We start from the raw sequence: 112926 nt of genomic DNA, 5'->3' as shown, positions 1-112926 counted from the left end.
GGTCACGCTGGAGGTGGCCGGCCGGCGCAGCGGCCAGGTGGTCCCCGTGCCGGTGGTCGTCGCCGACCTGGGCGGCGAGCGCTATCTGGTGGCGATGCTGGGCGAACGGGCCAACTGGGTGCACAACGTGCGCGCTGCCGGTGGCGCGGCGGTGCTGCGCCGGGGCACGCGGACCGCCGTCCGCCTGGAGGAGGTCCCGGTCGCGGAGCGCGCCCCGATCCTGAAGCGCTACCTCGAGGTGGCGCCGGGAGCCCGCGCGCACATCACGGTCGACCGGCACGAGCCGGTCGAGGCCTTCGAGCCGATCGCCGCCGACCACCCGGTGTTCCGGATCCGGCCCCTCGTCGACGCGGAGGGGTGACCGCCCCGGCGGCTCAGCGCGGGGTGATCGGGAGCGTGAGCCGCGCGCGGCCCTCCTCGGAGCGCGCGGTGGCGATCCGCTCCGCCGACGGCGTGCCGTACTCCGTCGTCCGCTGACGGGCCGGCCGGCCGATCGCGGCGGCCATGGCCTCCAGCTCGGCGATGGTCTTCAGCGAGCCGTTCTCGCTGCCGGCCATCCGGCTGATCGTCTCCTCCATGAGCGTGCCGCCGAGGTCGTTGGCACCGCCCTGCAGCACGGCCTTGGTGCCGGCGTCGGCCAGCTTCACCCACGAGGTCTGGATGTTGGGGATCCGGCCGTGCAGCAGCAGCCGGGCGACGGCGTGGATGGCCCGGTTCTCCCGGACGGTCGGGCCGGGGCGGGCGACGCCGGCGAGGTAGATCGGCGAGTTGTGGTGCACGAACGGCAGCAGCACGAACTCGCTGAAGCCGCCGGTGCGGTCCTGCAGCGCGCTGAGGGTGCGCAGGTGCCCGACCCAGTGCGCCGGGGTGTCGACGTGGCCGTACATCATCGTCGACGTCGTCGGCAGGCCCACCTCGTGCGCGGTGCCGATGATCTCCAGCCAGGCCGACGTCGGCAGCTTGCCCTTGGTCAGCACCCACCGGACGTCGTCGTCGAGGATCTCCGCGGCCGTGCCGGGGATCGAGTCGAGCCCGGCCTCCTTGAGCGCGGTGAGGAACTCGCGGAACGACAGCCCGGTGCGGGCCGCGCCGTTGACGATCTCCATCGGGCTGAACGCGTGCAGGTGGATGCCGGGCCGGCGCTTCTTCACCTCGCGGGCCAGGTCGAAGTAGGCGGTGCCCGGCAGGTCGGGATGGATGCCGCCCTGCATGCAGATCTCGGTGGCGCCGGCGGCCCACGCCTCGTCGACGCGGTCGCCCACCTGCTCCATCGACAGCGTGTACGCATCGGCGTCGGTGCGCCGCTGGGCGAAGGCGCAGAACCGGCAGCCGGTGTAGCAGACGTTGGTGAAGTTGATGTTCCGGTTCACGACGTAGGTGACGTCGTCGCCGTTGACGTCCCTGCGGACGGCGTCGGCGAGGGCGCACAGCGCCTCGAGGTCGGTGCCGTCGGCGCCGAGCAGCGCGAGGTACTCGGCGTCGCTCAGCCCGGCCGGGTCGGCCTCGGCGTGCGCCAGGGCGGCGTGCACCTCCGGGTCGCCGACGGTCAGCGCGGTGGAGTGGCCGTCGCGGGCGCTCTCGGTCCGGTCGCGCAGCTCCGACCAGTCGCCGTAGACGGCGTCGAAGTCGCTGCGCCGGTCGCCGGTCCGGCCGACGGTGTCCACCTCGACGTGCAGGTCGACCCGGCCCGAGGCGGTCCAGGACTCGTCCGGCTCCTGCCACGGCAGGCCGACCGGCAGCCGGCCCTCGACGGCGAGCCCGTCCGGCCCGGCCAGCGCGTCGACGTGCGGGCGCACCCGCGGGTCCAGCCACGGCTCGGGCTGCCGCACGTAGGGCGGCTGGGCGGCGAGGCGCTCGCGCAGCTCGAAGCCGGCGTCGGCGGTCAGCCGGGCCAGCTTGTCGATGTTCGGCCAGGGCCGCTCGGGGTTGACGTGGTCGGGCGTGAGCGGGGAGACGCCACCCCAGTCGTCGACGCCGGCGCGCAGCAGCAGGGCGAGCTCGGTGGTGTCGCTGAGGTTCGGCGGTGCCTGCACCCGCGCCTTCGGGCCGAGCAGCAGCCGGGTGACGGCGACGGCAGCGACGTACTCCTGCAGCTCCAAGTCGTCGTGGGCCTGCATCGCGGTGCGCGGCTTCGCCCGGAAGTTCTGGACGATCACCTCCTGCACGTGCCCGTGCCGCTGCGCGCTGGCCCGGATCTCGCGGACGGCGTCGACCCGCTCGGCGTAGTCCTCACCGATGCCCAGCAGCACGCCGGTGGTGAAGGGGACGGCGGAGCGGCCGGCGTCCTCGAGCACGCGCAGCCGCAGCGCGGGCTCCTTGTCCGGGGAGCCGAAGTGCGGGCCGCCGGGCTCGGACCACAGCCGCGTCGCCGTCGTCTCCAGCATCATGCCCATCGACGCCGACACGGGCTTGAGTCGCTGGATCTCCTCCCACGACAGGACGCCGGGGTTGAGGTGGGGGAGCAGCCCGGTCTCCTCGAGCACCCGGATCGCCATGGCGCGCAGGTAGCCCAGGGTGGAGTCGAAGCCGTGCGCCTCGAGCCACTCGGCGGCGACCGGCCAGCGGTCCTCGGGGCGGTCGCCGAGGGTGAACAGCGCCTCCTTGCAGCCCATCGCCGCACCCGCGCGGGCGATGTCCAGCACCTCGTCGGGGGAGAGGTAGGGCGCCTTGCCCTCGGCGCGGAGCTGACCCGGCGTCGTCACGAACGTGCAGTAGTGGCAGCGGTCGCGGCACAGGTGGGTGAGCGGGATGAACACCTTGCGGCTGTAGGTGACCACGCCGGGGCGCCCGGCCGACGCCAGGCCGGCGTCGCGCATCCGGGCGGCGGCGGTGAGCAGCCGGTCCAGCGGCTCGCCCTCGCCCAGGCCGCGGGCGTGCAGCAGCGTCTCGGCCTCGACGGCGTCGAGGGGGACCCCGCGCTCGGCGCGGGTCAGCGCGCGGCGCAGGGCGGACTCGGAGGGTGCAGGCAGAGCGCTCATAGCGCGTCCGACGCTAGTCGCCCATCCGGGCAAAGGAACCTATGCCTACGGATGGGGCGCCGATTCCATAGGCAGAGGTACCTATGCCTGAACCGCTCAGAGGTCCCGGCGGACGAAGGAGACCGCGGCCAGCCCCCACACCATCGCCACCCACACCACGGCCCAGCCGAGGTAGGCCCAGGTCAGCGGGGCGACGCTGAGGAACGGGAACGCCTCCCCGTCGGCCCCGCCGAACTGCAGCAGCGCCGACGGGTCCTGGAACGCGTGCATCGCCCCGCGCCACAGCCCGTCGGTGGGCAGCAGCACCCGTGACACCGCGCCCACCCGGGCGACGGCGTCGTTGCCCAGCGCGGCACCGATGCCGCCGACGACCCCGGCCACCCAGGTGGTGCAGAACAGGCCGACCGCTACCACGCCCGACGCCATCGGCGAGATGACGGTGGAGAGCAGCACGGCGAGGGTGAGCAGCACCGTCGTCTGGGCCGCGAGCAGCCCGAGCGCAGTCACCGGCGAGGGCGGCCAGTAGTCCACGGTCAGCCGGACGACGACGATCTGCGCCAGGCCCGCGAGGACGACGAAGCCGGCGCCGAAGGTGACCAGCCCCAGCCACTTGCCGAGCAGGAAGGCCGAGCGCCGGATCGGGCGGGCCAGCACCGCCAGCGCGATGCCCGACTCCGTCTCGCCGGCCAGCGTCGGGCCGGCCAGGAACGCGGTGCCCAGCGCGGCGATGAGGCTGTAGCCGAACATGACCAGGTTCAGCAGGATCGAGGCGGTCAGCCGGGCTTCGCCGCTGGTCAGCGTGCCGCCGGTCCCCGCCGCGAACCGGGAGAAGCCCCAGCCGCTGACCGCGATCAGCACCAGGGTGAGGACGGCGAGCGCGAGCAGCACCCGCCGCCGGGCCGCCTCGCGCAGGGTCAGCCCGGCGACGGTGAGGACGACGCGGGTCACGGCCGCTCCTCCGAGCCGTCGCGCAGGATGCCCAGCAGTCGTTCCTCGAGGCTGATCCGGCCCGGTTCGACCGCGTGCACCCGCACGCCGAGCGCGGCGAGGTCCGCGACCAGGTCGGGCACCGTCGCCGCGTCGTCCACCGGCAGCGCCACGGTGAACCACTCGCCCTCCCGGTGCACCGGCCCCGCCGTCGCCAGCCGGCTCTCGGCGGCCGGGGGCACGCCGGTGAGACGCAGGCGCACCTCGTGCTGGCCGAGCAGTTCCAGCAGCGAGCCGGACGCGGCCACCCGGCCGCGGTCGAGGATGACCACCCGGTCGCAGACCCGCTCGACCTCGCCGATCAGGTGCGAGTTGAGCAGCACCGCGATGCCGCGCGCCTTCAGGGACAGCACGATGTCGCGCACGTCGACCCGGCCCAGCGGGTCCAGGGCGCTGGTCGGCTCGTCCAGGACGACGCACTCGGGCCGCGCGACCAGCGCCACGGCGAGGCCGAGCCGCTGCTGCATCCCCTTGGAGAAGCCGCCCACCCGATCACCGGCGCGGTCGGCCAGCCCGACCAGCGCCAGCGCATCGCGCCGCTCCTCGGCCGGCATGTCCGTGCCGGAGAGCCGGACGTGCAGTTCCAGCACCTCGGTGGCGCTGAGCCACGGCTGGTAGCGGAACAGCTCGGGCAGATAGCCGACGCGGGCCCGTGCGGCCGGTTCGGTGGCCGGCCGGCCGAGCAGCATCACCTCGCCCGCGTCGGGGCGCACCAGGCCGAGCAGCATCTTGATGACGGTCGTCTTGCCGGCGCCGTTGGGCCCGAGCAGGCCGACGACCTCGCCGCGGCCCACCTCCAGCGACACCCCGTCGACGGCGGTGCGCTTCCCGTAGCGCTTCCGCAGCCCGGTGCACCACACCGCGGGCGGCGGGGGCAGGTCGGCGACCAGCCGTGCGGCGTCCCGGAGGGCGGCGTTCCCGGCGCTCAGCGGAGCCCCCGGGCCACGGTGAGCACCTCGTCGGTGTCCAGCGGCCCGGCGACGACGGTCAGCTCGCCGTCGGCGACCCAGACGACGGCGGCCAGCATGCGGTCGCGGGTCGCCAGCACCGTGGCCCGCTCGCCGTCGACGTCCTCGGTCGAGGTGGTGACGTAGTCCGAGGGCACCGGCAGCGGCAGCGTGCTCCCGTCCGCGGTGAACGCGCGGAGCTGGGCCGCGACGTCGTCGGGCAGGCCGGGGAGGGAGAGCAGGTAGTCGCGGACCGTCTCGAACGGGATGCCCGACGAGAAGGCGGTCGGCGCGACGGCGCGGCCCACGATCAGCCCCGGCGCACCGGTCGTGGTGGTCCACACCTGGGCCACGCCGGGCCCCGCCACCAGCCGCACCGAGCTGCCGTCCAGGCCCGGCGGCGGAGTCGGCAGCGCCTCGCCGGCCTCCGCGGCGGCCCGGGCGGCCCGCTCGGCGGAGAAGGTGAAGGTCGCCGTCACCTGGCCGCCCACCTGGTAGACGGGCCCCCCGGTGACCCCGGCCGGCAGCGCGTCCACCTCCGGCACGTCCAGTCCGCTCTCCGTCGCGGCGGTCTCGGCGTCGGGCACCGAGCGCAGGTCGCCGTCGCCGGTGAGCTCCACGTCGCCGTAGGCCGCCAGGTCCGGCAGCGCCAGCAGATCGGCGCTGCGCAGGCCCACGGCCGCGACCTCCTCGGTCCGGAAGATCGGCAGCCAGTCGTTCGCGGCCGCGGTGCCGGCCCCGGCGAGGACGACGCCGACGGCGAGGGCGGCCGCGGCCGGACGGCGGACGAGGTCGCCGAGCCTGCCCCGGCGCGCCGGGATCCGGTCCCGCGCCGGGGAGGTGGAGCCGGCCGCTGCGGTGGAGAGCCGCGTCCAGGCGGCGGGCACGTCCACCTCGGCGTCGGCGGACAGCGCGGCGCCGACCAGCGCCGCGTCCTCCCGGGTGGCGGCCAGGGCGGCCAGGCACTGCGGGCAGCCGGCGACGTGCCGGCGGTCGGTCTCGGCGACACCGGCCGGCTCGTCGATCAGCCGGCGCAGCACGCCGTCAGTGGGATGACGCATGACGGGTCAACTCCTCGCGCAGGGCGGATTCGGCGCGTCGCACGGTGGTGCCGACGCTGCCGGGGGACAGGTCCAGGGCCGCCGCGACCTCGGCGTAGCTCAGCCCGCTGTGCCGGAGCACCAGGGCGACGGCCTGCTTGCGGGGCAGCCGGCCGAGCGCGGCGCGCACGCGGCCGCGCTCCTCCAGCGTCACGACGTCGTCGGCGACGTCGGGGACGACCGGGAGGCCGCGTGCGGCGGCTGTCCTCTCGTGGGCGGCCCGGCGGCGGCCCGAGCGGATCAGGTTCAGCGCGGTGTGGGCCGCGGCGACCGACAGCCAGCCGGCCGCCTCGCCGGCCGGCACCGCCGAGCGGTTGAAGGCGAGGAACACCTCCTGGGCGACGTCCTCGGCCGAGTCGCGGGAACCCAGCACGCGGGCGGCCACGGCGACGACGCGCGGGTACTCGCGGCGGAAGACGCCGTCGAGGTCCGGGCGGAGCCCGCCGGGGGTTCCGGTAGCCGGCACGCGCTGCCCTCCGATCCGCGGAACCACACCGGCGGGCAGTGCCACGGCGAACGCCGGTACCGCCGCTCCGGGTGGGAGGTGCCGCACGAGGTCCATGCCCAGGAAGCACCGCCCGGGCCCGGGATGTGACATCGGCAGTCTGCCGCGCCCGGTCAGCCCCTGCCGGCAGCCGAGCCCGACGGATCGACGTAGCGGCCGCGGTGCCGCAGCAGCGGCACGGCCGCGGGGTCGCCGGGCAGCACGTCGACGACCTCGAGCAGCGCGAGCACGTGGTCGCCGGCCTCGACCAGCCGCTCCAGCCGGCAGTCCAGCGCGGTCAGCCCGCCGGCCAGGACGATCGCCCCGCTCGCCGGCGCGCGGTTCCACGGAACCGTCTCCAGCAGGTGCCGGGCGCTGGGCCGCCCGGCCGAGGAGAACCGGGAGGCGACGATGGCGTGCGGCGCCGCGAGCACGGTGAGCGCGCAGCTGCCGACCTCCTCGAGCACCTCGGCGGGGTAGCCCGCCGAGGTCAGGGCCACGCCGACCAGCGGCGGGCGGGCCGACACGCTCATCACCGAGCTGACCGTCGTCCCGACGTCGTCGATGCCGTCGCGCACGGTCAGCAGGCACACCCCCGCGGCGTACGAGCCCAGCGCGGCGGCGAACCCTGCGGCATCGACCGGCATGGCGACAAGTCGATCACACGACGACGATCGACCCCGTGACCGCACCGGAAGAGCGCACCTACGACGTCGTCGTCCTCGGAGCCGGGTCGACCGGCGAGAACGTCGCCGACGTCGTCGTCAAGGGCGGGCTGTCCGCCGTCCTGGTCGAGAGCGAGCTGGTCGGCGGCGAGTGCTCGTACTGGGCGTGCATGCCCAGCAAGGCGCTGCTGCGCGGGACCGAGGCGCTGGCCGAGGCCCGGGCGGTCGACGGCGCGGCGCAGGCGGTGACCGGCGAGCAGGACGTCGCGGCCACCCTGGCCCGTCGGGACTCCTTCACCCACCACTGGGACGACTCGAGCCAGGTCGGCTGGGTGAAGGGCGCCGGCATCGACCTGGTCCGCGGCACCGGGCGGCTCGCCGGCGAGCGCACCGTCGTCGTCACCGACGCCGAGGGGAACGAGGTGCGGCTGACCGCCCGCTCCGCCGTCGTGGTGTGCACCGGGTCGGTGGGGAAGCTGCCGCCGGTGGAGGGCCTGGCCGACGTCCGACCCTGGGGGCCGCGCGAGTCCACCAGCGCGAAGGCGGCGCCGCGCCGGCTGCTGGTCCTCGGTGGCGGCTACGTCGGCTGCGAGATGGCCACCGCCTGGCAGGCGCTCGGCGCGCAGGTGACGCTGCTCCAGCGCGGGCCGCGGTTGCTGCCCGCGGCCGAGCCGCAGGCCGGTGAGGCGGTCGCCGCCGCTCTGGGCCACCTCGGTGTGGACGTGCGGTTCGGGGTGGACGTCACCGCCGCCCGGCGCGAGGGCGACGAGGTGGTGCTGACGGCGGGGGACGACGAGTTCCGCGGCGACGAGGTGCTGGTCGCCGTCGGCCGCGCCGCCCGCACCGCCGACCTCGGCCTGACCACCGTCGGCCTGGAGCCGGGGGAGTACCTGCCCGTCGACGACACCCTGCAGGTCGAGGGGAAGCCCTGGCTCTACGGGGTCGGGGACGTCAACGGCCGGAAGCTGCTGACCCACATGGGCAAGTACCAGGCCCGCCAGGCCGCGGCGGCGATCGTCGCGCGGGCCCGCGGCGAGCAGGTGGACGGCGCCCCGTGGTCGGCCACCGCCGCCACCGCCGATCACGCCGCCACCCCGTCGGTGGTCTTCACCTCCCCGCAGGTCGCCAGCGTGGGGCGCACCGCGGCGCAGGCGGAGGCCGACGGGCTGCCGCACCGGGTGGTCGAGTACCCGATCGGCAGCATCGCCGGGGCCTCGCTGTTCGCCGACGGCTACACCGGCACCGCGATCGCCGTCGTCGACACCGAGCGGGAGGTGCTGCTGGGCGTCACGTTCGTCGGCTCCGGCGTCGCCGAGCTGCTGCACGCGGCCACGATCGCCGTCGTCGGCGAGGTGCCGATCGCCCGGCTGTGGCACGCCGTCCCGTCCTATCCCACGATCAGCGAGATCTGGCTGCGGCTGCTGGAGACCTGGCGCGACGGCGACTGATCGACCCGTCGACCTCCCGACTCGGCGACACGTCGACAGGTCGACAGGTCGAGATGGCAATACCTGCCCGTCAGGGCAGGGGGAACGGGGCGTCGTCGGGAGCAGGCAGGTCGCCGGCGGTGGTCGCGGTGACGGTCATGCCGTCGAAGCGCGCGACCCGGCCGAGGGTGGTGAGGAAGGCGGTGTCGGCGGCGTCCCGGCCGGCGCAGATGCGCACCAGCGAGCGGGTCGGGGCCAGCCGGGTGGCGTCGACCACGCACCAGGTGCCGTCGACGTCGGCCTCGACGACGGCGTGGAAGTCCATCGGGTCCAGCCCGGGCGCGTAGACGGCGACCAGCCGGGCCGGGATCTCCAGCGCCCGCAGCAGCGTGATGGTCAGGTGCGCGTAGTCGCGGCACACGCCCTGGCCGGTCAGCAGGGTGTCGACGGCGGTGTCCACCGGCCGGCTGGAGCCCGACGTGTAGACCAGCCGCCGGTGCACCCAGGCCGCCACGGCCGACACCAGCTCCGTGCGCGGCATCGTCGCGTCGAACTCCGAGTGCGCGAACCCCTCCAGCTGGTCCGAGGGGCAGTACCGGCTCGGCCGCAGCGCGATCGCCCTCTCCGCGGGGGTGACCCGACGGGGCGTGCCGCCGTCCTCGACCGACGCGGAGTAGGTGATCGTCGTCGCGCCCTCCCGGAGGTCGAGGCGGTGCACGCGGGCGCCGTCGACCTCGAGCTCCTCGGGCTCCAGTGCGATCCCGCCCGAGATCACGGTCAGCTGCTCGGTCCGCGGCGCGGCCACGGCGACCTGCAGCAACGCGGGCGCCGGGGCGGGGGAGGAGAGCGAGAGCGAGGCGGCGACGTCGATGCGCATGCGGGCATCGTGACCGGCGTTCGGCCGCGTCGCTGACCAGCAACGCGACCGACGCGGGGTTCTTACCCGCCGTTCACCGCAGCTGTGGTCCACGGCACGTGGTTTCACCGGACAACCATCCGGTCGGCCGTGATGGAGTGGGGGGCGTGCAGTTCACGCCCTCCTCCGCTCCCTGGCAGCGCTACATCGCGCTCGGCGACTCGTTCACCGAGGGACTGAACGACGCCGACCCGTCCCGCCCCGGGGAGTTCCGCGGCTGGGCCGACCGGCTCGCCGGGCACCTGGCCGCCGCCACCGAGGGCGACGTCGAGTACGCCAACCTGGCGATCCGCGGCCGGCTGCTGCGCCAGGTGGTCGCCGAGCAGGTGCCCGTCGCGCTGGCGGCCGCCCCGGACCTGGTCAGCATCGTCGCCGGCGGCAACGACCTGATGCGCCCCGGCGCCGATCCCGACGAGCTCGCCGCCACCCTCGAGGCCGTCGTCGTCCGGTTCCGCGAGGCCGGGGCCGACGTGCTGCTGTCCACCGGCGTCGACACCCGCACCACCCCGATCCTGCGCCGGGCGCGCCCGAAGACCGCCGTCTTCACCGCCGCGATCTGGTCGGCCGCCGCGCGCACCGGCGCCGCCGTCCTCGACCAGTGGGGCGCGGGCTGGATCCAGGACGCGCGTCTCTGGGACGCCGACCGCATCCACCTCACCGCCGAGGGCCACCGCCGCATGGCCCTGGCCGCGGCCACCACGCTCGGGGTGCCGACCGGCGACGACGACTGGCGGACGCCGCTGCCTCCGGCGCCGCGGCGGGCGCTCCGGGCGGCGGTCGCCGAGGAGGCCGCGTGGGTGCGCGGCTACGTCGGACCGTGGATCGGCCGGCGGCTGCGCGGCACCTCCTCCGGCGACGGGCGGGCGCCGAAGCGCCCGGTGCCGCTCGCCCTCCCGCGCCCCTAGTACTCGTCGGGCTCGTCGGCGAACTGGTCGAACAGCCCGAACTTCCCGGTGTCGTCGGTGGCCAGCACGACCCGGCGCGGGGGCTCGAGTTCCGCGGTGCGCTGCGGAGGCACGATCGGGGTCTCCAGCGCGTCGGGGAGCAGTGCGCCGGCGACGTCCTCGGCCGGCTCCTGGGTGACCTCGCCGATCAGCACGGCCGCCGGGCCGGGCAGGGGGGCGGGGCGGCCGAAGGCGTAGCCCTGGGCCATGGCGCACCCGTGGTCGAGCAGCCAGGCGGCCTGGTCCAGGTCCTCGATGCCCTCGGCGATGACCTGCAGGCCCATGCCGCGGCCGAGCTGCAGCAGGCCCTGCACGAGCGCGGCGGTCGCGGGCTCGGCGACGACGTCGGCGACGAACGAGCGGTCGATCTTGAGCGTGTGGATGGGCAGCCGGTGCAGCGCGGTGATCGCCGAGTAGCCGGTGCCGAAGTCGTCCAGCGCGAGGGTCACGCCCTGATCGGTGACGACGGCGACCGAGTGCAGCGTGGCCTCTGCGGCGAACAGCGCCGTCGACTCGGTGATCTCCAGCTCGAGCCGGGAGGGCTCCAGACCGGACTCCTCGAGCGCGGCGGCGACCAGCTCGCTGAACCCCTCCTCGGCCAGGTGCCGCGCCGAGACGTTGACGTGGACGCGGAGGTCCTCGGGCCAGGTCACCGCGTCGTTGCAGGCGCGGTGGAGCACCCAGGCGCCGAGCTTGGAGGTGAGCCGGTTGTTCTCGGCGGCGTCGAGGAAGGCGCCGGGAGGGAGCAGGCCGCGGGTCGGGTGCTGCCAGCGGATGAGCGCCTCGTAGCCGAGCAGCGACTCGTCGGCCAGGTGCACGATCGGCTGGTAGAACAGCCGCAGCTCGTCGTTGTCGAGGGCGTGCCGCAGGTCGACCTCGAGCTGCAGGGCGTCGACGTCGTCGTCGCTGAGCGCGCCCTCGTGCACCTCGACGCGCGCGCGGCTGCCGTCGGCCTTGGCCCGGTTCAGCGCGCTCTGCGCCTGCCGGAGCAGGTCGTCGGGGGTCAGGTCGGAGCCGAGGGTCAGGCCGACGCTGGCCGAGAGGGTGATCTCGCGGTCGAGGACGACGAAGGGCTCGTCGAGCACGCTGAGCAGTCGCTCGGCCATGCCGCGCAGGCCGTCGAGGTCCTCGACGTCCTCGGCGACGACGAGGAACTCGTCGGCCCCCAGGCGCACGGCGGTGTCCTCGACGCGGGTGCTCCAGCGCAGCCGGTCGGCGACCTGGCTGAGCAGCATGTCGCCGGCCTCGTGGCCGAGGGTGTCGTTGACGGCGCGGAACCGGTCGATGTTGAGGTGCACCAGGCCGACCTGCAGGCCCCGGCGGCGCGAGAGCGCGACGGCGTGCCGCAGCCGGTCGGCGAGCGCGCGGCGGTTGGGCAGCCCGGTCAGCGGGTCGGTGAAAGCCCGGCGGACGAGGTCGTCCTCGGCCCGGCGGCGGTCGGTCACGTCGACCAGCGAGAGGACGACGAACTGCGGCTCGCCGTTGTTGCGCCGGACGATCTCGTGCGTCTGCACGACCCACAGCTCCGTGCCGTCGGAGCGGCGCAAGCGGCGCTCGCCGTCGAGGAGCAGGTTGGGGTCGAGGTCGGGCTCACCGGGGGGCGGGAGCAGGCCGAGGTCACCGACCGGCGGGTCGTCGGGGTGGGCCAGCAGGTCGATGTGCCGGCCGGCGAGCTCGTCGGCGCTGCGGCCGGTGAGCGCGCACATCACCGGGTTGGCGACGAGCACGTGACCGTCGAGGTCGACCAGCGCCTTGGCGATCGGCGCGGACAGGAAGAGGGCCTGGAACAGCTGGCCGCGGTCGGCGAGGAGCGTGTCGATGGCACGCATGCGCTGCCGGGCCGCCGCGTCGGGAGTGCCGGCGGGCTGCCGCGGCGTCTCGTTGGCGGGGAGGCTCACCCGTTGAGAGTCACGCATCGGAGGCGTGAAGTGACGGAACTCGTTCACGGAGAGTCGTGATCGTGCCGTCACAGTGGGTGAGAACTATGGGCGGGGCGGGCACTATCTGCCGAGGGCTGCCCGCCCCGTCCGTCAGGTGTGGCTGATCGGGTCAGTCGCCGACGGTGACCCCGGGGGAGAAGGCGACGTAGCCGGCGAAGTCGGTGCCCACGCGCTCCACGGCCGACGGCTTGAGGTCGGGGTAGCTCCAGGCGCCGTCCGACGTCGTCCCGGACGGGGTGACGACGTCCCAGTACTGGGCCGCGCCCTTCCACGGGCAGGTGTAGGCGGTCGGGCTCTCCGTGAGCGTTCCCGGGACCACCGCGGACGGCGGGAAGTACCAGTTGCCCTCGATCCGGACCAGGTCGGACTCGGGGGCCTCGGCGACGACGGTGCCGTTCACGGTGGCGCGCATCGGGATCTCCTCCTGCTGGACCGCCCGGTGCGGTCGCTCGTCGGGGGAACGCCGCCGTCGTCCCGGTCCATCCCGGGAACACGGTGCGTCGCGGCGACGCTGGGAGGCGGTGTGGACAAGAAGATCGGCTTCCTGAACTTCGGGCACTGGCAGCCCATCCCGGGCTCGCAGGTGCGCACCGGCAGGGATGCGCTCGTGCAGACCGTCGAGCTGGCCGAGGCCGCCGAGGAGATCGGCCTGGACGGCGCCTACGTGCGGGTGCACCACTTCGCCCGCCAGCTGGCGTCCCCGTTCCCGCTGCTGGCGGCCATGGCTGCCCGCACCTCGCGGATCGAGCTGGGCACCGGCGTCATCGACATGCGGTACGAGAACCCGCTGTACATGGCCGAGGAGGCCGCCGCGGCCGACCTGCTCAGCGACGGCCGGCTGCAGCTCGGTGTGAGCCGGGGATCACCGGAGACGGCGCTGCGCGGCTCGGAGGCCTTCGGCTACGTGCCCGGCCCCGACGGCAGCGACGCCGACCTCGCCCGCCAGAAGACCGCGCTCTTCCTGGCCGCGGTCTCCGGGCAGCCGATGGTGGACGCCGACCCGAAGATGACCGGCGGTCGCCCCGGGAAGCTGCCGATCCTGCCGCAGTCGCCGGGTCTCGCCGACCGCATCTGGTGGGGGTCGGGCACCCGCGCGACCGCCGAGTGGACCGCGCAGCAGGGGATGAACCTGATGAGCTCCACGCTGCTGGTCGAGGACACCGGCGTCCCCTTCGACGAGCTGCAGGCCGAGCAGATCGCCCGGTTCCGCGCCGCCTGGGCCGACGCCGGCTGGGAGCGCGAGCCGCGGGTCTCGGTGAGCCGCAGCGTGCTGCCGATCGTCAGCGACCTGGACCGGCAGTACTTCGGCGGCGACAGCGGGGAGGACCAGGTCGGCATCCTCGAGGGGGTCCGCGCGCGGTTCGGCAAGAGCTACGTCGGCGAGCCCGACCAGCTCGCCGAGGCCCTCGCCAAGGACGCCGCCGTCCGCGAGGCCGACAGCCTGCTGATCACCGTGCCCAACATGCTGGGCGTCGAGTTCAACGCCCGGCTGCTGCAGAACATCGTCGAGCACGTGGCCCCGGCCATCGGCTGGGTGCACCCCGACCGTCGCACCGCCTGACGCCCACCCCGACCCGGACTTTCTGCACCGAAAGTCCGGGACGGGTTCTCAGCGGAGGTCGAAGCCCAGGTCGAGCACGGGCGCGCTGTGGGTGAGCGCACCGACCGCGAGGTAGTCGACGCCGGTCGCGGCCACCTCGGCGGCGCGGTCGAGCGACAGCCCGCCGCTGGCCTCCAGTCGCACGCCCGTGCCGCGCACCAGGTCGACCGCGGTGCGGGTGTCGGAGGTGGAGAAGTTGTCCAGCAGCACCAGGTGCACGCCGGCCGCGATCGCCTCGCGCACCTGGTCGAGGGTGTCGCACTCCACCTCGAGCGGGATGGACGGCGCCGTCGCCCGCACCGCCTGGACGGCGGCCGTGATGCCACCGGCCGCCGCGACGTGGTTGTCCTTGACCAGTGCCGCGTCGCCGAGGGCCATCCGGTGGTTGACCCCGCCGCCGCAGCGCACCGCGTACTTCTCCAGCGCCCGCAGGCCCGGCGTCGTCTTGCGGGTGTCGCGGACCGCCGCGCCGGTGCCCTCGATCGCCTCGGCCCACCGGTGGGTGAGCGAGGCGATACCCGACAGGTGGCAGATCAGGTTGAGGGCGGTCCGCTCGGCGGTGAGCAGCGAGCGGGTGGGCCCGGTGACGGTGAGCACCGGAAGCCCCGGCTCGGTGGTCGCGCCGTCGGCCTCGTGCACGCCGATCTCCACCGCCGGCCCGCCGACCAGGTCGAAGGCGGCGGCGGCGACCCACACCCCGGCGAGCACGCCGACGCTCCGCGGGGTGACGTCGCCGGTGGCGACGGCGTCCGCCGGGACGGTGGACTCCGTCGTCACGTCGGGGCCGAAGGCGAGGTCCTCGTCCAGAGCGGTGCGCACCAGGCGCTCGACGGCGTCCGGGTCGAGCCCGTCCTTCCGCAGCGCGGTGGCGACGGCGTCGCGCAGCGCGGTCATGCGACCACCCGCTCGCCGGCGCCGGTCTGCACCGGCACGGTGGAGGTGCGGACGTGCCCGGTGCGGTCGAGCCGGTGGACCAGCCGCACCTGCCACTCCGGCCGGGCCCCGGGTGCGTCCAGCCGGCGGTGGCAGCCCCGGCTCTCGGGGCGCGCCAGGGCGGCGGAGGCGAGCAGGGTCGCGACGGTGTGCAGCGCGGTGGCCTCGACCGCGGCCAGGTCGAGCGGTGCGGCACTCCGGTCGACGGCGGCCAGCGTCCGGGCCAGCCCGGCCAGGCCCTCGGCGTCGCGGAGCACGCCGGCGTGCCGGGTGGTGACCGCCGTGATCAGGCTGCGCGCGGCCGGGTCGACCACGTCACCGTCTTCGGCCGGCGGCACGGCGTCGGCCAACGGGGGCAGGTCGGTCGCGAGCAGCTCCGCGCAGCGGCGAGCCGCGACCAGCCCCTCGGTGATCGAGTTCGACGCCAGCCGGTTGGCGCCCTGGACGCCGGTGCACGCGATCTCGCCCACGGCGAACAGCCCGGGGACGCCGGTCCGCCCGTCCAGGTCGGCGAGCACGCCCCCGCAGGCGTAGTGCGCGGCGGGCACGACCGGCACGGGCGCACCGGTCAGGTCGAGGCCGGCGTCGCGGCACGCCTGCGCGATGCCGGGGAAGCGGCGCTCGAGGAACGCCGCACCCAGGTGACGGGCGTCGAGGAACACGTGGTCGGCGCCGGTCGCCCGGAGGTGGGCGGCGATGGTCGCCGAGACGACGTCCCGGGGCGCGAGGTCGGCCAGCGGGTGCGCTCCGGCCATGATCCGGTTCCCGTCCGCGTCGACCAGGACCGCGCCCTCACCGCGCACCGCCTCGGAGACCAGCGGCTGCTGCCCGGAGGCGCCGGCGCCGGTCCAGAGCGCGGTGGGGTGGAACTGCACGAGCTCGACGTCGGCGACCTCCGCGCCGGCGCGCAGGGCGAGCGCCAGCCCGTCGCCGGTGGCGCCCGCGGGGTTGGTGGTCGCGGTGAACACCTGTCCGTAGCCGCCGGTGGCCAGCACCACGGCGCGGGCGCGCAGGTCGGCGACGTCGACCAGTGCGCCGCCGTCGGCGATCCGGGCGACCCGCAGCCCGGCGACCCGGCCGTCCGCGGCGCGCAGGGCGTCGAGGGCGACGGTGTGCTCGAGGACGGCGATGCCCCGGGCGCGCAGGGCGGCGGCCAGGGTCCGGGTGACCTCGGCCCCGCTGGCGTCACCGCCGGCGTGCACGATCCGGTCGCGGCTGTGCCCGCCCTCGCGGGTGAGCGCCGGCCGGCCGTCCGCGGCGAGGTCCAGCCGCGCGCCGAGGTCCTGCAGCTCCGCGATCGCCCGCGGCGCCTCGGCGACCAGCGTGCGCACGGCCGTCTCGTCGCAGAGCCCCGCACCGGCGACGAGCGTGTCCTGCACGTGCAGCTCCGCGGCGTCGTCGTCGCCCAGGACGGCGGCGAGCCCGCCCTGCGCCCACGGCGTGCTCCCCGCGCCCAGCTCGCCCTTCGTGACGACGGTGACCGCGCGCCCGGCCTCGGCCAGCGCGACGGCGGTCATCAGCCCCGCTGCGCCGCTGCCCACGACGACGACGTCGGTGACCTCCTCGCGGCCGGCGGCCGGGAGCGGCAGCGCGGCGACGACGGACGGCGCCAGGGTGGCGACGCCGGGCACGTCACTCACCGACCGGTGACGGCGTGCCGATGGCGACCATGGCCTCGACGGCGGCGCGGGCGCGGGCGGCCACCTGCGGGTCGACCGTCACCTCGTCGCGGCCCTCGCGGAGCGCGCGCAGCAGCTTCTCCGGCGTCGACATCTTCATGTACGGGCAGGAGGCGCGGGAGTTGACCGGCTCGAACGACGTGGTCGGGTTGGCCTGGCGCAGCTGGTGCAGCATGCCGATCTCGGTGGCGACCAGGACGCGCTTCGCCGTCGTCCGGCGGGCCTCGTCGAGCATCCCGCCGGTGGAGAGGATGTGCACCCGCTCGGTGGGCAGCTGCCCGTCGCTCACCATCCACAGCGCGCTGGTCGCGCAGCCGCACTCGGGGTGCACGAGCAGCTCGGCGTCGGGCGCGGCCTCGACGCTGGCACGCAGGTCGGTGGGGGAGATGCCGGCGTGCACGTGGCACTCGCCCATCCAGATGCGCATGTTCTGCCGGCCGGTGACCCGCTGGACGTGCGCGCCGAGGAACTGGTCGGGGAGGAAGAGGATCTCGCGGTCGGCCGGGATCGACTCGACGACCTCGACGGCGTTGGACGAGGTGCAGCAGATGTCGGTCTCGCCCTTCACCTCCGCCGAGGTGTTCACGTAGGAGACGACGACGGCGCCCGGGTGCTCGGCCTTCCAGGCGCGCAGCTGGTCGGCGTCGATCGTGTCGGCCAGCGAGCACCCGGCGTTCGCGTCGGGCACGAGGACCGTCTTCTCGGGCGCCAGGATCTTCGCCGTCTCGGCCATGAAGTGGACGCCGGCGAACAGGATGGTGCTCGCCTCGCTGGCGGCCGCGAGCCGGGAGAGCGCCAGGGAGTCGCCCACGTGGTCGGCGACGTCCTGGATCTCGGGCGCCTGGTAGTTGTGCGCCAGGATGACGACGTCCTTCTCGCGGGCCAGCCGGCGGACCTCGTCGCGCCAGTCCTGCCACTGGTCGGGGGTCCAGGAGGCAGCGGGAGAGGCGGGCAGCGTCGCGGTCACGGGGGACCTCCGTCGAGTGTGGTTTCTGACTATCAGGCGAAAACCTCGGATCAGACCCTAGCATTCCCGGGCATGGGATCCGTCTGGTCGTCGCCGGAGCGCCCGGCCTTCCCGCACCAGGCGCTGGCCGTGGTGCTGCAGGTCCGCGACCGGCGGCTGCACGCGATGTTGTGGCAGCGGCCCAACGAGCCCTTCGCCGGCGCCTGGGCGCTGCCCGGGGGGCCGCTGCTGGCGGAGGAGACCCTCGGGGCCTCGGTGGCGCGGCAGCTGGCCGCCAAGGTGGAGGTGGAGGTGCTGGGCCATCTCGAGCAGCTGGAGACCCGCAGCGAACCCGGCCGCGATCCCCGCGGCCGCACGGTGGCGACGGCATACCTCGGGCTGATCCCCTCGCACCTGGACCCGGCGCTGCCCGACGACACCGCCTGGCACCCGGTCGACGCGCTGCCCGCGACGGCGTTCGACCACGGCTCGATCGTGCGGTCCGCGCTGCATCGGCTCCGGTCGAAGCTCTCGTACACCAACGTGGGCTTCGCGCTGGCCCCGCCGGAGTTCACGGTCGCCGAGCTGCGGGAGGTCTACGTCGCGGCCCTGGGCTACGACGTCACCGCGACCAACCTGCAGCGGGTGCTGCTGCGCCGGGGCGTGCTGGAGGCCACGGGGGAGCAGGCGCCGCCCGGCCGGTCGGGTGGCCGGCCGGCGGCGCTCTACCGGTTCGCCTCGCCGCAGCTCGAGGTCACCGACCCCTTCGCGGTCTTCCGCCCGCCGGCGCAGAAGCCAGGACGCGAGGGGTGACCGGTGCTGACGACGACGGGGGAGCGGCCCGTCCGTGCGTCGAGTCGATCACGAACGGGTGATCGTCGGAGCGTCGAGGTGTCGCGGGCGCGGTCGTGGCTACCGTCCGGCCCGACCCGCTTCACCTCTGGACGGAGATCTGCATGCTCATCCTCGGCTTGATCCTGCTCCTGATCGGCATCTTCGCCAGCATCCCGATCCTCACCACGATCGGGATCATCCTGCTCGTCGTGGGTGCGGTCCTCTACGTGCTCGGGGCGACCGGGCGCGCGGTCGGAGGACGAAAAGTCTGGTACTGACCGCCTCTGCGACGCCGGCCTCCTGACGAGGCGGAGTCGAACGGGACGGTGAACCGACGAGCCCCCGGCCGCATCGCGCGGTCGGGGGCTCGTCGGCGTCCGGGGTCGGTCACGGGCAGACCGGCAGGCCCGGGATCAGCTTCACCCCGAGCGGGCCCAGGAGGGTGCAGGTGACGCCGGGGACCAGCTCGACGACCGGCGGCGGCGGGGGCAGTGACGGCGCGGGCGCGGGGAGGGCCGGCGCCGGCAGCGGGGCGGGGGGCAGCGGGAGCGGCAGCGCGGGCGCGGCGGGAGCCGGCGGGGCCGGCGCCGCCGGGGCCGGCGCGGGAGCCGGCGCTCCGCCCCCGTTGCCGGGAGCAGGTACGGCGCCGCTCCCACCGCCGCCCGCCGGTGCCGGGGCGCCGCTCCCTCCGCCGGGCTGTGCCGGTGCGCCCGGCTGGCCGGCCGGGGCGTCGCCCGAGGGGGGTGGCGCCCCGGGGTTGCCGCCGAGCAGGACCGTGTCCCCGGAGGCGGGGGTGGTGTCGCGGACCCCCAGCGCCGGGCCGGGTGCCGCCGGCGAGCGGAAGCTCCCGGAGGGCGGGGGAACGGGGCTGCTCGTGTCGCCGCTGAGCGGCAGCGAGTCGACCGGGACGCCGGTCGCGTAGGACCGGGCGAGCGCGAGCACCTGCGCGACGTACTCGTCGGAGTGGTTGTAGGCGAAGACCGCCTTGCGCTGCCCGGCGTCGGTGCGCAGGTCGCCCCCGGCCGTGCAGAGGTAGTTGGCGGCAGCCAGGCTCGCGTCGTCGATGTCGAAGGGATCGGTCGTGCCGTCCCCGTCGGCGTCGACGGCGTAGGAGCGCCAGGTGGTCGGGATGAACTGCATGGGCCCGACGGCGCGGTCGTACTGGCTGTCGCGGTCGAAGGCGCCGTCGTCGGAGTCGGAGATGAAGGCGAACTGCACGCCGTTGAGGGCCGGTCCCCGGATCTCGGGGGTCGAGGTGCCGTCCGGGTTGAGCGTGGCGCCGCCGTAGCGCCCGTGGTTGGACTCGACGCGGCCGATGGCGGCCAGCAGCGACCAGTCGATGCCGCACGTGGGCTTCGAGGCGTTCATCCGGGTCGCGGCGACGCGGTAGGCGTTCAGCGCGACGTTGGGGATGCCGTTCTCGGCCAGCCCGGTGATCACCGCGGGCGTCGCCGGCTGGGGCCGGGGGACCGCGGCGGGCAGCGGCGGCAGGGTGATCGCACCGTCGGGGGCCCCTCGGGACAGCGGTGAGGTCGCGGGCCGCTCGGTGCTGGTCTCGGCGTCGGCCTCCTGCAGCCCGCCGCCGTCGCCGGTGGAGGCGCTCACCCCGCTGAAGAACCCGGCGCTCCCGATCACCGCTGCGGCGAGCAGCAGTGCCCGGTGACGCCGGTTCCCGGGCGTCCGTGCCGTACCGCGCGCGCGCATGGACTTCCGCATCCGTCACCCCTGTGGAGGTCCGACTTTGTCCCGTGGCCGGGGCCCGACTACCCGTGACGTGTGGTCCTAATCACAGGGTCAGCGGACGGATTCGTACCGTCTGGAGCACGGCGTCGGCGCGCCCGGCAGGATTCGAACCTGCGACCGTCGGATTAGAAGTCCGGTGCTCTATCCGCTGAGCTACGGGCGCTCGGTCGCCGATCATCGCATCGCGGGGTGGCTCCGGTTCCGGGACGCTCGGCGACGTCGTCCACAGGGGTGGGGCGCGTCCACAGATCGGCCGGGACGGGTCCGCAGCGGTGCCGCGCAGCCCAGGGTCGGAGCAGGCCGGCATCGCGTCGGCCGCGCCGTCCGGCGCAGCACCCCCGAGGAGCACCGTGAACGACACCACCGTCACCGTCGTCGGCAACGTCGTCGACGCACCGCGTCGCAACAACACCCAGAACGGCGCGGTGACCAACTTCCGGCTCGCGTCGACGGCGCGGCGCTACGACGCCGCGACCGAGCAGTTCGTCGACGGCGGAACCCTCTGGGTCGACGTCGAGTGCTGGAACGCGCTGAGCGGCAACGTGGCCGCGAGCATCAGCAAGGGCGACCCGGTCATCGTGCACGGGGCCCTGACCACCCACAGTTGGGAGTCCGACGCCGGTCCGCGCAGCAAGCCGCGCATCAAGGCGTTCGCCGTGGGGCCCAACCTGCAGAAGGGGCGGGCGCTGTTCACCCGGGACAAGTCCGGCCGGGCCGCCGACGAGCACTCGGCCGCGCCGTCGGGCCCGGACGCGGCCGACGCGCCGGACTTCCCGGGCCCGGATGCCGAACCTCGGGCCGGACGGGACTACGTGGACGCCGAGGGCGCGTTGAACTCCCTGGACGCCGACGACCTCACCGCACAGCCCGCGCACGCCTAGTTGCCCCGGGCTGGGAGGATCGGAGGTGAGAACGCATGGGGGCCGGGCCGGGGACGCCGGCCCGCCCCCGCTCGCGAGACGACGGAAGGCTCCGAAGCCCAGTGGCTCAGTACATCTACACGATGGTCCGCGCGCGCAAGGCGCACGGCGACAAGGTGATCCTCGACAACGTCACCCTGTCGTTCCTGCCCGGCGCGAAGATCGGCGTCGTCGGCCCCAACGGCGCCGGCAAGTCGACCGTGCTCCAGATCATGGCCGGCATGCAGCAGCCCTCCAACGGTGAGGCGACGCTCGCTCCGGAGGCGACGGTCGGGATCCTGCTGCAGGAGCCGCCGCTGAACGAGGCGCTCGACGTGCGGGGCAACGTCGAGGAGGCGGTCAAGCCGCTGCGCGACGCGCTGACCCGCTTCGAGGAGGTCAGCGCGGCGATGGGCGAGCCCGACGCCGACTTCGACTCGCTCCTCACCGAGCAGGGCGAGCTCATGGAGATCATCGAGAACCAGGACGGCTGGGAGCTCGACGCCCGCATCGAGCAGGCCATGGACGCGCTGCGCTGCCCGCCGGGTGACGCCGACGTCACCGTCCTCTCCGGTGGTGAGCGCCGCCGCGTGGCGCTGTGCAGGCTGCTGCTCGAGGCGCCCGACCTGCTGCTCCTCGACGAGCCGACCAACCACCTCGACGCCGAGAGCGTCGCGTGGCTGGAGCAGCACCTCGAGAAGTACGCCGGCACCGTCGTCGCCGTCACCCACGACCGGTACTTCCTCGACAACGTCGCCGAGTGGATCCTCGAGCTCGACCGGGGCCGCGCCTACCCCTACGAGGGCAACTACTCCACCTACCTCGAGACCAAGGCCGCCCGCCTGCAGGTCGAGGGGGCCAAGGACGCCAAGCGCGCCAAGCGGCTCAAGGACGAGTTGGAGTGGGTGCGCTCCGGCGCCAAGGCCCGCCAGGCGAAGAGCAAGGCCCGCCTGGCCCGCTACGAGGAGATGGCCGCGGAGGCCGACAAGTTCCGCAAGCTGGACTTCGAGGAGATCCAGATCCCGCCGGGCCCGCGCCTGGGCAGCGTCGTGGTCGAGACCAGCAAGCTGACCAAGGGCTTCGGCGACCGCGTGCTGATCGACGACCTGTCGTTCACCCTGCCGCGCAACGGCATCGTCGGCGTCGTCGGCCCCAACGGTGCCGGCAAGACCACGCTGTTCAAGATGCTGGTCGGCGAGGAGAAGCCCGACGAGGGCGAGATCAAGGTCGGCGAGACCGTCAAGCTCTCCTACGTCGAGCAGAGCCGCGGTGGCATCGACCCGAAGAAGACGCTGTGGGAGGTCGTCTCCGACGGCCTCGACCACATCAAGGTCGGCAACGTCGAGATGCCCTCGCGCGCCTACATCGCGGCCTTCGGCTTCAAGGGCCACGACCAGCAGAAGCTGGCCGGCGTGCTGTCCGGTGGGGAGCGGAACCGTCTCAATCTCGCCCTCACCCTCAAGCAGGGCGGCAACCTGCTCCTGCTCGACGAGCCCACCAACGACCTGGACGTCGAGACGCTGACCAGCCTCGAGAGCGCGCTGCTCGAGTTCCCCGGCTGCGCCGTCGTGGTCAGCCACGACCGGTGGTTCCTCGACCGGGTGGCGACGCACATCCTCGCCTACGAGGGCGACTCGAAGTGGTTCTGGTTCGAGGGCAACTTCGACGACTACGAGAAGAACAAGGTCGAGCGGCTCGGCGTGGAGGCGACCCGCCCGCACCGGGCGACCTACCGCAAGCTCTCCCGCGACTGACCCGCGCGCTCGCACGACCCACGACGGCCGGCCCGGAGCACCTGCTCCGCGCCGGCCGTCGTGCGTCGGTCAGGCGGTCGCCGAGGGCCCGGGCAGTTCGCCGTCGAAGTGGAGCACGAACCGGCGCTGCCACCGGGTCTCGACGGCCCGCCGCCGGTAGTGGTGCCGGACGAACGCCACGGCCTCGTCGGCGGCTACGCCGTCCAGCACGGCCAGGCAGGCCAGCGCCGTGCCGGTGCGACCGGTCCCGCCGCCGCAGGCCACCTCCACCCGCCGGTCGGCCGCGTGCACCCAGGCCGTCGACAGAGCCAGCCGCAGCGCGTCGGTGTCCGCCGGCAGCCCGAAGTCGCGCCAGGGCACCCACACCTGCTCCCAGGCGGTCCCCGGCGGCCGGCGGCGCGCGAGGTAGACGCCGAACTCCGGCTCCGGGGCCGGCGGTGCCGCCCGCACCGAGCGCCCGAGCACCCGTCGGCCCGAGGGCAGCGCGAGCACGCCCGGCAGGTCCGCGGGCCAGGGGTCTCCCACCGGGCCACGGTAGGGCTCCCGGCAGGTCCGTGCGCGGCCCGGGACCGCCGTACGGCAGGGTGGCGGTGTGAGGCACACCGCGGAGGTACCGATGCGCTGGTCGGACATGGACGCCTACCAGCACATCAACAACGTGGCCTTCCTCGGCTACTTCGAGATGGCCCGCATCAGCCTGTTCCGCGAGCAGCCCACCCACGACCTGCGGACCGGGCAGCGGCGCGGGCTGATCGTCGCCGCGCACGAGATCGCCTACAAGCGCCAGGTCGTCTACTCCTCGACGCCGCTGCAGGTCGACGTGTGGATCACCGACGTCCGCGCGGCGACCTTCCTGTGCCGGTACGAGCTCTTCGACCACGGCCAGCTCGCGGTCACCGGCAGCACCAAGATCGTCCCGTTCGACTTCGCCATCGTGCGCCCCCGCCGGCTCACGCCCGAGGAGAAGGAGTTCCTCGCCCGCTGGGCCGACGAGGCCCCGCCGGCCTGACGCGCCTCGCCGGACGCAGCGCCCCCCGAACGCAGCGACCCCCGAACGCCGACGGCGTCCGGGGGTCGTGTGCGAGGGGTGTCAGGCCCGGCGGGCGGCCTTCCAGGCGGTGCCGAGCACCGCGGCGGCGACCCCGGCCTTCACCAGCCCACCGAGGATGAACGGGTAGAAGCCGGCGTCGAGCGCCTGGGCGGCCGACAGGTCCGCCGAGACGGCGAGCCACGGCACACCGACGGCGAAGACGACCGCCTGGCCGGCGATGAACAGCGGCACGGCCTTGAGGGGGTTGCGGTCCATGGCGTGGCGGGCGCCCAGGCCGATGAGGAGGGCGGCAGGGATGAAGCCGACGACGTAGCCACCGGTCGCGCCGAAGACGACGTCGACACCGCCGCTGGCCTCGGAGTAGAACGGCAGGCCCACCAGCGCGCAGGCCATGTAGGCCACCTGCACCGCGATGCCCCGCACCGGGCCGAGCGCGGCGGCGGTGAGCACGACCGCCAGCGTCTGGCCGGTGATCGGCACCGGCGAACCCGGGACCGGCACCGAGACCTGGGCCAGCGCGGCGGTGAGCAGGACCCCGAGGGCCACGAGCACGACGTTGCGCGCGCGCACGGCGGGCACGAGGTCGGCGAGAACGAGCGGGCGCATGGGCAGCGCGGGCATCGAGGCGGTGGCCACAAATCCTCCTGGACGGCGGGTCGGCACCGGCCCCACGGCCGGCGCTCCGGATCACGGGAGAGTCTGCACTACGGCCCGACCGGCGCCGTCACCCGCCGGGCCGGCGGCGGGTCAGGCCACCAGCCAGGCGGTGGCGTCGTCCGGGAGATGCCCGCCGGCGACGTCGGCGCTGGCCAGGAGGACGGTCCCCTCGGGCAGCGGGACGTCCGCGCCCGACAGGTTCACCAGGCACACCAGCCCGCCGGGACGCCGGAAGGCCAGGCATCCGTCGGGTGACGGCAACCACTGCAGGCCCTCGCCGGTCAGCGCGGGCGAGGACGAGCGGAGGGCCAGTGCGGCCCGGTACAGCGACAGCATCGACGCCGGGTCCGCGGCCTGGGCCTGGGCGGTCAGCGCCGCCCAGCCCTCGGGCATCGGCAGCCAGGTGTCGGGGCGCGACGAGAAGCCGTAGGAGGGCTCGGTGCCGGACCACGGCACGGGGATGCGGCAGGCGTCGCGGCCGCGCTCCTTGCCACCGGACCGGAACCAGATCGGGTCCTGCAGCGCGTCGTCGGGCAGGTCGACGTCGGGCATGCCGAGCTCGTCGCCGTTGTAGAGGTAGGCCACCCCCGGCAGCGCGAGCTGGAGCAGCGCGGCCGCCCGGGCCCGGCGGGTGCCGAGCTCGCCGTCGCCGTAGCGGGTGACGTGGCGCGGCCGGTCGTGGTTGGAGAGCACCCAGCACGCCGGTGCGGGGCTGTCCTCGACGGCGGCCAGCGAGTGCACGACGGCGTCGCGCAGGGCGGTCGGGGTCCACTCCGCCGTCAGCAGCTTGAAGTTGAAGGCCAGCTGCAGCTCGTCGGGGCGCAGGTACCGGGCCAGCCGCTCGTCGTCGGAGACCCACACCTCGCCCACGGCCATGGTGCCGGGGTACCGGTCGAGCACCGCCCGGATCCGGCGGTGCACGAGGTGCACGCCGTCCTGGTCGAAGCGGTGGTCCCCGGGGCCGTGGTCGTCGAGCAGCCCGGTGTCGTCCATGGGCACCATGTCGGGCAGGCCGTCGGGCTTGGCCATGCCGTGGGCGACGTCGATGCGGAAGCCGTCGACCCCGCGGTCCAGCCAGAAGCGCAGCGTCTCCTCGAGGTCGCCCAGCACCTCGGGGTTGCCGAAGTTCAGGTCCGGCTGCTCGGGGGCGAAGATGTGCAGGTACCACTGCCCGTCCGGCACACGGGTCCAGGCCGGCCCGCCGAACACCGAGGGCCAGTTGTTCGGCGGCTCGCTGCCGTCGGGGCCGCTGCCGTCGCGGAACAGGTACCGCGCGCGCTCCGGCGATCCGGGCCCGGCGGCGAGCGCCGCCTGGAACCACTCGTGCTCGTGCGAGCTGTGGTTGGGCACCACGTCGATCGTGATCCGCAGGCCCAGCGCGTGCGCTTCCGAGAGCAGTGCGTCGAACTCGGCGAGGTCGCCGAACACCGGGGCGACGTCGCGCGGATCCGCGACGTCGTACCCGTGGTCGGCCATCGGGGAGGGGAAGAAGGGCGTGATCCACAGCGCGTCGACGCCGAGGTCGCGCAGGTAGGTCAGCCGGCCGCGCAGGCCCGCGAGGTCACCGACGCCGTCGCCGTTCCCGTCGGCGAAGCTGCGGATGTAGACCTGGTAGAAGACGGCGTCCCGCCACCACGCGTCGGTCATCGGCGGGGAGCGCGGTCCGCGTCCGCGTCGGCGGGGAAGCGGTTCTGCATGCTGCCGGCCGCGTTGACCAGGTAGCCCCAGAGGGTGGCGTCCTGGTCGGCCGGGAGCCCGAGGGAGTCGACGGCGTCGCGCATGTGCGAGATCCAGGCGTCGCGCTCGGCCGGGCCGATGGCGAAGGGGGCGTGCCGCATCCGCAGCCGCGGGTGGCCGCGCTGGTCGGAGTAGGTCGTCGGACCGCCCCAGTACTGCTCCAGGAACTGGCGCAGCCGGAGCTCGGCACCCGCCCAGTCGTCCTGGGGGTACAGCGGCGCCAGGACCGGGTCGGTGCGCACGGCGGCGTAGAACCGGGCCACGAGCCGCTCGAAGGTGGCCTGCCCACCGACCTCCTCGTAGAAGGTCCGGGCCGACGGCAGCCGCCTCGACTCGCTCATTCCCGCGGTGCTCCCTCGACGTCGATCGGGACGGACGACCGGTCGTGCGTCCGTCGATAGGCAATCAGCGCCGGGGCGACGGCGATCATTCCGATCCCCCCGCACAGCGCGAGCACACCGCTGGGGGCCACGCCCTCGGCGGCGAGCCCGGCGGCCAGTGCCCCGATGCCCTGCACGCCGTAGAGCCCGCTGACCGCGACACCGAAGGCGCGGCCGCGATAGGCCGCCGGTGTCGCCTGCACGAAGGCGATGTTGAGCGGGATGAGCCACGCGGACCCGAGGCCCGACACGAACAGCAGGGCCAGCAGCGTCGTGAACGAGGGCCAGCTCGCGCCGGCGAGCGCGACCACGATCCCGCCGGCCAGCAGCGGGGCCAGGGACAGGAGCACCAGCGGCACGACCAGCCGTTCCCGGCGGCCCGGCGTCACCAGCCTGCCCAGCAGCAGCCCGCCGATCACCACGCCCGCCGGGTTGGCGGCGAGCAGCACGCCGATCGCCATGCTGCCGCCGCCGAGCTGGGAGGCGAGCGGGGCGGCGATGCCTTCCCACGCGTTGCCGAACAGCGCGGCGACCCAGAGGACGGCGATGATCGCGACCATCCGCCGGGTGCGGCCGATGAAGCGCAGCCCGGCGGCGGCGTCGCGCCACAGGGACCGGCCGGCCTCGGGCGGCGCGGGCGCCGGCCGGCGCTGCAGGCGGGCGGACAGCCACAGCGCCGACACCGCGAAGGTGACCGCGTCGATGCCCAGCGCCAGCGAGGGGTGGACCGCGACCAGCGCGCCGCCGACGAGGAAGCCGACGACCTGGGCGACCTGCAGGGTGACCGTGGTCAGGGAGGTCGCGACGGCGTAGCGCTCGCCGTCGAGCACGTCGGCCATCAGCGCCGAGCGGGCCGACTCGAAGGGTGGCGCGCACAGCGAGACCAGCAGCAGCAGCCCGAGCAGCACCAGCAGCGGCATGCCGGGGACGGCCATCAGCGCGAGGAGCAGGGCGCGGACGACGTCGGTGGTGATGAGCACGCGGTGCCGGGGCAGCCGGTCGGCCAGGGTCGACAGCAGCGGCCCGCCGATCAGCCACGGGAAGTGGCTGATCGCGAAGGTGAGCGCGGACAGCAGCGGGGAGTTCGTGCGCTGGAAGACGAGCACGGTCAGCGCGACGCGGGCGAGTTCGTCGCCCGCGGTCGAGAGCAGGAACGTGCCGAACAGCGGCCGGAACTCCGCGACGGCGAAGACCTCGCGGTACGTGGCGGGCCGGGCGGGGATCACCTCTTCCGGCGCGGCCGCGGTCAGCGGAGCCCGACCACGGTTAGTGACCTGTTCATCACCGAAATACTGACAGGCGCGACCCGCTGTGTCAGCGAAGGCCACCCTCAGAGTTTTCGGACGGATCCAGACCGGTGTGCCGCGCCAGGAACGCGAGCTGGTCGGCGGCCAGCCCCACGGTGCGGCTGACCGCCCGCGCGCCGTGTCCCACCGAGACCTCCCGCCGCAGCACGACGGGCGCCGCGGCGGTCGTCGCGTGCTGGAGGGCGGCGGCCAGCTTGCGGCCGTGCAGCGGGTGCACCCGGGTGTCGGACTCGAAGGTCGTGAACAGCACCGCCGGGTACGCCGCTCCCTCCCGGACCGCGTGGTACGGCGAGTAGCCCAGGAGCCAGCCCAGCTCGGTGGCGTCGTCGGCGGTGCCGTACTCGTCGTTCCAGGTGCGCCCCAGACCGAACAGCTCGTACCGGACCATGTCCAGCAGCGGCGCGCTGCAGACGACGGCGGCGGCGAGGTCGGGGCGCTGGGTGAGCGTCGCCCCGACCAGCAGGCCACCGTTGGAGCCGCCGAAGACGCCGAGCTGCGCGTGCGTCGTCCAGCCCCCGGCGACCAGGTGCTCGCCGGCGGCGACGAAGTCGTCGAAGACGTTCTGCTTGCGCTCGCGCATCCCGGCCCGGTGCCAGTCCTCGCCGTGCTCCGACCCGCCGCGCAGGTTGGCCACCGCCCACACACCGCCCGCCGCGACCCAGGACAGCGCCTGCGCGCTGTAGGCGGGGGTGAGGGAGACGTTGAAGCCGCCGTACCCGTAGAGCACGGTCGGCCGCGGGGCGTCCGGGGTGCCGGTCCCGGACAGCACGAACAGGTGCACCGGCGTTCCGTCGGCCGAGGTCGCGTGCGTCTCGACGACGGTCAGCTCCGGGACGGCGCCGGCGACGGCGGCCCGCTCCCAGTCCTCCAGCGCGCCCGGCGTGCCGGCGTCCCAGCGCAGCACCGAGGGCGGCGTGGCGTAGTCGGTGTAACCGACCCAGGCCTCGCTGCCACCCTCGGGCCGGGAGACGACGCCGGAGACGCTGCCGGCGCCGGGGGCGGGTACCGCGCCGGTGCGGCCCGAGCCGTCCGCGGCCCAGACGGAGAGCCGGTCGGTGGCGTCCACGGCGTGCACGGCCAGCACCTGCAGCCCGCCGTCGGGGCCGTCGACCAGGGTCACGTCGGAGAGCACGCCGTCCCGCTGCTCGGGGACGACGTCCCGCCAGGCCGCAGGCGCCCAGGTGGCGGGTTCCGCCGGATCGGCGACCGCGAGCCGCCAGCGCGGGGCGTCCCGGTCCGACAGGAGCCAGAGCCGGCCGTCGCGGGCCACCCAGGCCGAGGTCTGGGCGTCCACGCCCACCTGGAACTCGCGCAGCGCGCCGCCGGCCGAGAGGTCGGCCAGCCAGACGTCGTCCCGGGGTGCGGTGCCGACCGACCGGGAGACGACCAGCCAGCGGCCGTCCCGGCTGGTGTGCACCCCGAAGTAGCTGGCGGGGTCGCTGCCCTCGCCGTGCACGAGGACGTCGTCGGCCGGGTCGCCGCCCACCCGGTGGCGCCAGACCCGCCGGTGGAACTGCTGCTCGTCGGCGGGCACCAGCTCGGGGGCGAGCCGGCGGACGTAGAACAGCTCCTCGCCCCCCGGCAGCCAGGCGACGGGGGAGTAGCGGCAGCGGTCGACCGGCCCGTCGAGCAGCTCGCCGCTGGCCACGTCGAGCACGTACAGCTGGGACTCCTCGTCGCCGCCCACGGAGAGCTGGTACGCCAGCCGGTCGCCCTCGATCGACGGCGACCAGGCGTCCAGCGTCGTGGTGCCCGCGGGGTCCAGCGCCATCGGGTCGACCAGCACCCGCACCGTGCCGTCGGCCTCGGTCACCCGCAGCACCGCGTGCTCCTGGCCCGGGTCGCGGCGGGTCGAGAAGGCACGCGCGCCCCGCCACACCGGCAGCCCCACGGCGCCGGCGTGCACCAGCTCCTGCATCCGCGCGGCGAACTCCGCCCGCAGCGGCAGGCCCGCCAGCACCTCAGCGGCCAGCGCGTCCTGCGCCTCGCTCCAGGCGACGGTTCGCGGGTCCTCGGCGTCCTCCAGCCAGCGGTAGGGGTCGGCGACTGCGTGGCCGTGCAGGTCCTCGACCAGGTCGAGCCGGGGGGCGTCGGGATAGCGCATCCGGCCACGGTAGAGCCACCGCCCGTGCCCGCGGCGGGCCCGAGGGCGACGCCCGCGGCTCCGCCGGGTCAGAATGGGGCAGCCCGCGGGTCTCGGAGCCACCGGCGGTCCGGGGCGACCGGAGGTGATCCGTGCCGCGTTCCGTGCCCGGGTCGTCGACGGCGGGCCAGCCCGGTCCGCGCCGCGACCCCGTCCCAGCGGTCCTGCCCGTGCCCTCGCCCGGCACCACGGGCGCATCCCTGCTGCTCAACGCGACCTTCGAACCGCTGTGCGTCGTCTCCAGCCGGCGGGCCATCGTGCTGGTGCTCGCCGACAAGGCCGTCGCCGTCGACTCGACCGCCGACGTCGTGCACGCCGAGACGGTGAGCCTGCCGGTCCCGGTCGTGGTCCGGCTGACCCGCTACGTGCGCGTGCCCTACCCGTCGTCGGTGCCGCTGTCCCGGCGGGCGGTCTTCACCCGCGACGGCCAGACCTGCGTCTACTGCGGGGGGTCGGCGACCAGCATCGACCACGTCGTCCCGCGCAGCCGGGGCGGCACGCACACCTGGGACAACGTCGTCGCCGCCTGCCGCCGGTGCAACCACACCAAGGCGGATCGCTCGCTGGCCGAGCTCGGCTGGTCCCTCCCGCAGGCGCCGCGCACGCCGACGGGTGCCGCCTGGCGGCTGCTGGGCCACCGCACCGTCGATCCGCGCTGGCGGGAGTGGCTGGGCATGCCTGAGAGCGTGAGCGCATGACCTCACCCGCGACCGCCCGCCTGCTCTGGGCCCTGGCCGAGCCGTTCCACGCGCTCACCTACTTCGCCGGCGAGGCGGCCGCTCAGTTCGAGGCGGCCGGCCTGCGCGGTTTCTGGTCGGGCTACTTCGCCGGCCGCGCGGCGCCGCTGGGCGCCGTCGGCGCGGAGGTCGTCACGGCCACGTTCGTCAACTTCGCGCCCGGCTTCGTCGCCCGGCGCGTGCCGGCGGTGTGGGACGCGGTGAGCCCGGCCGCGGCCCTGGACGCCCGGCTGGCCGGGGTGGACGCCGCGATCCGCCGCGTGCTGGGCGAGGAGTGGACCGGCTCCGACGACGTGCGCGAGGCCCGGGATCTCGCCACGGCCGCGGCGGCCGCCGTCGACGCCCCCGGCCGCCCCCTCGCCGCCGCGAACACCGCGGTGGCCGTCCCCGCGGAGCCGCATCTGGAGCTGTGGCAGGCGCTCACCACGCTCCGCGAGCACCGCGGCGACGGCCACACCGTCGCGCTGGTGGCGCGCGAGGTCGACGGCGTGCAGGCGCACGTGCTCGCCGCCGCGGCCGGCCGGTCCGACCGGGCGTGGCTGCAGAAGGCGCGCGGGTGGGACGACGCCGCCTGGGACGACGGCGCCGCCCGCCTGGCCGACCGCGGCTGGCTGGCCGACGGCGCGCTCACCGCCGACGGCCTGGCCGTGGTCGCCGCGGTCGAGGCCGACACCGACCGGCTCGCCCTGGGCCCGTGGCAGGCGCTCGGCGCGCAGGGCTGCGACCGGCTCGCGGAGCTGCTGCGGCCGGTGCGCCGCGCCGTCGTCACCGCGGGGGAGTGGCCGGCGGGCAACCCGATCGGCGTCGCCGCACCGGAGTGAGCGTCAGGTGACCCGCGCGCGCTCGGCCGGGAACGCCTCGTAGGAGCGGTCGGCCAGGATCGCCCGGAACCGGTCCATGGCGTCCCAGACGTCGACGAACCGCGTGTAGAGCGGCGCCGGCCCCAGGCGCACGCGGTCGGGCGTGCGGAAGTCCGGCACCACGCCCCGGTCGACCAGCGCCTGGGTGAGCTGCCACGCCTGCGGGTGGGCGAAGGTGACGTGCGAGCCGCGCCGGGCCGCCTCCCGCGGTGAGGCCAGCGCCACCCCGGCCGGCACCAGCCACTCGTCGCCGAGCGCGACGAGCAGGTCGGTCATCGTGCGGCCCTTGGCGGCCAGCGCGCCGATCTCCGCCTCGGCCACCAGGCCGGCGCCCACCTCCACCGCGGCCATGCCGATGACCGGCGGCGTGCCGACGCCGAAGCGCTCGATGCCCTCGGCCGGCTCGTAGGCCGGGCCCATCTCGAACTGGTCGCGCTGGCCGAACCAGCCCTGGATGGGGGAGCGCAGCTCCTCCTGGAGGTCGCGCCGCACGTAGAGGAACGCCGGGGCGCCCGGGCCGCCGTTGAGGTACTTGTAGGTGCAGCCCACGGCCAGGTCGGCGCCGGTGGCGTCGAGGTCGACCGGCACCGCGCCGACCGCGTGCGAGAGGTCCCACAGCAGCAGGGCGCCGGCCTCGTGCACCAGCCGGGTCACCTCGGCGACGTCGGCCAGCGCGCCCGAGCGGTAGGCCACGAGCGACAGGACGACGACGGCGACGCGCTCGTCCAGCGCCGCCGCGAGCACCGCGAGGTCCAGGCCCTCGTCGATGTCGGCGTCGATCTCGCGCACGGTCATCCCGCGCGCCTCGGCGACCCCGGCGACGACGTACCGGTCGGTGGGGAAGTCGTCGGCGGTGCAGACCAGCACGTCGCGGTCCGGGCGGGCGGCGGCACCGGCGGCCAGCAGCTTGTAGAGGTTCACCGTCGTCGAGTCGCCGACCAGCACCTGCCCGGGGCCGGCGCCCAGCACGCCCGCGCCGAGCTCGTCGCCCAGGCGCGTCGCCGCTCCGATCCACTGCGACCACGAGCCGACCAGCCCGCGCGCCCACTCCTGCTCGACCACGCGCGTCACGGCGGCCGGGGTGGCCAGCGGCATGCGGCCCAGCGAGTTGCCGTCGAGGTAGAGCAGCCGGTCGGGGCCGGTCTCGTCGGCGCCGGCGAAGCGGGCACGGAACCCGGCGAGGGGATCGGCCGCATCGAGGGCCTCCGCGGCGGCACGGGAGAGGTCCATGACCCCCTGTGTACGGGACCGCCGGCCCGCCGTGGTCCCGGGGGTGGGCGCAGCTGCCGCTAGCGTCGCCGCCCGTGACGCAGCTGCACGACCTCACCGCGCTGGAGCAGGCCGCCGCCGTCCGGGCCGGCGAGGTCAGCCCCATCGAGCTCGTGCGGCACGCGCTCTCCCGGATCGAGGCCCTCGACGCGCGGCTCGGCGCCTTCATCACGGTCACGCCCGAGCGCGCGCTGTCCGCCGCCGCCGCGGCCGAGCGCCGCGTGCGGGACGGCGGCCGGCTGCCTCCGCTGCTCGGCGTGCCCACGGCGATCAAGGACCTCACCAACACCGCCGGCGTCCGGACCACCTACGGCTCGCGGGTCACCGCCGATCACGTGCCCGCCGTCGACGACGCCGTCGTCACCCGGCTGGCCGCGGCCGGGACGATCAGCCTGGGCAAGACGAACACCCCCGAGTTCGGCTTCCCCTGCTACACCGACAACGACGTGGTCGGCCCGGCCCGCTGCCCCTGGGATCCACGCCTGCTGGCCGGCGGCTCCAGCGGGGGTGCGGCGGTCGCGGTGGCGGCCGGCCTCGTGCCGTTCGCCCAGGGGAGCGACGGCGGCGGCTCGATCCGGATCCCGGCGAGCATCAACGGGCTGGTGGGCCTCAAGCCCGCCCGCGGGCGGGTCAGCAACGCGCCGCTGGGCAGCGAGACCACCGGGCTGGTCACCTCCGGCCCGCTCGCGCGGACGGTGCGCGACGCCGCCGCGATGATCGACGCGATGGCCGGCCCGGAGCTCGGTGATCCCTCCTGGGCGGCTCCGCTGCCGCCGGGGGAGACGTTCCTGGCCGCGGCCGATCGTGCGCCCGGGCCGCTGCGGATCGGGGTCGTGCCGTCGTCGGTGTCGGGGGTGCTGCAGCCCGAGGCCGCCGCCGCCCTGGCCGACGCCGCGAACCTGCTCGCCGACCTCGGGCACGGGGTGGAGGCGGCTCCGGACGGGCTGCTCGGTCCGGAGGTCATGCCGGCCTTCGAGCAGGTGTGGGCGCTGTCCGCGGTCACGCTGCCCGTCCCGCCCGACCGGGTGGGCGAGCTGCGGCCCCTCACGCGGGAGCTGCGCGCCCGCGGCCTGGCGCTGTCGGCCCGGGACGCGATGCTCGCGCTGGCCACCCTGCGCTCGGCCGCGCGCCGGTTCCTGCGGGCGACCGCCACCTACGACGTCCTGCTCGCCCCCGTGGTCACCATGACCCCGCGTCCGGTGGGCTGGTTCGACGGCGACGGCGACGGCGCCGAGGACTTCGAGCGCACCAAGCGCTACTCCGCCTTCCCCGCGCTGTACAACGTCACCGGTCAGCCGGCGATCAGCGTGCCGCTGCACCGGACGGCGGAGGGGCTGCCGATGGGCAGCATGCTGGTCGGCCGGCCCGCCGACGAGCTCACCCTGATCTCGCTGTCGGCCCAGCTGGAGGCCGCGCGGCCCTGGGCGCACCGACACCCGGACGTCTGGGGGGAGCGGGCGGGCTGACGGCGTGCGGTGCCGGTAAGTTGAGCGCCGTGACCGTTGCCGAGACCATCCTCGTCTTCGCCGGGGGGCCACTGGCCGTGATCCTGGTGCTCGCCCTGCTGACCATCGCGCCGGGCGTGCGGAACCGGCGCCCCCGCTACAAGCCGGGGCAGCCCTGGGAGCACGCCCCGGTCTGGTACGAGCCGCACCCGGACGGCCCCGCGCACGGCGGGGCCCACGGCGACGGGCACGCCGCGCTCCCGGCCGGCGCGAAGCCGGCCGGTCCGCTCGGTGGGGCCCGGGGCACCTGGTGAACACCCTGACCACGACTCCCTCCGCATCCGCGATCGACCTGCCCGGAGGCCCGCGATGACCCGCGCGCTCGAAGTCGAGTCCCACGACACCGCCACGTCCTCGACGATGGCGTCCCGCACGGACGAGCCCCTCGACCAGATCTTCAGCTTCCGCGAGCTGGCCCGCGTCGACGAGGCGCTGACGCTCTCCTCGCGGGAGACCGGCCTGCGCTTCACCCTCTACGTCGGCGACCTGGGCACCCCGACCCGCGCCCGCGCCGAGGAGCTGCACGCGCACTCCGGCGGCATCACCGCCGAGGGCGTGCTCATCGCCGTCTCGCCCGGGCAGCGCGTGGTGGAGGTCGTCACGGGCTCCGCCGCCGCCCGCCGGCTGCCCGACCGCGCCTGTGCGCTCGCGGTCCTCTCGATGACCACCGCCTTCGCCGGTGGCGACCTGGTCGGCGGCATCATCAACGGGCTGCGCCAGCTGTCCGACCAGGCGGGCCGCCCGACCCACCGCTGAGTCATCGCGGTCCTTCGGACCGCGCAGGACGACACAGGCCCCGCCCACCTGATCGGTGGGCGGGGCCTCGTCGTTCCTGGCTCAGAGGCCGGCTTCGGCGTCCCGCTCCCGGGCCCGGAGCGCGCGGGCGATGCCGTCCCGGCCCTCGAAGATCAGCCGCCGCAGCGCCGCCGGCTGGGAGGCGTCGGCCAGCCAGGCGTCCGCCGCGACGAGGGTGCGCGGCTCGACCACGGCCGGGAACAGGTACTGGACGGCGTTCTTCGCGATCTCGCCCGGCCGCCGGTCCCAGATGGGCCGGACGTCGGCGAAGTAGCGGTCCACGTACTCGGCGGTCAGCTCCCGCTGGGCCGGGTGCCAGAAGCCGGCCACGATCGCCTCGTGCACGGCGTTGGGCACCTCGTCGTCGTGGAACGCCTGCCGCCACGTCTCGGCCTTCGACTCGGCGGTGGGCCGCAGGGCGCGCGCCGTGGCCGCCCGCCGCACACCGGTGGCGGTGGCGTCGCGGGCCTCCTCGGCCGCGATCTCGGCGTCCCCGGCTGCGCCGACGGCCACGAGACCGTGCAGGAACGCCCACCGCGCGTCGGCGTCCACCTCCAGGCCCTCGATCGTCCGGGACCCGTCGAGCAGGCCGCGCAGCGCCGCGACGTGCTCGTCGGTGCGGGCGGCGCTGGCCAGCGTGCGCGACCAGAGCAGCTGCTGGTCGCTGCCGGCCGGCGCGGCCTCCAGCGCGGCCAGCGCGTGGTCACCCAGCCGCGCCCAGCCGGTGGGTGCCCACGTCGGGTCGGCGAAGCTGTTCAGCGCCGTCTGCACGCGGGCCAGCAGCGACTGCACGACGCTGCTCTCGCTCTCGGTGTCCACGCCGGCAAGCACCAGGTCGACCCAGTCGCGGGCCGGCAGCTCGGCGTCGCGGGTCATGTCCCACGCCGCCGACCAGCACAGCGCCCGGGCCAGGGGATCGGTCAGCGCCCCGATGCGGGCGCGCAGCGTGGCCAGCGAGCGCTCGTCGAGCCGCAGCTTGGCGTAGGTCAGGTCGTCGTCGTTGACCAGCACGAGGTCGGCGGCCGGGTGGCCCACCAGGTCCGGCACCTCGGTGCGGGCGCCGGCGACGTCGAGCTCCACCCGGGCGGTCCGGGTCAGCCCCTCGGGGCCCTCGCTGTAGAGGCCGACGGCCAGGCGGTGGTTGCGCAGCACCGGGTGCTCGGCCACGGCGCTCTGCTCGATGGCGAAACTGCCGTACCGGCCGTCCTCGGTGAGCTCGAAGACCGGCCGCAGCGTGTTCACCTGGCTGGTCCGCAGCCACTGGTCGGCCCACTCGCTGAGGTCGCGCCCGGAGCTCTCCGACAGCGGCCCGAGGAGGTCGGCGAGCGTGGTGTTGCCGTACTCGTGCTGGCGGAAGTAGCGACGCACGCCCGCGAAGAACTCGTCCCGGCCGACGTAGGCGACCAGCTGCTTGAGCACCGAGGCGCCCTTGGCGTAGGTGATGCCGTCGAAGTTCACCTCGACCGCGGCGACGTCGGGGATGTCGGCGGCGATCGGGTGGGTCGAGGGCAGCTGGTCCTGCGCGTACGCCCACGCCTTCTCGGTGTTGGCGAACGTCGTCCAGGCCGTCGTGTACTCGGTGGCCTCGGCCTGGCACAGCGTGCTGATGTAGGTCGCGAAGGACTCGTTGAGCCAGAGGTCGTCCCACCAGCGCATGGTCACCAGGTCGCCGAACCACATGTGGCCCAGCTCGTGCAGCACCGTCTCCGCCCGGCGCTCGTACCGCGCCCGGCTCACCTTCGAGCGGAACACGTAGTCCTCGAGGAAGGTGACCGCGCCGGCGTTCTCCATGGCCCCGGCGTTGAACTCGGGCACGAAGAGCTGGTCGTACTTGTCGAACGGGTACGGGTAGTCGAACACCCGGTGGTAGAAGTCGAAGCCCTGCTTGGTGACCCGGAACAGCTCGTCGGGGTCGAGGTACTGCGCCAGGCTGGCCCGGCAGTACAGGCCGAGCGGGATGCCGTCGTGCGAGTCGGTCACCTTGGCGTACGGCCCGGCGATCAGTGCGGCGAGGTAGGTCGAGATGCGCTTGGTCGGCGCGAAGTGCACCAGCTGCGATCCGCCGTCCCCGGCCTCGATGGTGCGGTCGCCGCTGTTGGAGACGACCTGCCAGTCGAAGGGCGCCGTCACGTGCAGCGTGAAGGTGGCCTTGAGGTCGGGCTGGTCGAAGCAGGCGAACATCCGCTTGGCGTCGGCGACCTCGAACTGCGTGTAGAGGTAGACCTGCCCGTCCTCGGGGTCGAGGAAGCGGTGCAGGCCCTCCCCGCTGTTGGAGTACCGGCAGTCGGCGGTGACGACGAGGGTGTTCTGCTCGGCGAGGTCGGGCAGCGGGAGCCCGACCTCCTCCGTCCACGTGCTGACGTCGAGCTCGACGCCGTTCAGGGTGGCCGAGCGGAGGCCGTCGGCGACGAGGTCGATGAACGTCGAGGCGCCGGGTTCCCGGCAGCCGAACACGACGGTCGTCGTCGACTCGAAGGTGCGTTCGCCGGGATGGCCGGCGCCGTCGGTGACGTCGAGCGAGATGTCGTAGCTCTCGACGGTCAGGATCTCGGCGCGGGCAGCGGCATCGATGCGGGTCAGGTTGGGTGCGGCCACGTCGGCGAGCTTCCCACGGAGGGGCGACAGCAGTCGCGTGCGCGGTGGGAGCTCCGGCACAGCGCGGCGGCGACCGGGGCGGGAACAAGGGGACGCCGATGCGGATTGGCACCCGACGAGACCCGGTGCGGATCCCCCGGGGCCCCCGACCACGAGGAGAACCGCATGACCGAGGCAGTGCAGAGCGCCCCCGCGAAGGCCCGCGTCGACTTCTGGTTCGACCCCCTGTGCCCCTGGGCCTGGCTGACCAGCCGCTGGGTGCTCGAGGCCGCCAAGGTCCGCGAGATCGACCTCCACTGGCACGTGATGTCCCTGGCCGTGCTCAACAGCGGCCGGGACCTGCCGGAGGAGTACCAGGAGATGATGAAGAAGGCGTACGGCCCGGTCCGGGTCGCGATCGCCGCCGCGCAGCAGCACGGAGACGAGGTGCTCGGCGACCTCTACACCGCCATGGGCACGCTCCGGCACCACGAGAACGTGGAGCTGGAGGACCTGGTCGCACCGGCGCTGGAGCGCGTGGGCCTGCCGGCCTCCCTCGCCGAGGCCGCGACCTCCACCGAGTACGACGAGGCGCTGGAGAAGAGCCACCACGCGGGCATGGACCCCGTCGGCGAGGACGTCGGCACGCCGGTCATGCACATCGACGGCGTTGCCTTCTTCGGCCCGGTGATCAGCAAGGTGCCGACCGGTGAGGACGCGGGCAAGGCCTTCGACGGCGCCGTGCTGCTGGCCAACCTCCCCGACTTCTGGGAGCTCAAGCGCACCCGCACGGCCGGTCCGGACATGGACTCCGTCCCCGCCGACACCCTCGAGCTCACCCCCCGCTGACCCCCACCCCGAGGGCGGAAATGGCCATCTCTGCCCTCGGGGAGCGGTGCGGCACGATGTCCGGATGCCGCACCCCCTCCGCCAGCGCATCTTCATCTCCGGCGCGAGCGCCGGGCTCGGCCAGGGCATGGCCCGCCGATTCGCCGCCCAGGGGCGCGACCTCGCGCTGACCGCCCGCCGGCTCGACCGGCTCGAGGCGCTGCGCGACGAACTGCTCGCCGCCCACCCCGGCATCCGGGTGGTCGTGGCCGCGATGGACGTCGACGACCCCGCCTCGGTCGCCGCGGTGATGCCCCGGCTGGCCGAGGAGCTCGGCGGCTTCGACCGGGTGATCGTCAACGCCGGGATCGGCAAGGGCGGCTCGGTCGGTACCGGGTCCGCCGCCGAGAACCGCGCGGTCCTGCTGACCAACGTGCTCGGCTCGCACGCGCAGTGCGAGGCGGCCATGGCGCTGTTCCGCAGCCAGGGCGCCGGGCACCTGGTGCTGATCTCGTCGGTCGCCTCGGTCCGCGGCATGCCGGGCACCCGCACCGCCTACGGCGCCAGCAAGGCCGCGCTGAACGCGCTCGCCGAGGGCATCCGCTCCGACGTGTACGGCTCGCGGATCGTCGTCTCCACGGTGCTGCCGGGATACATCGCGACCGACATCAACGAGGGACGGCGGGGGCCGCTGACCGTCGGCCTGGACAAGGGCGTGGACGCGCTGGTCGCCGTCGTCGAGCGGGAGCCGGTGCGTGGCTACGTGCCCGAGTGGCCGTGGCGTCCCGTCGCCCGCCTGCTCCGCGTGCTGCCGCTGCCGATCGTCCGCCGCCTCACCGGCTCCTGATCGAACTTTCGGTGCAGAAAGTCCCGGACTTCCTGCACCGAAACTCCCGGAGGGGCACCAGCAGATCCGCGTCGGGCGCGCACCCCGCGCCGGCCGTCGACCCCGAGAACCGCCCTGCGGCAGGCCTGTCAAACTGCTCGTCATGCGCGTCTTCGTCGGAACCGACCACGCCGGCCTCGAGTTCAAGGAGCACCTGAAGAAGGCGCTCGCCGAGGCCGGGCACGAGCCCGTCGACTGCGGGGCGTTCGAGTACGACGCCCAGGACGACTACCCGCCGTTCTGCTTCGAGGTGGGGGAGCGCACCGTCGCCGAGCCCGGCACGTTCGGCGTCGTCATCGGCGGGTCGGGCAACGGCGAGCAGATCGCCGCCAACAAGGTGCCCGGCGTCCGCGCCGCCCTGGTGTGGAACACCGCCACCGCGCAGCTGGCCCGCGAGCACAACGACGCCAACGTCGTCTCGATCGGCGCCCGGCAGCACAGCGTCGAGGAGGCCACCGAGCTGGTGCTGGAGTTCCTCCGCACGGACTTCAGCGGCGACGAGCGGCACGTCCGCCGGATCGGGCTGATCAGCGACTACGAGCGCGACAGGCACCGCCCGGCCGGCGGTCAGCCGACCGGCCCGCAGTCGCACCCCTGATCAGAACTCGTCGGGGCACCACGGGGTGACCGGCCAGCCGAACCCGGTCGAGGCCTGGACGACGGCGCCGGGGCTCACCTCGCGCACCCGTCCGGCGCCCTGGAGCGTGGCGAGGGAGACCCCGCCGAGGTAGGCCGCGGACAGCTCCTCGATGCCGAGCACGATGTCCGGGTCGCGGTCGGTGCGGTCGCAGAAGGCGCCGGCCGGGTGGCCCCACAGGTGCCAGCGGCCGGTGTTCTCCGGGCAGAACTCGTCGCGCACCTCGAACACCATGTCCAGGGGCGCGGGGTAGCGGCGGGCCGACAGCGCCCGGCCGACGTCGACGACCCGGACCCACAGGGCGTCGAGCGGGCGGGCGTGCAGCGCGCGGGGGTCGGCGAGCAGGTGCCGCAGCGGGTCGTCGTCCGAGGCCATCGACGCCTCCACGGTGCGCACCAGGTCGATGGAGAGCAGGTACCGCCACAGGGCGGCGTAGGCGGCGGGGGTGGCGGCGCGCACCTCGCCGACCGAGATCTTGCCGTCGGGCTCGCCCGCATCGGTCCACGAGGCCTTGCGCCGGTAGGTGGCGTAGCCGCTCGCCGTCCCGTCGGCCTCCCGGTGCAGCAGCAGGTGCTGCGCCGACCAGCCCCGGCGCTCGTCGGGGTCGTCCTCCAGCAGCCGGTCCCACCAGCGCTCGTCGCGGGCGAGGTTGCCCGGCACCCAGCGGCGGAGCTGCTCGTGCAGGCCGACGGCGGAGGCGCGGAACTCGTCGCGCTCGGCCGGACGGACCCCTCCGGTGCCGGTGTCGACGTCCCGGCGGAGCCGCAGCCGCTCGGTCGCCCCGGTCCAGTTGCCGCGCCGGGTGGCCGGGGCGTAGCCGAACCGCCCGTAGATGGACGCCTCGGCCGCCCACAGCGCTGCCACGGGCTCGCGCTCGGCGGCGCGGATCTCGTCGAGCTGGCGGCGCATGATCGCGGTGAGGACGCCCCGGCGGCGGTGGGTCGGCGCGACGGTGATCCAGGTGATGCCCGCGCAGGGGACGACGGCGCCGGGCACGGTGAGTTCGCGGCCGTAGATGCCGGCCGTCGCGACCACCCGGTCGCCGTCCCAGAGGGACAGCGAGCGGTCCAGCTCCGCGACGGGCGAGGGGGTGTCCAGGTACCGCCCGCTGGGCTCGTCCCCGAACACGCCGTACATCGAGCGCAGGAAGCGCGGCCACTCCTCGGTGGTGATCGGCCGGAGCTGGGCGGCGAGGTCATCGGGCACGCCTGCGTGTCTACCGGTCGGGGGACTCTGGGCGCCAACGGGTTGTCGGGCGGGAGATAGCTGCCCAGGATGCGCGGATGGATGACGAGCGGCCGATCGGCTGGTGGGTCAAGCGCCTCGACGCGCTCCTCGAGGAGGCGCTCGACTCCGTCGTCGCGGCCGAGGGGCTGACCCGCCGGCACTGGCAGGTGCTCCACTCGCTGGCCGGCGGCGTGGACCAGGAGGCCGACGTCGTGGCCGCGCTGGCCGGCTTCTCCGGGGACGCGCTCGGCGTCGTCGCCGATCTGGCCGCCCGCGGCTGGGTGGACCGGCGCCGCGCCGGCCTCGTGCAGCTGACCGCCGACGGCGTCGCCGCCCACGACCGCGTCTCGCGGGCGGTGGGACGGGTGCACCGGCACACCGCCGACGGGCTCTCCCGGCAGGAGTACGAGCGGACCGTGCTCGTCCTCACCCGCATGGTCGAGAACGTGGAGCGGGCGCTGGGCCGGGGCTGACCCGGAGCCGGGCGTCCGTTCCGGTTCCGCTCGCATAGGGTCGGTCCAGCAGAGCGCGTCGTCGCGACGGGTACGGGGGACGGGACCCGCCGCCGGCGTGCCATGGCGAGAGGGGCCCCGTGCGCGCCCGTGTGCTTCCCGTGGCCTTGGTGGCGGTGCTCGTGACCGGATGCACGGGCTCCTCGGCGGACGAGCCCGAGGCGTCGGCACCGGCGTCCGAGGACTCCGCGCGGACCGCGGCACCCGCCGAGCCGCTCACCCTCCTGCCCGGCGGCGACGCGGTGGACCTGGCGCTGGGCGTGAGCGGCGCGCTCTTCGAGAGCGCGCCGGTGGTCGTGACGGCGCGCGAGGACGACCGGCCGGGGCTGCTGCTGGCCGCGTCCGCCGCTGTCGGCCTCGGGGTCCCGCTGCTCGTGGAGGGCTCGGACGACGCGCTCTCCGACGAACTCGACCGGCTCGGCGCGGGCACGGTCCTCGCGGTAGGCGAGGCCGACGGCGGGGCGGCCGGGGACGGTCCCGATGTCATCCGCGTACCGGCGACGCCCACCGCGGTGGCCGAGGCCACCGATCTCTCCCTGGCCGAGGCCGATCCGGTGCCGGACGACGGCGCTCTCGACGCCGTGGCCGGGCTCGACCGCGATGAGCCGGCGGCGCTGGTGCCCGACGGCGAGGAGCCCGCGGACGGGGACGACGTCGACCGCGTGCCGTCGGTGCGCCCGGGGGAGGCCCGCGGCGAGACCGTCGTCCTGGTGGGCGACGGCGACGAGGCGGTCGGGGCCGTCGCGACCGCCCGCGCCGCCGGGGCGCAGGTCGTGGTCCTGGAGGCTGCGGATCCGCGCGCCTCGGAAGCGGCGCGCGCCGCGCTGTCCGACGCGGGCACCGGGTCGGTGATCGCACTGGGGGCGGAGCTGGCCGCCGAGGAGGGGCTGAACTGGAAGCTGGAGACGGCGGCCTCGGGGACCGAGCTGCCCGGAGGCGGCCAGTTGCTGTTCCCCGGGAAGATGCTCGTCGCGCTGTACGGCCACCCCGGCACCGCCTCTCTCGGCGTCATGGGAGAGCAGCCGGTGGAGGCGGCGGTGCAGCGGGCCCGCGAGCACGCCGCCTGGTACGAGCCGCTGGCCGGCGGCCGGGCCGTGGTGCCGGCGTTCGAGATCATCACCACGGTCGCCTCGGAGTTCCCCGGTGCCGATGGCAACTACTCGGCCGAGGCCGACATCGAGGTCATCCGGCCGTGGGTCGAGGCCGCCGAGGAGGCGGGGTTGTACGTGGTCCTCGACCTGCAGCCCGGGCGTACCGACTTCGTCACCCAGGCCGAGCGCTACCGCTCGCTGCTGGAGCTGCCGCACGTCGGGCTGGCGCTCGACCCGGAATGGCGCCTGGCACCCGACCAGGTGCACCTGACGCAGATCGGCTCGGTCGGGGTCGAGGAGGTCAACCGGGTCGTCGCCTGGCTGGCCGACCTGACCCGTGAGGCGCGACTGCCGCAGAAGTTGCTGGTGCTGCACCAGTTCCGGCTCGACATGCTGCCGGGCCGCGAGCTGCTCGACACGTCGCGTGACGAGCTGGCCGTGCTGGTGCACGCCGACGGCCAGGGCTCTCAGGGGGACAAGCAGGCGACCTGGCGGGCGCTGCACCAGGAGGCACCGCCCGTCTGGTGGGGGTGGAAGAACTTCTACGACGAGGACGCCCCGATGCTGACCCCGGAGCAGACGATGGAGCAGGTCCGGCCCGCGCCGGATCTGGTCAGCTACCAGTAGGCGATCGCCTCTCCCGTTCTGTCGGTGCCCTGTGGTGTGCTGGCGCGCACACCGACCGGAGGAGTGGTTCCCAGGTGACCAGCGTGGCTCTCGGCCCCACCGATCAGCTCGATCCGCGGCTCCTCGAGCACCGTCGTGAGCTCACCGGCTACTGCTACCGCATGCTCGGCTCGTCCTTCGACGCCGAGGACGCGGTGCAGGAGACGATGGTGCGCGCCTGGCGTGGCCTGGCGGACTTCGAGGGCCGTTCCGCGCTGCGGTCCTGGCTGTACCGGATCGCGACCAACGTCTGCCTCGACCAGCTCAACGGGCGGCAGCGCCGGGCGCTGCCGATGGATCTCGCGGGCAACCCGTACCCACCCGTGGAGGCCTCGCTGGCCGGCCGCCGGCCGATGACGGCGTGGGTCGAGCCGGTGCTCGACCGCCAGGTGATCGCCGAGGACGGCGACCCGGCGGAGCAGGCGGTGGCCCGCGAGTCGATCCGGCTGGCGTTCGTCGCCGCGCTGCAGCACCTGCCGCCGCGGCAGCGGGCGGTGCTGATCCTGCGCGAGGTGCTGCGCTGGAAGGCCGAGGAGGTCGCCACGCTGCTCGACACCACGGTGGCGTCGGTGAACAGCGCGCTGCAGCGGGCCCGTGCCACGCTCGCCGACCTCGACGGCCGCCCGGCTCCGCGCACCCTGGACGACGAGGACCGCGAGCTGCTCGCCCGCTACCTGGACGCGTTCGAGCGCTACGACATCGAGGCGTTCGTGAAGCTGCTCCACGAGGACGCGACCCAGCACATGCCCCCTTTCGAGATGTGGCTCCGCGGAGCCCGGGACATCGGCACCTGGATGCAGGGGCCGGGGGCGGAGTGCGCGGGGTCGCGGGTGTTCCTCACCTCGGCGAACGGGACGCCGGCGCTGGCGCAGTACCGGCCCCGCGCCGGTGGTGGCCACGAGCCGTGGGGCCTGCACGTGCTGGAGATCGAGGGCGGGAAGGTCGCCCACATCTCCAGCTTCCTCGACCTCGGGACGGGGTTGTTCGTGAAGCTCGGCCTGCCGGCGGGCTTCGACTGACCGGGCGCGCACCCAGCCGGTGAGTCAGGCCTGGTGCGCGGCCAGCCAGGCGGCCCTGCGCCGGGCGGAGGCCTGGGCGAGCCACGCGTCCTGCACCAGCTCGGCCAGTTCCTGCCGCGAGATCTCCCCGAGCCTGCCGGCCTGCACCAGGACCGAGTTGTGCCCGTCGAAGTGCGGCGTGGTGAAGAAGGGCGTCGTCCCGTCCTGCACGAGGGCCAGCTTGTCCGCCTCGGACTCGACCCAGAACATGATCACGTCCGGGAGCTTCTGGCCGGCGGCGTCGACGGCGTCCGGCCGCGGGGTGCGGAAGAAGACGAACGACTTCCCGCCCACCTGGTAGACCGCGTGGCCACGTGAGCCGTGGACGACGGTCACGTGCGGCATCGCCTGCGCGAGCTCGTGCACGTCCTCGACGCGCGCCGGCCGGTCAGCGGTCACGGCTGGTGGCGAGGTAGACCGTGTTGGTGGCCGGACGGTCCTGGAGCGGATTGGGAAAGTCGATCACCTGCGCGACCACGTCGACGAAGACCTCGGACAGCGCGGCCAGGTAGCCGGCGTCGGGCGGATCGTTGGACCAGAGCGAGTAGACCCCGCCGGGCCGGATCGACGCGGCCAGCTGCCGGATGCCGGACGGGCGGTAGAACGGTGAGCTCCCCTCGTCCAGCAGGTCGGCGGGGGAGTGGTCGATGTCCACGATGACGGCGTCGAAGCGCCGTTCCGGCGTTCCCGGATCCAGTTCGGCATCGGCCGCCATCGCGAAGAAGTTCCCGTGCACCAGCCGGCACCGGGGGTCGGAGGAGAGAGCGGCACCCAGGGGCAGCAGGCCCTGCTGGTGCCACTGGATGACCGGCTCCAGCAGGTCGATCACCACGAGCTCGCGGATGCGGGGATCGTCGAGCACCGCCTGCGCGGTGTATCCGAGGCCGAGACCGCCGACCGCCACGTCGAGTGCGTCCCCGTCCAGCCGCGCGAGAGCCAGCCGGGCGACCTCGATCTCGGCGACGGTGAACAGCGAGGACATCAGGAACTCCTCGCCCAGCTTGACCTCGAACACGTCGACGCCGGTCACCGGCTCACGTCGACGGCGGAGGCTGACCTCGCCGATCGGGGTGGAACTCCAGGCGAGTTCCTCGAATCGAGCGCTCACGCGGCCCACGGTCTCGTCACGGTCCGAGCCTAGGTCGCGGCCCCCTTTCCTCGGGGGCGTCCTTCGCGGGTCAGAGGAACAGGCGGTGCGCGAAGCGGGCAGCGAGGAGGGAGCCGAGGACGGCAGGCGCCCAGAACGTGAGCAGCCGGAAGACGAGGACGCCGGCGCACGCGCTGGTCAGCGGCTCGCCGAGAGCGGTGAGCGCGAGCACCAACGACACCTCGGCGATGCCGGGAGCGCCGGTGGCCGGAAGCGCGACCCAGAAGAGCCGGAGAACCGTGTACACCGCGGCGCTGACGGTGACCGGGACGTGCCCGCCGACGCCGTGGAGCGCTGCGACGAGTGCCGCGGCCTCGAGCGCGATCGCGGCCGCGGACCAGCCGACCACCGTGGCGATGCGTCGGCCGCCCAGCCGGCGCAGGCCGGCGCGCTGCCGGGCAGCGGAGGCGGGCGCGTGCCGCCGGGTGAAGGCCTGACCGAGCGAGACCAGGAGGAAAGCCGTGCTCCCCAGCGCGGCCAGCGCGAGCAGGGAGTCCGGGTAGCGCCAGGTGGTGAGCCGACCATCGGCCAGCGCCAGGACCACGGACGCCGCCGCGACGGCGGCGGCACCGAGCGTCGTCCCCGACCGGATGCGCTCGTATGCGTGTACGGCAGATCCTGGGAGAACGCCGGCCCGTTCGTAGTACCGGCCGGCGACGACGCGTCCGCCGGGACGGCCGTGCACGAGCGCGGCGCCGGCCGTGACCAGGTCTGCGGCGTACATCCGCCCCACGGCCAGCCGGCGGTCGACCGCGGAGCGGGCGGCGACGGCAGCGGCGGCCCGGGAGACGAAGGCGATGGCGACTGCCGCGCCCAGCCAGCGCCACCCCTCGAACTCCACCTCGGCCAGCACACCGGTCGTTCCGCCGATCGCCTGCAGCCCGACGAACACCGTCGCTGCCCCGGCCAGGACGGCCAGCCAGGCCAGGACACCTGCCGGCTGCAGGCGCGGTAGTTCCGTTTCCGGCAGGGCGAGACGGCGGTAGGTCTCGCGGCGGAGGTCGTCCAGTCGCGTCGGCTCGGTCCGCAGCTCGGCGCGGGTGACCGCCGACAGTGACAGGGGCTCCAGGCTCGGAAGGGCGTGGGTCACGACATCGCGGCCGAGGCCGGCAACTGCGCTGTCCGCGATCACCTCCGGAGCTGAACGGAGTGCCAGCGAGGTCATCAGTTCGGCGACGTCCCGGGCGACGGCGTCCGCATCGGCGCCGGTCTCGGCGTTGCCGAAGTCCACGATCCAGGGGTCGCCGGCGCGGTCGACGAGCACGTTGGAGGCCACGAGGTCGCGGTGCGCGATGCGGGCCGCCCCCAGACCGGCAACCTGTTCCCACACGCGACCCAGCAGGTCTGCGGTGATCTCCTGAGGGGACAGGCTCTCCAGGGAGCGGGCGTCCACGAGTTCCTGCACCACGAGGGCCCGGCCGTCGGTGCCGCGGGCCAGGAGTACCGGGGGTACCCGCACGCCGCGTTCCCGGGCGGTCATCGCGGCGACCGCCTCGTCGACGGCCTGCCGGCCCAGCGACGCGAGCGCGCCGACGTCCTTGACGTCCCCGACGACGAGCATCCGCGCACCGCGGTAGAGCCAGTCACGATCGAACGGGTCGGGGTCGAGCACCTTGATGAACAGCCGCCTCCCGTCCGCTGCGGTGCCGAGGAACGGGTGCGAGCTGCGGGCGTGAACGGCTGCAGGACGCAGCTGCTGTGCCGGGAGGCCGAACCGGGCGAGCAGATCGGCGACATGGGCGGCTGTGGGTTCCCACCGCGGCACGCCGAACACGTAGTGCACCAGCGAGCCGCTGATCCAGCCCACCAGCAGACCGCCCAGCACGTCCAGCGGTAGATGGGCGCCCACGTAGATGCGGGCGAGCCCGACCGTCAGGGCCAGCGCCCACGCCACCCGGCGCAGCCGTCGGGACAGGTAGGGCGCGGCCGCGGTGGCCAGGGCGGCAGCGACAGCGGAGTGGCCGGACACGAATCCGTTGCCGCCCAGGATCGCTTCGTGCAGGACGGCCCCCACCGGCAGGCCCCCGGGTCGTTCGCGGCCCACCCAGGCCTTGGCCAGTGTCGTGGCGAGGCTGGCCAGTCCGGCAGCGAGTAGCAGGTCACGCGCCATCCGGAACCGGCGGGCCAGCGCGGCCACGCCGGCGAGGACGAAGACGGCCATCCCGTTGCCGAGCTGCATCACCGTCCACACCGGTACGTAGATCAGCGCGGGCAGGTCGTTGATCAGGCGGAAGACGTCGGTCTCGAAGATGGAGAGCTGACCGCGGCGGGCGACGAGGAACGCCAGCCCGAGCAGAGCAATGCCCAGTCCGACACGGAGCAGATCGCCCGGATGCCGATGAGCCGCCGGGCGGCCGGTACCGGGGAGGAGTGGGGCGCCTCGCCTGACGGAGGTGATGGTGCTGGCGCCCATGGGCACAGTCGACCGCCCTCCGCCGCCCACGGGCAGGGACTTTCGTCTCCACCCGGCCGCCGGTGGCCTCCGATGGCTGGACCGGGCGGGCGACGGTGGTCTCGCCGATGACCTCGGCCCCTGTCGCCGTCCGGACGTCCAGCGCTTGTCTGGATCCGCAGCTCGTCGCCGGCACCGGCTGCACGAGGAACCAGCCGAGTCGAGGAGACGACGATGACCGAGCCCCTGCTGCTCGACCGGTTCGTGCCGACCTGGGACCACGAGATCTCCGTGTCCCGGGTGTTCCGGGCGCCACCGGGGGAGGTGTTCGACGCAATCACCACCCTCGACCTGTTCCGCCTCCCGGTCGCCCGGGTGCTGCTCGAGGCGCGCGGTCTGCCCGGCCGCCTGGCCGACGCGGCGGCCCGGCGACACGGCGAGGCGGTCGTCAAGGAGCCGCCCACGTTCCGGGTGCGCGACCTGTCGGCCCGTGGCTGGATCCTGCTCGGGGAGCGGCCCGGCACCGAGCTGGTCTACGGCATGGTCGGCCGGCCGTGGAAGGGAACGGGCGGCGCACCGCCGGAGCCCCCGGTGACCGCCGAGACCTTCGCGGCCTTCGCCGAGCCGGGGTTCGCCAAGATCGCCGAGAGCACCGTGGTCACCCCGTACGGCGTCGGCGGGTGCGTACTGACGTTGGAGAGCCGGGTGGTGACGACGGACGAGGACAGCCGGCGCAGGTTCGGGCGCTACTGGCGAGCGGCGGGGCCGTTCATCCGGCTGATGCGCCCGACCGCGATGCGGGCCCTGGAGCGGCAGGTGCACCGGGGCGCCCCCGCAGACGAGCAGCTCTGAGGGGAACGCTTACGGGTCGATGGGCTCGGCCGGCCGCGGTCGGAGGACCGTGTCCGCCTCCTCGCAGGACCACCGACGATCGACGCATGCTCATCGCCGAGGACCTGCTGCTTCTCCTGACCGCCGACGACAGCGGAAAGCTGGCTGCCGACAGCACGAACACCGACGCGGCGCTGGGTGGGGCGCTGCTGGCAGAGCTGGCGCTCACGCAGCGTGTCGACGTCGCGGGGCCTGGCGAGCGGGTGCGAGAGGGCCGGGTGATCGTCAGGGACGCCGGCCCGACCGGGGACGGCACGCTCGATGACGCCCTGGCCACGGTCGGCGACAAGGAGGGCAAGACGCCGCAGAGCGTGGTGGCGGCGCTCGGGAAGCGGGCAAAGGCGCGGCTCTACGAGCGTCTGGCAGAGGCCGGCCTGCTGCGAGCGGAGGAGGGCCGGATCCTCGGCATCGTCCCGACCCATCGTTGGCCCGCGGTGCACACCGGCCACGAGGCGGCGATCCGCGCCGGCCTCGCCTCGGCTCTGCGCGACGGGTCGGCCACCGACGGCAGGACTCGAGCGCTGGTCTCCCTGCTCGTCGCGCTGAAGGCCGTACACACGGCAGTGACGCCTGAGTCCGCCGGTCTCTCCAAGCGGGAGCTGAACGCGAGCGCCAAGCGGATCGCAGAGGGGGACTGGGTGGGACGAGCGGTCCGATCGGCGATCGACACGGACACGGCGGCCCTCATCGCGGCGACCTCACCGAGAGCCTTCGGATGAGGGGGTGGCGCTGCCCGACCGGGCAGACGGCATCGAGCCGGTGACGGCGTGGAGCGGGTGACCGGGATCGAACCGGCATGGCCAGCTTGGAAGGCTGGACACCCTGATCGCCATCTTGGCTGGTCAACCTGGGGTCAGGCCCGGGGCCGTGCCTTCCACGTGCCTTACGGCATGCACCGCCACCGGAAGAGCGGCTCTTCGCTGGTGTTCGTCCAGTTACTGGTTGAGTGACGCGATCCGCGGGTGCCTGCGCTGCGCCGCGCGGGCGGCCGGAGCGCTGCCCGCGACGTGCACTCTCAGGAACGGCGCGAGGTGGAGGTCTGATCAGCCGCTACCTCGGGGCCCGAGCCGCCAGCGCCGGTGTCCGTGAAGGCGGCCTATTGCACCTCCGTGAACGATGCGCACATGCCAGATCCGGTCGTGGCTGCCCGCGGCGGACCGGCGGCAATCAGCGAAGCGCGTTCAGCTCGTCGAGGGCGCGATGGCCGCGCTCGACCACCCCTGCAACGACATCGTGCCGCCCGAGACGGATGGGCCACTCGAGCTGGAGAAGGATCTGTGTCGCAGCGAGCACCGCCGCCCCCTCCCAGCCGACCACGACGAGGATTCTCGTCCACAGCCGCCTGCGGACGCCGTCCAGCGGATCCTGGAAGGTGTGCCACTGGAGGGTCGTCAGATCAGTCGCCCGCGTGCCGCTACCTGCGTTCCCGATGTCCACAACGGCCACCACCGCTCCATCACGGACCAGGACATTGCTCGGGTTGAGATCGGCATGGACCATGTCCGGTGCCTCTCGTGGTGGTACGACGTCGGCACACATGAGCCGCAGGCGCTCGACCAAGGCCGACACCACGGAGGAATACCCCGAGAGCCCGGCGACAGCCAATTCCTGACCGGTGGCGACCCGCCAGGCGTACGACCAGTGGTCGTGGTGCTCGGAGGCTTGGCCGGCCTGGAGTTCGATGATCTCCATCAGCTGATCAACGATGGACGGGGTCAGCTCTTGCACGGGAGCCGCGTCGACGAAGTCCATCAGATGCCACACATGAGTGGCTGTAGCCCCCACTCCGAGCCACGCCGGGGTGGGATAGCCGCGCCTACGCATGTGCTCGACCACTCGCTGGGCTCGCAACGTCTCGTCCAGGTCGTTGGCGTGTCCCCGAGGCACTGCTTTGAGCACTGCGTCTGCCCTGCCGGCCAATTGGACGCGTATGGCGCCCTCATTGACGCCTCCGGGTAGGCGGCTGAGGAGTGTGACCTCAGCCCCGACCACGCTGGCCACGTCGTCCAGGACCTCGGCCGGCAGCGTGCGCGACGCTTGCGGAGACCGTGCCACGAGCCCAGTGTGCCGATGGGCCCAGCGTCCTCCGAACCGGCGACTCGGACGGTGTGTCCCATAGTGGGGGAGTAAGGCCGACCAGTCCCAGGGCATCGGTGATCGTCCGCCGGCGCAGCGGCATACGACACCATGCCGGCATGCCCTTCCCGCCATCCGTGTTGGCAGACGGTGTCGTCACGCTTAGGCCTTTCGAACTTGTCGACGCCCGGACACACCTCGCCGGCGAAGATGAGGAGCTCATCCGCTGGCTGAACGGCGGCCCGGGCACTCCTGAGGGGGTCGAGGCGCACGTGCGGCGCTGTATGGCCTCGTGGGAGGCGGGAGGTCCGACCTTCACCTTCGGCATCCGCGCCGGCACCGAGGGCCTGCTCGTCGGCACGATCGACGTTCGGCTCGAGCACGAAGAACTCGTGTCCGGCCAGGCCCAACTGGCGTACGGCCTGTACCCGGGGGCTCGGGGACGCGGCTTTGCCACCAGGGCCGTCATGCTGGCCTGCAGGTTCGCCGCGGCAATTCCAGACATTTCCGAAGCTGTTATCCGGGTCGACCCCCGGAATCCGGGGTCGGCTGCCGTCGCCGTGCGTGCCGGCTTCCGCTACCTGGGCCACCGCATCGAAGTCAGGGAGGGCGGCCTGGACTGGTATGTCCGCGAGCTGCTCCCGCCGGTCGATGAACCGGGAGCCAGCTCGTAATTCCGCCCCCTGCCGCTCTGAGCCGTCTCGTCGGGGCCAGCGCGGCCGCTGCCGCGCTGCGTGGCTTCGTGGTCGGCACCCTCCTGTTCGACGGCGGCTCCGTTGCTGCTCGCCTGTTCTTCGGGGGGCTGTTCGGCCATGCGATGAATCGCCGCGTCGTGTTCTCGTAGCGGTCGGACCGCCACCGCGCTGGCGGTGTCCTGGTGGGTGCTGCCGCCGTTGAGCCTGCTCGCCAGGCTTCTGCTCCTGGCTCCCTGACTGGAGCAGTGATCGGGCGCCGCTACATCCAGCATTGGAAGGCCTGACGGCCGAGAGGCACCTCCCGAGCGCCTCTCATGTGGGCCGCTCAAAGACAACGCTGGCTCGGTCGGTGGGCGGCTTCGAGACAGGAACGCCAGGCGGGTCGAGCTCGGTGCGTCGCGCCCAGCTCCCTGCACCCTGCAGGGGTAGGGCAGCTCCCTCAGTAGGGTCGCCAGCGGCGCAGGCTGAAGGGACTCCCGTGGAGCAGGGCTCGGCAACAGCAGACTCGTACGAGGTGTTGCCACTGCGGGCTGCGCCCGATGGCACCGTGCATGTCCCTGGGTCCAAGAGCGTGACCAACAGAGCCCTGATGTGCGCAGCCCTGGCACCCGGCCGCAGCATCCTCCGCGACGTTCTCGTAGCCGACGACACCCGCGCGATGATGGACGCCCTCAGCAGCTTCGGAGCCCTTGTCACCCTCGACGAGGAGGCACGGACGGTCGAGGTCGTCGGGGCCGATCTAGACGTCGGCGGCGACATCGCCGTATACGCCCGGCAGTCGGGGACCACCTCGCGTCTCGTGCTTCCAGCGGCCACCCTGCGAAGCGGTACCACCCTCCTCGACGGCACCGACCAGCTCCGTGCCCGCCCGTTCGGCCCGCAGCTGGCAGCACTGCGTCAGCTCGGTGCGACCCTGGATGAACTGGGACGCCCCGGGTGCCTGCCCATCAAGGTGCTCTCGCGAGCACGCGGTGGGCACGCCGACATCACCGGCGATGTCTCGAGCCAATTCATCTCCGGTCTGCTCCTGGCCGGTCCGCTGATGCCCGAGGGCCTGGACCTGGCGTTGACGACGAACCTGGTCTCCGAGCCCTACTTGGACATCACGCGAGATGTCATGGCCGCGTTCGGCGTCTCGGCCGAGGGCCTCCGGGTTGCGCCTGGCAACTACCGGGCTGCGGATTTCACCGTGGAGCCCGATGCCAGCTCGGCCTCGTACTTCTTCGGTGCCGCTGCCGTCACCGGAGGACGCGTGACCGTGGAGGGTCTCGGCACGGGCAGCTCTCAGGGCGATGTCGCGTTCGTGGACGCCTTGGAGCAGATGGGTGCCCATGTGGAGCGTCACCGCTCTCGCACGACCGTGACTGGCCCGGCCCAGCTCCGCGGCATCGACATCGACATGCGGCACATCTCCGACACTGCTCAGACCCTCGCAGCGGTCGCCGTGTACGCCGACAGCCCGACGAGGGTGCGCGGGATCGGGTTCATACGCGGCAAGGAGACCGACCGCATCGGCGCCATCGTCACGGAGCTGCGCCGCGCAGGCCTCCAGGCTCAAGAACACGATGACGGCTTCTCCGTCGTCCCGGGCACGCCACAGCCGGTCGTGTTCGAGACCTATGACGATCACCGGATGGCGATGAGCCTGGCACTACTGGGTCTGGGATTCCCCGGCATCGCGCTCGTTGACCCCGGTTGCGTCGCCAAGACCTACCCGGCCTTTTTCACCGACCTCGACAAGCTCCGCTGACCTTGGCGGAGGCCCCGGCGTCGTGCGTGACCCGCCCAGCATGAACGAGATGCGCTGCTTCGATTCGTCGCAGCTTGGGTCTACTGGCCTGTCCCCACCGTGAGCCGCTCAGGGCGACTGGGCGTCGCTGAGAGGGGGCCTTGAGGCCGTTGATTCCGGTCGTGCGTCGGCGGTTGAGTGGCCTGGCGGCTGCTGCTGCCAGGAACACCTACATGCTCTCGCTGTAGGGCAGATGCGTCTCGTGACGCCACTTCTCGTAGTCGCTGCTGGCCTGGAGCACGCAGAAGCGGTTGCCGTCAGGGTCCGCGAGCACAACCCAAGACGTCTCCTGACTACTCACTTGGGTCGCTCCGAGCGAAAGCGCGTGTGCGACGACCTCCGCCTGATGATTGGGGCGGAGGTCCATGTGGACGGGACCAGGGCCGCTGCGGGCCCCGCCGAGCGCGATCAGCAGCGGAGGGCCGTGGCCTTCGGGGTCTCGCAGTTGCACCGACGACGTGTAGTTAGGGGCCACCACGTACCCGAGGAGGTCACGCCAGAACTCCGCCAGACGCCGTGGCTGCTGGCTGTGCAGGACGAGGGTCTCGACGCGCACAACGTGACTCGAGCGGCTTGGCACGGTCGCACGCTAATGGCGATTACCGCCGCGATGCTGTCGACAGGCGCGCCGGCGTCGGCAGCGTCATAAAGTGGAACAGCCAGTCGCGCGCCGCCTCGCCCAGAGGCCGCTCAGGTCGACCGAGGCGGCGCTCAGAGTGGGCCCTCGGCGTCGCCTGCATCGTGCTAGTCAGTCCCCTGTGGACTTCCCCAGCATCGTTGCCCGAGCCCGCCGCTCAACAGTCCAGATCCAGCCACCAGGTGGTCCGATGCCTGCGAGCTGGAGCGTGCTCGAGCTGGAACGCGACATCCTCGGCAGCGGCTTCTGCATCCTCGATGACGCGACAGTGTGCACCGCGCGGCACGTGCTACCAGAAGAAGAGCGACACGTTGGTGGGCAAGTCAACGTCGGTCTCCCCATTCCCGATATGGGGGGCACGCCGGACCCACAGTCTCGTTCCCTCTTCCTCCCGTGGGAGGCGTCGTGCGTAGCCGAATCCGCCGAGGACGACCTCGCGATCCTCCACCTGCACGGCAAGCTTCCGATGAGGGCCATCCGCAACGGCGTCGAAGAGGACGCGCGACTGCAGCCTTTCGCGATCGACGACCAACCCGTCCCGGACGGCGAGGCCATCGCGGTGTCGGGGTACCCCCTGGCTCATCCCGCCATGGTGACGACGACTGGCGTCATCGCCAGTGCATGGGCGATCAACCCCGCAGCGCCCTCGGAGGTCGGGGCGCGCCATCTCGCCGACGTGACGGCTGCGCCGGGCAGCAGCGGCGCTCCCTGCTATCGCGCCTCGGACGGACGGCTTGTGGGTGTGCTCGTCGGCGGCCGCACACTGCCAGGTCACGGTGGGTATTCCGGCCTGTCCGTCCTGGTACCCGCCGGCAGGGTGCGCAACTTAATCGCAGCCTCGGGCCTCTAGAACGCGCCCGCTCGCCCAGAGTGGGCCGCTCTGAGGTGCCTCGCACCACCATGAAGTGGGCCTTGCGGTTCCTCGTCGAGACTTGGGCGGCAGCCACCGCACGGCGCCCCGCTCAGGGCTAGAGGTACAGGCGAAAGCCCTCGGCTTCTGCGGTGAAGCCAAGCCGCCGGTACAGCTCGTGCGCCCCGTCGTCCACATGCCGCTTGTGAGAGAGCAGCTGCACCTTGCGGCAGGAAGCAGCGCGGGCGTCATCGAGGGCTTGCTGCACCAGTGATCCAGCCACGCCGCGACGGCGGTGGGCGTAGGCGACGACCACTGCCTCAATGAACGCGGTGGGGCGACAGTCGTAGGTGAGGTGGGGCATGAGCATCATGGCGGCGGTACCTACCGGTCGCTCTTGGGATGCTCCCTGTCCATCCGGAAGGCTATCGACCGCGAGATACACGGCCAGGTCCGGGGTGGCTGCCATGCGATCCCAGGTGCGGCGCTGGCGCTCGGTCGGTCCTTGAAGCCCGGTGAAAGCTTGGCTAGGAGCGACCGCCTGGTTCTGCGCAAGCACCTCGAGCACATTCGGCAGATCTTCAGGCGACGCCTGTCGCACTCGGTAAGTCCCGGTTGAGTCGGGCACTGATGCCATCAGGTCATGGTCGCACCGTCCCGGAGCTCGCCCGGAGTGGGCCGCTTCCGGCTACCGCAGGTTGCGCGGCGGTCCGAGACGCCGGGACCGGTTTCGAGGCGTTCCGCGACTGAGCGCGGAGGGAGTCACCGGGTAGCGTCCGGCCGATGACGGAGCACCCCTCATGGACCACGCTGTCGAGCCGGTACGTGGTGAACGACGAGTGGCTGACGCTGCGGGCGGACACGGTCCGCACCGGGGAGGGGCACGTGCTCGACCCCTTCTACGTCGCCGAGCACCGTGACTGGGTGAACTGCGTCGTCGTGGACGAGGACGAGCACGCCGTTCTCGTCCGGCAGTACCGGCACGGTGTGGGCAAGCATGTGCTGGAGCTGGTCGCGGGAGGGGTCGAGCCCGGGGAGACCCCGGAGGACGCCGTCCGGCGCGAGCTCCTGGAGGAGACGGGCTACACCGGTGGTGCGCTCTTCCGGACGGGGGTTAGCTACGCCAATCCGGCCTCTCAGACCAACCGGGTCTTCTCGTTCCTCGCCGTCGGCGGGGCCTGTCGCGAACGGCAGGCGCTGGAGCCCGGGGAGTCCCTGTCCGTCGAGCGTGCGCCCCTTCGTGAAGTCGCCCGCGACCTCGTCGGCGGCACCGGGGAACGGGAGGTGCTGCAGAGCCTCCACCTGGCGAGCGCCCTCCTGGCGCTCGCGTTCGTGGCCTCGTCCGCGCACCCCGCGGTGGCTTCGCTGCGCACGTCGCTCACGTCTTCCTGACTAGGCGATCGACCGGGCCGGGCAACCCTGTGGCGCGGCACCGAACACGCCCAGAGTGGCCGCTTGGGGCGACCGGCGGCTGCTTCTTAGAGGGTGGCTGCATGACGACGCCGGCGATGCCCCCCGGCACTCCCGGCGCATTGGCATCATCCCTCTTGCAGCCCCATCCCCCGCAGCACCGCCTGAGCCGTCGCTGCATCGGCAGCGGCCAACAGCCCGACCCTGTCGTCGTCAGCGCGGTACGCAGTGCCATCCGGGCGGCTGGCTACCCCACCTGCTTCGGACAGCAGTAGCGCGCCGGGGGCGTGGTCCCACGCCAGCGTCCGCCAGAAGAGCATGAAGTCCGCCTGCCCCTCGATGATCCTTGGGTACTCGACGCCAGCACATTTGCTCCGAGGCACTAGGTCGCCGAAGCGGGATTCGTTTCGCTCGACCGCCTGCCTGGCGTCGGGGTCGAGGAACCGTCGCAGAACACCTCCACGCAGGCTCGTCAGGTTGTCGGGGTCCGCTGGTTCGCGGTGGAGGCGGACGCCGTCGCGCCAAGTGCCACCGCCCCTTTCCGCCATGTAGGTGCGTCCGTGCTGGGGTTGATGCACGACTGCGAAGACTGTCTGACCCCTGTCCACCAGTGCGAGCATGATGGCGTGGTCCGGTGAGCCGTCCAGGAAATGCGGCGTGCCGTCAAGAGGGTCAGCGAGCCACACCGGGCGCTCGCTGCGCAGCGCTCCGAGCAACGACGGATCTTCCGAGGCGGCTTCCTCGCCGATCACCGGCAGGCCGGGCGTGATGTCCGCCAGCCCGTTGATCAGGAGGCGCTCCGCTTCACGGTCGACCCGGCTCACGAGTTCGCCGGGCGACTTCTCCTCGCCAGTCACCCCTTGGCGAAACAGTGGCAGATGCACCTGTAGGGCTACCCGGCGGACCAGCGCAGCTACGGCATCAAGGTCAATCATGAGGCGGCCACGGCGCGACCGTAGCGTCCCGACTTCTCCGTCCCATACGGGGCGCTCAGACATGTAGCCGGCTGCCCGGAAAGCGGACGGCGAGGCGTCGACGGCGGACAAACGGCCTTCCGGTCATCATCTGGGCATGGAGACTCCGCCCGTCGCTGTGGCCGCAGGCAATGATCTGGAACTTCGGCTGCTTGATGCGGACGACGCCGTAGCCCTCCAACGCGCAATCGATGAGAGCCGGGACCACCTCGTACCGTTCATGCCGTTCGCCACGACCGACCCATCGGACCTTGCGTTCCGGCGGTCGTGGATCGAGGAGTGCCGGGAGGCCTTCCGCACGGGGCAACGATTCCAGTACGGGATCATCCGCGCCGACGAGGTGATCGGCGAGTGCAGCATCCATCCCATCGACGACCGCACGGCATCCATCGGTTTCTGGGTACACGTCGAGCACGTCCGCCAAGGAGTCGCGTCGGCGGTGGCAACTGCTCTCACACGGGCTGCCCTCAAGGCTGGATGCGAGACCGTCTGCATTCGTCACGACCGAGCGAACGCGGCCAGCGGGTCGATCGCCGCACGTCTGGGTTACGAGCGCATCGGCGAAGAGCCACACTCAATCGACGCACCGGGTCAAACGGGCACCAGCGTCGTGTGGGTCCTCACGGGCACTGTCTGACGCCGCTTTACGAGGATGGGATCCGGGGGCGGCCGACGTCTGTGAGGGCCTGCCAGATCCACTCTTGCTCCGTCAGCGTGGTGACCAGCGTGCGTCGCCAGTCAGAATCACTGCCCGTGCCGTCATGTCGCGCACGGTATCGAGTCGCTGATGTACCCGCAGGTGCGTCCCCAGACTGGGCCCTACGCGCGCGTCGTCAGCCGGGATCGGTGAACGAGACCGGCTTGCCGGTGGCATGGGCGTACGTGATCTCCCTGCGCGTGGACTCGCCGATGTAACCGCCTGGGTTGACGACCAGGACCCGGTCAGCCAAGTCGATCTTGCGCAGGTGGAGGGCGCCCAGCGTTGACATCTGCTGGTCGGTGAGCAGCCCGTTTGCTTCCTGATCCTTGGTGCGCACGAAGACGCCCGGCGCGAGGACGATGGCACCGGCGAAGGTCAGATCACGGTTCGCCGTGCTCAGCTCGTCTACGAAGCGGGCGGAGCCGCAGATGCAGACGATCTCAGGTCGGTCAGGCGCGTCGTGGGGCGTCAAGCAGTCGCGGAGGAGGTCTAGGTGGCCCGCGTGCCGGGCCGTCTCGTCGATCATGTGGACGAGGATCCAGCGGAGGTTGACGGGCCCGCGCCCGAACGACGGCACGACGGCGATCTGACCGAGCGAGTCGCACCTGTCGACGGCGCTACGGCTCCGTTCACAGGCTGAGGCGTAGAGCGCAGCGATCCCGGCACTGGTGTCACCGGGTGTGAGGTGCATCGAGCGATCGGGATCATCGGCACCGGCCGCATCCCACGGGCTCGGCATCTTGTTGCCGAGCAACCGACCCTGGAACCAGCGATCTTCCACCCATGCCAGATGCCGCACGATGCCGGCGATCGTCATGTCAGTGGCCGGCAGGAGTCGCTGGGACGCCTGCTCCCACGGAACGTCGACCAGAGCGGCGGCAGCGATCGCTCGGTACTGGTCGAGTCGCTGGAGCAGTGCGGTTCGCTCATCCTCGGGCTGAAGATCCGGGTGCGCTAGCTCGGGGACCGGTGCCATCGCATCATCGTGGCAGGGCTCGCCCGGATCGGGCCGCTCGCAACAGTTGCTGTCGAGCGCCTCGACGGGCGACCCTCACTCCCGTGACGGCACGACTCGTCCCAGCCTCTGATGCCGCCCTGGAGGCGGCCGCTCAAGCGCTGTCCGCGGCCCCCGTCGATTCTCCCGGGATCCGGGATCACGCCTGGCTACATGCCGAACCAGCCGAGGCGCTGCGCAGGCTTCAGCTGGCCCGTGACCACCGCATCGAGCACGGAGGGCTCGCTTGGGTCGTCCTGGCCGATGAGGTGGCCGTCGGATACATCAGTGCTCGCATCTACGACGACGGCCATCGCGCGGAGACCTTCTCCGTGGTCGCCAGGGCGAACCAAGGCCTCGGGGTCGGCCTCGAAGCTCGGCGTCTGGTACTCGAAGCGCTGGCAGCCGCGGGAGTTCGCAGCGTGGTCAGCCTCGCCAGGCCGGACAGCGCCTCCGCCGCAATCTCTCGCAAACTCGGATACGAGCTCAGCGGCGCCGAGACGCGTGCCCACCCTGAGGGCTTTCGAGTCGAGCTGGAGCGCTACGAACTGCAGCTCAAGGCCTGACGCGTCGCCCAGCCTCAGGCCTTGGCGACGGCGAGAGAGCTAGCGGCGGCCGACATCACCACCGCCGACCGTTTCTCGAAAGTGCGAGCAGCTAGCGAGACTTCAGCACCGGCCTCTTGACGCCGACTTGAACGGCGTATCGGGGGCGAGCGCCGAAGTCGGCTCGCGACCAAAGTGCCGGCTGGCCGACTTCCCGGCACAGGTGCGCCACCGCGTCACCGGTCCACAGCCCAACGTGAGCGCCGAAAGCAGAGTGGTCGGCGTTGTGAAGGACAAGATCCAGAGCTTCGGGCTCGTTGACGTGACGCGTCGCCACGGTGTCAGTCCACAGTTCATCTGAGCGAAAGTCCGGCACGACGAAGCCGAAGTACGCGAGCACCTCGTAGGCCCAGAGTTGGCAGTTGGCGCCGCCGGCCAGATCACCTCGAGGGGCTGCGCCTGGATACCTGGCGCTGGCGTAGGGCACCTGCCAGTACCCGTCGGGCAACGTGCCGAGCGGACCGGGCCCCATGAGCAGCAGCTTGCCATGGGCCTGTCATTTCATGGCGAAGCTGGCTGTGCTCGGCGCATCCGATGCGCGGCGCGGTAAGCGGCTGAAGGCAGGCCGTCGCTTAGTCGCCGGGCAGGAGGGAGAACAGCGCGGCGTCGCCGCGGCTTCCGTCCCGGTAGGGCAGGGATGAGCGAATGACGCCCTCTTGCAGAAAGCCCGCGCGCCGGGCCGCATTCTGCGAGGCCGCGTTGGCCACGTCGGCCGTGAGATGCACTCTGGCGGCGCCCCGGGTGAATGCCCAGTCGGCTAGTGCTCGGGCGGCCTCGGCGGCGTACCCGTGACCGCGGGCCCAAGGCGCTACCCAGTACCCAACGGCGGGGCCCAGCGGGCCCGGCGTGAAGTGCAGACCTGCCGAGCCCACGAAACGCCCGTCGGCCTCGATGGCGGTGGTCAGGGCACGCCCCGCGGCCCGCGCCGACCCCGTGGTGATAGTGACGAACTGGACGGCGTCGTCCCTCGTGTACGGCGATGGCACGGTCGTCCAGCGCTGAATCTCAGCGTCCTGGCAGGCCTCGTGCACCGCGTCGACGTCGTCTTGGCGGTACGGACGCAGCACCAGCCGCTCGGTACGCACTACCTCGGTAGCCAGGTCGACATGCGAGAGATCCACGAGCGCATCATCGCGGGTCGGAGACCGCGAGGACGACCAACTTCCTTGGAGTCGGCGACACATGCCCCCTTCAGCACGATCCGCGCCGGTGGGCCTTCGAGCTGACGAGGTGGAGGGCTGGAGCGCCTTGTTCCGATATTGCGGCGCTCGTCCTCGACGGACCGGCAAGTATGTCGCCATGAGCATCGACGTCTCACCAGCCACCGAAGACGAGAAGTCGGTGGTGCGCAGGCTTTTGGAACTCAACTCGCACGACTTCTCCGAGTTCGATGGTCGAGACCTCGGCCCGACCGGCGAGTACGGCTACCGATACCTGGATCACTACTGGATCGAGAACGAGGACCGTCACGCCTTCATCGTCCGGGTCGACAGGGCGATCGCCGGCTGTGTGCTGGTAAGGGCTGGTTCCCCGCATCGTTTTGGTGAGTTCTTCATCGTTCGCAAGCACCGTCGCAGCGGCGTGGGAACGACGGTCGCCCACGCCATTTTCGGCCGGTTTCCCGGTGAATGGCTCGTAGAGGAGATCCCCGGCAATGACGCCGCTGTTGCCTTCTGGCGGCGAGCCATCCCGGTGGATTTTCAGGATGCTCAGGCAACCTCTGGCACGAGCCAGCGGTTCGTGAGCCGGGCTCACTGACCGCATCGAAACTGGTCTGAGCGACGACCCGTGCTGTCACTGGTGAGTTGCTCGCCTGGGGCGCACAGTCGCCGTATGCCACGTCAAACGGTGAAGCTCCTCCTCATCGACCCTGACGACCGACTGCTGCTGATTCACGGGCGCGACCCGGCCACCGGAACGAGCCACTGGTACCCCGTCGGGGGAGGGGTCGAGCCCGGCGAGTCGCTGGACGAAGCCGCAGTCCGCGAGGCGTGGGAGGAGACCGGCCTCGACTGGCTACCCGTAGGAGCCCGTGTCTGGACGCGCGACGTGGCCTACGTCCACGCGGGTCGAACCTACGACGTGCATGAGGACTGGCTTCACTGTGCGGTGGCTCACTTCGAACCGGCACCGGCCCAACTCACCGACCGCGAAAACGAGAGCATTCTCGGCTTTCGGTGGTGGACAGCGGAGGAGCTGCGCACCACCACGGAGTCAGTCTTTCCACCGGACCTTGGCGCCCATCTCAGCAGCCTTCAACAACAGGGTTCTCCTGTGGCGCCGATCGACATCGGAGCCCGACCGACCACCCATGTGTAGAGGATCCTCGCCGCGGACGGCGCCGTCCGGGCCCGCGTTGACAACCGAAGATCCGCGGTCATGCGCTGCGACAGTCCTGCGCGCATAACTTGATCTCTACCGGACTCTCAGGCCTGCGCGGGCCAGGTCAAGGCAGGCACGTGGCATCGGGTGACATCGACCGTCCCCGCGAATGCGCTCGCCGGGTTGCCCGTTAACCAGTTGCCCGGCCGCCGCTCGCTGCCGAGTCTCACGGGATGGAACTGATCGAGGCGGCACAGATGTGGCACACCGACGGCTTCGTCGTCCTGCCGGCGTTCATCCCAGCCGACGAACTGGGAGCTGCCGTCCGCGAACTGCCTGCCCAGTTCCCCACTGCCGAGGGATTCCACGACGGCACGGACCGGCGACGGAACCGCTACATCGACGACGAGTTCGCCGGCATCGACACATTCCCGTTCACGAGCACCGAACTCAGCCTGCTGGCGGTGAGCGAGCGTCTGCTGGAGCTGGCGGGGACGCTGCTGGGCGACGACGACATCCACATGTACGCCGCCGAGTCGTGGGCGAAGTACACCGGTGCCTGCGACTACGACCAGGACCTGCACCGCGACTACCTGAACCACACCCTCCTGGTGCCCAGCACCGCCCCGGGATGCCGGCAGGTCGAGATGTTCGTCTACCTCACCGACGTCCCCGAGGAGCTCGGGCCGCCACATCTGGTGTCCCGTCGGCACACCGACCACCTGCCTGCAGTGCCCAACTGGTTTCTCAAGCCAGGGCAGGCCAGCGAATCCCGGTACACGGACGACAGTGGGAGTCCGGAGCTCTACGCAGCGGAGGTGTCCGGAGCCGGTCCCGCCGGAACCGTCATCGCGTTCGAGCCCGGGACCGTGCACAGGGGCACGGGACTCACCGCACCGCGAGGTGCCCGGTACAGCATGCAGGTCTGCTTCCGGCCGGCGAGCTTGCAGTGGGGCCAACGGGTCGGCTGGGCGGTACGCAGCTTCAGCCCGGAGTGGTCGGCCTTCGTCGGTCGAGCGACCGTGCGACAGCTGCAGGCACTCGGCTTCCCTCCACCAGGGCATCCGTACTGGACCGAGGAGACGTTGGCGGGGATGGCGCTGCGCTATCCGCGCCTCGACCTCTCCGCTTGGGAGACATCGGCGTGAGCGAGGATCCCGGGCATGGACGAGCGGGCTGCGGTGGCCAAAGAGTTCGTCGGCGCGCGGGCTGAGGACTTTCCGACGTCCCCGCTGTACCGGGCACTGAGGCCGGTCGTGGCCGAGCAGCCGCAGATTTTGGACATGCTGGGCTATCGCCGGGCGGGGCAGCAGGCGCCGTACCTGTTCTTCGGCGCGGTGCACCACCTGGTGCTCGGCGGCGCCGAGCACCCACTGCGCGACTTCTTCGCCTCTGTCGTCGGAGATGCGGCCCGGTCCCCGGAGGAGGCCGGACCGGCGCTCATCGACTTCTGCGACACCTACCGCCCGGAGCTGGACCAGCTGATCCGGACCCGGCTGGTGCAGACCAATGCGGTCCGTCGAGCGGTCGGCCTGCGCTACGCCCTGGCCGTGATCGCCGAGACGTGCGACCAGCCGGTGCATCTTGTCGAGGTGGGCGCGAGTGCAGGCACCTTGCTGCACGTCGACCGGTACCGCTTTCGCATCGCAGGGCGCAGCTTCGGCCCGGCGGACGCGGCGGTGACCATCGACAGCGACTGGCGTGGTGATTCGCTGCCTGAGATGGGAGTCATCCCGACCATCGCCAGCCGCACCGGCATCGACCTGCACCCGGTGGACGCCACGGACCCCGAGGAGCGGGCATGGCTACGTGCGCTGGTCTGGCCGGAGAACTCCGCGGACGCGGGCCTGCTCGACGCAGCCCTGGCCGGCCTCGCCGCCGATCCGCCGCGGCTGATCGCCGGCGACGGCATCGACGTCTGTCCCGACCTGGGCCGCCAGTTGCCCTCGGGCGAGCCGCGGGTGGTGTTCCACGCCGCGACACGCATGCATGTGCCACCCGACCGTCGTGCGGCGTTCGACCAGGCCATCGACTCCATGGGTGAGCGCGGCCCGCTGTTCCACGTCTGGCTAGAGCCGGGGCACGTCCCGCACGAGGGGGACACGGCCGATGACCGTCCGGTCCTCCGCTTCCACGGACCCGGCACCGGTGGGACTCAGCCGCTCGTCCAGATCGCCGGTCACGGCCAGTGGCTCGCTCCGGTCGACGCCGAACTCGGGGGAGAGGCGTAGCCGAGGGCCGGTGACCGGCCCCGGCGTCAGCCGCCGTGGGCGGGTCGTCTCGATCGATCTGAGGCCACGACGGTGGGCACTCGCGAGCCGATGGAGGTCAGGGTTCCAAGCGCTGCCGGAGGGCGGCGATGTCGTCGTCCGCCAGGCCGAGCCAGCGGAGGTAGCCGGCGGTGGAGGCATACGTGGCGCTGACGTGATCGAGCATGCGACGGATGTCCTGATCGCCCCGGCGTCCCGGGTCTTCCGCGTCCGGTCGCAAGGGGGGCGGCAGCAGGGCGTAGTCGGCGGCGATGACCTCGTGGTCGGCGCCGGCGAGGTCCAGTAGCAGGGCGACGACCATGCCGGTGCGGTCACGTCCAGCTCGGCAGGACACCAGCACCGGACCCGGCGGCATCTCGGCCAGGGCGGTGAAGATGGCGGCGATGTGGTCGGCGTTGCGCTGCAGGCTGCTGGCGTAGATCTCCCCAATGGTCCGGAACCGGCTGAAGTCTTCGCGCGCTTCGGCGGCGGGGTCGATCAGCGGCAGCCACCGGTAGCCGGGATGCTTCGCCAAGGGGTGTGGGCAGACCCGCACCTCGTCGTCCGAGCGCAGATCGAACACCCCGGTGAACCCATGAGCGGTGGCAGCAGCCAGGTCGTCGTCCGTCACGTGCTCGGGGGTGTTCGCCCGGATGATGCGCCCGAACGGCACCCGCTGGCCGTGGGGGAGTGCCAAGCCGCCCACGTCGGCGGAGTTGGCGAAACCAGCCAGCAGTCCGCGGGCGCGGGAAGGGGCTGCGTCCACCGTTCGACGGTAACGCGCCGCGATGTCGGCTGACCTGCTCGGAAGTGCTCCAGAGACATGGTGATCGTCCGGACGCGAGGTGACTCGCCCGGGACGCCGGTCACCGACTCGGCCGCGACCGCGCCGTGGCCGACGCCGGAGCCATCGGCGGTCCCGCGCCCGTAGCGTCGTGGACATGGACGGTGCGCCTCACCTGATCGTGCTCCGTGGGAACTCGGCCTCCGGTAAGACCACGGTGGCGACCACGTTGCAGCGGCGTCTCGGGCGCGGGACGGCGAACATCGGGCAGGACCACTTCCGCAGGGTGGTCCTGCGTGAGCACGACACCCCCGATGCGGACAACATCGGCCTCATCGCGCACACCATCCGCTACTGCACAAGGGTCGGCTACAACGTGATCGCCGAGGGCATCTTCCTGGCCGAGCACTACCGCGAGATGCTCGGCGAGGTCCTGGCGGAGCATCGGGGGCCGACGCACGTCTTCTACCTCGACGTACCGCTCGAGGAGACGCTGCGCCGGCACCGGACGCGGCCGCTCGGCACGGAAGTCTCCGCGGGCAAGCTCCGGGACTGGTACGTCCAGGCTGACACCTTGGGGGTCCCCGGCGAGATCGTCCTCGATGGGACCGCCGATTTGGAGAGCACCGTCGAGCTGATCTGTGCCCGGATAGGACCTGTGCCGACCAAGACCGTCGCCGCTGGAGCTCGCTTTCTCCAGGTTCAGGATCGGGGGAGGAGGGCTGACCGTGGTGACCGCTGATCGCTGGATGCGCGACAGTCTGAGGACGGCGCGGCTCGCGCTGAGGCTGCCCGTTGCGTCCGACGCCGACGAGCTGCACGCCATCTTCAGCGACCCCCGGACGAACACGATCGGCGACGGCCCCTTCACGTCGCCGGACCAGACGGCTCACTGGATCGCCCGCCGCCAGGCCCTGTACGCGGAGCACGGTCTTGCCTGGTACCTCGTCCGCGCGATCGACGGCGGATTGCTGCTCGGGAACTGCGGCATGCTCACGACGCGGGGCACGGTCGCGGAGCCGGAGATCGGCTACATGATCCGGAGCTCGAATCAGGGTCGCGGTTACGCCAGCGAGGCGGCCGAGGCCGTGCTCGCCGAGGCTGCCGCGGCAGGGATCGAAATCGTCTGGTCCACCATCCGTCCTGGCAACCTGGCCTCGTGCCGTGTGATCGAACGGGCCGGCTTCCACGTCCAGCGCACCGAGAACGACCGCAAGGGTCCGTTGCGCTACTACAAGCGGTCCCTGCGGGAAGCAGCGTGAGTGCGTGCTCGGGGCCACGGGCAGCCAGCTGGGTCAACTGGTCACGGTCGTCAGCGGGTCCAGAAGTCCTCGGGTCGTGACCCCGGCGCGAAGCCGAAGTGGTCGAGCAGCGCGATGGCCTCGTGGAAGTTGGCGGCGAGCCCTGCGGTTACGTGATCGTCGCTGCCGAAGCTGACGGCTCGTCCGCCCTCCTCGGCCCACCATGTGGCCGGGTCACGCCTCGCATCGACCGCCAACCGGATCGCCCGCTCACGCAACTCGTCCGGGTGCTTCCGCGGTGCCGCCATGATTCTCATCCTCACGTAAGTTGAGAGCTCCATCAGACCCGGGGCGAGACACCGGTAGCCGAGCTCCGGATCGTCCCGGTGGACGTCGAAGAGCGCGTCGGCCTGGCAGGCTGCGGCCAGTTCGCTGGCGGTGACCGCGGCACGTCACCGCGACGGGGATCCTGTCGACAGCGAGCTCACGAACGAGCGGGTAGACCATTTCCCGGCAGGTTCGCCTGCGACAGATAGGCCGCTGCGCGGCCCAGGATCTCGTTTTCCTGCTCGAAGCGGTGCCGGCCCAGATCAAGGCGTGCCGCCGCGGTGCGATGTTGGAAGCGGCCGTTGTCGCTTAGTCCACCGTTCTGGCCTCGTTGTGACGGAACCGCATGACTATCCGCGTTGCCACAATCGTCACGACACGTTATCCGCCAACTACTATGCGTAGTAACACCTGCATAACGACTTGCCGTCAGCTGGTTGCGGTGCGTGATCGCGGACTGGGACGTTCCGCGTTGCTCAAGCCAACTGTCAGCTCGTCAGTGAGGTGCGCCTTGTCCCTAGCCAGTCCATCCAGTCTCCTTCCACGCCGCCGCAGGTCAGCAGCGGTCGTCGGCCGCACTGTCGGCGTCGCCGTCGCAACGAGCGCGCTGATCATGGGATCAGCAACCGGTGTCCTGGCCGCGCCAGCCAGCGCCCCCACTGCCCGCGTGGACGTCAGCGAGCTGATGACTCCGGTCCTCTTCGGTGAGGCCACCGCAGCCGGCTCGGGCACGGAGTCCATCCACTTCTCCGCCCGCACCGTGGGCGCCTATTCCTGGGACCTCCTCAACGACGTCGCGGTCGCCGGACGCACCGCCTACCAGCAGCTGCCAGCCGACGTGCTCGAGATCGGCGAGGCCTTCGAATACCAGATCTCGCACTGCGACAGCTCCGGCTGCACCGCGGCCCCGGTGAAGACCGGCTTCGTCAGCCCAGCCCTCGGAGCGGGAGCCCGCCCCGGCGCCACGCGGCTGCCTTTCACGATCGGCGACCGGGTCAGCGCCCAGGTGGACGTCGGGTCCGGCAACCTCACGGTCGACGTCTCGGGGTTCTCCGTGCCGCGCCGTACCGGCGGCTCCATTGACGTCGGGCTCGCGTACAACAGCGTGACCCGCCGCTCGGAAGCGCACTTCGTCAACTCGGTCGGCAGCGCGGACTCTGGTTGGCGGCTGTCGACTGGCCCGGACGTGCGGCTGCGAAAGGAAGGCGGCTACGTCGTTTACCACGGCGACAGCGGCCTCACCGGCGCCTTCATTCCGCAGGCCGGGACCCCCGGGCAGTACGCGTCCCCGGCCGGCTTCAAGATGGATCTCACCGGGAACGCCACCACCGGTTGGGTCCTCTACGACCACAACAGCGGCGAGGAGCGCCGCTTCAACGGCGCCGGGCAGCTGACCTCGATCGAGGACCGCAGCAACAACGCGGCCACCTTCACCTACGCCCCCTCGGGTGCTCTCGCCACGGTCACCAGCGATGTCGGCTCGGCCGGGGCGCGGACCCTGAACGTCACCACGACCGGCTCCGGCGCAGGGCGCATCACCGAGGTGTCACAGACGACGTCGGCCGGCTCCCGGTCTGTCGTCCTTGCGTACAACTCCAGCAACCGTCTCGCCAGCATGACCGATCAGGAAGGCCGCGTCACCGAGTTCGCCTACTCGGGCAGCGGCAACCTTCAGACTGTTACCGCCCCTGGTGGGGCGCAGACCTCCTTCAACTACGACACGTTCGGCCGCGTCCAGAAGGTCACTCAGCCGACCGCCACTGCGCCTGCCGGGGCCGTGACCCGCTTCGCCTACTTCGACGACGACACAGCCGTCGCGGACCCGCGGAGCGACCAGTCCCTGGCCCCCGACTTCACCGCCCACACCTCGTACGAGCACACCACCGACGGTCGTCTGCTGGTCGCCAAGACCATCGACCAGCTCGGCAATGAGCGCTCCTCCACCTACACGCCGTTCCTCGACGTCGCTACCTCCACGAACACCTCGGGCACGACGACGGTCGGCTACGACGAGGCCGTCAACGGCGGGGAGTCGATGACCGGCGTCACCTCGGCCACCGGTGCCAGCTCCGCATACGGCTACGGCCCGAACACCGACCCAAACGCCGGTTGTGCAACGACGTCTACCGCCGCGCAGTACCAGCCCTCTCAGAGCACTGACGGGCAGGGCAACACCAGCGCCTACTGCTACAACGAGACCGGCCAGCGGGTGTCGACCGCGGACTTCAGCTCCGCCAAGGCGGAGGTGTCCTACAACACCGACGGCACCGTGGACACCTCCACCAGCCCATCCGGTGCAGTCACCTACTACGGCTACAACTACGACGGCCAGGTCACCAGCATCACCCCGCCGACCGGCAGCAGTCTCGCGGGACGCAGCTACACCTGGGACGGCTACGGCCGCCTCGCCACCAAGACCTCCGGCCGCGGCGTCACCGAGACCTACACCTACGACAAGCTCGACCGGATCCTCGAGGTCGACTACTCCGACACCACCCCGACGGTCACCTACACCTACGAGGATGCCGGGCGTACCGACACCCGCATCGACAATTCCGGCACCACCAGCTTCGACTACGACCCGCTCGGGCGCCTGACCTCGCGCACCCACAGCCTCACCGGCAGCGCCTCCTACACCTACGACAAGGTCGGCAACCTCGCCACCGCCACCAACGCCTCGGGGACGACCTCCTACAGCTACGACGCTCGCAACCTCGTCACCGCCATGACCCCGCCCGACGGGCGCCGCATCGAGTTTGCCCACGACGCCGACGGCCGGCGCACCGACACCTGGTTCCACGTCAACACCGGCCGCACCCGGTGGGCCGCGCACAACCACACCGACTACGACGCCTCCAGCCGGATCATCCGCACCTGGACCTCGCAGGCCTCCCCGAACTCCGGCACGGCCAACGACAACACCCGAGTGTCCGACCTGTCCTACTCCTACGCCGCCCCGGCGACCGGCGCCTGCGCCACCGCTCCCGCGGCCGGCCAGGACACCTCGCTGCGGTGGACGCAGACCGACAACCGCACCGGGCTGGTCACCACCTACTGCTACGACGCCGCGAACCGGCTGACCGCAGCGACCACCCCCGGCGGCGACTCGTATGGCTACACCTACGACGGCAACGGCAACCGGATCCAGACCACGAAGAACGGTGCCGTCGTGCAGACCCTGACGGTGAACAACGCCGACCAGGTCACCACCACCGGATACACCTACGACGCCTCCGGCAACACCACCGCCGCCCCCGGCGTCGGAGCCACGGTCGGCTACAACGGCGGCGAGCAGATGACCGCCCGTGCCAACGCCACCTACCGGTATGCCGGCACCGACCAGACCGAGCTCATCCGCCAGTCCGGCGGCGGCGTCCGGGAGCGCACCTACACCTACGGCCGCGCCAACAGCAACGGGATGCCCATCATCGAGTCGTACAAGGACGGCACCACCAGCTACGGCTACCTGTACGACCCCCAAGGCACTCCGCTGGCACTGCAGGGAGGCAACACGCACTACCTGGCCCTCGACGGCCTCGGGTCCCCGGTCGCCCTGATCAACCACGACGGCGGACAGACCGGCAGCTACGCCTACGACCCCTACGGCGCGGTGACCGCCACCGCCGTCAACGGTAGCGGCGCCATCGGCATCCAGATTCACGGATACGCCGGCGGCGTCATCGACCACGGCAGCACGCTGGTTCACCTCGGCATGCGGTGGTACGACCCCACCACGGGCCGCTTCACCCAGCAAGACAGCCTTGAAACGATCCTCGACCCGTCGCGGTCCAACCGCTATGAGTACAGCGCCAGCAACCCCACAAACTACGTCGACCCGACCGGCCTCTTCTGGGGCACCGCTTGGAAGGTGACGAAGTGCGTGGCTGCTATCGGCGTCGCTGTGGCGGGGGTCGGGCTGCCTGCGCTCAAGCTCTACCGGTTCGCCAAGGCGGTCGGTGGCCTCACTGACGCCGCGAAGTTGCTGGTCGGGGCGACCACAAGGGCTGAGAAGATCGACGCGGTCGCCGGTGCTCTCGGCTCCGGTGCAGCCGAAGTCCTCGGCATCGCCGGCATTGTCGAGAACTGTTAGATGAGAGGCTGCAAGAAGCTGAGACGACCCGCTGACCGGAGGAAGAGGACTCATGGGATTCTGGAATCGACGGCGTAAGCCGGAGCCTGCATCTCCGGTCGTACTGCCGGATGATTTGGCTTCAACGGTGGACGCTCTGCTTCGGGATGACCAGCAAGTGGAGGCAGTTCGCCTGGTGCGTGAGCGGACGGGGCTAGGACTCACAGATGCCGCGACGCTTGTAAAGCGCCGCGGGGAGTCTTCGTCGGGCACCTCGGAGTAGACGACTCTCCACAGCCGGATCCGTAGAGCCGGGGCCATCGCCAGAGGCGGTGGCCCCGGCCTATCGCCGTTCGGGCACCCCTACATCGCCGCCGTATAGCGACAAGCCTTGTGCTCAGTGGCCACGTCCAGCGGTAGCCGAGGAACGTCACGACGGCCGCTCCATAGCCCGCAGCGGCTCACGCCGGACGTTCCGGCGGCGCCAGATGAAGCAGCGCCCGGCCCGCCCATGACGTGGCGCACCAGGAGCACCAGCCGCCGCCGCGGTCGACCCACACCGGACCGCCGCACATGCAGCGGCGCACCGGCAGGTGCGCGCGCAGCGACGACCACAGGCTGCGGATCTGGCACCAGAACTGGGCGACCTCGGGCTGCCCGACCAGCCACGCGAAGTGCCGGGGTGGGCGAGCAGCTTCCGGTCGCCGTCGGGCTGCCCGGGCCGGTGGTCGACGCCGCGCTGCTGGGCGAGCCAGCCGGCCGAGGCGGCGAGCACCGGGGGTGCCTGCGTCTGGGCGTCGAGGAGCCGGAAGTCGATCGGGTCGCGTTCGGAAGCCAGGGTGCCGCCGGATCCGCCGCCGGTGCGCCACGCGGTCATCGACGGTTCGCTGCCGGCGGTGAGGTCGCCGGCGAGGTCGGCCAGCGTCTGGCCGAGCTTGTCGTGGTGAGCGGGGCAGAGGAGGCCGCGGGCCTGGCCGTGGGCGCAGCCGGGGGCGACGCAGGCCGGGGTGGCGCGCTCGGTCGGCACGGTCATGGGATCTCCGTTCCGAGGTGGTCGGGCAGCGGCACGAGGAGGGGCACGTCGACCAGGTCGACGTTGAGCTCGCGGATGCCGGGGACGAGCTGCTTCTGGCCGTGCGCTACTGCACGGGGGTCGGCTACAACGTGATCGCCGAGGGCATCTTCCTGGCCGAGCACTACCGCGAGATGCTCGGCGAGGTCCTGGCCGAGCACCGGGGCCGACGCACGTCTTCTACCTCGACGTACCGCTCGAGGAGACGCTTCGCCGGCACCGAACGCGGCCACTCGGCACGGAAGTCTCCGCGGGCAAGCTCCGGGACTGGTACGTCGAGTCGGACACCCTGGGTGTCCCCGGCGAGATCGTCCTCGATGGGACCGCCGACCTGGAAAGCACCGTCGAGCTGATCTGTGCCCGGATAGGACCTGTTCCGACCAAGACGGTCGCCGCTGAAGCTCGCTTTCTCCAGGTTCAGGATCGGGGGGAGGAGGGCTGACCGTGGTGCACGCTGATCGCTGGATGCGCGACAGTCTGAGGACGGCGCGGCTCACGCTGCGGCTGCCCGTTGCGTCGGACGCCGACGAGCTGCACGCCATCTTCAGCGCCCCCCGAACGAACACGATCGGCGACGGCCCCTTCACGTCGCCGGACCAGACGGCTCACTGGATCGCCCGCCGCCAGGCCCTGTATGCCGACCATGGGCTCGCCTGGTACCTCGTCCGCGCGATCGACGGCGGATTGCTGCTCGGGAACTGCGGCATGCTCACGACGCGGGGCACGGTCGCGGAGCCGGAGATCGGCTACATGATCCGGAGCTCGAATCAGGGTCGCGGTTACGCAAGCGAGGCGGCCGAGGCCGTTCTCGCGGAGGCGGCGGCGGCTGGGATCGAAATCGTCTGGTCCACCATCCGTCCCGGCAACCTGGCCTCGTGCCGTGTGATCGAACGGGCCGGCTTCCACGTCCAGCGCACCGAGAACGACCGCAAGGGTCCGTTGCGCTACTACAAGCGGTCCCTGCGGGAAGCAGCGTGAGTGCGTGCTCGGGGCCACGGGCAGCCAGCTGGGTCAACTGGTCACGGTCGTCAGCGGGTCCAGAAGTCCTCGGGTCGTGATCCCGGCGTGAAGCCGAAGTGGTCGAGCAACGCGACAGTTTCGTGGAAGTTAGCTGCGAGCCCTGCGGTTGCGTGATCGTCGCTGCCGAAGCTGACGGCTCGTCCGCCTTCCTCAGCCCACCATTGCGGGATCCACGGCCGGAGGGGGCGCCCGGTGTTCATCTCCAGTGCCCGCCCAGATGAGGCGATGGCGCGCATGGCCTGCCGGTACCCGTCCTCGAACAGCGTGTGATCGAAGGGCCCGTGCTCGTCGGTGGGCCAGTAGCGAGCCGCGTAGTCGATGTGGGTGAAGACCTCAAAATCCCCGTTGGCCACCATGACTGGGACTTCCGTCAAATACCTCCAGACCACCTCGGAGGGGTCGGTCCATCCGCGGAAGAGGGTCACCGGCTCGCTGCGCTGCCCGCCGTCGAGCGGCAGCGTATGGAGTGAGCCGTTGACCCGGTCGAGCGCGGAGAAGTCGATGAGGGCTTCGGCCGCTCGGCGGTCGAGGTGGGGCTGGCCGAGCTCGACGCCGGTGAGGATGCGGAGGTCGGGGAACTCGTGTCGGCAGCGCTCGATGGAGTCGAAGTAGCCGTCGGCGTCGAAGGTCGGTGGCTGCATCAGCCCGTCCCCGTCGATGAGCGGACGTTGGTGTTCGGTGAAGTCCTCGGGGGCGGCCTGCCAGCCGCTGACGTCGAGGTGCTCGGTGAAGATCACCGCGGGGACTCCGATGCGGACGGCTCGAGAACAGGTCCGCCTCATGGTTCCGGCCGCCGCCGAGGACGGACCTCCTGTGTCCCACGAGAACTCGCTGTGGACGTGAGCGTCAGCCGGCAGCACCACTGCTCCTTTTGTTGAGTTGGCGGCGGCGCAGGACGTGCTCTCGCCCACCGAGCAGCAGTCGCTCTTCATGCCCGAAGTCGAGGCGTTCCAGGACTGCACGCGACCGCTGATTTCCCGGGAGAGCGAAGGCGACGACCTCGGTGAGGCCAAGCTGGTCCTGAGCATGTTCCAGGGCTCCGGCACCCGCCTCGCTTGCGTAGCCACGGCCCCAAAACGCGGGCAGGAGGGCGTAGCCGAGCTCCACCTCGGGTCGTCCAAGGGCGAGCCACTCAGCCAACTTCACTGTTCCGACTGCTTGCCGTCCGTCCCACAGCACCCACCGCCCGAAGCCGTGCCGCTGCCAGTGCTCGATGCTGGCGACGACAGCCTCGTGGACCTGCTGCGCGGTGCGGATTCGGCCCAAGGTTCGGCCGACTCGCTCGTCAGCCCACAGGCGCTCGAACATGGGCGTGTCCTCGAGGGTGACCGGAATGGCCACCAGTCGAGCAGTGGTGAAACGGCCCATGCGCACTCACGGTAGTGCTGCCCAACAGCCGAGAACCGGTCCTCGAAGTGGAGACGTCGTGGAGGGCCCGGCAGGGGTCGGCCCGCGGCTTGGGGACGTCGACGATCTCAGAACTTCGGGGATGCCGAAGCGGCTGATCGGGGTGGTCCTTACTGAGTGTGCGACTGAGGGACCGATTGCGCTTATTCGCCGATGGGTGGGGCGTCCCGGGCTCCCGGAAGTTGTCTCCGGCGCAAATAGGGTCAGCTCGATGTCATGCCGTCGGAGTGCCCCAGCGCCGCGCTCATGGCGGCTGCGAGCGCGGCGTCTCGTTCTTGCTCGGCGCGCTGGTAGCGCAGCGCTGCGGCGGGGGAGGCATGCCCGAGTCGGTGCATCAACTCCCTAGTGGTGGCGCCGTGCCGGGCAGCGACGGTGGCGCCCCAGCCCCGCAGATCGTGTAGATGAGAGCCGGGTGGGAGTCCGGCTGCCTCGGCGGCTGGAGCCCACACCCGTGCGGCGAAGTTGTTGCGCCGAATGGGCCCGCCCTTGGGCCCCACGAACACCAGCCCCTTCGCGCCGGGCTCGGCGTAGGTCGCGAGGTGGTGCGCCAGGTCGTCGATGATGTGCGGCGGGATGGCCACCGTTCGCCGGCCGGCGGCCGACTTTGGCGGTCCATAGGAGCGTCCTTGCCCGATCACGTCGACGACGGAGCTCCGAACGCTCACGGTGCCTGCTGTCAAGTCGAGGTCTTCCCGGCGGAGCGCCGCAAGTTCACCTATGCGCAGGCCCGTCCACCCGGCCAGGAGAATCAGCGCTCGCCAGCGATCCTCGACAGCATCGACGAGCGCCTGGACCTGAGCGAGAGCGAACATCGGTCGCTCGCTGGATCGTTCCTGCCCAGCCCCACGGATGGAGCATGGGTTCCGAGCGATGAGGTTGTCATCGACCGCCGTGGTGCAGATGGCACGCAGCAGCCGGTAGCACTTTGCTGCCGTGACCTGGCCCGGTCCATCTGGACCGCTGAGCGTTCCGTACCAGGCCCGGACGGCGGACGCGTCCATCTGGCGCAGTGGCGTCGACCCCAGCGCGGGGACGATGTGGTTCTTGAGCTGTGCCCGGTAGAGCTCGGCTGTGCGGGGGGCCAGCGGTCGGCCGCGGACGAGGCGGGTGTCGACCCACCGTTCGGCGTAGACCCCGAGGGTCTCCTGCCCGGCCTTCGGGTCGATCCAGCTGCCCGAGTCCAACTGGGTCTGCACCTTGGCGAGCCACCGATTGCCGTCAGCCTTGGTCGCGAACGTGTGCGGCGCCGAGACCTGCTTGCCTGAGCTATCCGGGTATCGAGCTTGGTAGCGGCCTGAGGGAAGCCGGCGGACCGTGCCCCAAGCCCTTCGACCCATGATGACCTCCTGCTTCTCTCCGCCGGCATGAGATTGCGGTGGGGCCGACCCGGGCGGTGGCAGCTGCGTCGATCAGCGGACAGCCGTCCACCGGTTCCCCAGAGCACTTGACTTCGTCGGGGAGACGTGTCGCTGGCGGAGCTAGAGAGGCTGCCGCGGCCGCGGCCCGCGAGATCTCGCCGCGCGCATGAGGTCAGTCGTGTGGCCGCCGAGGACGACGTCCCGGTCGGCGCCCTGGTGGCGTGGCGAGCTCGTTGGCCGGGAAGGCGTCCCGCTGCCCGGGCACCCTCCCGCGCGCCGCGAGTCGGGCTACCCCTCGCTTGCGACACGTCCGGCCTCGATGAAGTCGTCGAGAGTTGAACGCTGCAGCCGGACGTACTTGCCGAGCTTGACGTACGTGATCCGCCTCTGAGCGATGAGCCGACGAATAAACCGCTCTCCGGTTCCCAGGTAGTCCCCGGCCTGCGCGACGGTCAGCAACGGATCGTGCCGCCCGTTGAGCGCGGCTCGCTCCGAGGTGGTCCCGGGCATCAGGTGCCGACCTGCCAGTCGCGGTACGGCCGTCCGAGAAGGGCGCGGCCGGCGACCGGCGAGCACCACGGCTTGCAGGGACGACGTCGCGGCCGGGGATGAACTGCAGGTCTCATGGCCCACAGCCTCGGCGGACAGGTCCGGTCTTCCTGCAGTCGCTGAACCTGGGCCCGGTGCCTCGACGCGACGAGTGCAGGCGCCCTCGGCGGCCGCCGGGGGAGTCCGGGGTCGCTGAGCCCGCCGTCCTCCGGGCCTCCTCCAGCCCGGACCAAGGCGGCCATTCAGCGCGCGGTGAGCTTGAGATGTTCTCCAGTGAATGGAGGACCGGGGGTACGACCGAGCGGCCGGTGAGCGCTAGGGTTCTGCGCCACGAGCGGGTGTCCACCGAACGGGTGATGGGGGGATGCCGTGGCGCGGCCGCTGCTTCGAGGCGACCGCCTGAAGGCCGCCCGGGAGGCCGCCGGATTGAGCCGGGACGACCTTGCCGAACGCCTCGAGTTGTCGAGCCCGGCAAGGGTCCGCGTGTGGGAGCTGTGCCTGGAGCGTCCACGGCCCCGGTTCGTGCCCCGACTGGCCGTCGCGGTGGGGATCGAGCCGCTGCACCTGCTCGACGTCGATCCCGACGATCCACCGTTGGCGGCGCTCCGGCTGGCGGCCGGCCTCGCGACGAACGAGATGGGCGCACCGGGTGTGTCCGTCATGACGTACGTGCGACTGGAGGACGGCCGGCCCGGTACGGAGCCGACGGCGGACGCCGTCCGCGCCGTGGCGGCACTCCTGGGTGTGGATGAGGTCCGGGTCCGGGCCGCGATCCGTCGCTCGCGCCGTGACCACGCACCCTTGGCGCCCTTTGGAGGTTGACCGGAGAATTACTGGAGATTCGGGCTTCCCTTCCTGACGGTCTGCGGTGGTAATTTCCCGCATCCATTGCCCCGGGAGGCGACGCCCGTGATCCGCAGGTCAGATCCGCGTTCCGCGATGGCGGCTGGTCTCGACCGGGTCCTGGAGACCGGACCGGCGAGCTCGCCGGCCTCGCTGCTCGGCACCGCTCCGCGGGCGGTCGATCGGGTGCGGGTAGGCATCGTCGCCCTTGGGTCGGTGCTGACGCTCGCCGCATGCGGCACGGAAGGGGACGCCACGGAGCAGCCCCCGCCCGCGCCATCTGCCTCGGAGAGCAGTGCGGCGCCCACGAGCGCGGACCCGTCGATGGACCCCGACGAGGTGGCGGCTGCCGATGCGGCGATGGCCGTCTACCGCGACGTGACCAGGCTGGTCCAGGACGCCCGCCGCGACCCGACGCAGGACTGGCTGCCCGCCTACGCGCAGCTGACCGCAGATCCCTACCGGTCCGCCGAACTGCTCGAGGTCTCCGCCCTCCGCGACCGCGGCATCGCCCACACCGGCGAGGTGGCTCACGATCCCGAGGTCGCCGCCGTCGACCTCGCCGGTGGTACCGACGGCACCCTCCGCACCGTCACCATTCAGGACTGCGTCGACACCCAAGACTTCCCCGCTACGGTCCAGGCCACCGGTGACGTCGTGAGCGCTGAGCGACCGCCGCACGTCGCTGTCGCCACGGTCGTCTTCTACCCGCAGCCCGAGGACCGCTGGCTCGTCGCCACCGTCGACGTGCAGGACGAGACGTGCTGACCTGTTCCTGGGCACGCGCGGCCGCCGGCGTCCTGGCGGCCGTCCTCCTCCAGGGCCCGGCCGCGGTCGCCACCGCCGCGCCCAACGAGATCTGCCTGCCCTCCGGCTTCTGCTACATCGAGGACATCCGGCCGGCCGTGCCGAGTTCCCCCGTGACCGTTCCGGCCCGAGCACCGGCACCGGCACCGGCGCCGGCGCAGTGCACCTCGCTGACCGGCGCCGTGGTGCCCTGCTATCAGGACAACCTCGGCTGGTACGAGTCGTCCAGCGGCTGCTACCTCAAGCTCATGGACCCCCAGCCCCCTCCCGGCTCACCGCTGTGGGAAGGGCGCACGCAAGAGGACGGCGGTGCCCTCTACACCGCCAACTGCGGTGCAGTAGACGGCGGCTCGCTCAGTTCCACGGCCACCGGGATCGTCTGGCGTCGCGGGCCACCGGCCGACTTCATCGACCCCGAAGTCCTCGCGCAGCGCGCCATCGCCGCCATGCAACTGCAGCCGCCGCTACTGCGCACCGCACCCCCGCAGGGGTCGGCCAGCGGACTGGTCGGCCTCCCGGTGTGGATGTGGACCGACCGCGCGGAAAACGTCTCCGGTCCCATCACCCGCTCCGCTACCGAAGGACCGGTCGCCGTCGAAGCGACCGGCGTGGTCTCCCGCATCGCCTGGGACATGGGCGATGGGACCACCGTCACCTGCGGCCTCGGAACGCCCTACTCAGCTGGCGACGACGGCCCGTCCCCGGACTGCGGCCACACCTACGAGCGCGCATCGGCTAAGCACGTGCCCGGCGGAGGGCCGTGGCCGATCACTGCTACGACCACGTGGACGGTCACCTGGTCCGGTGGCGGTAGCACCGGCACCGAGGTGGTGCAGCTCTCCTCGACCGGCGAGCTCTTTGTCGGCGAACTCCACGTACTCAACCAGGCCGAGGAGCGCTGATGGCCAGGATGCGGACAGCCCCAACTGACGACGTCGTCGAGGGCAACGGCTGGGTGCCCCCACCACTGCCCCAGGCCCCCGTGCTCCCGCCACCACGACGCCGCCGGCGCCCCGCCCTGCTGGCCCTGGCGGTCGCGATGGTGGTGCTCGGCGCACTCGGTGCCGCCTACCTCGCCACCTCGCTCGGCCAGACGACGTCCGTGATCGCCGTCGCTCAGCCGGTCGCCTGGGGGCAGACGATCACCGCTGCCGATCTCGTGGAGGCGCGCATCGCCGCCGACCCGACCCTGTCCCCGGTTCCGTACACCGACCGCGACCAGATCATCGGCCGAACAGCAGCAACCGACCTCCTGCCCGGGACACTCCTCACCCGGAACGCGACCACCGACCAGCGGCTTCCTCCACCCGGTCGACAACTCGTCGGCATCGGACTGCCGGCCGTGCAGCTGCCGGTCACGCCGCTGCGACCCGGGGACGACGTGCTGCTGGTGCCTCTGCCGACCGACGGTCAGGCGGCACCCACCGCTCCTTCGGTCACCGTGGCGGCCACCGTCGTCCGCGCAGGAGAGCCGGGCACGGACGGGCGGCGCGTCGTCGACGTCCTCGTCGACGAAGCCGACGGCCCCGACGTGGCCGTCCGCGCAGCCGCCGGGCTGATCGCCCTCGTCGTAGTCGCAGGCGAGTAGGCGGACCACCGTGTTGATCGCGATGACCTCGGCCAAGGGAGCCCCCGGCGTGACCACCGCCGCGCTCGCTCTCGCCCTGTCCTGGCCCCGCCGCACGGTGCTCGCCGAGCTCGATCCGGCCGGCGGCGACGTCCTGGCCGGCTACGGCCGCGGCGAGGTTTCCGCCGGCGGGCTGGCCGAGCTGGAGCTGGCGGCGCGGCGCGGCGGACCGGCACGGCATCTGGAGGCCCACCTGCTGCAGCTGGACGCCGGCGGGCGGGTGCGGCTGCTGCCCGGTCTGGCCGACCCGATCGGCGCCCGGCACGTGGACTGGCACCGCCTCGCCGGGGCGCTCGCCGCGGTCGACGGTGGCACGACCGACGCGCTGGCCGACTGCGGCAGGCTCGGCGCTGAGCACTTCCCCCGGGACGCCGTCCGGCGGGCGGCCGCCGTGATCGTCGTGACCGGGTCCTCGCTGCGCGCCGTCCGGGCCGCAACCCACGCGGTCGCCGCGTTGAAGGCCGAGTCAGCCGCAGGGGCGGGTACCGGTCCGCTCGCCGCGGTCGTCGTCGCAGCGGGGGACCCCTACGGCGAGCGAGAGATCGGCGACGCGCTCGGCGTCCCGGTCCTCGGCGCGCTGCCCCGCGACGACAAAGCAGCGTCCGTGCTCAGCGACGGCGCACCGGCCGGTCGCTTCTTCCCCCAGTCGGCGCTGCTGAGAGCGGCGCGGGAGGTCGCCGCCCGCGTCGCGGAGTTCGCCGCCCGGCACGAGGCACTGCTGAGTCCGCCGGCCGAGGTCCCCGCTCCGGCGCCCCTGATCGGACACGGGCATGGCCGCTGAGCAGCTCGACCGGGGACGGTCCCTGCCCGCCCCCACGCCGCAGGTCGACTGGCCGCTGGTGCGCCGGCTGCACGAGACGACGGCGACCGCGCTCGCCGAGGAGCTCAAGCGACGTCCCTCCCTGAGCCCGGCCGCGCAGCAGGAGCTGGCCCGCACGCTGATCCAGGACGGTATGGACGGGCTGGTCCGGGACCGCATGCGCGCGGGGCAGGCGGTGCCGTCCCCGGACGAGGAGCTGGCGATCGCCGAGGCCGTGTTCGCCGCCCAGTTCGGCCTCGGCCGGCTGCAGCCCTACGTCGACGACCCGCGGGTGGAGAACATCGAGGCGCACGGCTTCGACAACGTGTGGATCGGCTACGCCGACGGCCGCGACGTCCGGGTCGATGCGATCGCCGACTCCGACGAAGACCTGATCCGGCAGCTGCAGCACATCGCCGCCCGGCTGGGCCGCGCCGAACGTACGCTGACCACTGCCAGCCCGCTGCTGACCATGCGCCTCCCGGACGGCTCCCGCTTGGCCGCGGTGATCGAGACCGTGCCCCGCCCGCAGCTGGTTATCCGGCGGCACCGGATCCGCGACGTCGACCTCGACGACCTGGTGGGGCTGCGCGCGATCGACCAGCCGCTGGCCGAGTTCCTGCGCGCCGCAGTGCGGGCCCGGAAGAACATCGTCGTCACCGGCGGGCAGGGCGCCGGCAAGACCCTGCTTCTGCGGGCGCTGGCCAACGAACTCCCGGCCGAGGAAAACCTCGCCACGATCGAGAAGCACTTCGAGCTTCTCCTGCACGAGCTGCCCGACCGCCACCCCCGGGTGGTGCCGTTCGAGGCGCGCGAGGGCACCGGCGAGCGCGGCCCGGACGGACGTCGCCTCGGCGAAGTGACCCTGACCGAACTCGTCGAGCACGCCCTGGTGATGAACGTCAGCCGGGTGTGGCTGGGCGAGGTCCGCGGCGAGGAGGCCTGGCCGCTGATCGAGGTGATGGAGGCCGGCGAGGGCGGCTCGGCCTGCACCCTGCACGCCCGGTCGGCCCACCACGCCTTCGAACGACTGGCCAACCTGTGCATGCGCGGCCGGGGCTCGGTCACCCCCGAGCACGCCTACCGGTCCTGCGCCTCGGCGATCGACCTCATCGTGCACATCACCACGGTCGACGAGCGGTGGATCGGCGGGCAGCGGCACCGCTTCGTCAGCCAGGTCGTGGAGTGCAACGGCATGGGGGAGGGCGGGCGACCGTCGGTCACCGAGGTCTTCGCCGCCGGGCCGGACGGGCGGGCGACGCCCGCGCACGATCCGGTCGACCTGGCCGACTACGTACGGGTCGGCTTCGATCCCGGCTGGCTCCACCCCGGCCGGGATCACTGGGCGAGCGCCACCGGGGGACGGCGGTGACCGGCGCCGCCCTGTTGGCCGGCGTGTGCGGGGCGCTGGTAGTCGGCGGCCCCCTGCTCGCAGCCCATGCGCTGACCGCTGAGGACCGGCCGGCACGGCCTCACCGCCGACGCCGTCCGGCGGCGTGGGCCGACGGGCGGACGACGCGCCGGCAGCGAGCGCTGTGGGCGACGGGTGCAGCAGCGGCTGCCGTCGTGTGGCTGGCCTCGGGGTGGCCAGTCGGCGGGGTCCTTGCCGGGCTCGCGGTGATCGGAGTGCCGTGGCTGCTGGCACAGTTCTCCGCCGCGAACGCGGCGGTGGAGCGGCTCGAGGCGCTGCAGGAATGGGTGCGGCGCACCTCCGACGTCTTGGCCGCCGGCGGGGGGCTGGAGCAGACGCTGATCCGCTCGGCGCGAACCGCGCCGGAGCCGATCCAGGTCGAGGTCGCGACGTTGGCTGCCCGGCTGCAGGCGCGCTGGTCCACGTCCCGTGCGCTACTGGCCTTCGCCGACGACCTGGACGACGCCGCTGGCGATCTCGTCGTCGCCGCCCTCCTGCTCGGCGCGGAGTTGCGCGGTCCGGGGCTCGCCCGGGTGCTGACCGAGCTGGCGCACAGCCTCAGCGAGGAGGTCACCATGCGCCGCAAGGTGGAGGCCGACCGCGCCAAGCCCCGGGCCAACGCGCGCTGGTTGTTGCTCATCACCGTCGCCGCCGCCGGGCTGGCCGCCCTCAACGGCGATTACCTGGCTCCCTACGGCACCGCGCTCGGGCAGCTGGTGCTGGCCATCATCGCCGCCTTGATGGTCGGTTGCCTGCTGTGGATGCGCCGGCTCACGGCGGCGGCGCCGACGGTCCGCTTCCTGGTCGACCCGACGACGCGCGGCGGGGCGCCGCGGGACTCGGAGGAGGTGCAGGCCCAGTGAGTGCGGCGCAGGCGCTTCTGATCGGTTGTGGCGCGGCCGTCGGCCTGGGGCTTTTCCTGCTACTGCGGACCGCGCTCGTCACCGAGCAGCCGCGGCTCTCCGACGCGCTGGCCCGCCTGGACGGGCGCGCCCTGATCGGTTTCGTGCGTCCGGTCGAGGAGGAGGGAGACCGGTGGGCGCGGGCCGCCGGGCGGGCCGGGGGGTGGGCCGCCGCCCGGCTGCCCAGGATCGGCCTCCAGGCGCCGGGTCCGGCCTTGGCGCTTATCGGGTGGACGCCGGCGGGGTACGCCGTCCGCAAGATCGGCATGACTCTGTTCGGCGCGGCGTTCGTGCCGCTGCTCACGGCCGTCCTCGGCATCGCCGGCGTCCACGTGCCGGTCGTGGCCCCGGTGGCTGGGTCACTCGCGCTGGCCGCTGGCCTGTTCTTCGTCGTCGACCTGATCGTGCGGGACCAGGCCGCCGAGGCGCGCGGCCAGATGCGCCGGGCGCTCTGCTCCTACCTCGACCTGGTCAGCCTCCGCCGGGACGCCAGCGAGGGCCCCACCATGGCCCTGGAGCGTGCCGCCGCGCTCGGCGACGGCTGGGTGTTCGGCCGCATCAGCGACGCGTTGGTCACGGCCCGGCTCGCAGGCGACCCGCCGTGGGAAGGGTTGCGCCGGCTGGCCGCGCATTCTGGCGTCGGGGAGCTGGGCGACGTCGCCGACATCGCGGCGGTTGCCGCCCAGGAGGGCGCGTCGATCGCCCCCACGCTCCGGGCTCGTGCCCAGTCGCTGCGCGTCCAGCTGCTGGCCGAGGAGGAGGCGCGCGCGAACACCGACAGCGAAAAGCTCACTGCTCCGGTGGCTCTGCTGTCGATCGCCTTTCTCCTGCTGTTCCTCTATCCCGCCCTCGCCCGACTCATGGCCAGCTGACCGGCTGACCCACCCCGAAAGGAAACCCGATGTCGCTCATTCCGACCCTGATGGCCCTCGCCGGAGGCCTGCGCGACCGGCTCAGGGAGCTCCGCGAGGAGCCCGAGCGCGGTGCGCTCTCCGTCGAGCAGGTGATCATCACCCTCGCTCTGCTGGGCATCGCCGTCGCGCTCGTGGCGGTGATCGCCAACGCGGTCACCTCCCGGTCCAGCCAGATCCAGTAGCCGATCCGTGCGCCCCGCCGTCCAGCCCCGTACCTCCGCCGCCTCCCCGTGCCGCGACACCCGCGGCCACCGGGTGGGTCGCGGGGCGGGCCGATGGCTGTCCGGGGACCGCGGCGCGGCGTCGGTCGAACTGGCGGTCGCCTTCCCGGTGGTGCTGCTGCTCGTGATGACGCTGATCCAGGCCGCGCTGTGGTTCTACGCCCGCTCGGTCGCCCTCGGGGCGGCGCAGGAAGGCGCCCGCGAGGGGCGCGTCCAACCCGCCTCCCTCGCGCGTGCCGAGTCCGCGGCCGAGGGCTTCCTCGACCAGACGGCACAGGACCTCCTCACCGGACGCGACGTGCTGGTGACCGGCTCACCGACCAACATTGAGGTGACCGTGACGGGCACCTCCTTGAGCCTGTTCCCCGGCCTGTCCGGATGGTCGGTGACCCAGACGGCTGTCGGCCCGGTGGAACGGACGGACTCGTGAACCGGCCGCGCGCCGAGCGGGGATCGGTGTCGGTCGAGCTGGCGTTGCTGGCCCCGGCGCTGCTGTTGGTGCTGTCGTTCGCCGTCGTGGCCGGACGTACCCAGGTCGCTGACGGCGCTGTCGCCGAGGCCGCCCGCGCGGCGGCCCGGGAGGCCTCCCTCGCCCGGGACGGTGTCACCGCCGCCGCACTGGCCAGGGCTCAGGCGGACCGCACCCTGGCCGCCCAGGGCCTGCGCTGTCAGAGCACCAGCGTCGACGTCGACACCACCGGCTTCCAGACTCCGCCCGGACAGCCCGGCGACGTCACCGTGTCGGTCACCTGCGTGGTCGGCATGGCCGACTTGCTCGCGCCGGGCCTGCCCGGATCGGTCACCGTCGAGGCGTCCTTCTCCAGCCCCGTCGACGCCTACCGCGAACGATGAGCACCCGCCAGGGGCTCCGGTGGGCCGGTACCGAGCGCGGCGCGATCAGCGTCTTCCTCGCCGTCCTAGTCCCCGGGCTGCTGCTCATCATCGGCCTGGCCGTCGACGGCGGCGCCAAGGTGGCCGCCACCCAGCGCGCCAACGCCATCGCCGACGAGGCCGCCCGCGCCGGCGGCCAGGCGCTCGACGTCTCCGCGGCCCTGGCCGGGCAGATCCGCGTCGATCCGGCTGCCGCGGTCGCCGCCGCCCAGGACTACCTCGACCGCAACGACGTGCAGGGCGCGGTGACCGTCGTCGACGGCGACACCCTGCAGGTGACCACCACGATCTCCGAGCCCACGAGCTTCCTCGGCCTGATCGGTATCTCCACGCTCACCGTGGAGGGCTCCGGGACCGCCGACCTCATCACCGACTCAAGCGGGGGAACGGGCCCATGACCACACCGTCGCGGGCGCTGGACCTGCTGCGCCAGCTGATCGCCGGAGTACTGCTGGCCGCCGCGGTCGCCGGCGTCCCGATCGCGCTCTTGGAGCTCGGCGGCGCCTACCTGCCCGAGGAGCTGCCCTCCTGGGCGCAGGTGACCGCCGCGCTGAGCCGCCCGGACACCGGCGCGCTCTTCCTCGGCCTGCTCGTGGTCATCGGGTGGGTCGCGTGGGCCTGCTTCGCCCTCTCGGTAGCAGCCGAGCTCGCCACACAGCTGCGCGGCATGCCATCGGTGCGACTCCCCGGCCTGGCGGCGCCGCAGCAGATGGCCGGCCTGCTCGTGGCTGCCGTTCTCGGCGTCGGCAGCGGACCGCTGCTGGCCGCTCCGGCCCTGGCCGGCCCTTCGATCGTCGCCGACCAGCCGGTCGGCCAAGAGGAACCGTCGCTAGCCCCTTCACCGCCCGTGGAGACCCGGCCGACCTGGCCTACAGCGGCCGGTCCCACGTACACCGTGGCCCCGCGCGACACCCTGGGCCGCATCGCCGCCCGCTACCTGGGCGACTGGACCCGATTCGAGGAGATCCTCGAGCTCAACCGCAGCCGGCCCCAGCCCGACGGCGCGCTCCTCACCGACCCGGGGTTGATCCGCCCTGGCTGGACGCTGGTCCTCCCACCGGACGCGCGCCTTCCCGGAGCCGGCGCGGCCGCCGGCGAGGTGACGGTGCAGCCCGGCGACACCTTGGCCGACCTCGCCGAGCAGCACGGCCTGGAGCACTGGCATCCGATCTTCGACCTCAATGCCGGCGAACCGTTGCCCGGCGGCGGCCGATTCACCGACCCCGACCTGATCCGCCCCGGGCAGGTTCTCGACATCCCGCCGGCCGACCCCGCGGCGGCCGGCCCTCCGCCGCCGACCGGTCCCGAACCCCCGACCGACGAGCCGGCGCCGAACGAGGACGAGCTGGCCGACCCGGGGGAGCCCGCGCGGACCCCGCCCGCCCCGCCGACACCGGAAGGCCTGCCCGAGCAGTCGGAGCAGGCAGCGGTCGACGCCGGCAGCGGGGACGCCGCCGACAGCCCGTCGGAGCTGGCGGCCGTGCTCGCCGGCAGCGGTGCACTGCTCGCCGCAGGTGTGGGAGCCGCGTGGCTGGCCCATCGCCGCCAGCGGCTACGTCGCCGCCGTCCCGGCCGACGGCTGGCCCCCGTCCCGAAGACGCAGTCGGCCACACAGACGGTGGTGGCATCGGCGGCAGACGAGGGCACGGCCGACTACGCCGCACTCGATCTGGCGCTGCGTGGCCTCGCCGTCCAGATCTCCGCCGATCCGGACGGGCGGCTGCCCGACATCGTCGCCGCCCGACTCCACGGCGGCCGGCTCGAGCTGCGGCTGCACGCTCCGGCCGACCGTCCTCCGCCGGAACCGTGGATTGCGGACGACACCGGCCTCCGGTGGTCGGCGCGGCTCGACCAGGACACCGGCGTCGATCCCCAGGTCGCCCGCACCCGCCTGGCGCCGTACCCCACTTTGGTCACCATCGGCACCGATATGGCGGGCCGCTGGCTGCTGGACCTGGAACGTCTCGGTGCGGTGTACGTGACCGGACCGGCCGACCGCCGCGAGGACTTCGCCCGGCACCTGGCCGCCGAACTGGCCGTCAACGGCTGGTCGGACCTGCTCACCGTCACGCTCGTCGGCTTCGGCGACGAACTGGTTGACATCGCCCCCGGGCGGGTCCACCCGGTCGACAGCGCCACCGATCCCGGCCTGCACCCCGGCCTGGCGGAAGCCGCCGAGTCCGATGACGACGACGTGCTGGACGGGCGGCTGCGGGCCGGAGCCGGGGACGGCTGGATGCCGCAGGTCGTCCTCGTCCCGCACCCGCACGATCAGTTCGGCGCACTGGCCGAGGCCGCCGCTGCTCTGCGAACGCGGGAGCGGCGCGCCGCGGTCGCCCTCGTGCTCGGCGCCGAGCCGGAGCAGGGAGGCGACGAGTGGCTGCTCACTCTGACCGACGACGGGTCGCTGCTCGTCCCGGCACTCGGGTTGCGGCTGCCGGCGCCACAGCTGACCGTCCAGCAGGCCCGCGACATCGCCACACTGCTGGCCTTCGAGCGCGACTCCGAGGACGCCCCGATTCCCGCCGCCGACGGTGACCGCCTCTGGCAGGTGCACACCGACGCCGCCGGCGCGCTCCACGGCGACCTGACCGGTCCGGACACCGCTGCACCACCGACCTCCGCCCCGTCCCCACGGCTCCGACGGAGCCTCATCGCGGAGGCGGTCCGCGACTTGACGCCGCCCACGCCGACCGGCAGTCCTACGGGGGCAGGGACGTCATGGACGACCAACGATGCCGCCGACGTGCCGGCATCTACAGCGCCGGCCGACGTCCGCAGGGAGGTCGAGGCTGACCTCGCACAACTCGACCGTGATCTCGCCGACTGGTGGTCGCCGAACTGCGCCCGGCCGCGGCTGACCCTGCTCGGACCGGTCGCCCTGCGGGCGCACGGTGATGAGGCGGCCGTCGCCAGGTCCGGGTTGCGGCGCCGCTACGAGGAGACGGTCGCCTACCTCGCCACCCGCCCGCACGGAGCCACCGCTGACGAGGCCGCGACCGCGCTGCAGCCGGCCCGCGGCGGCAGAACCGACCCCGTCAGTGCGCGCGCCTACGTCCACCGGGTCGCCGCCGGCGCTCGCGCCTGGCTGGGCACCGACCCCGCCACCGGTCAGAAGCACCTGAGCTCCGGTCACCGCGGCCGCTACACGCTGACCGGCGTCCTCGTCGACGCAGACCTGTTCCGCCAGCTGCGCGCCCGGGCCGCAGTGCGCGGCGACGGCGGCCTGACGGATCTGCTGGCCGCTCTGCATCTGGTGTCCGGCCCGCCGTTCGCACAGCGTCCAGCCGGCTACGAGTGGTTGGACGGCTTGGACCTGACGTTGACCGCAGCCATCTGCGACGTCGCCCACCAGGTCGTCTCTACGGCCCTCGAAGACGGCGACCTGGCCGCTGCCGCAATCGCCTCGGCCACCGCCTTGCTCGTCGCGCCGGATGACGAACAGGTACTGCTGGACGCGATGTGGGTGGCCTTCCACCAGGGCCACCGCGCCGAGGCCGAGACCTATGTCGGGCGCATCGTGGCCGTCCACGACGGCGAGGACGAGATGGACCTGCCCATGAGTACCGCGGAGACCATCAACCGCGCCCGCCGGCAGTTCCTCGACCGCGCGTCGTGAAGGACGCCGTACGTATCCCGCGACTAGGGAGCCTCCGGCCACACGGGCCGCACCCCGGGGCGGTGAACGGCTGCCGGTCCCCCGCCCGGCGCGCAAGGTCGGTCACGTGGTGGCTGGTAGAAACCGCAGGTGCGCATCGGCCTGTACGTGGACGCCTTTAACGTCTACTACGGCGCCCGGGGTCACTGCGGTCGCGGCACCACAGGCTGGCGCTGGTTGGACCTGCCCGCGCTGGCCACCGGATTGATCAATCCCTACCTGTGGCCGGACCCGGTCCTCACCCGGTTCGTCTACTGCACAGCCGACCGGAACCGGGAAGGCGATCCGACCTCAATCGCCGACCAGACCACTTACCTCTCCGCCCTGCTCGCCAGCTACCCGCAGGCGGTCATCGCTAAGGGCTACTACGTGCCGCGGGTCAAGACTGGTGTCCTCGTCGACCAAGACCACCCGCCCCAGCGGGTCCCTTCACCCGGTGCTGAAGAGCTGCCCGGCTGGCTGCCGGCCCGGGAGACCACCGGCCCCGCAGGCGCTGAGGAGCTCCTGGTATCGGTGACGACGTTCGAAGAGAAGGGCTCGGACGTCAACGTCGCCAGCCACCTGCTCATCGACGTGCTGATCGGCAAGGTCGACGCCGCCATCGTCATCTCCAACGACAGCGATCTGCAGTTCCCCCTCCAGCAAGCCCGCCTGCACGTGCCGGTAGCCACCATCAACCCCACCAAGCGACCCACCCCGGCCGCCTTGCAGGGTCACCGGTACGACGGGGCCGGCCGGCACTGGTGGCGCCGGCTCGACGCCACCCACTTCCGCACCCACCAGCTACCTGACCCCATTGGAGGACTTCGCCGCCCCAGTGGCTGGTAGCTCGACAGTGACCTAGCTAGGGCACTACGATCTGCGCATACCACCCGGTTCTCTCGCCTCACGGCGAGGGGCCGGGTCTTTTTGTTTCGGCGTCCGTTCTTCTGGCCGGCCGCCGGTTGCGGCGGCCGGCCAGAAGATGGATCAGACCGGAATGCGGAGCAGTTGGCCCTTCTGGATCTTGTCCGGGTCGGTCAGGCCGTTGGCCAGCACGATGTTGTCGACCGTGGCGCCGTACTGCTCGGCGAGCTTGGTGAGGGTGTCCCCGGCCGCGACCTGGTGGGGCTGGTAGCCGGTGACGCCGGCCAGCACCACCACGGGGACCTCGACCAGGCCGGTTCCCTCGGACTCCAAGGATGGGTCGTCGCCGAAGACCCGCAGGACGGCGGGCCCGGAGTAGTCGGTGGAGACGTCGGCCTGGTGGACGAAGGACTCGAGCGAGCCCATCGAGCCGGCCTGGAAATTGCCCTCGGCGATGGTGGTGTTGCCGTTAAGCAGGCGCCAGCCGTAGCTGGCTTCGAACGCGGTACCGATCGCCGCGATGGCGATCTTGGTGCCGATTATGTCGCCGGCCAGGGGCTGCCGGAGCTGGATGCCGTACGGGTTCATCTGCAGGTCTCCTCGAGGACGTTGCGAAGCCGTCAGCCGACTGCACTCACGGCGGGATGGTCGAGCGCAGGCAGCCTGACAGCGCCCTCTGACAGTTCCGACCCGGTTGCAAGCCGGAAACCTCCAGCCCCGGGCTAGGACTAGCCCGACGCCCCGCATGCCACGGCGCGCTCAGTCACAGACGAGGCTCCCCGGTGCGGTTTGCCCCCGGGCTAACGGGGACTCGATGAGCGCCCCTGACCGGTAGCGAAGCGAGCGACAGCATCCGCCGACCCCGTGGCACGGGTCTCCGCTACTCCGTCAGTAATTCTCCGGTGCGAGCGACCCTGTCCGCAGCAGGCTGCATCGGAATCCACGAGACCGCAGGAGGCCGCGTGCCTCCACCGGCTGGAGGACCACTGGAGGTTCAGTCGCCACCGTCGGCGCATGCAGACAACAGCCCCGCATCGGGAATCGAGGCGCGACCGGCTGAGCCCTGACGCGCCGCCGTCGGCGGCGATGGCTCCTCCCAGCCCCACCGCTCTTCAAGAGGCACGGTCGATGACCGTGCCCGCCATGCGCGCGGCCGTCGTGGCCATCCGCGCTGGGCTCTTCGACGACGTCACCGACGACGTCCTCGCACACGAAGACCAAGCGTTCGGGGCCGCACTCCGCGGCAGTGCTGGCCAACCGAATCACTCGCATGTCCCGTGGGGGCGAGCGGGCGTGGGCGGCCTCGCCGTCTTGGTCGTGGCCGGCCACGCCGGGGCAGGTGCTTCCACCGTCGCGCTGGCGCTGGCCGAGGGGCTGGCGGAGGGCGGGCGGGTGCAACTGGTCGACTACTCGGAGCCGGCCCGGTCGGGGCTGGCGGCGGCCCCGACCATCGAACTGGGCATCGACAGCGCCGGGTGGCGGTGCGGTCGCCGCGGTCCACTCGATGTCGTCCGGCTCGCTTCGCGTTCCGCCGACGGAGCGCTCCCACGGCTCCTGGAGGCCGACGCGGACGCCACGGTGGTGGTGGACGCGGGTTGGTCGACGACATGTGCGCTGCTCGACTCGTCGAGGTCGCTCGTCGGCTGCGCTCTGGTGGTCGTCACCCGGGTCACGGTTCCGGCGGTCCGGCAGACCGAGCGCGTCCTGGCGACCGTCGGAGGAGAGGCCGTGGTCGCGGCGGTGGGCCCGGCGTGGTGGCCACGGCTGGTCGAGGGCAGCTGCGGTCCGAGGCTCCGTGAGGCGCGGTCGACGGGACGAGTTGTTCCGGTGCCTGTTGACCGGCGCTTGCAAACCATCGGGCTGACCGGGGATCGGCTACCGAAGTCGGTGGCCGCCGCGGGTCGGGCGTTGGCCGCGCTGGTGGTCCCGGCGGGGCTCCCTCGGCGCCGGGCGGTGCGGTCCTGGGCCGGGCGGGACGGGGAGACCCGATGACTGTCAGGCAAGGGGCCGCGGCGGTGCGCGTCGCGCCGACTGTCGTATTGGTCGCTGTGGGTCTGATCGTGCTGACCGCGGGGCCTGCCACCGCTGGGCCCGTCGAGCTCACGGCGGCGGTCTGCCCGGAGGCGCCGCCGGGGGTGGAGGCCTTCGCCGATCAGGTGACGGCGTGGGTGAAGTGGGGGGTGCTGGCGCTGATCGGGATCGCCGCGGTCGTCTCGCTGGGCTCGGTACTGGTGGGCCGGATGTTCTCTCATCCGCATGCCTCCCGGTACGGGGCGATGGGCATCGCGGTGGTCGTGATGGTGGCCATCACCTACACGGTCATCCTGGTCATCCTCGGATCGATCACCGGCAGTGGGTGCACCTGATGCGCCGCCGTCGAGACGTCCATGACAGCGGTGCGCCGGAGTGGAGCCCGGCGCGGCTCCTTGCGGCGCTGGTGGTGAGCGCCGTGGTGGTGCTGGCGGTGCTGGCCGGCCTGGTCCTGGCGGTTGTCGGGAGGCTCACAGAGGAGCCGGACGACAGGGACGCCGCCCGACAGGCTGCAGCTCCCTCCCGGGGCATGTCGCGTCACGATGCGCTGGCCGCTGCGCCGATGCCGACCGCCGACCCGCATGACGCGCTGCCCGGCCCGGTGTCGAAGCAGGCTGCCGGCGTCCTCGAGCTGCCGCGCGCCACGGGCATGGGCGCGGCGGAGGTGCCCACCGGCTTTCCGCGGACTCCGGAGGGTGCGCTGGCGCAGTTGGCGGCGATCGACGTGACGGCGATGCAGAGCGGCTCGATGGACGGCGTTCGACGGGTCATCGCCGAGTGGGCCGCTCCTGGCGGGCCGACCTCAGAGACGTGGTCCGGGGTGGACGGCATGGTGAGCCTGTTGTCTGCGGCGGGCCTGTCCGGTGCGGGGTCGCCGCAGCTGGCGATCGTCGTCCGACCGGTGATGGGGCTGATCAAGGGCACGGTGGGCGAGGACTTTGCCGTGGTCTGCGTGAACTTCGAGTTCACCGTCACGGTGGAGCAGACCTCCCGGATCGCGATCGCCGACTGCCAGCGCATGGCCTGGGTCGGGGACCGGTGGGTCATCGGCCCGGGGGAGGAGCCGGCGCCAGCGCCTTCGGTCTGGCCAGGCACTGACGCGGCCATCGCAGTCGGCTACCGGGACCTGCGCTATGTCTGAGCGACGACGGGGAGGGCGTAGCGGCTGGGGGTACCGACTGGGAGCGGTCCTTCTTCTGTCCGGGGGGATCTGCGTGGTGTCGACAGGTCCAGCGGCGGCCGCAGACCAGATGGTGACGGCCTTTCCGGCGGTTCCAGGGGTGGGCGGCTCGCTTCCGTGCCTGCCGATCAACCCGTTCTGCGTGGTCGGCGAAGCCGCCGGCGCCCTGGTCGAAGACGTCTGGGTCAATGCCATGTTGTCGCTGTGGGAGGCCGGGCTGTGGCTGCTGGGTTTGGCGTTCTCAGTGATCGACGCTCTGGCGACTCCGGATCTGTCCGCCGGCGGCCCGCTCGCCGCTGTATATCCGGTGACCTTCGGCATCGGCGCGAGCGTGGCCGCGATGATGGCCATGGTCCAGCTGGGCATCGCGGCAGTGCGCCGGGACGGGCAGACGCTGGGCCGGCTGCTGATCGGACTGCTGCAGTTCGGACTGGTCTGGGCCGGCTACCTCGGGGTGGCGGCGCTGCTGGTCACCGGCGTCTCAGGACTGACCACCGCCCTGCTGCGCAGCCTGCTCGACATCGACACCATGGCCGCTTTTGACCCGTCGATCAGCGTGAGCCGCGACTTGGTCGACGGCACGGTGGCCACTGTGCTGGGGGTCAGCTCGATCTTCCTACTGGTGCCGGCCAGCGTGGGCTACCTGCTGCTGATGCTGGTCCGCGAGGCGGCGCTGATCGTGCTGGCCGCAACCTCGGCGATCTCGGCAGGGGGACTGCTGGCGCAGACGTCGAGCACCTGGTTCTGGCGCAGCCTGCGCTGGTTCCTAGCCGCGCTGCTGGTTGCCCCTGTCGCCGTGCTCGTGCTCGGCGTCGGCGTGACCATCACCGAGGGCATCCTCACCGGAGCCGAGGAGACGAGCACCGAGGCCGCGATCGGGATGGCGGTCGTGGGCTGTCTGCTCATCCTGCTCGGAGCCATCTGTCCGCTGGCGCTGTTCCGGCTGCTGGCCTTTGTCGACCCGGGCACGTCGAGTGGGGCGTCGTTGCGCTCGTCGCTGGCCGCATCCGGCGGCGTCATGGGCGCGCTGCAAAAGGCTGGTGCGGGGCGAGCGGCCGTGGCCACCGCGGCGGCGGGTGCGGCATCCGGTGGGGTAGCCGCCTCGGGCGCCGCGGCGCAGCTGGCCGGTGACCGGGCGCGGGGCGAGTCGACCGCCGACGCGACGACCAGTTGGCGCTTCGCCGGCGCGCTGCGTGCGCTGACCACCGGCACGTCCACGGCCGGCCGACTGGCCGCGGGGGTAGCCGCCTCGGCGTCAGACGTGCTGTCGGGTGCCGGAGTCGGGCACTCCCAGCCCTATTACGGGCAGCCGCTGCCCGCTCGGGTACCGGTGCGCGCCAACGGCTCGGTTGGAGGGACGGCGACCGGAGGCGGGCAGGGCCGAGGGCGTCCTGACGACGGCGGGAGGATGCCGACGAGACCGACCGAGCACGGGCGGACCCAGCGCCCCGAGGACAGCCCCGCTACGGCCTGGCCCGCCGAACGCCTCGACGGCATGGCACCCGGCCGGCCCGACGAGAGCGGTCCAATCGGCCCCCACCAGGACGACGCCCGATGAACGCCGTCCGCTACGGCGACTACTCCCGCGACGTCTCCGGCTGGTTCCTCGGCATGACCGGTGCCCAGCTGGCCCTGGTCACTCTCGCCGGCGTACCGGCTCTGTTGGCCCTGAACGCGCAGGCGTGGGTGCTGTTCGCCGTCTGGTTGCCGGTGTGGGCGCTGCTGGCCGCCGTGCTGCTGGTCCCCGTCCGAGGGCGGGCCGCGGGCCGCTGGTTCGCCGACCTCTGCCTGCACGCGATCGGAGGTGCGATGGGCTGGACGGTGTTCGGCTCCCGGGCCGCGTCCGGGACGGCCGAGCGCCTGTCCGAGGCGGACCTTCCCGGGGTGCTCGCCGGCATCCGCACTCACGACGGACCGCCCTACGGGCAGCTGTTCACCCGCCCGGTGATCGTGCAGGACTCCGCGGCGCGCACGTGGTCGGCTGTCGCGCGGATCGACCATCCCGGCATCGGACTGGCCGAGCTGGGCGAGCGGGACCGGATGGGCGCGGGCCTGGCAGAGCTGTGCGAGATCGCCGCGCGCACCGAACTGATCGACGTTCTGGCCCTGCAGGTGCGCACGGTGCCCGACGACGGTGCCGAGCGCGCTGCCTGGGAGCAGGCGCATACCCGTGCGGACGCCGCGCCCCTGGCCACGCGGGTGAACGCGCTGCTGGGCGCCACCCTCACGCCGGCCGCGGTGCGTACCGAGGCCTTCGTGACCGTCGTCGTCGGCGAGAGCCGGACCGGGCGGGCCGCGAAGGAGAGCGGCGGCGGGGTGGACGGCCGCGCCCGGGTGCTGCACGGGGTGATGGCCGAGGTCGAGAGTGCGTTGCGCGGCCCGGTCGGCTGCACCGCCGTCACGTGGCTGGACTCGGCGGCACTCGCTGCCGCGGTGCGCACCGGCTTCGCTCCCGGCGACCGTGGCCAGTTGATCGCCGCCGACCTGGCCGCCGCCAACGGTGCTGAGCTGGCGACCGGGGTGCCGATGGCCGCCGCCGGACCCACCCAGGCCCGCGCCGAGCTACGGCACTACGTGCACGACTCGTGGGCGTCGGTCACCGACACGGTGCTGCTGCCCGACTCCGGCGCGGTGCTCGGTGCATTGGCTCCGGTCCTGGTGCCGACGACGGCGGGGGAGCGGCGTTGTCTGACGGTGTTCCTTGCCCCGCTGCCGCTGGACCGGGCCACCCGGCTGGTCGGGCGGGAGGACATGAGCGCCACCACCGGCAACGAGCTGCGCGCCCGCATGGGCTTTCGGCAGCGGGCCCGGCAGCGACGGGACACCGAGCGGATCGGTGCCGCCGACGAGAAGCTGGCCGCCGGGCGGGCGCTCGTCCGTCCCGCCGTCGCGGCCTGCGTCACCGTCCCGGCCACCTGGCCGGTGGACGAGCACGGCCGCCGGCTCGCGGCATCGGTCCGTGCCGCCGGCTTCGTGCCGTTGCGGCTGGACCTGGCACAGGACTCCGGCTTTGCCGCCGCCGCCATTCCCCTCGGCGTCGGGCTGCCCGACCGCAGGGGACGACGATGAACCGCCGCGGCTTCCGCCGGGGCCGGGACGTCGCCGTCCTGCTCGAAGATTTCGGTCACCGGCTCCCCGCCGTCCCCGCCGTGGAGGCAGGGGGACGAGAGCGCGGGCCGTTCATCGAGTTGGTGTCCCGCCGTGGGCCCCGTGGCCGCGGCCGGGGTCGGGCAGTGGCACCCGCGCCGCTGTCGGTGTGGCGGATGACGTCGGAGCAGACGCCGGTGGTGTGGCCGTTGATCGCTAGCAGCGGGCTCCCGCCTACGGGCGCGCAGATGGGCATCGACCTGCTGTCGGGCGGAGCGTTCTACTGCGATCCGGTCGGCTGGGTCACCGACGACGACATTCCGGTCACCAACCCGAATGTCGTGGTCTTTGGCAAGCCTGGCCGCGGCAAGTCGGCCACCGTCAAGGCTTTCGCGTTGCGCATGCTCGCGTACGGCTACCGCACGCTGATCCTGGGCGACACCAAGGACGAGTACGAGCTGCTGTGCCGCGCGCTGGGCGTGGAGCCGTTCGTCATCGGCCACGGACTCCCCGCCCGGGTCAACCCACTGGCCTTCGGCCCGCTCGGCCACGGCTGGGAGCAACTCGACGCCGCCGAGGCCCGTCGCCGCGAAGCAATCATGTTCGCCCGCTGGCTGGTGCTGATCCGTGGCCTGGTCGGCTCGCAGAACGTGCCCTTCGGCCCCGTGGAGGAGACCGCCGTCGGGGAGGCGCTGCGGCTGCTCACCGGCTACCGCAGCGGAGCCACCCGGCTGACCGAGCCCACCATCCCGCAGCTGTGGCAAGCCCTGGACGAGCCGACCGACGATCTCATCGGACGCTGCAGGTACGCCGACCGGCGGCACTTCCTCGACGCCACCCGCACTCTGCGCGATGCCCTCGGCTCGCTTGTGAAGGGCTCGTTGGCCGGGCTGTTCGACGACCACACGTCGATCGAGGTCGACTGGCGCGCGCCGATCCAGTCGTTGTCGCTGTCCCGGCTTGAGCCGCTCGGTGACCAGGCCGTCGGCATCGCGTTGACCTGCCTGAACTCCTGGGGGCAGGCCATGCGCGAGATCGCCGATCCGGGTGACCTACGCATCGTCATCCGTGACGAGACCTGGCGGCAGATGCGCCTCGGTGCCGAGGCGATGAAGAGCCTGGACGCCAACCTGCGGCTGTCCCGCCGCGACGCCGACGTGCAGATTCTGCTCGCGCACAAGCCCTCGGACATGCTCACCGCCGGCGACGCCTCCTCCCAGGCGGTGGCCATCGCCCGTGACCTGCTGCACCTGTGTGACATCAAAGTGCTGCACGGCCAGGACCATGCCGTCGCCGACGAGCTCGCCACCATGCTCGGGCTGACCCCGATCGCCCAGCGGGTGGTCACTGGCTGGGCGATCGCAGGCAAGGGCCGTGCCCTGTGGCTGGTCGGCGACCGGGCCTTCAAGGTGCAGACCGTCCTCACGGCGCCGGAGCTGGCGCTGACCGACACCAACGATGCCCTCACAGGACGTCCGGCATGAGCGGGACGGTGGAAGGACTGGCGCGGGCCTACGCGAAGCGGTGGCTTTGGAAGGTCGCCGCCCCCGTCGCCGTCCCGGTGTTCGGCGTGCTGACGCTGCTGCTGATCCCTCTCGCGGTTCTCGCCGCTCCGGAGGCGTCACCGGCGACGGCGTCGTCGTCATGCTCGACCGGCGGCACCGGCGCCACCGTCGCCGGCACAGAGCTGGACGCCGTCCAGATGGGCCACGCGCAGACCATCGTCACCGTCGCCTCGGCACAAGGACTCGACCCGCACGCGGCCACCGTGGCGCTGGCCACCGCGTACCAGGAGTCGCGATTCCGGATGCTGGCCAACGACGGCAGCAGGCCCCAACTCACCGCCGAGCAGGCCGCCGTGACCGCAACGAGCCTGCACTTTCCGCACGACGGGCTCGGCTCCGACCACGACAGCGTCAACACCTTTCAACAGCGCTGGATCGCCGGATGGGGCAACGTCGCCCAGCTGATGGATCCCGTCTACGCCGCCGAGGCCTTCTACCAACGACTCATCGAAGTGCCGAACTGGCAGATCATCCCGCTGACCGAGGCGGCTCAGGCAGTCCAGGTGTCGGCGTACGGGTCGGCCTACGCCCACTGGGAGCCGCTCGCCCGCGAGCTGACGGCCGTGCTGTGGCCGGCCGCCGAGGCCACCGCGGCCGACCCGGGCGGCGTGGTGGCCGGCGTCTGCCCAGGCCTGCCGGTGGCTTCCGGGTCGTGGATCCGGCCCACCGCCGGCACCGTGACCTCGGGCTACGGGCCCCGTGGGGGCGCCCTGCACGCCGGGGTCGACATCGCCGGACCCCGCGACGCACCGGTCTACGCCGCCGCCGACGGCACCGTAATCACCGCGGCGTGCACCAGCACCTACTGCGACCGCGACGGAAGCCTGAGCCTGGCCGGCTACGGCAACCTCGTCGAACTCGACCACGGCGTCGGGTTGACCACTCGCTACGCGCACCTGTCGGCCTACTCCGTCACCGCCGGGCAGCGCGTCAGCGCCGGGGCGCTGCTCGGGTTCCAGGGGTCCACCGGCAACAGCACCGGCGTCCACCTGCACCTCGAGGTCCGCCTCGCAGGCTCGTCCGTCGATCCGGTGCCGTGGCTGGCCGACCGCGGCGTCGACCTGCGCGCCTCCGATGCCGGATGAGCCGCCTGACCTTCTACGAGGGAGAAGCCATGCACCACGTGAGCGCAGGCGGTCGGCGATGAACGCCGGCCGGGCGCGGCCCGACGTCGGCCCCGCGAGCTGGGAGATCCCGCTCGCCGCCTTTCTGGTGTGGTTGACGGGCGCCGCGCTGCTCCTTCCGGCCGCCCGCGCAGCCGCAGCACTGCTGGCCGGCGGCGGCTGGGTGTGGCCGCATGGATCCTCTGCCCTGGTCGCCTCCGTCGGCGGCCTGCTCAACGCCGAGCCCACCGCCGGGCTGAACACCGCACAGACAGCGGCCCTACCGCCGCCGGCGGCTGTGTACATCGCTATCGCCGGGTCCCTCGCACTCTTCCTGGCCGCCAGCGGGGGAGCGGCCTGGGCCGCTCACCGATGGCTGACCGGGCGGTCGGGCATGGCGACCCGCAGTCAGGTCGCCGACGTGCTCGGCAGCGGTCGGCTGAGCCGCGTCGGCCCCGTCGTCCGTCCCGACCTGACCTCGGCTCGTCGGCCTGGGCTTCGCCGCGTGGTGAACACGGACGTGGGATGGCGATTGGGCCACGCCGCCGTTCCCGCCGCCGGGCAGCTGTGGGTGCCCTTCGACCGCACGACCGGCGTCTACGGCCCGCAGGGGTCCGGTAAGACTCTCGACCTGCTCGCCCCTGCTCTGCTCGACGCGCCCGGCGCGGCGCTGGTCACCCTGACCAAGGCCGAGGACCTGCTGCTCACCGTCGACGCCCGCGCCGCCGGCAACCGCCCCGTCGCCGTACTAGACCCCTTCGGCGCGGTTCCTGGACTGCCGGAGCTGGTGTGGGACCCCGTTGCCGGCTGCGTGGATCCCATGACGGCCGAGCGCCGCGCCAAGGCCTTCACCGCCGGCACCGTTCCCGGTGCGGTCACCGGCGGCACCACCGACTCTGCGGCCCGCTTCTACGCCTTCGAAGCCGCCAAGGTGCTTCAGGGCTACTTGCACGCCGCCGCGCTGACCGGCCGCACCATCGAGGACGTCCTGGAGTGGACCGCCCACCCCCAGGCGGCGACCCAGCCGGCCGACGTCCTGCGCGCTCATCCGCACGCCGCGCCTTTCTGGGACGGGCTGCTGCACGGTGCTCTGCACGGCGACCCGCGCACCGCGGGGAACACCGCCACCACGGTGCAGCAGGCGCTGACCCTGTTCTTCCAGGCGGACATCCGCCGCCGGTGCATTCCCGGACCCGGCCGGCCGGCCACCGACATCGCCGCGCTGCTGGCCGACGGTGGCACCGTCTACCTGCTCGGCCGCGAGGATCCCTATGCCTCGGCGGCCCCGCTGATGACGGCTCTGGCCGAGCACGTCCTCGACACCGCCCTGGAGCTCGCAAGAGACGCACTGTCCGGGCGGCTGTGCCCGCCACTGCTGGCCTGCTTGGACGAGCTGCCCTCCACCGCGCCGCTGCCCACTCTGCGCACTCGGATGGCCAACGACCGAGCCCTCGGGATCAGCTTCCTCTACGCCGCGCAGACGTGGCGACAGCTGGTGCTCATCTACGGCGAGGATGAGGCCCGCGCCCTGTTCGGGCTCACCAACGTGCTCGTCGCCTTCGGCGGCGGCAAGGACGGCGGCTTCTACCGCGAACTGTCCGAGCTACTGGGCAGTACCCGGGTCCGGCGCACCTCCTACAGCTACCGGGGAACCGGATGGTCCCGATCCACCCACGGTGAGACCGTGCCCGTGCTGCGCCCGGAAGAGATTCGCCAACTGTCACCAGGCAGGGCTCTGGTCGTCGCGGAGAACGCCCCACCGCTGATTGCCGGGCTAACCCGCTGCCTCGCCGGACGCCGCGGCGCTCAGCTGTTGGCCGCGCAGGCCTCGGCCCGCGACCGCGTCGCCGCCGCCCGCGAGCACACCGCCAGCGTGGCCGACCGCACCGGTCGCGCGCACGGCGCGGCCGCCCGCGCGGGTCTCACCCCGGTCGAGCGGGGCCTTCGATGACCGATCGCGGACTGGTCGTTCCGTTCCCGCCACCACCGCGGGAAATCCGCCGTGCCCTCGAGCAGCTCCGTCAGGCCGAGGACGCCGGCCTCGAGCCCGCTGGCCTGCGGCTGCTGGACCGGCCCTGGGACCCGGCGACCTGCTCGGCCCATCTGCGCACCCGGCTGTGGCCGTGGCTGGACGACGTCGCCGCCTGGCTCAACCACAGCTACGCATGGCAGACCACGCAGGCCATCCCCTCCTGCTGGCCTGCCCATCCCCACCTCGCGCACGAACTCGCGGTCCTCGCCTGCCTGCGGGCCACCGCGGCCGACGCGGCGGCCCCGCATGCGCTGGAGGAGTGGCACCGCTACGCGCTGCCCGCCTTCCACGCCCGCCTTGCCGAGCGGCTCGGTATCGGCTGCCCACCCGGCCGGCACACCGATTGGCCGGCCCGCTCCTGGGCCGCCGAGTACAACAACCCACAGGCGACCGCAGCGCGGCAGAGGCTGTTCGACGGCGACCTGAACGCCACTTCGACCGGCCACACTCCCGAAGCGGCAGGAGGCCAGTGATGGGCACCGCCTCACCGTCCGACCGCGGCGACTGGGTATCAATGCTCGCCGGCGTGCGGATCAGCCGCGCGTGGATGATCCGGCACACCCCAGACCTGTTGGCTGCCTACTGCGACGCCGGGACCGCCGTGGGCCGGCGCACGGTCGCCACGCGCATCCTGCAGATCGCCGCAGACCTTGAGAGCGAACCCGAGGACGCCGACGACGCAGCCACCGGCCCGGGCTGGCGGCAGCTTGTGGCGCGCATCGACGCCCGCCTCGTCCGCGGCCCGGACTGGCTACCGCTGGCCGCCGCGCTTGCCCGCGCCGCAACCGCCGGCTACGACGTCGCTGGCCGGCTGCCTGCGCTGGCCGCCGCCGCTCCGCTGCCCGCCCGGCACCCCGCTCGCGAGCTGCACTGGCGGCTGCTCGATGACTGCGCCGCCGCCCTTCCCACGCGGGGCGCCACCGATCACCACTCTTCGAGCGCACACAGCCCGGTCGGTCCTCCACAGATGTCCCGCAACAGCCCTGCAGCCGACCGCGGCGACGCAAGCGTCAGCAGAAACAACCCCTGAGGAAAGGACGTGCCCCATGTCCGTTGACACGGTCAGCGACCCGCTTGGCTACGCCGCCTCCCTGCTCGACGCCGTCGGCGCCGACCGGGAACAGGTGCCTGCCGACATCGCCCTGGAGTGCCTCTACGCCGCAGAACTCCTCGAGCTCGCCGGCGGACGCGTCGAAGCCGTCCCGCTGATCGACGGCGACCCCGCAGCCAGCATCCGGGCAGCGATGGGCGCACTCGGCCTCCTCGACGAGCACACCTTCGCCAGCACACCGGTTCTCGACGCCGCGCGCGCCGCTCGCCACGCCCTGCGACGGCTGGGCTGAGCGGTGGTCACCACCCTGCGGCAGCTCCTCGACGACGTCACCGACCGAGCAGGTACCCGCCCCCCGGGGGCGACCATCGAGGAAGTCAGTGGAGCGCTGGCCCACCTCGGCCGGGCGCTGACCGGACTGGCCGTGGACGGGCTCACCCCAGGCGACAGCCACCGCCAGCGCAACGCCGCGGCACTGGCAGCCGCCTGCACGACCGCCGGCCGGCTGTGGCCGCACAGCGGCGGCCCGCTCACCGACCTCGCCGGCGCCGCCGCCGACCTCGTGGGCCGAGACCGGGCCATCATGGGCCGCTCCCACCGCTGGGCGGCCACCGTGGAGGTAGCCGAGGTCGCTGACCACTGCGCCCGGCTCGGTCGCTGGCTGCTGCCGGAGACGGCGGCCCCAGAGCTGGACGTCGTCCGCCAGTGGTCCGCCACCATCGAGCGTGATGCGCAGGCTGATCCGCCGACCGCCGCGGCTTCCGTGGTGCTCGAGCGTCTGGTTCCCCTGCCAGGGCCGCCGTCCGGAGAGGCCGAGGTGACCGTCCTGGACGCCGCCGCTGGTCTCCTGGCTGCGCTCGACCGTGTACAGCGAGCCGACGACCTGACACTGAGGGACTTCCGTGCCGCCGTCGCCGCCGCCGAGCTCACCAGCCGCTGCGCCGCCGTCGCGGCGGGCATGACCGGACGGGACGCCGGACTGCTACTGGTCGCCGGGCTCGCCTGGCAGCTCGCTGGTCGCGCCAGCATGGTCTTCCACGACGGACCCCGCGGAGCGTCCGGCGACCGCGGAGGCGTCGTCTCGTCGTCGCAGGCGCTCGTCAGCGCCCTGCGCAACGAAGTCAGCGCGCCTGCCGACATGGGCGAGCAGCGCGGCCAGAAGACGTCTGCGGACGTGGCAGCTGCGGTCCAGGAGGCGGCGAATCAGATCCCAGTCCTCGCTGACCGGCTCACTTTGGCGGTCGAGCGCTGGTCCCGCACCGGCCGGCTGTTCGCGAACGCCCGAGACCTGCCACGCATGGACGTCATGCCCGAGGACCGGATCCAGGCGGTGATCGCCGGAAAACATGTGCGGGCCCTCGGCGACGACCTCGCCCACATCCGTCAGGCCGTCGGTCGGGCCGCTGATCTGTCGACAGGACAGGCCGATGCGCTGAACCGCGCCGGGATAAAGCCACTGGCGCAACGGCACCAAACCGACCGGCGGGACCGGGTCGCGAAGGTGCCCGGCGACGCCGAGCGCCTGCTCAGTCGTGCCCACGCCGCCGACCGCGACAGCAAGGGGATCCGGCTGCTCCCCGCACCGCGACAAATCCCACCGTCTCGATAGCCGATCCCCGAGCGGGACGCCGAGCGAGGCCTGCCCACGCCCGAAGCACGAGCGAAGATGGGCAGGTGCCCGACTCAACAGATACGTACCGAGTGCGACAGGCGTCGGCTGATGATCTGTCGAGCGTGCTCGAGGTACTTGCGCAGAACCAGGCGGTCGCCCCCAAACAGGCTCCGACCAGGCTTCAGGTTCCGTCCGAGCAACAGCGCAGCAGCTGGGATCGCATGGCAGCCACCCCCGACCTCACCGTGTATCTCGCGGTACACAGCCTGCCGGATGAGCAGGGAGCAGCCCGGGAGCGACCGGTGGGCACCGCCGCCATGATGCTCATGCCCCACCTCACCTACGATTGCCGCCCCTCCGCATTCATTGAGGCAGTGGTCGTCTCCTACGCCCACCGCCGTCGCGGCGTGGCTCGATTGCTGGTGCAGCAAGCACTTGACGACGCCCGCGCCGCTTCCTGCCGGAAGGTGCAGCTGCTTTCTCACAAGCGCCATGCTGACGACGGCGCGCACGAGCTATACCGGCGACTTGGCTTCACTGCAGAAGCCGAGGGCTTCCGCCTTTACCTGTAGCCCTGACTGAGGTGGGGCGGCAGCGCACGCTTGTTTCCAGAGGCTCATCAGCGGACGACGCAGAACTTTCCGTTAGCCGAACGGATACCGGAGCATCGCGGACTGCGTGGTGACCAGCTCGGCGCCGTCCGGAAGGGATCCCGTAACAGGTTCCTCTATCGAGATGGAGATTCCTCAGGCGGAGTTGTACGCGCAAAAGGCAGGATGGGGCCGTGGCGGAAAGCGAGGAACCCCTGTTCGGCGGCAACGTGGCCACAGGGGTGGTGCGCCTGGGGGCGACGGTGCGCAAGCCGGTCACCCCGGCGACGCCAGCGGTCGAGGCCGTACTGCGGCACCTGGAGCAGGTGGGCTTCACCGGCGCTCCGCGCTTTCTCGGCCGGGACGCAGAGGGCCGGCAGGTGCTCGAGTACGTCGACGGTCCCCTTGCCCACGCACTCCCGCCGATGGGCGCCGCTGACCTGGCCCGGGTGGGGCGCCTGGTGCGTGACCTGCACGAGGCCCTGGCCTCCTTTGAACCGTCTGACGAAGCCCGCTGGGACGTGGCGATCGCACCCGACCGCGACGAGCAGGTGTGCCACCACGACTTGGCACCGTGGAACCTCGTGCTCGGCGCTGACCGTTGGGTGTTCATCGATTGGGACGGCGCCGGCCCTGGCTCCCGCATGTGGGACCTGGCCTACACCGCACAGTCCTTCACGCCCCTGCAAGCCGGCGGCGACCCCGCCAGGGACGCGCCTCGGCTACGTGCCCTGGTTGACGGGTATGGCGCTGACCCCGCCCAGCGGGAGCAGTTGCCATCGGTGATCGAGGCGCACACCCGAGGCATGTTTGACCTGCTCGTCGACGGCGCCCGCTCCGGCCGTCAACCATGGGCCCGCCTGCACGCCGAAGGGCACGCCCGGCACTGGGGTCCCGCAGCGGACTACGTCGCCGAGCACCTCGACACCTTCGCAAGGGTCCTGTCAGCGTGACCTCGTACCGGGGTCACGCTGAACGATCCCTCTGCGGTCTATGGCAGGCGATCATCGGCCAGGGACGGCAATACTCTCTTGCTTCACCGCGCTAAGTCGAGGAAGGCCAGCACGACGGGCGCCTCTTGTCCCGGCCAGGTGCCGGTAAGTGTCATTCCGTGCACGCCGGTGGTCGACTTCGAGGTCGGCTGGTGCAGGAGCATGAGCGTGCTGCCCGCCTGAATCCGGGTGGTCGTGCCTTCGCTCGAGACTACGGCGGTGCACAGGTCGGGAACCTCAATCACTGAGGATCCGCTGCCGCGCACGTGGGTGGTGCTGATCTCCTGCACCAGACCCGTTTCGGTTGCCTCGAACAGGTCCGCCTCACGGCCGCCGGTCAAGATCGTGGTGGCAAGCGCAGTCGCGTACACCGGGTCGTAGCGGGCGTCATAGATCCAGCGGTCACCGAGCGTGGTGTGCGTCATGGTGGTGACCAGGGAGTGTTCGGCGGACTCGCGGGGTAAGCCGCGGTAGGTCAGCGGCACCTGCAGTACCTGACCGTCGGCGGTGCTGAGCAGGTGGGTCTCCATGCCCACCTCGCCGTCGGGGTCATCGAAGCGGTAGGACCCGAGCCGGGTCAGCACGGAAGTGTCCGTTCCCGCGGTCCATGGCTGGTGGGGCACCCAGGCCTGCAGAAGCTCAGCCTTGCTCGGCACGATCGTCGCCGGATGGTGGACCGCCATCCCGGAAGTCTGACAGATCGCCCCCTGCCCAGGTGACGCCTGCACCGACGCGCCGGGCGACTACGTCAGCGCGACTCCGGCACCACACGAGGACCTGCGCAGGTGATCCGCACAGCGATCCGCAGCCGGAACAGGTTCAGAGCCTCCCCCCGGCGATCTGCGATGGGACACACGATGATGAATACATGCCTCGAACGGCGTTGCTCACGGGAGTCGGGCGTCGACGGGGGATCGGAGCGGGTCTGGCCGCGGGTCTGGCGGCCGACGGCTGGGATTTGGTGCTTTCCTTCTGGCGGCCCTACGACGAGCGTCTCGGATTAGAGGCTGGACCAAACGACCCGCAAGCACTGGCTGACGAGCTACGCGATCTCGGCATCCGAGTGCAGCTCGCGCCGGTCGATCTCTCGGACCCCGCGGGACCTGAGACGCTCGTGAACGAGGCAGTCGACCAGCTGGGATCGCTCGACGCGCTGGTCATGTCGCACTGCGAGAGCGTGGATTCCGGACTTCTGACGACCACGGTGGAAAGTTTCGACCGCCACTACGCCGTGAACGTGCGAGCCACCTGGCTGCTGCTCGCGGCGTTCGCTCGGCAGCTGCCTGAAGCAGGCGGCTCGGTAGTCGCTCTCACCAGTGACCACACCGTGGGCAACCTGCCCTACGGCACCACAAAAGCAGCGCTGGACCGCCTCGTCCTCGCTGCCGCGCACGAACTCGGCGATCGCGGGCTACGAGCGAACGTCATCAACCCAGGCCCCATCGACACCGGCTGGATGACCCCCGAGCTGAACGCCAGCTTGATGGCCATGCAACCCACCGGACGGCTGGGAACAACCGTCGACATCGCGAACCTCGTCCGGTTCCTGCTCTCCGAGCAGGGCCAGTGGGTCAACGGGCAGCTGATCCACAGCAACGGCGGCTTCCCAAAGGGTCAACTGCCCGTTTGAGGAACCCGCCACGGCAACGTCCAGGTGAGGGAGCGGTCGGCCGCGACGTTTCGCAATGGGAATCGGTCTGTGACACACAGCAACGACCTGGGTTCGGCGTGTCAGTCGAGACACGGCTCTACTGCGGCCCATTGATGTGACCCGGTCAGCGCGCTGGCTACCGGTCCCGGCGGAGAACGTGCACGCTCGGAAGGGTCAGACCCAGGAACTGCCAAAGCTCCCAGTGCAGGTTGGCTTCGACGTGTGCAACGTCGTCAGGACCATACGTCGTCGTCAGTTCGTCGCGTTGGCGACGTAGCCGAGCCAACTGCAGAAGCTTGCGGGAGACGGGCTGAGTCCGCTCCTCGGCGTGCTCCCGCCAGCGGGTGCCGATCTCGATCGTCTGCTCGAGGAGCAGGCCGGACTCGGCGTAAATGGCCATCAGGCGCGCCGAGTCCATGTTGGCGGGCACGACACCGCGGTGGTGAGCCAGCAGTTCGCGGTCCGAGGTTGTCAGTCCGTTGTCTAGGACAGTGAAGACAATCATGGCTCCGCCCGGCCGGAGCGCTCGGGCAGCAGCACGCACGACCGCCGGCAGATCGGCCACCTGTTCGAGGACGTCGCGACACCAGATGAGATCGACCGACTGCATCGCGATCGGAGCTTCTTCCAACGTCGCCTGATGGAGTGAGACACGGTCGGCAAGACCAGCGACGGAGACAACCTCGGCGGCCTTCGCGATATGCACGGGCACTGGATCAACACCGATGGCGGTGATGTCGTGTCGGCGACAGAGCCCAATCAAGTGGGAGGCGTCGCGACACCCCACGTCCAGGACTACGTCTCCTGGCCGGATCAGGGACGCGGCGACGTCGAAGAGTTCGTCGGGTCCGTCGGGTGCCATGCTTACGTCGAGGTCGGCATAGATCCGCCACGTTCCGGGGCCATAGGTGGCGATCAGCGCCTCGACGTGACCTTGCTTCACGAGTTCGAGAATAGCCGCGGGCCTCATTGCGTGCGGCACCGAGAGGCTCTCAAGACTGGTCACGCTGACCGGCTGAGGTCCGGACGTCCCGCAACGGGAATCGCTACCGAGAAGGATGCAGGTACGACGCATTGCCTCCCGCGGCATGTCCCGTATGGGCCGTCCGGTGAAGGTCGTCACCAGGGGGCGTCAAGCGAGACACTCGATGCGCACCAGATTTGGTCCCGGTAGGCACCGAGGTACGGGAGTCGGCGTCGAGCACGGCCCTGTGGACGGTTCCGGGCGGCACGCCGAGGGCCTCGGTGACTCGATCGATGTGGGCCAGCCATTGGCCGGGTGGCAGGGCGACGATGATCGCGCCTGCCTCGCGCAGCGCCGCATGGATGTCCGAGTCGCTCCTGTCTCGCGGAGCCAGCGTTACGCGGGCGTCGAGAAGGGTGTCAGCGAGGGTGCGTGAGGAATCGATAGCCGCCCGCAGCCGGTTCGAGCCGTCACGGTGGAAGAGGTCGGCAGGATCGAGCCCGTCGGGCAGGGAAAGACGGCGCGGATCGTTGCCGCGGGCGGTGAGCTGCCAGTAGATGCGCTCGGCGGCCTTCTGCCCGGCCGGGTCGTTGTCGGTGGCCACGAGGATGCCGGGACTGTCGTCGCGGATGAAGCGGCCGAGGAGGTCGGCTTGCCGGTCGGTGATCGCGGTGCCGAGGGTGGCGACGCCGACGGTCTGCCCGCTACCGGCCAAGGTGACGGCAATGGCGTCCAGCGGTCCCTCGACGAGAGCCGGGGTGGCTTCCGCAGCCAGCGCGGCTCGGGCCTCGTGGAGGCCGAACAGGTGCTCACCCTTGCGGTAGAGGTCGGTACCCGGGGTGTTGAGGTACTTGGGTCCGGCGCGTCCGTGGTCGGCTGCGGTGGGGTTGCGGCGAGCGATGAAGCCGACGATCGCGCCGTCGGCGTCGTGGATGGGAAAGGTGAGCCGGTCGCGGAACCGGTCGATCAGCGCGCCGGTGCGGGCGCGCTGGGCGAGGCCGGCGGCGATCAGTTCGGTATCGATGGCGCCGAGGCCACGCAGGTGGTCAACGAGCGTCGTCCAGCCGGCGGGGGCGTGGCCGGGGGTGAAGTGCGGATCGGCGGTGAGGTCGGTGCCCAGCCGGTCGCGCAGATAGCTCGCCGCCCAGGAGGCGGAGTAGCGGTCAGTGAAGAAGGCGGCGGCCTGGGTGTTGAGCTCGATGAGTCGGTCGCGGCCAACCACGGCGGTGGCCCAGAAGTGCTGCTCGAGCAGGTAATCCGCATCGTCGGCGGCGTCGACTGCGCCGGTGAGGGCGAACGGGTCCGGCGTGAGGTACCGCGGCGGGGACGCCGGGGGAGGGGTGTCGTAGTCGGGGTCGAACGGCACGTCCTCGTCGCCGGGCGGCACGTCTGCCGGGTCGGTGGCGGTGGCAGGGGCGGGCAGAGACGGCAGCAGGTGCGCGTCGTCGGGTGGCTGCAGATCGGCCGGCAGCGGTTCGGGATGGTGCACGGGCGCTGGGTCGGTGAGGGCGGCGACCCGGAAGACCAGCGCCTCGGCGAGCCCGGTCGCGTCGCTGGTCACGGTGGGTGGCAACCCGGCGAATGCGCCGGTGAGCAGGTCGGCGGGGCACCAGCCGGTGCGGATGCCGTTGGTGACCGCGGCGACCAGCGCCGGCCACGCGGAATCGGCCAGCACGCGCCCGGCCTGTTCGTCGGACAGCCGGCCCAGCAGCGTGGCGCACCAGTCAGGGCGCGGTCCGGCCGAGCCCTTCGCGGGCACGGTGGCCGGGGCGACGTGCGGGGCCAGCCTCCACCACAGGGCCGCGGCGGGCAGGTCGTCGGGCAGGGGACGCTGCGCGGCGACGGCGGCGAGCATGCCGGCGGAATCGAGACCGGCGCGGTCGGCGGCGGCCAGCCGGTCGACGAGGACCGGCCAGTGCTCGTCGCGTCGGATATGAGGGTCGATGCCTTCTGCCAGCGCCGCCCACACCGAGCTGTCCCGGACGGGACCGGCGGCAGTCACCGCCTCGTCCAGTTGTGTCTGGGATCGGCGTTCCGCAGCCGGCCGCCGGGGCGGTCCGGTGGGCCGCCGGTCGCTGTCGGGAACGGCGAGTGCTGCGCGCCATACGGCGAGGTCAGCCCGCAGTCCCTCGTAGTCCGGGCCCAGGAGGCGCTGAGCCCAGACCGGCGCGGTGGCCGCGGTCATCTCGGTGGCGGCGGAGGCAACCCGTGCCGCGCAGGCGGTGACGTGGTCGGCGCGAGCGGTCAGGTAGGGACCCCACCGCGGATCATCGACCAGGGCGGACGGGATGCCGGGCAGCCACGGCATCGGGCCGGCCGGGCCGGACACGGGCAGCCGGTGATCGAGGACGGCAGCGGGGTCGTTCGCCGTCTCCAGTTCCCGCGACTGGGCCGTCATCCTCAGGACGGCGACAGGATCGGCGCCGGTGAGCGCGAGCAGCGCCAGGTGTCCGCGCAGCGCCGGCCACGCCGGCGCGCTGGTCAGCCCCGGGTGCAGACGCTCGGCGGCGTTCTCCAGTCCTTCTGCAGTCGCGGCACCCAGGCGGTGGTCGGCGGCGACGCGCAGCGCGTCGGCGTACCGCGTCGCGGCGGCGTGCAGCTGCTCGGCCGGGTCGGCCAGCGCTCGGCGGGCACCGGCCGCAGAGGTCTGGGCGCCGTCCCGGGCCAGCATGCCGGCGAGCAGGTCGGTGGCGGTCGGCGGGAGCACGGCGGCGGGGGTGACGATGCTGTGCGGATCGCCGTCGCCGACGGTGGCCAGGTACAGGTGGTTGGAGGCGCGCCCGCGGGAGAGCGCGACGTAGAGCAGCTGTCGCGACTCGCCGCCGGTGAGAACGGTGTGGCAGACGTCGGCGGTGGTGCCCTGGGCGCCGTGCACCGTGGTCGCATAGCCGAGCTGCACGTGCTCGCTGACGTAGCTAGCCGGCAGGGTGATCCGCCGTCCGGTACCGGTGTGAACGACGTCGAGGGCGCCGTCCCGGCCGACGGCCTGGACGGTGAAGCGGTCACCGTTCTTGACCCACTCGGTGGCGGTGATCGGCAGCCGCCGGTCGTTGGCGCGGGTTATGACCGGGTCCCCGGCCCCGGCGCGGGTGCCGTCGGCGAGCTCGATCTCCGCACCCGGGGAGGAGGCGGCGTCCGCCAGCCGGTCGGCACGCGCCCGCTGGTTCAGCTGTGTGACCAGTTCCCGGGTGGCTGCCAGCAGCAGTGCGTCCATGCCGCGGGCGGCGTCGGCGGCCCAGGCGGCGTAGGCCTGCTCCGCGCAGGCGGCCAGGTCCCCAACGTGCACCCGGCCGGCGTCGAGGTAGAAGCCCAGCCCAAGGGTGTCGCCGTCTCGGACGGCGACGGTGGCCGCGGCTTCAGCCGGGTCGGTGAAGCGCACCAGATGAGTGAGACTGACTGCGCCGTGGGCGGCGGCGATCTCGGACAGCACGCCTCCGGCGGCGACCGAGGTCAGCTGCTGGTGATCGCCGACCAGCCGCACCGATCCGCCCCGCCCCAGGACGTGCTCGACTCCACGGGCCAGCTCGCGGGTGCCGGCCATGCCGGCCTCGTCGACGACAACCAGCGTGGTCGGCCCGATGCCGGCCACCCAGTCGGGTGCCTGCCCGGCGTCGAGGCACCAGATGAGCTTGGCCAGCGTGTCGCACGGGGCTCTCAGGGACTCGCGCAGCCCGGCGGTGGCCACGGCCGACGGCGCCAGGCCGAGCACCGTGCCGCCGCCGGCGGTCCAGGCGCGGGCCAGGGTCGCCAGCGCAGTCGTCTTGCCCGCGCCGGCGGGGGCGAGGGCCAGTTGCACCCGGGCGCCGCTGCCCGCGAGCTCGCGCACCAGCTGCGCTTGGCCGGGATTGAGCTCGGCGCCGTTGGCGGTGGCTTCCAGCAGCGCCAGCTCCACCGTGGCCGGGTCGGCGCGTCGTCCGTCGCTGCAGCCGGCGGCCGACAGGAGCAGCGTCTCGGCGTCCAGCACCGCCTGGCTGGTGTAGAGCCGGGCACCGGCGACGGTGTAGACGCTGGCCCCGTCCGAGCGGCGCAGCTCCGCCGGCTCGATCACCGGATCCGACTCACCAAGGGCAACGGACAGAGCGGGGGAGAGCACCCCCTCGGTGACCTGGGTGACCGCGACGTCCACGTCGTCCGGTGCCAGGGCGGCGGCCCGCACCACCCGCTCGGCCTCGGCGCGCACGTGCCAGACCTGCCAGGTGGCCCGCGCTTCCGAGACGGTGTCCAGCACCCGGACGGCGGCCGACCGGACCCAGGCCTCGGTGAGCCCCGGGCGCGGGGACCCGCGCGCGCCCAGTGCGCGGCCGAGCATCCGGGTGATCCGGTCGGGGCCGCCGAGGACGGCGGTGGCCTCCCGCCGCCAGGTGGCCCGCTGCTCGGCGAGGGAGCGCGGCTCGTGCTTGGGGCCGCGGGTCTCCAACGTGCCCTGCTGCGCCAGCGCGATCGCCTCCACGGCTGTAGGCGGCCGGCCGTGGTCGCGCTGAAAGTCGCCGGCCAACACAGCTCGACGGGCGTCGATGTCCCGGCGCCGCGACGACCACGCGCCCAGCAGACGCTCGTCCATACCGGCGATCTCCCGCACCGTCCGCCGTCCCGGGGTGGAACCGGGGCGATCGGTGAACCGGACACCCAGGCGAGTGACCAGGTGGGCCTCCAGCCGGGTGTCGTAGCGCTCGGAGGCGGCGACGGCGGCCTTGTGCAGCACTCGCCCGTCCAGCGCCCGCCAGTGCCCATCGCGGGTCTGCACCTTGTTGCTCACCGCCACGTGGGTGTGCAGATCGGGATCGCCGGCGCGGGAGTCGCGGTGGGTGAACACCGCGGCGATCAGCCCGGTGGTCTCCACCTGCCGCACCCCGTCGGTGCCCAGCCGGGTGAAACTCGCGTTGTCCTCCAGCCAGGCCAGGGCGTCGGCGACCGCGGCGGCGTGGGCGGCCTCGACCTGCGCGGCCACCTCCCGCGGTGCCAGCGCCCACAACGCCGACACCGACTTGACGGGGGAGAAGGTGAGGTCGTAGCCGGCCACCGCCGTCGTCGCCGGCCGTGAGACCCGGGCGAGGAACCCCGACAGCTCCCGGGCATCGCGCGGCGCGCGGCCGTAGGCCTCGGCAAACGTGGCGCGGGCGAGGGTGCTGCGGATCCGCGCTCGGTCGCCGTCTGGGACCGGCGCTGTGGCGGGCTGCCCGCGGGCAGTGTTGAAGGCGGCGAACTCCTCCGCGCAGCGGGCGCGGAAGCCGTCGGCTTGAGGAGCGAAGACGTAGAAGGCACGACCCAGGGCCCCTGTCGCCCGCGCCTCCGGCGGCGTCTGTCCCCGGACCAGGGCCTCCTTCTCGAGCCGATCGGCGTTGGGATGCCGCCCCTCGCCGAAGAGCGACTTCATCTGTTCTTCGGCGACGGGCTGACCGGCCCTCACTCCGCTGAGCCCGGCCAGGCCGTTGCCGGTCCACCTCCCCGGCGACTCTCCGCGCTGGGAGTAGTAGTCACCCAGGCCCGCGTGACCCCGCTCCGTCGCGTCGAACGCTGCCACCTGCCGCGTCAGGTACGTGTAGCCGTCCCCGGCGGTCAGCTTGTGCAGCGTCATCACGGCCGCGGACCGTAGGAAGGTGGGCTCCACTACGGCCGCCGCATTTCTCCAGTAGCTCGGCGGCGGGAGCGCGTGGGCCGATGCACCCTGGTCGTTCACGTAGACGACACCTGGAACAGAGCTCTGCGGGCCACAACCAAGGCTTCATCCGCGGACCCTCAAGCCACCTGACGGTCGACGGCTGTCACTTACCCGCCGACCGCCAGAGCGTGGCCAGCCGAAATGAGCTCCTATGTGTCAAGACGGCCCGGGAGTAGCGTCCGGGTCGGCGGTGGGTGCGGTGGACTGACCGCAGCGAAGAGCAGGTCTGGGACTGA

Annotated in this window: 109 protein-coding genes and 1 tRNA gene (1 of these 110 only partly in view); 65 read left to right on the top strand and 45 right to left on the bottom strand. The window is 72.5% G+C overall.

Translation table 11 applies throughout. The features are described 5' to 3' along the window. Nucleotides 1–361, top strand: the 3' portion of a protein-coding gene (locus CRP29_RS00545) for a nitroreductase family deazaflavin-dependent oxidoreductase (RefSeq protein ID WP_217991410.1). The gene continues 146 nt to the left of window position 1, outside the view; 361 of the gene's 507 nt are visible here — the last part of the coding sequence; the start codon falls outside the window, past its left edge; its stop codon occupies nt 359–361. A 13-nt stretch (nt 362–374) separates the two neighbouring features. Here CRP29_RS00545 and CRP29_RS00540 read toward each other — a convergent pair whose 3' ends face one another. The 6 genes from CRP29_RS00540 to CRP29_RS00515 form a co-directional block, all read right to left on the bottom strand. Further along, entirely contained in the window at nt 375–2978 is a 2604-nt protein-coding gene (locus tag CRP29_RS00540; protein ID WP_097193135.1) for a bifunctional FO biosynthesis protein CofGH, read from the bottom strand. Between the two features lie 96 nt (nt 2979–3074). Then, a complete protein-coding gene (locus CRP29_RS00535) occupies nt 3075–3926 on the bottom strand; it encodes an ABC transporter permease subunit (RefSeq protein ID WP_097193134.1) in 852 nt (283 codons plus the stop codon). Further along, on the bottom strand, nt 3923–4825 hold the full coding sequence (locus CRP29_RS00530; protein WP_245852229.1) for an ABC transporter ATP-binding protein: 903 nt from the start codon (nt 4823–4825) through the stop codon (nt 3923–3925). Before CRP29_RS00530 ends, CRP29_RS00535 begins: the two co-directional genes overlap by 4 nt. Before the next feature lie 65 nt (nt 4826–4890). Next, nucleotides 4891–5973 carry a hypothetical protein gene (locus tag CRP29_RS00525; protein ID WP_097193133.1) on the bottom strand — a complete coding sequence of 361 codons (1083 nt, stop codon included), beginning with the start codon at nt 5971–5973 and terminating at the stop codon, nt 4891–4893. After that, entirely contained in the window at nt 5957–6478 is a 522-nt protein-coding gene (locus tag CRP29_RS00520; protein ID WP_245852227.1) for a sigma-70 family RNA polymerase sigma factor, read from the bottom strand. The genes CRP29_RS00525 and CRP29_RS00520 overlap by 17 nt, the downstream gene beginning before the upstream one ends. Nucleotides 6479–6630: 152 nt before the next feature. Beyond that, on the bottom strand, nt 6631–7143 hold the full coding sequence (locus tag CRP29_RS00515) for a flavin reductase family protein (protein WP_097193131.1): 513 nt from the start codon (nt 7141–7143) through the stop codon (nt 6631–6633). 35 nt (nt 7144–7178) lie between these two features. On the opposite strand from CRP29_RS00515, the gene CRP29_RS00510 reads away from it, so the two are divergent. Further along, nucleotides 7179–8609, top strand: a complete 1431-nt coding sequence (locus CRP29_RS00510; RefSeq protein ID WP_097193130.1) for a dihydrolipoyl dehydrogenase family protein — start codon at nt 7179–7181, stop codon at nt 8607–8609. 70 nt (nt 8610–8679) lie between these two features. Here the strand turns inward: CRP29_RS00510 and CRP29_RS00505 are convergent, their stop codons facing one another. Continuing rightward, a complete protein-coding gene (locus CRP29_RS00505; protein WP_097193129.1) occupies nt 8680–9465 on the bottom strand; it encodes a transglutaminase-like domain-containing protein in 786 nt (261 codons plus the stop codon). Between the two features lie 146 nt (nt 9466–9611). Here CRP29_RS00505 and CRP29_RS00500 point away from each other — a divergent pair, with 146 nt between their 5' ends. Beyond that, complete coding sequence (locus CRP29_RS00500; protein WP_097193128.1) at nt 9612–10409, top strand: SGNH/GDSL hydrolase family protein; 798 nt, start codon at nt 9612–9614, stop codon at nt 10407–10409. Here CRP29_RS00500 and CRP29_RS00495 read toward each other — a convergent pair. Beyond that, on the bottom strand, nt 10406–12346 hold the full coding sequence (locus CRP29_RS00495) for a putative bifunctional diguanylate cyclase/phosphodiesterase (protein WP_245852224.1): 1941 nt from the start codon (nt 12344–12346) through the stop codon (nt 10406–10408). The two genes, CRP29_RS00500 and CRP29_RS00495, sit on opposite strands and share 4 nt — an antisense overlap. 151 nt (nt 12347–12497) lie before the next feature. Further along, nucleotides 12498–12800 (bottom strand): DUF427 domain-containing protein, encoded by a 303-nt coding sequence (locus CRP29_RS00490; protein WP_097193127.1) that lies wholly within the window; start codon nt 12798–12800, stop codon nt 12498–12500. A gap of 111 nt (nt 12801–12911) precedes the next feature. Between CRP29_RS00490 and CRP29_RS00485 the strand changes: the two genes are divergently transcribed. Then, nucleotides 12912–13949 (top strand): LLM class flavin-dependent oxidoreductase, encoded by a 1038-nt coding sequence (locus tag CRP29_RS00485; protein ID WP_097193126.1) that lies wholly within the window; start codon nt 12912–12914, stop codon nt 13947–13949. Between the two features lie 48 nt (nt 13950–13997). On the opposite strand, the gene nadC is transcribed toward CRP29_RS00485, so the two are convergent. From nadC to nadA, 3 genes are read right to left on the bottom strand one after another with little or no spacing between them, the layout of a single operon-like run. Beyond that, nucleotides 13998–14882, bottom strand: coding sequence for a carboxylating nicotinate-nucleotide diphosphorylase (nadC, locus tag CRP29_RS00480; protein ID WP_097193125.1), 885 nt, complete (start codon nt 14880–14882; stop codon nt 13998–14000). Then, nucleotides 14879–16561 (bottom strand): L-aspartate oxidase, encoded by a 1683-nt coding sequence (locus tag CRP29_RS00475; protein WP_097193124.1) that lies wholly within the window; start codon nt 16559–16561, stop codon nt 14879–14881. The genes nadC and CRP29_RS00475 overlap by 4 nt, the downstream gene beginning before the upstream one ends. Further along, nucleotides 16554–17567, bottom strand: a complete 1014-nt coding sequence (nadA, locus tag CRP29_RS00470) for a quinolinate synthase NadA (RefSeq protein ID WP_097193123.1) — start codon at nt 17565–17567, stop codon at nt 16554–16556. Before nadA ends, CRP29_RS00475 begins: the two co-directional genes overlap by 8 nt. 72 nt (nt 17568–17639) lie before the next feature. Between nadA and CRP29_RS00465 the strand changes: the two genes are divergently transcribed. Next, entirely contained in the window at nt 17640–18359 is a 720-nt protein-coding gene (locus CRP29_RS00465; protein WP_097193122.1) for an NUDIX hydrolase, read from the top strand. A gap of 143 nt (nt 18360–18502) precedes the next feature. Next, on the top strand, nt 18503–18658 hold the full coding sequence (locus CRP29_RS22510; RefSeq protein ID WP_097193998.1) for a DUF6131 family protein: 156 nt from the start codon (nt 18503–18505) through the stop codon (nt 18656–18658). 109 nt (nt 18659–18767) lie between these two features. On the opposite strand, the gene CRP29_RS00455 is transcribed toward CRP29_RS22510, so the two are convergent. Next, entirely contained in the window at nt 18768–20084 is a 1317-nt protein-coding gene (locus tag CRP29_RS00455; protein WP_176522773.1) for a lytic transglycosylase domain-containing protein, read from the bottom strand. A gap of 129 nt (nt 20085–20213) precedes the next feature. Further along, a tRNA-Arg gene (locus CRP29_RS00450) sits at nt 20214–20286 on the bottom strand. A 187-nt stretch (nt 20287–20473) separates the two neighbouring features. On the opposite strand from CRP29_RS00450, the gene CRP29_RS00445 reads away from it, so the two are divergent. Both CRP29_RS00445 and ettA read left to right on the top strand, forming a co-directional pair. Continuing rightward, on the top strand, nt 20474–21004 hold the full coding sequence (locus CRP29_RS00445) for a single-stranded DNA-binding protein (RefSeq protein ID WP_097193120.1): 531 nt from the start codon (nt 20474–20476) through the stop codon (nt 21002–21004). 101 nt (nt 21005–21105) lie between these two features. Further along, nucleotides 21106–22776: an energy-dependent translational throttle protein EttA gene (gene ettA / locus CRP29_RS00440; protein ID WP_097193119.1), complete on the top strand. Its 1671-nt coding sequence runs from the start codon at nt 21106–21108 to the stop codon at nt 22774–22776. Nucleotides 22777–22845: 69 nt separating this feature from the next. On the opposite strand, the gene CRP29_RS00435 is transcribed toward ettA, so the two are convergent. Further along, nucleotides 22846–23301 (bottom strand): protein-tyrosine phosphatase family protein, encoded by a 456-nt coding sequence (locus CRP29_RS00435; RefSeq protein ID WP_097193118.1) that lies wholly within the window; start codon nt 23299–23301, stop codon nt 22846–22848. A 67-nt stretch (nt 23302–23368) separates the two neighbouring features. Here CRP29_RS00435 and CRP29_RS00430 point away from each other — a divergent pair, with 67 nt between their 5' ends. Further along, complete coding sequence (locus CRP29_RS00430) at nt 23369–23785, top strand: acyl-CoA thioesterase (protein ID WP_097193117.1); 417 nt, start codon at nt 23369–23371, stop codon at nt 23783–23785. A gap of 81 nt (nt 23786–23866) precedes the next feature. Here the strand turns inward: CRP29_RS00430 and CRP29_RS00425 are convergent, their stop codons facing one another. The 5 genes from CRP29_RS00425 to CRP29_RS00405 all read right to left on the bottom strand — a co-directional run bounded on the left by CRP29_RS00425 (nt 23867) and on the right by CRP29_RS00405 (nt 30012). Beyond that, nucleotides 23867–24463, bottom strand: a complete 597-nt coding sequence (locus tag CRP29_RS00425) for a biotin transporter BioY (protein ID WP_217991409.1) — start codon at nt 24461–24463, stop codon at nt 23867–23869. 111 nt (nt 24464–24574) lie between these two features. Beyond that, nucleotides 24575–26131 (bottom strand): glycoside hydrolase family 13 protein, encoded by a 1557-nt coding sequence (locus tag CRP29_RS00420; RefSeq protein ID WP_097193116.1) that lies wholly within the window; start codon nt 26129–26131, stop codon nt 24575–24577. Further along, nucleotides 26128–26562: a globin gene (locus tag CRP29_RS00415; RefSeq protein WP_097193115.1), complete on the bottom strand. Its 435-nt coding sequence runs from the start codon at nt 26560–26562 to the stop codon at nt 26128–26130. The genes CRP29_RS00420 and CRP29_RS00415 overlap by 4 nt, the downstream gene beginning before the upstream one ends. Continuing rightward, on the bottom strand, nt 26559–27827 hold the full coding sequence (locus CRP29_RS00410; RefSeq protein ID WP_245852222.1) for an MFS transporter: 1269 nt from the start codon (nt 27825–27827) through the stop codon (nt 26559–26561). The genes CRP29_RS00415 and CRP29_RS00410 overlap by 4 nt, the downstream gene beginning before the upstream one ends. An 88-nt stretch (nt 27828–27915) precedes the next feature. Beyond that, the gene (locus CRP29_RS00405; protein WP_097193114.1) at nt 27916–30012 is read right to left on the bottom strand and encodes a prolyl oligopeptidase family serine peptidase; all 2097 of its coding nucleotides are present in this window, start codon (nt 30010–30012) and stop codon (nt 27916–27918) included. A 209-nt stretch (nt 30013–30221) separates the two neighbouring features. Here CRP29_RS00405 and CRP29_RS00400 point away from each other — a divergent pair, with 209 nt between their 5' ends. Together CRP29_RS00400 and CRP29_RS00395 are read left to right on the top strand one after the other, a co-directional pair. Beyond that, nucleotides 30222–30749: an HNH endonuclease gene (locus CRP29_RS00400; RefSeq protein ID WP_097193995.1), complete on the top strand. Its 528-nt coding sequence runs from the start codon at nt 30222–30224 to the stop codon at nt 30747–30749. Next, nucleotides 30746–31609, top strand: a complete 864-nt coding sequence (locus CRP29_RS00395) for an SCO6745 family protein (protein ID WP_097193113.1) — start codon at nt 30746–30748, stop codon at nt 31607–31609. Before CRP29_RS00400 ends, CRP29_RS00395 begins: the two co-directional genes overlap by 4 nt. Nucleotides 31610–31612: 3 nt before the next feature. On the opposite strand, the gene kynU is transcribed toward CRP29_RS00395, so the two are convergent. Continuing rightward, nucleotides 31613–32878, bottom strand: coding sequence for a kynureninase (gene kynU / locus CRP29_RS00390; RefSeq protein WP_097193112.1), 1266 nt, complete (start codon nt 32876–32878; stop codon nt 31613–31615). A 74-nt stretch (nt 32879–32952) separates the two neighbouring features. On the opposite strand from kynU, the gene CRP29_RS00385 reads away from it, so the two are divergent. From CRP29_RS00385 to CRP29_RS00375, 3 genes are read left to right on the top strand one after another with little or no spacing between them, the layout of a single operon-like run. Continuing rightward, a complete protein-coding gene (locus CRP29_RS00385; protein WP_097193994.1) occupies nt 32953–34383 on the top strand; it encodes an amidase in 1431 nt (476 codons plus the stop codon). Nucleotides 34384–34412: 29 nt separating this feature from the next. Further along, nucleotides 34413–34676, top strand: a complete 264-nt coding sequence (gene ctaJ / locus CRP29_RS00380; protein ID WP_097193111.1) for an aa3-type cytochrome oxidase subunit CtaJ — start codon at nt 34413–34415, stop codon at nt 34674–34676. A 55-nt stretch (nt 34677–34731) separates the two neighbouring features. Beyond that, nucleotides 34732–35178, top strand: coding sequence for a DUF5130 family protein (locus tag CRP29_RS00375; RefSeq protein WP_097193110.1), 447 nt, complete (start codon nt 34732–34734; stop codon nt 35176–35178). 81 nt (nt 35179–35259) lie between these two features. On the opposite strand, the gene pepN is transcribed toward CRP29_RS00375, so the two are convergent. After that, the gene (gene pepN / locus CRP29_RS00370) at nt 35260–37812 is read right to left on the bottom strand and encodes an aminopeptidase N (RefSeq protein ID WP_097193993.1); all 2553 of its coding nucleotides are present in this window, start codon (nt 37810–37812) and stop codon (nt 35260–35262) included. A gap of 165 nt (nt 37813–37977) precedes the next feature. On the opposite strand from pepN, the gene CRP29_RS00365 reads away from it, so the two are divergent. The 3 genes from CRP29_RS00365 (at nt 37978) to CRP29_RS00355 (ending at nt 40103) form a co-directional block, all read left to right on the top strand. Beyond that, complete coding sequence (locus CRP29_RS00365) at nt 37978–38640, top strand: mycothiol-dependent nitroreductase Rv2466c family protein (RefSeq protein WP_097193109.1); 663 nt, start codon at nt 37978–37980, stop codon at nt 38638–38640. Between the two features lie 64 nt (nt 38641–38704). After that, nucleotides 38705–39466 carry an SDR family oxidoreductase gene (locus CRP29_RS00360; RefSeq protein ID WP_097193108.1) on the top strand — a complete coding sequence of 254 codons (762 nt, stop codon included), beginning with the start codon at nt 38705–38707 and terminating at the stop codon, nt 39464–39466. A 142-nt stretch (nt 39467–39608) separates the two neighbouring features. Further along, the gene (locus tag CRP29_RS00355; protein WP_097193107.1) at nt 39609–40103 is read left to right on the top strand and encodes a ribose-5-phosphate isomerase; all 495 of its coding nucleotides are present in this window, start codon (nt 39609–39611) and stop codon (nt 40101–40103) included. Here the strand turns inward: CRP29_RS00355 and CRP29_RS00350 are convergent, their stop codons facing one another. Further along, nucleotides 40104–41348: a GNAT family N-acetyltransferase gene (locus CRP29_RS00350; RefSeq protein WP_097193106.1), complete on the bottom strand. Its 1245-nt coding sequence runs from the start codon at nt 41346–41348 to the stop codon at nt 40104–40106. A gap of 77 nt (nt 41349–41425) precedes the next feature. On the opposite strand from CRP29_RS00350, the gene CRP29_RS00345 reads away from it, so the two are divergent. From CRP29_RS00345 to CRP29_RS00335, 3 genes are all read left to right on the top strand, one after another. Beyond that, entirely contained in the window at nt 41426–41842 is a 417-nt protein-coding gene (locus tag CRP29_RS00345) for a MarR family winged helix-turn-helix transcriptional regulator (RefSeq protein WP_097193105.1), read from the top strand. Between the two features lie 149 nt (nt 41843–41991). After that, nucleotides 41992–43599, top strand: coding sequence for a phage holin family protein (locus tag CRP29_RS00340; RefSeq protein WP_245852219.1), 1608 nt, complete (start codon nt 41992–41994; stop codon nt 43597–43599). Nucleotides 43600–43673: 74 nt separating this feature from the next. After that, nucleotides 43674–44657 carry a sigma-70 family RNA polymerase sigma factor gene (locus CRP29_RS00335; RefSeq protein ID WP_097193103.1) on the top strand — a complete coding sequence of 328 codons (984 nt, stop codon included), beginning with the start codon at nt 43674–43676 and terminating at the stop codon, nt 44655–44657. 24 nt (nt 44658–44681) lie between these two features. On the opposite strand, the gene CRP29_RS00330 is transcribed toward CRP29_RS00335, so the two are convergent. From CRP29_RS00330 to CRP29_RS00320, 3 genes are all read right to left on the bottom strand, one after another. Further along, on the bottom strand, nt 44682–45095 hold the full coding sequence (locus CRP29_RS00330; protein WP_217991408.1) for an MmcQ/YjbR family DNA-binding protein: 414 nt from the start codon (nt 45093–45095) through the stop codon (nt 44682–44684). Then, nucleotides 45085–45804 carry a polyamine aminopropyltransferase gene (locus tag CRP29_RS00325; protein WP_097193102.1) on the bottom strand — a complete coding sequence of 240 codons (720 nt, stop codon included), beginning with the start codon at nt 45802–45804 and terminating at the stop codon, nt 45085–45087. Before CRP29_RS00325 ends, CRP29_RS00330 begins: the two co-directional genes overlap by 11 nt. A gap of 70 nt (nt 45805–45874) precedes the next feature. Beyond that, nucleotides 45875–48256 carry a phosphatase PAP2 family protein gene (locus CRP29_RS00320; protein ID WP_097193101.1) on the bottom strand — a complete coding sequence of 794 codons (2382 nt, stop codon included), beginning with the start codon at nt 48254–48256 and terminating at the stop codon, nt 45875–45877. A 213-nt stretch (nt 48257–48469) separates the two neighbouring features. On the opposite strand from CRP29_RS00320, the gene CRP29_RS22505 reads away from it, so the two are divergent. After that, nucleotides 48470–49087 (top strand): hypothetical protein, encoded by a 618-nt coding sequence (locus CRP29_RS22505; RefSeq protein WP_176522772.1) that lies wholly within the window; start codon nt 48470–48472, stop codon nt 49085–49087. 86 nt (nt 49088–49173) lie between these two features. Further along, a complete protein-coding gene (locus tag CRP29_RS22500) occupies nt 49174–49845 on the top strand; it encodes a GOLPH3/VPS74 family protein (RefSeq protein ID WP_176522771.1) in 672 nt (223 codons plus the stop codon). A 448-nt stretch (nt 49846–50293) separates the two neighbouring features. Here CRP29_RS22500 and CRP29_RS00310 read toward each other — a convergent pair whose 3' ends face one another. Then, the gene (locus CRP29_RS00310; RefSeq protein WP_097193100.1) at nt 50294–51277 is read right to left on the bottom strand and encodes a phosphotransferase; all 984 of its coding nucleotides are present in this window, start codon (nt 51275–51277) and stop codon (nt 50294–50296) included. Nucleotides 51278–51321: 44 nt separating this feature from the next. Here CRP29_RS00310 and CRP29_RS00305 point away from each other — a divergent pair, with 44 nt between their 5' ends. Further along, nucleotides 51322–51876 (top strand): GNAT family N-acetyltransferase, encoded by a 555-nt coding sequence (locus CRP29_RS00305; RefSeq protein ID WP_097193990.1) that lies wholly within the window; start codon nt 51322–51324, stop codon nt 51874–51876. A 337-nt stretch (nt 51877–52213) separates the two neighbouring features. Further along, a complete protein-coding gene (gene aroA, locus CRP29_RS00300; protein ID WP_342745204.1) occupies nt 52214–53647 on the top strand; it encodes a 3-phosphoshikimate 1-carboxyvinyltransferase in 1434 nt (477 codons plus the stop codon). 208 nt (nt 53648–53855) lie between these two features. Here aroA and CRP29_RS00295 read toward each other — a convergent pair whose 3' ends face one another. Continuing rightward, entirely contained in the window at nt 53856–54242 is a 387-nt protein-coding gene (locus tag CRP29_RS00295) for a VOC family protein (protein ID WP_097193099.1), read from the bottom strand. 289 nt (nt 54243–54531) lie between these two features. Between CRP29_RS00295 and CRP29_RS00290 the strand changes: the two genes are divergently transcribed. Continuing rightward, nucleotides 54532–55173, top strand: a complete 642-nt coding sequence (locus CRP29_RS00290) for a S1 family peptidase (protein ID WP_176522770.1) — start codon at nt 54532–54534, stop codon at nt 55171–55173. Between the two features lie 118 nt (nt 55174–55291). On the opposite strand, the gene CRP29_RS00285 is transcribed toward CRP29_RS00290, so the two are convergent. Further along, on the bottom strand, nt 55292–55810 hold the full coding sequence (locus tag CRP29_RS00285) for a GNAT family N-acetyltransferase (RefSeq protein ID WP_097193097.1): 519 nt from the start codon (nt 55808–55810) through the stop codon (nt 55292–55294). Nucleotides 55811–55956: 146 nt separating this feature from the next. On the opposite strand from CRP29_RS00285, the gene CRP29_RS00280 reads away from it, so the two are divergent. After that, nucleotides 55957–56565, top strand: a complete 609-nt coding sequence (locus CRP29_RS00280) for an NUDIX hydrolase (RefSeq protein ID WP_097193096.1) — start codon at nt 55957–55959, stop codon at nt 56563–56565. A 146-nt stretch (nt 56566–56711) separates the two neighbouring features. On the opposite strand, the gene CRP29_RS00275 is transcribed toward CRP29_RS00280, so the two are convergent. Next, on the bottom strand, nt 56712–57518 hold the full coding sequence (locus tag CRP29_RS00275) for an inositol monophosphatase family protein (protein ID WP_217991405.1): 807 nt from the start codon (nt 57516–57518) through the stop codon (nt 56712–56714). Nucleotides 57519–57654: 136 nt separating this feature from the next. Between CRP29_RS00275 and CRP29_RS00270 the strand changes: the two genes are divergently transcribed. Then, entirely contained in the window at nt 57655–58194 is a 540-nt protein-coding gene (locus CRP29_RS00270; RefSeq protein WP_097193095.1) for a GNAT family N-acetyltransferase, read from the top strand. A 196-nt stretch (nt 58195–58390) separates the two neighbouring features. Here the strand turns inward: CRP29_RS00270 and CRP29_RS00265 are convergent, their stop codons facing one another. Continuing rightward, nucleotides 58391–59233, bottom strand: coding sequence for a DinB family protein (locus CRP29_RS00265; RefSeq protein ID WP_097193094.1), 843 nt, complete (start codon nt 59231–59233; stop codon nt 58391–58393). A gap of 83 nt (nt 59234–59316) precedes the next feature. On the opposite strand from CRP29_RS00265, the gene CRP29_RS00260 reads away from it, so the two are divergent. Next, the gene (locus tag CRP29_RS00260) at nt 59317–59817 is read left to right on the top strand and encodes a GNAT family N-acetyltransferase (RefSeq protein WP_176522769.1); all 501 of its coding nucleotides are present in this window, start codon (nt 59317–59319) and stop codon (nt 59815–59817) included. 91 nt (nt 59818–59908) lie between these two features. On the opposite strand, the gene CRP29_RS00255 is transcribed toward CRP29_RS00260, so the two are convergent. Both CRP29_RS00255 and CRP29_RS00250 read right to left on the bottom strand, forming a co-directional pair. Next, the gene (locus CRP29_RS00255; protein WP_097193093.1) at nt 59909–60328 is read right to left on the bottom strand and encodes a hydrolase; all 420 of its coding nucleotides are present in this window, start codon (nt 60326–60328) and stop codon (nt 59909–59911) included. A 100-nt stretch (nt 60329–60428) separates the two neighbouring features. Next, complete coding sequence (locus CRP29_RS00250) at nt 60429–60977, bottom strand: GNAT family N-acetyltransferase (RefSeq protein WP_217991404.1); 549 nt, start codon at nt 60975–60977, stop codon at nt 60429–60431. A 178-nt stretch (nt 60978–61155) separates the two neighbouring features. Here CRP29_RS00250 and CRP29_RS00245 point away from each other — a divergent pair, with 178 nt between their 5' ends. The 4 genes from CRP29_RS00245 to CRP29_RS00230 all read left to right on the top strand — a co-directional run bounded on the left by CRP29_RS00245 (nt 61156) and on the right by CRP29_RS00230 (nt 64409). Then, a complete protein-coding gene (locus CRP29_RS00245; protein ID WP_097193091.1) occupies nt 61156–61614 on the top strand; it encodes a GNAT family N-acetyltransferase in 459 nt (152 codons plus the stop codon). A 75-nt stretch (nt 61615–61689) separates the two neighbouring features. After that, nucleotides 61690–62175, top strand: coding sequence for an NUDIX hydrolase (locus CRP29_RS00240; protein ID WP_097193090.1), 486 nt, complete (start codon nt 61690–61692; stop codon nt 62173–62175). Nucleotides 62176–62411: 236 nt separating this feature from the next. Continuing rightward, complete coding sequence (locus CRP29_RS00235; RefSeq protein WP_097193089.1) at nt 62412–63326, top strand: phytanoyl-CoA dioxygenase family protein; 915 nt, start codon at nt 62412–62414, stop codon at nt 63324–63326. 15 nt (nt 63327–63341) lie between these two features. Further along, a complete protein-coding gene (locus CRP29_RS00230) occupies nt 63342–64409 on the top strand; it encodes a DUF2332 domain-containing protein (RefSeq protein ID WP_097193088.1) in 1068 nt (355 codons plus the stop codon). Between the two features lie 97 nt (nt 64410–64506). Here CRP29_RS00230 and CRP29_RS00225 read toward each other — a convergent pair whose 3' ends face one another. Further along, a complete protein-coding gene (locus CRP29_RS00225) occupies nt 64507–65193 on the bottom strand; it encodes a tyrosine-protein phosphatase (protein ID WP_176522766.1) in 687 nt (228 codons plus the stop codon). Nucleotides 65194–65368: 175 nt separating this feature from the next. Between CRP29_RS00225 and CRP29_RS00220 the strand changes: the two genes are divergently transcribed. Beyond that, the gene (locus tag CRP29_RS00220) at nt 65369–65953 is read left to right on the top strand and encodes an AAA family ATPase (RefSeq protein WP_097193086.1); all 585 of its coding nucleotides are present in this window, start codon (nt 65369–65371) and stop codon (nt 65951–65953) included. Continuing rightward, a complete protein-coding gene (locus CRP29_RS00215) occupies nt 65940–66473 on the top strand; it encodes a GNAT family N-acetyltransferase (RefSeq protein WP_097193085.1) in 534 nt (177 codons plus the stop codon). Before CRP29_RS00220 ends, CRP29_RS00215 begins: the two co-directional genes overlap by 14 nt. A gap of 50 nt (nt 66474–66523) precedes the next feature. Here the strand turns inward: CRP29_RS00215 and CRP29_RS00210 are convergent, their stop codons facing one another. Further along, nucleotides 66524–66760 (bottom strand): hypothetical protein, encoded by a 237-nt coding sequence (locus CRP29_RS00210; RefSeq protein WP_141437017.1) that lies wholly within the window; start codon nt 66758–66760, stop codon nt 66524–66526. Between the two features lie 632 nt (nt 66761–67392). Here CRP29_RS00210 and CRP29_RS00205 point away from each other — a divergent pair. Next, nucleotides 67393–70869, top strand: coding sequence for an RHS repeat-associated core domain-containing protein (locus tag CRP29_RS00205; protein ID WP_141437016.1), 3477 nt, complete (start codon nt 67393–67395; stop codon nt 70867–70869). 409 nt (nt 70870–71278) lie between these two features. Here the strand turns inward: CRP29_RS00205 and CRP29_RS00200 are convergent, their stop codons facing one another. Beyond that, entirely contained in the window at nt 71279–71881 is a 603-nt protein-coding gene (locus tag CRP29_RS00200) for a hypothetical protein (protein ID WP_097193082.1), read from the bottom strand. Further along, on the bottom strand, nt 71878–72081 hold the full coding sequence (locus CRP29_RS00195) for a hypothetical protein (RefSeq protein ID WP_097193081.1): 204 nt from the start codon (nt 72079–72081) through the stop codon (nt 71878–71880). Before CRP29_RS00195 ends, CRP29_RS00200 begins: the two co-directional genes overlap by 4 nt. Before the next feature lie 283 nt (nt 72082–72364). On the opposite strand from CRP29_RS00195, the gene CRP29_RS00190 reads away from it, so the two are divergent. After that, nucleotides 72365–72898 carry a GNAT family N-acetyltransferase gene (locus CRP29_RS00190; RefSeq protein WP_097193080.1) on the top strand — a complete coding sequence of 178 codons (534 nt, stop codon included), beginning with the start codon at nt 72365–72367 and terminating at the stop codon, nt 72896–72898. Nucleotides 72899–72948: 50 nt separating this feature from the next. Here the strand turns inward: CRP29_RS00190 and CRP29_RS00185 are convergent, their stop codons facing one another. The 4 genes from CRP29_RS00185 to CRP29_RS00170 all read right to left on the bottom strand — a co-directional run bounded on the left by CRP29_RS00185 (nt 72949) and on the right by CRP29_RS00170 (nt 76215). After that, complete coding sequence (locus CRP29_RS00185; protein ID WP_245852217.1) at nt 72949–73872, bottom strand: PHP domain-containing protein; 924 nt, start codon at nt 73870–73872, stop codon at nt 72949–72951. Beyond that, on the bottom strand, nt 73787–74308 hold the full coding sequence (locus CRP29_RS00180) for a GNAT family N-acetyltransferase (protein ID WP_141437015.1): 522 nt from the start codon (nt 74306–74308) through the stop codon (nt 73787–73789). The genes CRP29_RS00185 and CRP29_RS00180 overlap by 86 nt, the downstream gene beginning before the upstream one ends. Before the next feature lie 242 nt (nt 74309–74550). Continuing rightward, a complete protein-coding gene (locus tag CRP29_RS00175) occupies nt 74551–75684 on the bottom strand; it encodes a site-specific integrase (RefSeq protein WP_097193077.1) in 1134 nt (377 codons plus the stop codon). A gap of 309 nt (nt 75685–75993) precedes the next feature. Continuing rightward, a complete protein-coding gene (locus CRP29_RS00170) occupies nt 75994–76215 on the bottom strand; it encodes an excisionase family DNA-binding protein (RefSeq protein ID WP_097193076.1) in 222 nt (73 codons plus the stop codon). Nucleotides 76216–76623: 408 nt separating this feature from the next. Between CRP29_RS00170 and CRP29_RS00165 the strand changes: the two genes are divergently transcribed. The 14 genes from CRP29_RS00165 to CRP29_RS00100 all read left to right on the top strand — a co-directional run bounded on the left by CRP29_RS00165 (nt 76624) and on the right by CRP29_RS00100 (nt 89155). Next, entirely contained in the window at nt 76624–77076 is a 453-nt protein-coding gene (locus tag CRP29_RS00165; RefSeq protein ID WP_097193075.1) for a helix-turn-helix domain-containing protein, read from the top strand. 117 nt (nt 77077–77193) lie between these two features. Then, nucleotides 77194–77865 carry a hypothetical protein gene (locus tag CRP29_RS00160; protein WP_097193074.1) on the top strand — a complete coding sequence of 224 codons (672 nt, stop codon included), beginning with the start codon at nt 77194–77196 and terminating at the stop codon, nt 77863–77865. Next, on the top strand, nt 77859–78806 hold the full coding sequence (locus tag CRP29_RS00155; protein WP_245852214.1) for an ATP/GTP-binding protein: 948 nt from the start codon (nt 77859–77861) through the stop codon (nt 78804–78806). The genes CRP29_RS00160 and CRP29_RS00155 overlap by 7 nt, the downstream gene beginning before the upstream one ends. After that, on the top strand, nt 78806–79492 hold the full coding sequence (locus CRP29_RS00150; RefSeq protein WP_245852212.1) for an SAF domain-containing protein: 687 nt from the start codon (nt 78806–78808) through the stop codon (nt 79490–79492). Before CRP29_RS00155 ends, CRP29_RS00150 begins: the two co-directional genes overlap by 1 nt. A 22-nt stretch (nt 79493–79514) precedes the next feature. Further along, nucleotides 79515–80312, top strand: a complete 798-nt coding sequence (locus tag CRP29_RS00145; RefSeq protein ID WP_245852210.1) for a CpaE/TadZ family protein — start codon at nt 79515–79517, stop codon at nt 80310–80312. Continuing rightward, nucleotides 80302–81702 (top strand): TadA family conjugal transfer-associated ATPase, encoded by a 1401-nt coding sequence (locus tag CRP29_RS00140; protein ID WP_097193072.1) that lies wholly within the window; start codon nt 80302–80304, stop codon nt 81700–81702. Before CRP29_RS00145 ends, CRP29_RS00140 begins: the two co-directional genes overlap by 11 nt. Nucleotides 81703–81956: 254 nt before the next feature. Beyond that, nucleotides 81957–82604: a type II secretion system F family protein gene (locus CRP29_RS00135; protein ID WP_245852208.1), complete on the top strand. Its 648-nt coding sequence runs from the start codon at nt 81957–81959 to the stop codon at nt 82602–82604. Beyond that, on the top strand, nt 82601–83515 hold the full coding sequence (locus CRP29_RS00130; protein WP_097193070.1) for a type II secretion system F family protein: 915 nt from the start codon (nt 82601–82603) through the stop codon (nt 83513–83515). Before CRP29_RS00135 ends, CRP29_RS00130 begins: the two co-directional genes overlap by 4 nt. 29 nt (nt 83516–83544) lie before the next feature. Continuing rightward, entirely contained in the window at nt 83545–83739 is a 195-nt protein-coding gene (locus CRP29_RS00125) for a hypothetical protein (protein ID WP_097193069.1), read from the top strand. 7 nt (nt 83740–83746) lie between these two features. Further along, nucleotides 83747–84208, top strand: a complete 462-nt coding sequence (locus tag CRP29_RS00120) for a TadE family protein (protein WP_245852206.1) — start codon at nt 83747–83749, stop codon at nt 84206–84208. Continuing rightward, a complete protein-coding gene (locus tag CRP29_RS00115) occupies nt 84205–84630 on the top strand; it encodes a TadE/TadG family type IV pilus assembly protein (RefSeq protein ID WP_245852204.1) in 426 nt (141 codons plus the stop codon). The genes CRP29_RS00120 and CRP29_RS00115 overlap by 4 nt, the downstream gene beginning before the upstream one ends. Beyond that, nucleotides 84627–85067 (top strand): TadE/TadG family type IV pilus assembly protein, encoded by a 441-nt coding sequence (locus CRP29_RS00110; RefSeq protein WP_097193067.1) that lies wholly within the window; start codon nt 84627–84629, stop codon nt 85065–85067. The genes CRP29_RS00115 and CRP29_RS00110 overlap by 4 nt, the downstream gene beginning before the upstream one ends. Continuing rightward, on the top strand, nt 85064–88288 hold the full coding sequence (locus CRP29_RS00105; protein ID WP_097193066.1) for an AfsR/SARP family transcriptional regulator: 3225 nt from the start codon (nt 85064–85066) through the stop codon (nt 88286–88288). The genes CRP29_RS00110 and CRP29_RS00105 overlap by 4 nt, the downstream gene beginning before the upstream one ends. Nucleotides 88289–88417: 129 nt before the next feature. Continuing rightward, nucleotides 88418–89155, top strand: coding sequence for a PIN domain-containing protein (locus tag CRP29_RS00100; RefSeq protein ID WP_097193065.1), 738 nt, complete (start codon nt 88418–88420; stop codon nt 89153–89155). A gap of 141 nt (nt 89156–89296) precedes the next feature. On the opposite strand, the gene CRP29_RS00095 is transcribed toward CRP29_RS00100, so the two are convergent. Continuing rightward, nucleotides 89297–89761, bottom strand: coding sequence for a LysM peptidoglycan-binding domain-containing protein (locus CRP29_RS00095; RefSeq protein WP_176522765.1), 465 nt, complete (start codon nt 89759–89761; stop codon nt 89297–89299). 540 nt (nt 89762–90301) lie between these two features. Here CRP29_RS00095 and CRP29_RS00090 point away from each other — a divergent pair. From CRP29_RS00090 to CRP29_RS00025, 14 genes are all read left to right on the top strand, one after another. Continuing rightward, on the top strand, nt 90302–91165 hold the full coding sequence (locus tag CRP29_RS00090) for a hypothetical protein (RefSeq protein ID WP_097193063.1): 864 nt from the start codon (nt 90302–90304) through the stop codon (nt 91163–91165). Further along, a complete protein-coding gene (locus CRP29_RS00085) occupies nt 91162–91539 on the top strand; it encodes a hypothetical protein (protein ID WP_097193062.1) in 378 nt (125 codons plus the stop codon). Before CRP29_RS00090 ends, CRP29_RS00085 begins: the two co-directional genes overlap by 4 nt. Further along, a complete protein-coding gene (locus CRP29_RS00080) occupies nt 91539–92345 on the top strand; it encodes a hypothetical protein (protein WP_097193983.1) in 807 nt (268 codons plus the stop codon). Before CRP29_RS00085 ends, CRP29_RS00080 begins: the two co-directional genes overlap by 1 nt. 139 nt (nt 92346–92484) lie before the next feature. Further along, a complete protein-coding gene (locus tag CRP29_RS00075) occupies nt 92485–93942 on the top strand; it encodes a hypothetical protein (protein ID WP_245852201.1) in 1458 nt (485 codons plus the stop codon). Then, nucleotides 93939–95453, top strand: a complete 1515-nt coding sequence (locus CRP29_RS00070) for an SCO6880 family protein (protein ID WP_097193061.1) — start codon at nt 93939–93941, stop codon at nt 95451–95453. The genes CRP29_RS00075 and CRP29_RS00070 overlap by 4 nt, the downstream gene beginning before the upstream one ends. Then, a complete protein-coding gene (locus CRP29_RS00065; protein ID WP_097193060.1) occupies nt 95450–96955 on the top strand; it encodes an ATP-binding protein in 1506 nt (501 codons plus the stop codon). The genes CRP29_RS00070 and CRP29_RS00065 overlap by 4 nt, the downstream gene beginning before the upstream one ends. Beyond that, nucleotides 96952–98121 (top strand): M23 family metallopeptidase, encoded by a 1170-nt coding sequence (locus CRP29_RS00060; protein WP_097193059.1) that lies wholly within the window; start codon nt 96952–96954, stop codon nt 98119–98121. The genes CRP29_RS00065 and CRP29_RS00060 overlap by 4 nt, the downstream gene beginning before the upstream one ends. 58 nt (nt 98122–98179) lie before the next feature. After that, the gene (locus CRP29_RS00055; RefSeq protein WP_097193058.1) at nt 98180–100090 is read left to right on the top strand and encodes a type IV secretory system conjugative DNA transfer family protein; all 1911 of its coding nucleotides are present in this window, start codon (nt 98180–98182) and stop codon (nt 100088–100090) included. Then, a complete protein-coding gene (locus CRP29_RS00050; protein ID WP_176522764.1) occupies nt 100087–100644 on the top strand; it encodes a hypothetical protein in 558 nt (185 codons plus the stop codon). The genes CRP29_RS00055 and CRP29_RS00050 overlap by 4 nt, the downstream gene beginning before the upstream one ends. After that, nucleotides 100644–101201: a hypothetical protein gene (locus CRP29_RS00045; RefSeq protein WP_097193057.1), complete on the top strand. Its 558-nt coding sequence runs from the start codon at nt 100644–100646 to the stop codon at nt 101199–101201. Before CRP29_RS00050 ends, CRP29_RS00045 begins: the two co-directional genes overlap by 1 nt. 16 nt (nt 101202–101217) lie before the next feature. After that, nucleotides 101218–101514 (top strand): hypothetical protein, encoded by a 297-nt coding sequence (locus CRP29_RS00040; protein WP_097193056.1) that lies wholly within the window; start codon nt 101218–101220, stop codon nt 101512–101514. Between the two features lie 3 nt (nt 101515–101517). Next, a complete protein-coding gene (locus CRP29_RS00035; protein WP_097193055.1) occupies nt 101518–102831 on the top strand; it encodes a hypothetical protein in 1314 nt (437 codons plus the stop codon). A gap of 65 nt (nt 102832–102896) precedes the next feature. Beyond that, nucleotides 102897–103406 (top strand): GNAT family N-acetyltransferase, encoded by a 510-nt coding sequence (locus CRP29_RS00030; RefSeq protein WP_141437014.1) that lies wholly within the window; start codon nt 102897–102899, stop codon nt 103404–103406. A gap of 212 nt (nt 103407–103618) precedes the next feature. Beyond that, the gene (locus CRP29_RS00025) at nt 103619–104377 is read left to right on the top strand and encodes a phosphotransferase (RefSeq protein WP_097193053.1); all 759 of its coding nucleotides are present in this window, start codon (nt 103619–103621) and stop codon (nt 104375–104377) included. 83 nt (nt 104378–104460) lie between these two features. Here the strand turns inward: CRP29_RS00025 and CRP29_RS00020 are convergent, their stop codons facing one another. Further along, nucleotides 104461–105099 (bottom strand): CG0192-related protein, encoded by a 639-nt coding sequence (locus CRP29_RS00020; RefSeq protein WP_097193980.1) that lies wholly within the window; start codon nt 105097–105099, stop codon nt 104461–104463. 185 nt (nt 105100–105284) lie between these two features. Between CRP29_RS00020 and CRP29_RS00015 the strand changes: the two genes are divergently transcribed. After that, nucleotides 105285–106046, top strand: a complete 762-nt coding sequence (locus CRP29_RS00015) for an SDR family oxidoreductase (protein WP_097193052.1) — start codon at nt 105285–105287, stop codon at nt 106044–106046. Between the two features lie 157 nt (nt 106047–106203). Here the strand turns inward: CRP29_RS00015 and CRP29_RS00010 are convergent, their stop codons facing one another. Together CRP29_RS00010 and mobF are read right to left on the bottom strand one after the other, a co-directional pair. After that, on the bottom strand, nt 106204–107073 hold the full coding sequence (locus tag CRP29_RS00010) for a class I SAM-dependent methyltransferase (RefSeq protein WP_176522763.1): 870 nt from the start codon (nt 107071–107073) through the stop codon (nt 106204–106206). A gap of 40 nt (nt 107074–107113) precedes the next feature. Next, nucleotides 107114–112606: a MobF family relaxase gene (gene mobF, locus CRP29_RS00005; protein ID WP_245852485.1), complete on the bottom strand. Its 5493-nt coding sequence runs from the start codon at nt 112604–112606 to the stop codon at nt 107114–107116. Nucleotides 112607–112926 lie beyond the last annotated feature (320 nt).

Source organism: Blastococcus aggregatus (genome assembly GCF_900221005.1).
GTDB classification, from domain to species: Bacteria; Actinomycetota; Actinomycetes; order Mycobacteriales; family Geodermatophilaceae; genus Blastococcus; species Blastococcus aggregatus.
Note: the sequence above shows the minus strand (reverse complement) of the source record. Positions and strands in the feature narration are given on the sequence as shown.

Bases quoted from the DNA above. Each gene is read 5' to 3' on its own strand.
- CRP29_RS00275 (WP_217991405.1), bottom strand. From the start codon at position 57,518: ATGATTGACCTTGATGCCGTAGCTGCGCTGGTCCGCCGGGTAGCCCTA.
- CRP29_RS00375 (WP_097193110.1), top strand. From the start codon at position 34,732: ATGACCCGCGCGCTCGAAGTCGAGTCCCACGACACCGCCACGTCCTCG.
- CRP29_RS00220 (WP_097193086.1), top strand. From the start codon at position 65,369: ATGGACGGTGCGCCTCACCTGATCGTGCTCCGTGGGAACTCGGCCTCC.
- CRP29_RS00200 (WP_097193082.1), bottom strand. From the start codon at position 71,881: ATGACCGTGCCGACCGAGCGCGCCACCCCGGCCTGCGTCGCCCCCGGC.
- CRP29_RS00415 (WP_097193115.1), bottom strand. From the start codon at position 26,562: ATGAGCGAGTCGAGGCGGCTGCCGTCGGCCCGGACCTTCTACGAGGAG.
- CRP29_RS00420 (WP_097193116.1), bottom strand. From the start codon at position 26,131: ATGACCGACGCGTGGTGGCGGGACGCCGTCTTCTACCAGGTCTACATC.
- CRP29_RS00515 (WP_097193131.1), bottom strand. From the start codon at position 7,143: ATGCCGGTCGATGCCGCAGGGTTCGCCGCCGCGCTGGGCTCGTACGCC.
- CRP29_RS00050 (WP_176522764.1), top strand. From the start codon at position 100,087: ATGACCGATCGCGGACTGGTCGTTCCGTTCCCGCCACCACCGCGGGAA.
- CRP29_RS00280 (WP_097193096.1), top strand. From the start codon at position 55,957: ATGACGGAGCACCCCTCATGGACCACGCTGTCGAGCCGGTACGTGGTG.
- CRP29_RS00180 (WP_141437015.1), bottom strand. From the start codon at position 74,308: ATGGGCCGTTTCACCACTGCTCGACTGGTGGCCATTCCGGTCACCCTC.
- CRP29_RS00305 (WP_097193990.1), top strand. From the start codon at position 51,322: ATGCCCTTCCCGCCATCCGTGTTGGCAGACGGTGTCGTCACGCTTAGG.
- CRP29_RS00055 (WP_097193058.1), top strand. From the start codon at position 98,180: ATGAACGCCGGCCGGGCGCGGCCCGACGTCGGCCCCGCGAGCTGGGAG.
- CRP29_RS00505 (WP_097193129.1), bottom strand. From the start codon at position 9,465: ATGCGCATCGACGTCGCCGCCTCGCTCTCGCTCTCCTCCCCCGCCCCG.
- CRP29_RS00070 (WP_097193061.1), top strand. From the start codon at position 93,939: ATGAACGCCGTCCGCTACGGCGACTACTCCCGCGACGTCTCCGGCTGG.
- kynU (WP_097193112.1), bottom strand. From the start codon at position 32,878: ATGGACCTCTCCCGTGCCGCCGCGGAGGCCCTCGATGCGGCCGATCCC.
- CRP29_RS00230 (WP_097193088.1), top strand. From the start codon at position 63,342: ATGGACGAGCGGGCTGCGGTGGCCAAAGAGTTCGTCGGCGCGCGGGCT.
- CRP29_RS00065 (WP_097193060.1), top strand. From the start codon at position 95,450: ATGAACCGCCGCGGCTTCCGCCGGGGCCGGGACGTCGCCGTCCTGCTC.
- CRP29_RS00265 (WP_097193094.1), bottom strand. From the start codon at position 59,233: ATGGCACCGGTCCCCGAGCTAGCGCACCCGGATCTTCAGCCCGAGGAT.
- CRP29_RS00210 (WP_141437017.1), bottom strand. From the start codon at position 66,760: ATGGCGGCACCGCGGAAGCACCCGGACGAGTTGCGTGAGCGGGCGATC.
- CRP29_RS00310 (WP_097193100.1), bottom strand. From the start codon at position 51,277: ATGCCCTGGGACTGGTCGGCCTTACTCCCCCACTATGGGACACACCGT.
- CRP29_RS00105 (WP_097193066.1), top strand. From the start codon at position 85,064: ATGACCACACCGTCGCGGGCGCTGGACCTGCTGCGCCAGCTGATCGCC.
- CRP29_RS00240 (WP_097193090.1), top strand. From the start codon at position 61,690: ATGCCACGTCAAACGGTGAAGCTCCTCCTCATCGACCCTGACGACCGA.
- CRP29_RS22500 (WP_176522771.1), top strand. From the start codon at position 49,174: ATGCTCATCGCCGAGGACCTGCTGCTTCTCCTGACCGCCGACGACAGC.
- CRP29_RS00060 (WP_097193059.1), top strand. From the start codon at position 96,952: ATGAGCGGGACGGTGGAAGGACTGGCGCGGGCCTACGCGAAGCGGTGG.
- CRP29_RS22505 (WP_176522772.1), top strand. From the start codon at position 48,470: ATGACCGAGCCCCTGCTGCTCGACCGGTTCGTGCCGACCTGGGACCAC.
- CRP29_RS00045 (WP_097193057.1), top strand. From the start codon at position 100,644: ATGGGCACCGCCTCACCGTCCGACCGCGGCGACTGGGTATCAATGCTC.
- nadC (WP_097193125.1), bottom strand. From the start codon at position 14,882: ATGACCGCGCTGCGCGACGCCGTCGCCACCGCGCTGCGGAAGGACGGG.
- CRP29_RS00150 (WP_245852212.1), top strand. From the start codon at position 78,806: ATGGCCAGGATGCGGACAGCCCCAACTGACGACGTCGTCGAGGGCAAC.
- CRP29_RS00160 (WP_097193074.1), top strand. From the start codon at position 77,194: ATGGCGGCTGGTCTCGACCGGGTCCTGGAGACCGGACCGGCGAGCTCG.
- CRP29_RS00185 (WP_245852217.1), bottom strand. From the start codon at position 73,872: ATGAAGAGCGACTGCTGCTCGGTGGGCGAGAGCACGTCCTGCGCCGCC.
- CRP29_RS00525 (WP_097193133.1), bottom strand. From the start codon at position 5,973: ATGCGTCATCCCACTGACGGCGTGCTGCGCCGGCTGATCGACGAGCCG.
- CRP29_RS00365 (WP_097193109.1), top strand. From the start codon at position 37,978: ATGACCGAGGCAGTGCAGAGCGCCCCCGCGAAGGCCCGCGTCGACTTC.
- CRP29_RS00085 (WP_097193062.1), top strand. From the start codon at position 91,162: ATGACTGTCAGGCAAGGGGCCGCGGCGGTGCGCGTCGCGCCGACTGTC.
- CRP29_RS00110 (WP_097193067.1), top strand. From the start codon at position 84,627: ATGAGCACCCGCCAGGGGCTCCGGTGGGCCGGTACCGAGCGCGGCGCG.
- CRP29_RS00140 (WP_097193072.1), top strand. From the start codon at position 80,302: ATGGCCGCTGAGCAGCTCGACCGGGGACGGTCCCTGCCCGCCCCCACG.
- CRP29_RS00320 (WP_097193101.1), bottom strand. From the start codon at position 48,256: ATGGGCGCCAGCACCATCACCTCCGTCAGGCGAGGCGCCCCACTCCTC.
- CRP29_RS00020 (WP_097193980.1), bottom strand. From the start codon at position 105,099: ATGGCGGTCCACCATCCGGCGACGATCGTGCCGAGCAAGGCTGAGCTT.
- CRP29_RS00235 (WP_097193089.1), top strand. From the start codon at position 62,412: ATGGAACTGATCGAGGCGGCACAGATGTGGCACACCGACGGCTTCGTC.
- CRP29_RS00175 (WP_097193077.1), bottom strand. From the start codon at position 75,684: ATGGGTCGAAGGGCTTGGGGCACGGTCCGCCGGCTTCCCTCAGGCCGC.
- CRP29_RS00090 (WP_097193063.1), top strand. From the start codon at position 90,302: ATGACCGTGCCCGCCATGCGCGCGGCCGTCGTGGCCATCCGCGCTGGG.
- CRP29_RS00285 (WP_097193097.1), bottom strand. From the start codon at position 55,810: ATGGCATCAGTGCCCGACTCAACCGGGACTTACCGAGTGCGACAGGCG.
- CRP29_RS00040 (WP_097193056.1), top strand. From the start codon at position 101,218: ATGTCCGTTGACACGGTCAGCGACCCGCTTGGCTACGCCGCCTCCCTG.
- CRP29_RS00015 (WP_097193052.1), top strand. From the start codon at position 105,285: ATGCCTCGAACGGCGTTGCTCACGGGAGTCGGGCGTCGACGGGGGATC.
- CRP29_RS00395 (WP_097193113.1), top strand. From the start codon at position 30,746: ATGACCTCACCCGCGACCGCCCGCCTGCTCTGGGCCCTGGCCGAGCCG.
- CRP29_RS00490 (WP_097193127.1), bottom strand. From the start codon at position 12,800: ATGCGCGCCACCGTGAACGGCACCGTCGTCGCCGAGGCCCCCGAGTCC.
- CRP29_RS00205 (WP_141437016.1), top strand. From the start codon at position 67,393: ATGGGATCAGCAACCGGTGTCCTGGCCGCGCCAGCCAGCGCCCCCACT.
- CRP29_RS00080 (WP_097193983.1), top strand. From the start codon at position 91,539: ATGCGCCGCCGTCGAGACGTCCATGACAGCGGTGCGCCGGAGTGGAGC.
- mobF (WP_245852485.1), bottom strand. From the start codon at position 112,606: ATGACGCTGCACAAGCTGACCGCCGGGGACGGCTACACGTACCTGACG.
- CRP29_RS00455 (WP_176522773.1), bottom strand. From the start codon at position 20,084: ATGCGCGCGCGCGGTACGGCACGGACGCCCGGGAACCGGCGTCACCGG.
- CRP29_RS00245 (WP_097193091.1), top strand. From the start codon at position 61,156: ATGAGCATCGACGTCTCACCAGCCACCGAAGACGAGAAGTCGGTGGTG.
- CRP29_RS00270 (WP_097193095.1), top strand. From the start codon at position 57,655: ATGGAGACTCCGCCCGTCGCTGTGGCCGCAGGCAATGATCTGGAACTT.
- CRP29_RS00405 (WP_097193114.1), bottom strand. From the start codon at position 30,012: ATGCGCTATCCCGACGCCCCCCGGCTCGACCTGGTCGAGGACCTGCAC.
- CRP29_RS22510 (WP_097193998.1), top strand. From the start codon at position 18,503: ATGCTCATCCTCGGCTTGATCCTGCTCCTGATCGGCATCTTCGCCAGC.
- CRP29_RS00355 (WP_097193107.1), top strand. From the start codon at position 39,609: ATGCGCGTCTTCGTCGGAACCGACCACGCCGGCCTCGAGTTCAAGGAG.
- CRP29_RS00125 (WP_097193069.1), top strand. From the start codon at position 83,545: ATGTCGCTCATTCCGACCCTGATGGCCCTCGCCGGAGGCCTGCGCGAC.
- CRP29_RS00170 (WP_097193076.1), bottom strand. From the start codon at position 76,215: ATGCCCGGGACCACCTCGGAGCGAGCCGCGCTCAACGGGCGGCACGAT.
- CRP29_RS00345 (WP_097193105.1), top strand. From the start codon at position 41,426: ATGGATGACGAGCGGCCGATCGGCTGGTGGGTCAAGCGCCTCGACGCG.
- CRP29_RS00255 (WP_097193093.1), bottom strand. From the start codon at position 60,328: ATGGGGCCCGGTCCGCTCGGCACGTTGCCCGACGGGTACTGGCAGGTG.
- CRP29_RS00360 (WP_097193108.1), top strand. From the start codon at position 38,705: ATGCCGCACCCCCTCCGCCAGCGCATCTTCATCTCCGGCGCGAGCGCC.
- CRP29_RS00145 (WP_245852210.1), top strand. From the start codon at position 79,515: ATGACCTCGGCCAAGGGAGCCCCCGGCGTGACCACCGCCGCGCTCGCT.
- CRP29_RS00095 (WP_176522765.1), bottom strand. From the start codon at position 89,761: ATGAACCCGTACGGCATCCAGCTCCGGCAGCCCCTGGCCGGCGACATA.
- CRP29_RS00540 (WP_097193135.1), bottom strand. From the start codon at position 2,978: ATGAGCGCTCTGCCTGCACCCTCCGAGTCCGCCCTGCGCCGCGCGCTG.
- CRP29_RS00465 (WP_097193122.1), top strand. From the start codon at position 17,640: ATGGGATCCGTCTGGTCGTCGCCGGAGCGCCCGGCCTTCCCGCACCAG.